The sequence below is a fragment of the Microbacterium sp. NPDC055455 genome, from assembly GCF_053619935.1.
Window position 1 is genome coordinate 108,259 of the sequence record NZ_JBSHLB010000004.1, and the last position, 113,014, is coordinate 221,272.

Genomic DNA, 113,014 nt, shown 5'->3' on the forward strand with positions numbered 1-113,014 from the left:
GAGCAGGGCGCCCAGTTCCCGGCTGTGCAGGACGTGGTTGTGAAGGTCGCTGTTGGTGCTACCCCGAATGTGGCGGTGGGCACGATGTGGCGGGTGACGGCTTCGACGTCGGATGCGTCGCTGGTGGGTCGCACGTTCCGCACGAAGGGTCTTCCGCAGGCGGGGAATGTGACCGCGCACCGGTACCCGGTGGAGGCGAGCTGACGTGACGGACGGTATCAGCTTCGATTTCTCTGAGCTGGATCGTCTCGCCGCCGACCTGGGCAAAGTTGCGGACAGTATCGAACCGTTCGTGAAAGCGGCGCTCAACGTGACGTCGCTGAACATCAAGCGGGCGGCGCAGGCGAAGGTGAGTGCACGCCGGCACTTCAAGCAGGCGGCGCGGGCGATCACGTTCGATGTGGAGTCCCGCCGTGGCGGGTTCTTCTCAGAGATCGGGTACGACAAGCGCCGTGGTGCTGGGGCGCTCCTCGGAAACCTTGTCGAGTTCGGTGCCCCCAACTCCCCGAACGCGCTCACCCCTGGCCACGAGTTGGCGTCGGCGCTGCGGGAGAACCAAGAGGACTTCATCCGTGGTGTTGAGCGGGCTGAGGAAGACGCACGTCGGAAAGCGGGTCTGTGATGAAGAAGCACACGGACGCGTTGAAGGCGAAGACGCAGGAGATCCCGGCGTTTGCGTCGAAGACGTTCATCACCCTCGCCCCATCGGGGACGGTTGCGCCGTACATCGTGTGGCATCCGGCGCAGGGGGAGAACGAGCAGACGGCGGTGACCGGGCCGAAGGTTCGACGCAACCCCCGCTTCACGGGGCACATCATCGGCCGGCACGCGAACGAGGTGCAGTCCCTCATGGACGCGCTTGAGGAACTGCTGGTCCCGGACGGTCGGGGCATCACCCTGACGGTGACGGGCGACAGGTCAAAGCCGGTGTGGTTCTCGTCCCCGCTTCCCATTCAGGTCCAGTCCGATCCGCTCCCCGCTGTTGTGTACGGCGTGGTTGAGGTGGGTTGGGCTGCTGACCCCGAGTAACAGATCTTCCGCCCCGTGGCGGAGAACACCGGACCCCAACCGGGTCCATTGAGCCCGCCCACGGGCGATTACCCAAAGGAGAGCCGACATGGCCGCAGAAGATGTCCCGGGCAGTGTCAATTGGGACGACAACCTCCGCATCACGTGGACCGCGCTGGCAGACGACCCCAAGTCGGCTGCTGACCTGGCCGCTGGTGTGGACCTCACCTACTCGCTGAAGTCGTTCGCTCGGACGATCAACGAGGCCCGCATCGAGGACCCCCGCCTGACCCTCAAGCAGATCCTTGAGAAGCCGGGCAAGGTCTCCGAGTCTGTCGAGATTCAGGGCGTGTTCGGTGCCGCTGACGACGTGATCTCGGACACGCTCGTGCAGGGCACGCAGGGTCACCTCACGGTGCGTTACTCGGTGCCGAACGCGACCGCGTGGACTGCCGCTCAGGTGGTCGACGTCATCACCGTTGAGTGCGGCAAGCAGCGGAAGGACTCGCCCGTTGAGAACGGTGTGCAGACCTTCACGCAGACGCTGTTCGTGATCGACATCACGGAGGACAACGTCGCGATCGCGGCGTAACTAGACCCCGGCCTGGGTGGTTCCTCCACCGTCCACCCAGGCCGGTTCACTCCACGGTGGAGGTAGGTGGAGAAGACTCTTGAGTGTCAAGGATTTGATTGCGAAGGCGCGGGCTGAGCTCGACACGGCGGCGCCCGTGGTGGTGCCTGTTGAGGTTGGTGGGGAACTGGTCGATATCGGTTTCCGTCCCGTTCTCGGTACCGTGTGGGCTGACCTGATGGCGGTTCACCCGCCCCGCCCTGGTGCTGTGCTCGACGGCAACGTGGGGTTCAACTCGGACGCGGTCGCGAAGGATTACCCGCTGGACCGGGTCACGGTCGATGGAGAGCCGGTCGACGCGGAGACGTGGGCCGACCTGATGGGCGTGCTGACGTCGCCGGGCATCAAGCTCGTTGCGGCGGCACTGTGGGGGTTGAACCAGAACGACCCGCAGCGTCGGGCTGCTGAACTGGGAAAAGCCCGAGCGGGCGCGGCAAAGAGGAAGCGGCGCTCGCCCGCGAACTAGGCGTGTCCCCGCGCCGGCTGATGGGCTGGGAGCCTGCCACGGTCACTCTCTATGAGTACGACGGGGACAGGCTGATCCGGTCTGTGACGGTGCAGGAACCGGAGTGGTCCCCGGACGATGTCGCGTTGGTGATCGCGTCCCGTCGCGATGAGCGGGTGAAGCGTGGCCCGCACGGGTACCCGCTCGAGGTCGCGATGGACCCTGAGAACCAGTTCGCGTTTGAGCCGGGGAAGCCTCGCCGCGATTGGGCGATGAAAGCGCTTCAGGACGCGCAGGAGACGTACTTCCAGGTCAATAAGGACGCTCGCGGCGACCGGTCGCTGGTGTGGGACGTGACCCTGCGTAAACCAGGCTGACGCCGGCCAGCACCGCGACTACGGCGAGGCCGAGTAGCCACGGCACGAACCCGCCCACGGCGAGCAGTATGCCACCGCCAACTATCCCTACCGCTATGAGCAGGGCGCCCCCGATCCGCATGGGCGTGACGCTACGGCACACACCCGGAGGTGTCAATTGGCAGACCGGCAGACAAAGGTCACCCTGTCGCTGCGAATGCAGCAGTACGTGGACGGGATGAATAAGGCCCGTCAGGCGACGAAGGAAACGGCGGCTGAGGCCGACAAGCTCGCCAAGACGAAGCAGCAGTTCGACATGCTGGGTCGGGCGTCGCTGGCCGCTGGTGCGCTTATTGCGGTGGGCCTGGGGTCTGCGGTGGCGAAGTTCGCTGAGTTCGATCAGGCGATGTCGAACGTGCAGGCGGCGACGCACGAGACGACTGAGAACATGGAGGCGTTGCGTGACGCGGCGCTTGAGGCTGGCGCTTCCACCGTGTTCTCCGCCACTGAGGCGGCCAACGCGATCGAGGAGCTGGCTAAGGCTGGTATCGCGACTGAGGACATCCTGTCGGGTGGTCTGGCGGGTGCGTTGGATCTTGCCGCGGCGGGTGGGCTTGGTGTTGCGGAGGCGGCGGGTATCGCCGCTACGACGATGCAGCAGTTCGGTGTCGCGGGCGATGAGGCGCAGCACGTCGCTGATCTTCTCGCGGCCGGTGCCGGTAAGGCGATGGGTGACGTGTCTGACATGGCTCAGGCGCTCAACCAGGCCGGTCTCGTCGCGAACCAGTTCGGGATCAGTGTTGAGGAAGCGACGGGTGGTCTGGCTGCTTTCGCGTCGCAGGGTCTCCTCGGGTCCGACGCGGGTACGTCGTTCCGCACGATGCTGCTGAGGCTTGCGAACCCCACTGAAGAGGTCAAAGACCTCATGGCGGCGATCGGGTTCGAGGCTTACGACGCGGCGGGAAACTTCGTCGGTCTTGCGGGTGTCGCGGGGGAGCTCGAGACGTCCCTGAAGGGGATGACGAACGAGCAGAAGCAGACGACCCTGGCGATGATCTTCGGCCAGGACGCGATCCGTGCCGCGACGATTCTCTACGAAGAGGGCGCGTCGGGGATTGAGGAGTGGACCGAGAAGGTTGACGATGCAGGGTACGCGGCGGAGACCGCGGCGACCCGCCTTGACAACCTCAAGGGTGATTGGGAGGCCCTGTCGGGCGCTGTTGACACGGCGATGATCTCGATGGGTGAGGCTGCGGACGGCCCCCTGCGGTTCTTTGTGCAGTCGCTCACGGCGCTGGTGGACAAGTTCAATGAGATGCCGGCGGCTAGTCAGCAGGCGGTGTTCTGGGTTGGTGCGGTCGGTGCGGCGGGGGCTACCGCGCTCGGGTCGTACCTGCTGCTGGTTCCGAAGATCGCTGAGTTCTCGGCGGCGCTTGATGTGTTGGGGCCGCGTGCGGCTACTGCGGCGCGGAACGTGGGACTGGTCGCGAAGGTTGGCGGCGGGGCGCTTGCGGGTATCGCTGTCGGTGCGGTGGCGCTGGACGCGCTGACTCAGGCGCTTCGGGAGATCGGCCCCTCTGCGGAGGAGACGGCGAACCAGATCAAGACCGCGACGGATGCGGTGTCGCTGCTGGACGTGGCGTTGCAGAAGCAGATCGGCGGCGGGTCGAACCTGAAGCTTGCTGAAGCTCAGATCAAGTCGCTGGGTGACGCGCTCGACAATTTCGCGAAGGGTCCGGGCGGAGCCAACAACCCGCTTTTCGGGAACACGATCTTCAACCTGGAACGGTTGGGGGACGAGCTTGCCAGTCTGGCTGAGTCGGATCTCCCGGCGGCGCAGCGGCAGTTCCGTGTGCTGGTCGAGGCCGGGGATCTGACGGAGAAGCAGCAGCGCACTCTTCTGGAGACGATGGGCGCGTTCAAGAGCGAGCTCACCGACCAGGCGACCGCGGCGAACGTTGCGGCGGACGCTCAGTCGTTGCTTGAGATGGCTCTGGGTGACTCTGAGGAGACCACCGAGGATAACGAGTCGGCTTTGCGGGCGTTGGCGGGTCAGGCTGCGGCGACGGGTGATGAGGTTGAGGATCTGGCGGACACGATCCGCGGGTTTGGTTCTGCGACGTTGAACACGCGTGACGCTCAGCGGTCGTTCGAGCAGGCTCTCGACGACCTGGCGGAGTCCGTGGAGGCGAATGGGGCAACGCTCGACATCACAACGCAGGCGGGCCGCGACAATGAAGCGGCGATCGACTCGCTGGCGACGACGACCCTTGAGTGGGCGGCGTCGGTGTACGAGCAGACCGCTTCGCAGGAGCAGGCGAACGGTGTGATTGCCGACGGTCGGTCTCGGCTTATCGAGATGCTGGGGCAGTTGGGGATCACGGGGCAGGCGGCGGAGGACTACGCCGATGACCTGGGGTTGATTCCGGGGAACATCGAGACCGCTGTTGCGGTGACCGGCGTTGAGGAGGCGGAGTCGGCTCTGAACGAGCTGGCCCGTGACCGGTATGCGGTGATTCGGGCGACGGTTGGTTCGCAGGGTGGTGTGGCGCCTCGTCAAGGTGTCGACATTGCGCGCGCGTCGGGTGGTGCCGTGTACGGGCCTGGCACTTCGACGTCGGATTCGGTGATCGCGGCGCTGTCGACCGGTGAGCATGTGCTGACCGCGGCGGACGTGGACGCGATGGGTGGTCAGCACGCGGTCTACGCGTTCCGCGAGTCGCTGCACGGCGGTGGTTCGTGGGGTGGCGGTGGTGGGGGCGGCAACGTGCAGGTTGACGTTCACCCGGCGCCGGGAATGTCTGAGGAACACATCGGGCGGATCGCTGCGGAGAAGACAGCGTTCATGATGCGGAGGGTCTGATGCTCGCGACGATCAACGGGCTCGAGTTCGTCGGAGACGGTGCCTCCGGGACGTACACGATCAGCGCCAACGGTCTGATCGGTTGGTTCGAGGGGGTGGGGGTCCGCAACGAGCAGATCCCCCGCCCGATCTCCGATGGTGTGTTCGATTCGCCCGGGTATTTGACGGGCCGGCTCATCACTTTGCAGGGGTTGGTGTTGGCGTCGTCGGATGCTGCGTTTGAGGCGGCGTTGGGGGCGTTGGGGGATATCCCGGTGCTGGATTTGACCGAGTTTGTGGTGACGACGGGGGCGGGGTCGAAGGCGGCGATGGTTCGTCGCGTCGATAAGCCCGATGTGTCGTTCGACGTGTGGGGTCGTTCGGCGGCGTACCGGTTGTCGTTGTTCGCCCCGGACCCTGCCCTGTACGTCCCGACTCCGTAGGAGGCCGCCTGTGTGGTCGTGGAACATTTATCACACGCAGACTGGTGTGCACGAGTTGGCGTTGCCGGAAGCTGCGGCGGGTTCGTTTGATACGCGGGTGACGGGTAAGGGGTCGGGGGACCACTCGTTTGTGCTGTATGGGGCGGGTATTTCGCAGGCGGATGTTCGGGAGTTCACGAAGGGGAACAAGTACACGATCACGCAGGAGTGGGATGGTGTGGTTTGTTTCGCTGGGGTGATTCAGGGGCGCCGGTATGTGAAGCGGTCGCGGGTTCTTCAGGTGCGGTCTGCGGAGTTGCGTGGGGCGTATCTGAACGACCGGATGCTGTTTGGTGTCCCGGAGTATGAGGTGAACCCGTCTGGGACGGTCCTGACTGTTCTGGGTAAGTCTCATGCGGGGGCGGCTCGGGCTGTGTTGGATGCGGCGACGAACCAGAACGCGGAGTGGGCGTTTCCGTTGGATCTTCCCTCGGATGGGTCTGGTGGGTTTTCGGCGTCGTGGACGTATGACGACCGGTTGAAGGTGGAGGACCATCTTCAGCAGATCGAGGATGACGGGGCTGAGGTGTTCCTGCGGCCGTATAAGTCGTCGGGGAATCTGCGGTGGCAGGCGCATGTTGGTGCCCCGGCCCTCACCATCGGCACGGCAACCACCCTTGACGTTGACGCTTCGGACAGTCCGATCCTCGATCTTGAGGTTGATGACGACTATGTGAAGCAGATGACGGGTGTCCTCGCGTTTGGTGAGGGTGGTCGTACTGCGATTTCAAAGTTCGCACCGACTGTGGGTACGGGTGCGACGGATATGGGTGTGCGGGACACGTGGGTTTCGTTCCCGGATATCACGTCGGAGTCGCGTTTGCAGGCTGCTGCGACCGCTACGTATAACGCGTTGAAGGTGCCGACGTCGGCGTGGGACTTCGGGTTGCATGTGTACCCGGATGGGCCTGCGTATGCGCTCCCGGGCCGGTTGCTGACGTTGTCGTCGTTGGGGGATGAGTTCATTCCTGATGGTGACCATGCGTTGCGGGTTGTGGGTTTGCGTGGCGGGGTTGGGTTCACGGTGACACCGGAGGTGCAAGTTGCCAGTTGATGACCCTTCGGACCCGACTGCTGAGGTTCGCCGGCTGCGGAAGCAGGTTGAGCGGTTGCTGGCGGGGAGGGGTTCGTCTGGGGGTGGGGATTCGTCGCACGCAGGGTCGGGCGCTGACAGTATCCAACTCGGCCCGGAGGCTGTTGCGGAAGGTGACAGCTCGGTCGCTTTGGGGGACAGCGCGTATGCCGCGCATCTGCGTAGCGTCGCCATCCTGAGCTTGACGACTCGCACGTACCAGATCGCGCTCGGCTCGGCGGCTCACGAGGTTCTCGTGAAGGGGTGGCTGACGCTGAATCAGTGGACCCCGTTCGATTCGGCGGACGTGATCGGTGTCGTTGGGACGGTCGCTGTGGACGACGACTACATGTACGTGAAGACGTCGTCAGGGTGGAAGCGCGTAGCCCTGTCGTCGTTCTGAGTCTTTGAGTTCAACAGGAGTGAGGACTGATTATGGCGGAGCTTTCGCAGTTGCCGGGGGTGCTGGACCTCACCATTTACCGGGGGGACAACACCAACTTTCAGGTGACGTTGACGGACACGGAAACGCAGGAACCGCTCGTTCTGCCGGAGGCGGGTTGGCGGGCGCAGGTTCGGGTGGTGCGGGCGTCGGAGGATGTTCTGTTCACGATCACTGTAGACGCTGCGGACGCGGCGACTGGTGTTGTGGGGTTGTCGATCGCTGGGTCTGACACGGGGTCTGTGACGGTGGATTCGGCGTTCTGGGATTTGGAGAACACGGACACTGACCGGACGTATCTGGCGGGGAAGGTTCGCTTGAAGGGTCAGGTGTCCCGATGAGCGATATCACCGTTGAGGTGACGGGGGAACCGTCGATCACGGTTGACGTGCAGGCGGTTGGCGCGCAGGGGCCAGCTGGTCCGGGTGCTGATCCGGCTGACATTCAGGATCAGATTGAGGCGTATGCGGCGCCGATCTCCCACGCGCACGCGCAGTCTGATGTGACGGGACTCGAGGCGACTCTGGCGGGGAAGGCTGACGGCTCGCACACGCACGCGCAGAGCGACGTGACGGGCCTGGCTGCGGCTCTCGCCGGGAAGTCCGACACGGGCCACACTCACACGTCGGCGGACATCAGCGACTTCGACGACGCGGTGCAGGCGATCGTGGACGCTTCCCCTGGTGGTGGTGCCGCGTGGGGTGGGATCACTGGAACCCTTGAGGACCAGACAGACCTCGCGACCGTGCTGGACGGGAAGTCGGATGATGGGCACACGCACGCACAGGCCGACGTTACCGGGCTGACCGCGGCTCTCGCCGGTAAGGCAGATAGCGCGCACACGCACACGGCTTCACAGATCAGCGACTTCAATACCGCTGCGGACGCACGGGTGACCGCTGGTATCACCGGGAAGCTTGACATCACAGATGCTCCTGAACTCATCAGGGACACCATTGCGGTGGCTCTTGTCGCCGGGACGAACGTGACCATCACGCCGAACGACGGCGCCGACACCATCACGATTGATGCGACCGGCGGCGGTGGTGGTTCGGCGCAGGAAGTCCGCCACGACTCCGACGCCACCTACTCCTACATGGGTTCCGCCACGGCAGGAACCGCGGAGGGATCGTCCGGGTGGACGGTAACCCGCATCACACTCAGCTCGCCTCCCGTGATCGAGGACGGCACCGGCACTTGGACTGGTCGCGCAGCGATCACCTACTCATAAGGGGCATCCTTGGCTACTATCACAGCGCAGGCGAGTGGCAACTGGTCGAACACGGCGACGTGGGTTGGCGGCGTCAAGCCAGGCGTAGGCGACACCGCGAGCTCGGGGAACTTCACCGTCACGATCGACGAGGACATCTCGGTTCAGACCCTCCAGATCCCAACAGGCGCGGTAGGGAAGTTCGCGGTCTCGTCCGTGCGCAACATCACTCTGTCTACCGGGCTGTCAGTGGGGGCGCATACCAGCGCAGCCGTCGCGGTGCTGGACTTCCTGGCGGGCTCCGGCGGATCGGTCCTAACCGTCACGGGCGGGGACATCATAGGCGACACCACCGCTGCGGGCTCGGAACCGTTCGCGGTCCAGATCGCCACTGCTGTGACCATCGTCGGGTCTGCGCTGGGCAGTGCCGGCAACGCGATAAACGTCGCTTCGGGCGGCGTCCTCACGCTGGTGACCGCAACAGGTGGCTCGAACGGGTACGGGGTCAGCGTGGCGTCCGGCGGTGTTGCCTTCGTCACGAATGCTGTCGGCGGCGGGAACGGGATTTCTGGGGTGAATGTCGCGTCGGGCGGCGTTGCTACGGTGACGCACGTCACCGGCGGCACCGGCTCCACGGCCTGCGGTCTCAATGTGCTGGCCGGGGGCAGCGGCTCCATCGCGGCGGGGGGCACCATCACCGCTTCGAGCACATCGGCGGCCGTCCGAAACGAGTCGACTGATGCGGTCCTGCTGCGGGCCGGCGTGACTGCAACCGATCACGAGAACGGGATGCGCGCGCTAGGCGAGGGACGGTTCGTCATCGACGACTCGGGCGACTTCATCAACCACGTGCGCACCGTCGCGTCAACGTCCTGGCCGACTGCTTCCTACGACAGCAGCGCCATGCTGACCACACAGGAGAGCGATGATCTCCCCGCGGCGGCTGACGTGCGCGATGGTGTCACGTTTGGCCCGTCTGGAATCCTCACCGGTACCCTCGCGGTTCCGCCTGCTGCGTCGGTTGCGGCCGGGGTTCCGGTGGATGACACGGTTGGGACTGCTGCGGTGAGTCTGGCGGATGTGGCTGCGGTGACGGGCGCGCAGATCGCGGCGGCGACTTCCGCGTAACCGGATGTATCAGGGCTCCTGGTGGGTGCTCTACGTGTTATGGGAAAGCCTATTGTGAACCGTAACGACAACCAGTACAGTACCGACATGGAGACCGTGACAATGCTGGATCTCGACACCACCCAGTTCGTTGCCCACTGGGTGCACATGGACGACGACACCATCTGCGACCGACACGAAGTCTGCAACCGCGACACCTACGCGCGTGGCGGCAGGCCGGACTTCGGTACATTCACGGAGTGACCCAACGTGGCGCCGTGACAGAGAACGACCTTCAGCTCATCGAGCAGGCCCGCGCAGCGAAGGACACTGCTGACGCGAACTGGCAGGCCGCGGTACTCGCCCTCGCGGAACGGTCCAGTATCCGTGAGGCCGCGAAGGCCGCTGGTATCAGCCCCGACACGATTGTCAGGTGGCGGCGACAAGACAACTGAACGCAATAGGCCGCGAAGCCCCCGGGTAATCCCCTCCCCATGAGGACCCGGGGGTTTTCGCTTGCCCGGGGGAGGTTCCCATGCCCACCTACAGCAACGGGTACATCCCCGAGAATCTGCTGGTCACGTTCGCGACCGGCTGGAACCGCACGGACGGCGACTGGAAGCACCAACTATCCCCGGGAACCTACGCGAAGTACCGGGCGTTGGTGGCGCGCAGCCCTGGGGGGAAGCTTCAGGTCACCCCCGGGTGGGGGGCGTACCGGCCGTACTACGCCCAAGTCATCGCCCGCCGCATCTTCGGGAACGGGGCGGCGGTCCCCGGCACGTCATCACACGGCGGCTACTGGGAGGGGCGGCAAACCCTAGCCATCGACTTCCACAACTGGGGCTCGATCTACGGGTGGGACCAGTCCCGTTGGTTCGCGGACTGCCGTGCCGTGGGCCTCACCCCCGGAATGATCATGCGTTCCCGCGGGTACCCGGACGAGCCCTGGCATGTGATCGACCTTGACCCGTGGGGTGCTGTCCCCGCCGGCACCGCAACCCCGTTGAAGGAGTGGGACGAAATGGCGACGAAGCAGGAAATCAAAGACGCGATCGTGGAGGTGTTGACCACGCACGGCGCCGGCCCCGGGAACCGTGGCGTGTACGACTCCCTCAAGTTCATTGCGTCGCTGATCGACGCGAAGGGCAACCAGGTCATTGCCGAGGTTGGCACCCCGGACGTGCAGGTGTTCCGTGACGCCGTGATCTCCGCCCTCACCGACTGGCGCGTGTTCGACCAGAACCGCAACGTGTTCGACCAGCTCAAGTTCCTTGCGAGCTCGGGGCAGGTGAACGTTCCCGCGTTGGCGGACCAGTTCATTGCGGCGCTTGTTCCCGCGCTGACCCCGCACCTGGGGGTGTTGACGGACCAGACCGTGCAGCAGGTTGCGGTTGCGGTTGCGGATGAGTGTGACAGGCGGGAGGACGGCGACCCTGAGCCGTTGCCGGAAGTGGAGTCGCAGGGGCCTCTTCCGGTTGACCCGAACCCTGCGGAACCGGCGGGGGGTTGGCCGACCGGGGGATACCTCGCAACCAACCGGCTCATCATCGACATTCAGAAGCTTCTCGGGATCACCGCTGACGGGCGGTACGGTCCCGCAACGTCGCAGGCTGTGGCGAAGTGGCAGGCGGCACGATGGCTCACCGCTGACGGGATCTGGGGTGTCACCTCGGACGGGCTCGGGTTCCCCCCCGCATGGTGGGTACACGGCGTCGACTACTCATTCGCACGCCCCGACATCCCCACCATGAAGAACCGGGGGATTCGCCTCGCGGGCCGGTACCTGTGGGCGCCGAAGTACACGGACGGCCGCACCAACAAGGGCATCGACCGCCCCGAATACGACACCCTGAAAGCCAACGGGATCATGCCGTTCTTCATCTATGAGGAGGACGGTAAGGAGTTGCGGGGCGGGTTCGACGCTGGTGTTCGGGTGGCGAAGGCCGCTGAGGGGTTCCTGGGGAAGTTGGGTCTTGCCGGGTTCCCGGTGTACTTCAACGTGGATTACGACGCGCCCGCCGCGGACATGCCCGGGATCCTGGAAGCACTCAAGGGCATCGCGTCTGTTATCGGGCTCGAGCGGACTGGCCTGTATGCCGGGTTTGGTCCGGTGAAGGCGGCGTTCGATGCGGGTCTGATCCGTTGGGGTTTCCAGACGTATGCGTGGTCGGGTGGGCGTTGGGATTCCCGCGCCCAGTTGCAGCAGTGGTCTAACGGGCAGTGGGGCGGAACGATCGACTTCACTCGTGCCGTCGCCCCCCAATTCGGACAGAACCCGGTGACCTGATGCCTACATGGTTCATCGAATGGGCCGAGTCGGTGAACCTTTGGGGAACCCTCCTCACCATCTCCGGCCTCGCCTCACTCATCACCGGGGCGGTCGTGTTCGTGAAGAAGGGGTGGCCGTGGCTGAAGTCGTTCGCCAAAGCCATCCTGAACACCGCGCAGATCATCGACTCCGTGAAGGAACTCCCAGAGTTCATCGCCCGCACGGACGCGACCCTCGCCGGCCAGGACACGAAGATCGCTGAGATTCACCACGAGGTGCATTACAACAACGGGTCTTCGGTGAAGGACGCTGTGCGCCGTGTGGAGACGGGTGTGGCGGGTTTGTATGGCGAGATCGCGGAGTTGAAGGAAGCGGATGCCGCGCTCCGCCGCGACATGGAAGACACCGAGGGTTCCGAGTGACCCCGCACGCACGAACGAACTTCGCCGCCCAGCCGGGCGGCGTTTCTGTTGGAGGAACTATGAAGGCCCTTTGGGATTCCCTTGTCCGCACCGTAGTGCCGATCGCGGTCGGCGCCGTCATCAGCTTCTTCGTCGCCCAGGGCATCGAACTGGACCCGGAGTTCGAGGGCGCCCTGTTCCTCGTGCTGACCGGCGCGCTTCAGGGTGTGTACTACGGCGCGGTTCGCCTCTTCGAGATTTACGTGTCCCCGAAGTTTGGGTGGCTGCTGGGTCTCGCGAAGGCTCCCGAGTACAAGGCGGGTGAGTGATGCGTCCGATGCCTCACGGGGTCACGAACCTCGTCCCGATGCCTCATCCCCGCACGAACAGTGTCCCGGTCCTGCCGTCCTGGCTCGAGTTCTTCCTGTCCTGGTTCTGAACCGGGTGCGCCCCTCTCACCTTCGGGTGGGAGGGGCGCTTTCGTCGTTTGTGCGGCTGTGGACGGCTACAGGATCAAAGGTGCACCGCGAGGTATCTCGGCTCACGCCCGGGCTTACGTAGCCTCACCACCCTGGAAAGGCTGAAGGCCCCGATCCCTTGTGTTTACTGGGATCGGGGCCTTCTCTTGATGTGCCCCCGACAGGAATCGAACCTGCGACCTTTGGTACCGGAAACCAACGCTCTATCCCCTGAGCTACGGAGGCGTGCCGATCGAGATTACCATCCCGGACGGGCGGCTCCCGCCAGTCACGGTGCCGGGACGGCGTCGTCGTGCGGGGCGTCGGCCACGATCGCAGGCTGATCCGCCATGCGCTCGATCGCGTCCGCGACGCGCCCGGCGAGGTAGGCGTGACCGTCCGTGGAGGGGTGGTCGCGGCCGACCGGCCCGGTGTCGATGACGTCGAGGTAGTTCGCCTGCGTGATCCAGTCCTCGGCGATGGGGGAGATGTACCACCACCCGCGGGCGGAGGCGAGCTCGCCGAGATCGGCGTCGATGCTCCGCGTGCTGCGCTCCACGGGCAGCACCTGCGGGGCCGGACCGAGGATCACGATGTCGGCGTCGGGATACCGGGCGTCCAGCGCGTCCCACGCGGCCTTCACGGCATCCCGGTACCCGTCCGGATACAGCCGGCGATCGTTGATGGACCCCTCGACGATGATCACGTCGGGATCGAGCGCCGGGTCGAGCGCGGCGATGCGCTCGCCGTAGGACGGCCCGTCGATCCCGGGCTTCAGGTAGCCGCTGCCGCGGACGCCGTCGACGACGGTCTCCACCCCGAGCTCGTCGGCGAGCCGGTACGCGAACCCGAGCGTCGGCGTCGTCGCCGCAGATCCGTACACCCACGAGTCGCCGAACACGAGCACGCGGGCGTCGTCGTCGAGCAGGAGGGGAGCGAGGGGGACGGATGCCGCGGCCGGCGCGTCGCCCTCCGAGACGGCCACCTGTGCGACGGGTTCGGGCGCCACACCCGGACGCACGAGGGCCACCGCGCACAGCGCGGCCACGGCGATCGCGGCGACCGACAGGGGGAGCCACAGCCGCCGTGCGCGGAAGCGGCCGGGCGCGTGCATGTGAAGAGGGTAAGTCATCTCCCCGGGAGTCTCGTCCACAGTGCCGGGAGCTGGGGAAAGGACAGGCGGATCCTGAGCCTCCGTGTCCTTCCTGGCCGCTCACCCGGGAACCTCCACAGCCCCGCGTCGAGGCGCCTCGCGGCATGCGAGGATACTTCGGTGCAACGCGTCGTGACCGCTGAGATGGACCTCGAACTGGGGGCATCCGTCGACCTCATCTTCCAGATCGCAGCCTCCCAGGCGGTGCCGGTCTCCAATGAGCAGCTGACGTTCACGCAGGGTGATCGCGTGTACACGCCGACCGAGATCGTCGACCAGTCCGGAAGCCGGCTGCACCGCCTCACGGGCGAGCCCGGGCGGCTCGAGATCCGCTACGAGGCGACCGTCGAAGGTCAGGCAGCGTCGAGCCGGACGAGCGACCTCGAGGCCATCACGTACCTGCGCCCCAGCCGGTACGCGCAGTCCGACGAGGTGTTCCAGCAGGCGCGCCGTCAGTTCAAGGGCCTCTCGGGTCACGACCTCATCGCGGCTGTGTCCGAGTTCGTCGCGTCCAGCACCACGTACACGCCCGGCCTCAGTCACGGCACCGACAGCGCCGTGACCACGCTCATGACGGGGCAGGGCGTGTGCCGGGACTACGCGCACGTCGTGATCGCGCTGCTGCGGGCGATGGACATGCCGGCCCGCTACGCCGCCTGCTACGCGCCGGGGCTGCGCCCGATGGACTTCCACGCCGTGGCGGAGGCCTATCTCGACGGCGCCTGGTACGTGATCGACGCGACGAGGCTCGCGAATCGCAGGTCGCTGGTGCGCATCGCCACCGGACGCGACGCCGCGGACTGCGCGTTCCTCAGCTACCACGGCGGCTACGTGGGGCTCGAGCGCCTGCGCGTGGACGCGTGGGTGGTGCCCGAGGCGGCGACGCTGGAGGGACTGGACACGCTTCCCGATGCCCTCCCCGAGGCGGCGGATCCCGCCTCCGACGACTTCGGCGCGCTCGTGCAGATCTCCTGAGAGCCCGGCCCGCCGACGGCCTTGCCGACGGCGGTGCCGCGCCGGACGGGGGCCGCCACCGGCCCAACTAGAATGATCCGGTTATGAACCCCGAAGCCCTCTCCGCCGCTCTGCTCGCCGTCGTCGCTCCGCTGGCGGAGGCCCGACGCCCCGGTGCGGCGGCGGGGCTCACCGCCGCCGACCTGCCGCTGGAGCGGCCGAAGAACCGCGACCACGGCGACTGGGCGTCCAACGCGGCGCTCAAGCTCGCGAAGGCCGTGGGTGCGAACCCGCGCGAGTTCGCCGCCGACATCGCCCGTGGCCTCGCCGAGGTCGAGGGTGTCGCGGGCGTCGAGGTGGCCGGTCCCGGGTTCATCAACATCCGGCTGGATGCCGCGGCCGCCGGCGCCCTCGCTAGGACGATCGTCGAGGCCGGCGCGGCGTTCGGCACGAACGAGTCGCAGCGCGGCAACACGATCAACCTCGAGTTCGTGAGCGCGAACCCGACCGGGCCGATGCACATCGGCCACACCCGCTGGGCCGCACTGGGCGACTCGATGGCGCGGCTGCTGCTCGCCAGCGGCGCGACGCTGGTCCGCGAGTTCTACGTCAACGACGCCGGCGCGCAGATGGAGCGGTTCGGGCGCTCGGTGCTCGCGGCCGTGAAGGGCGAGCCCACGCCCGAGGACGGCTACCCGGGCTCGTACATCGACGACCTCGCGCGGCGCGTGCTCGCCGCGGAGCCCGAGCTGCTGTCGCTGCCCGAGGAGGAGCAGCTCCGCGTGGCCCGCGATCGCGCGTACGACTTCCAGCTGGGCGACCTCCAGGTCTCGCTGGAGAGGTTCAACGTCCACTTCGACGTGTTCTTCAGCGAGCGCACGCTGCACGCCAAGGGCCCCAACGGCGAGCCGAGCCTCGTCGACGAGGCGGTCGACCGCCTTCGCGAGCAGGGACACGTGTTCGACGAGGACGGAGCGGTGTGGGTCCGCACCACCGACTTCGGCGACGACAAGGATCGCGTCATCCGCCGCACCAACGGCGAGTACACCTACTTCGCCGCCGACGCGGCGTACTACCTCAACAAGGGCGACCGCGGCTTCGCGCACAAGATCTACCTGCTGGGCGCCGACCATCACGGCTACGTCCACCGCCTGAAGGCGCTCGCGGGCGCCGCCGGCGACGACCCCGACAAGGACATCGAGGTGCTCATCGGGCAGCTCGTGTCGGTCAACGGGGCGCGGCTGTCCAAGCGGGCGGGCAACATCATCGAGCTCGACGACCTGCGCGACTGGATCGGCACCGATGCGCTGCGGTACTCGCTGGCGCGCTACCCCGCCGACTCGCCGCTGACCCTCGACCCCGAGATCCTGCGCAAGCGCACCAACGACAACCCGGTCTTCTACGTGCAGTACGCGCACGCCCGCACGCACAACGTCGGCCGCAACGCGCACGGCTCGGGCGTCGACCGCTCCGAGTTCGCTCCCGAGCTGCTCACGCACGAGACCGAGTCGGCGCTCCTGGGGGCGCTGCAGGAGTTCCCGCGCATCGTCGCGTTCGCCGCCGAGGTGCGCGAGCCGCACCGCGTCGCCCGCTACCTGGAGGAGCTGGCGGGCCTGTACCACCGCTGGTACGACAACTGCCGCGTCATCCCGCTCGGCGACGGGCCCGTCGAGCCGGTGCACCGCACGCGCCTGTGGCTCAACGACGCCACCGGACAGGTGCTGCGCAACGGCCTCGACCTCCTCGGCGTCGGCGCGCCCGAGCGGATGTAGCGATGAGCGCAGCGGACACGCGGCCCACCGAGCCCCTCCCGGAGCGGACGGCGGCGTCCGCGTCGCCCCGGCGCCGGCGCGGGTCCTGGCCCTGGTTCGTCGGCTTCGCCATCGTCGCACTGCTCGCGGTGGCCGCCTGGTTCGCCGCCGAGCTCATCGCCCGGCAGATCGTGGTCGGCGTGGTGCGCGACCAGGTGCGCACGCAGCTCGCGCTGCCCGACGACCAGGCGATCGACGTCGTCCTCGTCGAGCCGGTGCTGCCGCAGCTCATCGCGGGGACGCTGACCGAGCTCACCATCTCGTCGCAGGACGTGGTGCTGGGCAGCGTCGAGGGGGACATGTCGGTGGTCGCGCAGGGCGTGCCCGTGCGTGGCAGCGGCGGCATCGCCGGCGCCGAGGGCACGCTGGTGCTCGACGAGCAGCAGCTGAGGACGCTCATGTCCGGTGTCGAGGGATTCCCGGCCGACAGCCTCGGGCTCGCGGCCCCCGACATCACGGCGACCACGGACCTGACGATCTTCGGCGCGACGGTCGCCGTCGGCGCCGCACTCACCCCGTCCGCCGCCGAGGGCGATCTCGTGCTGACCCCCGCGTCCCTCCAGATCGGCGGTGCGGAGGTGTCGGCCGAGGAGCTCCAGGACCGCTTCGGCCGGATCGCCGACGGCGTGCTGCGCGACTGGGACGTCTGCGTCGCGGAGTACCTCCCCGCCGGGGTGACCCTGACGTCGGTCGCCGTCGAGGGCGAGACGCTCGTGGCCGGCTTCGACATCGACGGCGGCATCGCCTCCGACCCCGCGCTGCAGGAGAACGGCACCTGCGCCTGAGACGCCGGGCGTCACACGGCACGGGGGCCCGCAGCCGCGTGCCCTAGACTGCTAGCACTGCCAGGGGCGTGACTCCGCCGGCCCGGCATTCGCGCCGCACCCGGTCGCCCGGACGGCCACAGCGTCGAAGCCCCCACCGATTGGTCCACCGTGTCCGCCGACCCGCACACCCGCACCGTCGCTCCGGCCTGGCTCCATCCGCCCGCCGATGCGAACGGCCTTGCGCCCGCCGTGTGGCCCGCGGCGGCCCGCCGCGACGATGCGGGAATCCTGTCTCTCGGCGGCATCCCCGCCACGACGCTCCGCGAGCGCTTCGGAACGCCCGTGTACGTCCTGGACGAGGACGAGGTGCGCGCCACCGCGCGGCGGACGCTCGACGCGTTCCGCGCCGCGGCGGCGATGCACGGCGTGCAGGCGCGGGTCTACTACGCCGGCAAGGCGTTCCTCAGCACCGAGGTGGTGCGGTGGGTCACCGAAGAGGGGCTCGCGGTCGACGTGTGCACCGGCGGCGAGCTCGCCGTGGCGCTCGCGGCGGGGGCCGATCCCGCGCGTCTCGGCTTCCACGGCAACAACAAGTCGGTCGCCGAGCTCGAGCGCGCGGTCGATGTCGGGATCGGGTCGATCGTCATCGACAGTCTCATCGAGATCGAGCGGCTCGCGGCGATCGTCGAGCGCCGCGGCGGCACGCAGTCCGTGCTGGTCCGGGTCAACAGCGGCGTGCACGCCGAGACGCACGACTTCCTGGCCACGGCCCACGAGGACCAGAAGTTCGGCTTCACGCTCGAGGACGCCCCGGAGGCCGTCGCGCGCATCCGCGAGCTGCCCGGCCTGGAGTTCGTGGGACTGCACTGCCACATCGGCTCGCAGATCTTCGGCACCGCCGGCTTCGAGGAGTCGGCCGCCCGCATCGTCGAGCTGCACGCCCAGCTGCGTCAGGGCGGCGAGCTGCCCGTGCTCAACCTCGGCGGCGGCTTCGGCATCGCCTACACGTCGGTCGACGACCCGACGCCCATCGAGGTGCTGGCCCTGGGCATCGCCGAGGCCGTGGCGCGCGAGTGCGAGGTGCGCGGCATCCCGATGCCGAACCTCGCCTTCGAGCCGGGCCGGGCCATCGTCGGCCGCGCCGGTGTCACGCTGTACGAGGTCGGCACGACGAAGCCGGTCGCGCTCGAGAGCGGCGACGCGCGGCTCTACGTCAGCGTCGACGGAGGCATGAGCGACAACGCGCGTCCCGCCCTGTACGGGGCGCAGTTCTCGGCGCGCATCGCCTCGCGCACGAGCGAGGCCGAGCCGGCGCTCGCGCGCGTGGTCGGCAAGCACTGCGAGTCGGGCGACATCGTCGTGGAGGCCGAGTACCTTCCGGCCGACGTCGCCGCCGGTGATCTGCTGGCGGTGCCGGCCACCGGTGCCTACTGCTTCTCGCTCGCCAGCAACTACAACTACGTCCCCCGCCCGCCGGTCGTGGCGCTGCGCGGGGGAGAGGCGCGCGTCATCGTGCGCGGCGAGACGGTCGACGACCTGCTCGCCCGCGACGCGGGCCTCGAGACGGCCGTGTTCGAAGCTGGGCGTCCCCTCGAGGACGCACCGATGGAAGGGACCGCATGACCGACTACCGCCGCCTCCGCGTCGCACTCCTGGGAGCCGGAGCCGTCGGCTCGCAGGTCGCGTCGCTGCTGCGCCAGCACGCCGACGAGCTCGCCGACCGGGCGGGAGCGCGGCTGGAGCTGGTCGGCATCGCGGTGCGCGACGTCGACGCCAAGCGCGACGTGGACCTTCCCAAGGATCTCTTCACCACCGACGCCGAGTCGCTCATCGTGGGGTCCGACATCGTGATCGAGCTCATGGGGGGCATCGAGCCGGCGCGGGCGTACCTGCTGCACGCGATCAACTCGGGTGCCGACGTCGTGACCGCCAACAAGGCGCTGCTCGCCACGCACGGTCCCGAGATCTTCGACGCCGCCGATCAGGTCGGTGCCGAGGTCTACTACGAGGCGGCCGCCGCGGGCGCCATCCCCATCATCCGCCCGCTGCGGGACTCGCTGGCGGGCGACCGCGTGCAGCGCATCATGGGGATCGTCAACGGCACCACGAACTACATCCTCGACCGCATGGACACCGAGAGCGCGGAATTCGCCGACGTGCTCGCCGACGCCCAGCGCCTCGGCTACGCGGAGGCCGACCCCACCGCCGACGTCGAGGGCTACGACGCCGCGCAGAAGGCCGCGATCCTCGCGAGCCTCGCGTTCCACACCACCGTCCCGCTCGAGGCGGTCCACCGCGAGGGCATCACCTCGATCGACAAGTCGATGATGGATGCCGCGCGCCACGCCGGCTACGTCATCAAGCTGCTGGCCGTGTGCGAGCGGCTGAGCGAGGCATCCGGCGAGGCCATCTCCGTGCGCGTGTATCCCGCGCTCATCGACCGTGCGCACCCCCTCGCCAGCGTCCACGGCGCCAACAACGCGGTCTTCGTGCAGGCGGAGGCCGCCGGCAACCTCATGTTCTACGGCGCCGGGGCCGGCGGCGTGCAGACCGCATCGGCCGTGCTCGGCGACGTCGTCTCGGCGGCACGCCGCCACATCGCCGGCGGTGTCGGCGTGGGCGAGTCGACGCTGGCGAACCTGCCGATCGTCCCCGTCGGCCGCGTGACCACGAGCTACCAGATCACGCTCGAGGTCGACGACGAACCCGGCGTGCTGGCGACGGTGGCGGGAATCCTGAGCGACGGGCGCGTGTCGATCGCGACCGTGGAGCAGACCGTCGTCGAAGAGGGCGCCGCGACAGGCTCGGGGCAGACCGGGTCGCAGGACGATGCGGGCGAGCCCGGTGTGGCGCGCCTGGTGATCGGCACGCACAAGGCGCGCGAGCAGGACCTCAGCGACACCGTCGCGCGCCTCGCCGCGAGCGGCGTCGTGGAGCGCGTCGTCTCGGTGCTGCGCGTCGAAGGCAACTGAAGGCTTCTGAAGGAGAACTGACATGGCACATGTTTGGCGCGGAGTCCTCCGCGAGTACGCAGATCGACTGGGCGTCACGGATGCCTCCACCGTCGTCACCCTCGGGGAGGGCGGCACGCCGCTGCTCCCGGCGCCGGCGCTCTCGCGCCGCACCGGCACCGACGTGTGGGTGAAGTTCGAGGGCATGAACCCGACCGGCTCGTTCAAGGACCGCGGCATGACGGTCGCCGTCTCGCGCGCGATCGAGCACGGCGCGAAGGCCGTCATCTGCGCGTCCACGGGCAACACGTCGGCCTCGGCGGCCGCGTACGCCGCGCACGCCGGCATCACGGCGGCCGTCCTCGTGCCCGAGGGCAAGATCGCGATGGGCAAGCTCAGCCAGGCCGTGGCGCACAACGGGCGCCTCATCCAGATCCGCGGCAACTTCGACGACTGCCTCGAGATCGCGCGGGAGCTCGCCGACAACTACCCGGTGCACCTGGTCAACTCGGTCAACCCCGACCGCATCGACGGCCAGAAGACCGCCGCGTACGAGATCGTCGAGCAGCTCGGCGACGCTCCCGACTTCCACTTCATCCCGGTCGGCAACGCCGGCAACTACACCGCCTACACGCGCGGCTACACCGAGGAGGCCGCGGCCGGCGTGTCCACCCGCGTGCCCCGCATGTTCGGCTTCCAGGCCGAAGGCTCCGCGCCGCTCGTGCGCGGCGAGGTCGTCAAGAACCCCGAGACGGTCGCCAGCGCCATCCGCATCGGCAACCCGGCGTCGTGGGACCTCGCGCTCGAGGCGCGCGCGGCGACCGACGGCTGGTTCGGGGCGATCGACGACGACCGCATCCTGGCGGCGCAGAAGCTCCTCTCCGGTGAGGTGGGCATCTTCGTCGAGCCGGCGTCCGCGATCAGCGTCGCCGGCCTCCTGGACCGCGTCGAGGCCGGCGTCGTCCCGCAGGGCGCGCGCGTGGTGCTCACGGTGACCGGCCACGGCCTCAAGGACCCGCACTGGGCGCTGCGCAACGCCGACGGCTCCGAGGTCGAGCCGACGGTGGTCGATGCGACGACGTCGGAGGTGGCATCCGTCCTCGACCTCGCCCCTGCGGCGGCGACCGCGTGAACGCAGCCGTCGTGCCCGCTCCCGGCCGGCGTGTCGTGGTCCGTGTTCCGGCCACGAGCGCCAACCTCGGGCCCGGGTTCGACACGCTCGGCCTCGCGCTGAGCGTGTACGACGAGCTCGACGTCACCGCGCTGCCGGAGGGCGAGCTCGAGATCGAGGTGGAGGGCGCGGGCGCGGCCGACGTGCCGCGCGACGCGTCGCACCTCGTCGTGCGCGCGATCGCGTACGCCTATGAGGCGGTGGGACGGCGGATGCCGGGACTGCGCCTTCACGCCAGGAACGTGATCCCGCACGGGCGGGGCCTCGGCTCGTCGGGCGCCGCGGTCGTGTCGGGCCTGCTCGCGGCCAAGGGACTGCTGGAAGGTGACGTCGAGCTCGGTCCCGACGCGCTGCTGCGCCTCGCCACCGAGCTCGAGGGGCATCCCGACAACGTCGCTCCGGCGCTCTTCGGCGGGCTGACCATCGCGTGGGTCGACGAGGACGGCCCGCAGCACAAGAAGCTGCTCGTCCACCGCGGCGTCTCGCCGCTGGTCTTCGTGCCCGAGTTCACCATGTCGACCTCGCTCGCGCGCAGCCTCCAGCCCACGCAGGTGCCGCGCGAGGACGCCGTGTTCAACGTGTCGCGCTCCGCGCTGCTGATCGCGGCGCTCACCCAGAGCCCGGAGCTGCTGCAGGCCGCCACCGAGGACAAGCTCCACCAGAACTACCGTGCCAGCGCGATGCCCGAGACCGACGGTCTCGTGCGCGCACTGCGCACTGCGGGGTTCGCCGCGGTCGTCTCCGGCGCCGGACCCAGCGTGCTCGTGCTCGCAGACGGACCCGGGCGCCGCCTGGAGGCGGCGTCCCTGGCTGCGGCGGTCACCGACACTCCGTGGGAGGCCCTCATGCTCGCCGTCGACTTCAAGGGTGGTACAGTGAGGGAGTACGCGGAGGGTTCCACGTAATACGTGAATCTGGCCTCCGTCGCAAATCTGCGAAACCACCGCACGGCATTCTGACCTGCCGACGTCCGCTGAGTACCCTCGCGGTCCCTCACCCCGTCGGCGGGTGTCTCTGCAGGCGTGACAACTGCGTGAGACAGACAGTCACCACCCCTGCGCCGTGCGATCGTGCATAACCTGTTCGTTTTCACAAGGGAGAACTCGTGGAGTCCATCTCCGAGATCCACGCCGACGTTCCGGCCGACGAGCGCGCGGAAGCGCCTGAGGCCGTCGAGAACGCCGACGCCGTCCAGACCGACGCGGTCGAGGGCACCGAGAGCACCGCCGCCGAGGCCGTCGCCGAAGAGGCCGTGGCCGAGGCCGTCGAGGCCGACGCCGTCGCCGAAGAGGCGGTCGAAGAGGCCGTCGAGGCTGAGGCCGTCGCCGAAGCGGCTGTCGCCGAGGCCGTGGCGGTCGCCGAGTCCGGCGACCCGATCGCCGCCGAGGCCGCCGAGGCCGTCGCCGAGGAAGCGGTCGCCGAGGCGCTCGTCGCCGATGCCGTCGCCGTGGAGGCCGTCATCGAAGCCGAGGTCGCCGACGTCATCGCCGATGAGGCCGTCGCCGAGGCAGCCGCGGCGGATGCCTCCGCCGCCGAGGCCCCGGCCGCCGAAGAGGCGCCGGCCGCCCCCGCGAAGGCGCCGCGCAAGCGCGCGCCGCGCCGGGCGAAGAGCACCGACGTGCCGCCGCCGACCGAGCCCGCGGCGGATGCGTCCTCCGACGCGGCCGACGCGCCCGCCCAGGCGGCGTCGACCGAGGCTGCGCCGGCCGCCGGCGACCATCGCGCCGACGAGGCATCCGCCGCCGAGGCATCCGCCCCCGCTGACACGCCCGCCGCCGAGACGGCGTCCGCCGACGCGGGCGAGCAGGCGACCGAGGGCGAGGGCGAGCAGACGACGTCGCGCAGCCGCAGCCGCAGCCGCAGCCGCAGCCGCAGCCGCAACGGCGCCAAGGACCAGGGCGGCCAGAACGCCGACGGCGGCCAGAGCGCCCAGGGCGGTGCTCAGAACGCCCAGGGCGGCGGCCAGAGCCAGAATGCGAAGCCCGCGGCGGAGCCCGCGAAGGCCGAGCCCGCCGACGAGGAGCAGCCCGCCCAGGGCAACGGGCGCGGTCGCCAGCGCAACAAGCGCCGCGGCGCGCAGACCACGGGCGACGAGTTCGACACCGAGATCGGCGAGGACGACGTCCTCATCCCGATCGCCGGCATCCTCGACGTGCTCGACAACTACGCTTTCGTCCGCACCACGGGCTACCTGCCCGGGACCAGCGACGTCTATGTGTCGCTGGGGCAGGTGAAGAAGTACAACCTGCGCAAGGGCGACGCGGTCGTCGGCGCGATCAAGCAGCCGCGCGAGGGCGAGCAGTCCAGCCGTCAGAAGTACAACGCGCTGGTCAAGGTCGACGCGATCAACGGCCTGTCGGTCGACGACGCCGCCACGCGCGTCGAGTTCGGCAAGCTCACCCCGCTCTACCCGCAGGAGCGCCTGCGCCTCGAGACCGCGCCCGAGAAGCTGACGCAGCGCATCATCGACCTCGTCGCCCCGATCGGCAAGGGCCAGCGCGGCCTCATCGTCGCGCCGCCCAAGGCCGGCAAGACGATCGTGCTGCAGCAGATCGCCAACGCGATCGCGATCAACAACCCCGAGGTGCACCTGATGGTCGTGCTCGTCGACGAGCGCCCCGAAGAGGTCACCGACATGCAGCGCACGGTGAAGGGCGAGGTCATCGCCTCGACCTTCGACCGTCCCGCCGAGGACCACACCACGGTCGCCGAGCTCGCGATCGAGCGCGCCAAGCGCCTGGTCGAGCTCGGTCGCGACGTCGTCGTGCTGCTCGACTCGATCACCCGCCTCGGCCGCGCCTACAACATCTCGGCGCCCACCTCGGGCCGCGTGCTCACCGGCGGCGTCGACGCGTCGGCGCTGTACCCGCCCAAGCGCTTCTTCGGCGCTGCGCGCAACATCGAGAACGGCGGGTCGCTCACCATCCTCGCCACGGCGCTCGTGGAGACCGGCTCCAAGATGGACGACGTGATCTTCGAGGAGTTCAAGGGCACCGGCAACAGCGAGCTGCGCCTGAACCGCCAGCTCGCTGACAAGCGGATCTTCCCGGCGGTCGACGTCAACGCGTCGAGCACCCGCCGCGAGGAGATGCTGCTGTCGCCCGACGAGGTGAAGATCACCTGGAAGCTCCGCCGCGCGCTGGCCGGCCTCGAGCCCCAGCAGGCCCTCGAGGTCGTGCTCGGCAAGCTCAAGGAGACGCAGTCCAACGTCGAGTTCCTGGTGCAGATGCAGAAGTCGATCCCGGCTCCCACCACCGGTCACAGCGGCGGACGCAGCCACGCGGACGACAACAGCATCCGCTGATCCCCCATGGTCGAACCCGCGATGTTCGATTCCGTGCGGGCGCTGATCGACGAGCACCGCGCGGTGCAGGAGGAGCTCTCCGACCCCGCGGTGCACGCCGATGCGGCGCGCGCCAAGCGGGTCAACCGGCGCTACGCCGAGCTGTCGCGCATCGTCAAGGCGCACGAGGACTGGCTGGCGGCATCCGATGATCTGGATGCCGCCCGCGAGCTCGCGCGCGACGACGAGGCCTTCGCCGAAGAGGTGCCGGCGCTGGAGGCGAGGCTCGCCGAGACGCAGGAGCGCCTGCGGCGCCTGCTCATTCCGCGTGACCCCGACGACGCCCGCGACGTGATCATGGAGATCAAGCAGGGCGAGGGCGGCGCCGAGTCGGCCTTGTTCGCGGCGGACCTGCTGCGCATGTACCTGCAGTACGCCGCCTCCAAGGGATGGAAGACCGAGCTCCTCGAGCGCAACGAGTCCGACCTCGGCGGCTACAAGGACGTCCAGGTCGCGATCAAGGGCTCCTCGTCCGACCCGGCGCAGGGGGTGTGGGCGCACCTGAAGTACGAGGGCGGCGTCCACCGCGTGCAACGCGTGCCGGCGACCGAGTCGCAGGGGCGGATCCACACGTCGACCACGGGTGTGCTGGTGTTCCCCGAGGTCGACGAGCCCGAGGAGATCCACATCGATCCGAACGAGCTGAAGATCGACGTCTTCCGCTCGTCCGGCCCCGGCGGGCAGTCCGTGAACACGACGGACTCCGCGGTGCGCATCACGCACGTGCCGACCGGCATCGTCGTCTCGATGCAGAACGAGAAGTCGCAGCTGCAGAACCGCGAGGCCGGCATGCGCGTCCTCCGCGCGCGCCTGCTCGCCCGGCAGCAGGAGGAGCTCGAGGCGGCGGCATCCGACGCCCGCAGGTCGCAGATCCGCGGTATGGACCGTTCGGAGCGCATCCGCACGTACAACTTCCCCGAGAACCGCATCGCCGATCACCGCACCGGCTACAAGGCCTACAACCTCGACCAGGTGATGGACGGCGCCCTCGAGCCGATCATCGAGTCCGCGATCCAGGCCGACGAAGAGGCGCGCCTGGCCGCCCTCGGCGCCGACGCCTGACGCCCCCGCCTCTGACCCTCCCGTCCGGACTGGCGCTTCGCGAGGGGGACGGATGCCGCGGCGCTAGGCTTCGAGCGTGCTCACGCTCCTCATCCGCGCGCTGATCTTCCTCGTCTCGGCAGCGCTGGGACTCATCGCGGCCGACCTCATCCTCGACGGCTTCACGCTGCACTGGGACGACTGGTGGGGCATCCTGCTCGCCGTCGTCATCTTCGCGGTGCTGCAGAGCGTCCTCGCGCCGTGGCTGCTGAAGATCACCCGGCGCCACGCGAACGCCCTCATCGGCGGCATCGGCCTGCTGTCGACATTCGTCGCGCTGCTGATCGCCGTGCTGATCCCGCAGGCGGGGATCGGGATCGACGGGCCCGTCGCGTGGATCATCGGGACGCTCATCGTCTGGCTCGTGACGGCTCTCGCGTCCTGGCTGCTGCCGCCGCTGTTCATCCGGCGCAAGGTGCAGGACCGCGCGAGGTCCTGACACCCCGCGTCCGGCGGGACCCGTGTCAGATGTGGTACTCGGGCGTGGTCAGCAGGGCGCGCGTCTCCTCGCCGACGCGGCGGGCGCGCGGCTTGGCGGGCACGCCCACCAGGACGCTGTCGGCGGCGGCGTCCTTCGTGACGACGGCGTTCGCGCCGACGACGGAGCCCTCGCCGATGACGACAGGTCCGAGGATCTTCGCGCCGGCCCCGACGGCGACGCCGTCGCCCAGCGTGGGGTGACGCTTGCCGCCCTCGCGCTGACGCCCGCCGAGCGTGACCCCGTGGTACAGCATGACGTCGTCACCCACCTCGGCGGTCTCGCCGACCACGACGCCCATGCCGTGGTCGATGAAGAAGCGGCGCCCGATCGTGGCGCCCGGGTGGATCTCGATGCCGGTGAGCCAGCGCGTCACCTGCGAGCCCGCGCGGGCCACGAACCGCGCGTCGCGCACCCAGAGCGCATGCCACACGCGGTGGGCCCAGATCGCGTGGAGCCCGGGGTAGAGCAGGGCGATCTCGAGGCCGCTGCGCGCCGCCGGGTCGCGCAGCTTCGCGGCGGCGACGTCTTCGCGCACGCGCGCCAGGAATCCGATGCGTTCGTCGGTCATCTCTTCTCACCCTCCGGTTCGCGCAGATGCTCGTACAGCGCCGTGGACAGGTACCGCTCGCCCGAGTCGGGGACGATGACGACGATGCGCTTCCCCGCGGCCTCCGGGCGCGCGGCGATCTGGAGGGCCGCCCACACGGCGGCGCCCGCCGACATGCCGCCGAGGATGCCCTCGCGCGTGGCCAGCTCGCGCGCGACGCGGATCGCGTCGTCGAACTCGACGTCGAAGATCTCGTCGACCACCGACCGGTCCAGCACGTCGGGCACGAAGTTGGGGCCGATGCCCTGGATGCGGTGCCCGCCCGCTCGGCCCTCCGTGAGGACGGGGGAGTCCTTCGGCTCGACGAGCGCGATCCTCACGTCGGGGTTGCGCTCCTTCAGCACCTGCCCGACGCCCGTGATGGTGCCGCCGGTCCCGGATCCGGCGACGAACCAGTCCACGCTGCCGTGGGTGTCGTTCCAGATCTCCTCGGCGGTGGTCCTGCGGTGGATCGCGGCGTTGGCCTCGTGCTCGAACTGCCTGGCGAGGATCGCTCCCGGCGTCTCGGCGACGATCCGCCGGGCGACGTCGACGGCCTCGGTCATGCCCTTGTACGGGTCGGTGAGGACCAGTTCGGCGCCGTACGCCTTGAGCAGCGTGCGCCGTTCCTTCGACATCGAGGCGGGCATGGTGAGGATCACCCGGTACCCGCGCGCGGCGCCGATGAGGGCCAGCGCGATGCCGGTGTTGCCGCTGGTGGACTCGACGATCGTGCCGCCCGGCTGCAGCTCACCGGCCTCCTCGGCCGCAGCCACGAGGGCGTAGCCCAGCCGGTCCTTCACGGACGAACCCGGATTGTAGAACTCGAGTTTGGCGAGCACCTCCGCGCCGAGCCCCTCCGTCAGCGCGTTGAGGCGCACCAGCGGGGTCTGACCGAACGCGGTCGTGATGTCGGGATGGATGCCGGGCACGAAGCTCCCTCTCTCGTCGGGGTCCACACGACGACGGCGCGGCGGCGGCCGATCAGATCGGTTCGCCGTCGCGCCGTCGTGACGGATCAATCTTCGCGCAGATCCTCGTAGAGCGCAGTCGACAGGTAGCGCTCACCGAAGGACGGCACGATGACGACGATGTTCTTGCCCGCGGCCTCGGGTCGCGCGGCGACCTGGAGCGCCGCCCAGATGGCGGCGCCGGAGGAGATGCCCACGAGGATGCCGTCCCGGGTGCCGACCGCGCGAGCCGTCGAGATGGCGTCGGGGAACTCGACGTCGATGACCTCGTCGATCACGCCCCGGTCGAGGATCGCCGGGACGAAGTTCGGGCCGATGCCCTGGATCTTGTGCGGACCGGGGGTGCCCTTGGTCAGCAGCGGCGAGTCGGCCGGCTCGACGGCGACCACCTTGGCGTCGGGCACGCGCTCCTTGAGGACCTGGCCGACACCGGTAATCGTGCCGCCCGTGCCGATGCCGGCGACGAAGTAGTCGACCTTGCCGTCGGTGTCGCGGAGGATCTCCTCCGCGGTCGTCTTGCGGTGGATCTCGACGTTGGCCTGGTTCTCGAACTGGCGGGCGAGGATGGCGCCCGGCAGCTCCGCGACGAGCTCCTCGGCCTTGGCGATGGCGCCCTTCATGCCGCCGGCGGGGTCGGTGAGGACGAGCTCCGCGCCGTATGCCTTCAGCAGCAGGCGGCGCTCGATCGACATGGAGGAGGGCATGGCCAGCACCACGCGGTAGCCGCGGGCCGCACCCACCATCGCGAGGGCGATGCCGGTGTTGCCGCTGGTCGCCTCGACGATCGTGCCGCCCGGCTCGAGCTCGCCCGACGCCTCCGCCGCATCGACGATCGCGATGCCGAGGCGATCCTTGACGCTCGAGGCGGGGTTGTAGAACTCCAGCTTGGCCAGCACGTTGCCGCCGACGCCTTCCGCGACGCGGTTCAGCCGGACGAGCGGAGTGTTGCCGAAAGCGGAGGTGATGTCGGGATGGATGCCGGTCATGTCGGGGCCTTTCGCGGGTTCACGGCTGATCAGCACCAGCCTAGGGGGACGGCATCCATGTGAGTCCTTCTGTGACAGGGAGGTGGCGGCGGCGCGCTACCCTCCGGGGCGTAGGGTGGTGCGGTCATGTCCTCCCCAGAAGAACCACCCGCGCTGGCCGCCGCGATCGCGCAGGCCGCGGCGCGCCTGGGCGCCGCGGGCATCGCCGACCCCGCGGTCGACGCCGAGCTGCTGGCGGCCTTCGTCCTGGGGCTCGGGCGAGGGGGAGTGCAGGCGTCCGCGATCCGCGGCGACCGCATCGCCGCGGCCGACGCCGAGCGCCTCGAGGAGCTGGTGACCCGGCGCGCCACCCGCGAGCCGCTGCAGCACATCACCGGGACGGCGCCCTTCCGCCATCTGGAGCTCCGCGTGGGGCCGGGCGTCTTCGTGCCCCGCCCCGAGACCGAGCTCGTCGCGCAGCTGGCGATCGACGCGCTCCGGGCCGCGGCATCCGAGTCCCCGATCGCGGTGGATCTCGGCACCGGAAGCGGCGCGATCGCGCTGGCGATGGCGACCGAGGTGCCGCACGCGCGGGTCTTCGCGGCCGAGAACTCGGTGGAGGCGTTCCTGTGGACGAAGGAGAACTTCGCGATGGTCGGCGCCGACAACGCGCGGCTGGCCTTCATCGACCTCGCGCACGCGTTCCCCGAGCTCGACGGCACGGTCTCGGTGGTCGCCTCCAACCCTCCGTACGTGCCGGATGCCGCGATCCCACGCGACCCGGAGGTGCGGTTCTTCGACCCGCCCGCCGCGCTCTACGGCGGCGAGGACGGCCTGGACGTCGTGCGCGTGCTGAGCGGCGTGGGTCTGCGCCTCGCGCATCCCGGGGGGATGATCATCATCGAGCACGGCGAGTGGCAGGGGGAGGCGATCCGCGAGCTCCTCGCGGCCGACGGATGGCGCGCGGCGGCGACGCACCCCGACCTCACGATGCGCGATCGCGCCACCACCGCGCTGCGCCCCTGACACCGTCGGCACCGCCCCACGGCCGGAGCATCCAGCGCGCCGTGAACGCACAGCCGCGCCCCGACTAAACTGTCCGGCGACATGTCCCCCATCTTCGACTGCCGCGACGAGGCCCAGCTGCTCGCCGGCATGCGCAGGGCGCGCCAGGCCATCGGCCGCGGCGAGCTCGTCGTCATCCCCACCGACACCGTCTACGGTGTGGCCGCCGACGCCTTCGACCACCAGGCCGTCGCCCGACTGCTCGCCGCCAAGGGCCGCGGGCGCCAGTCGCCGCCGCCCGTGCTCGTAGCCGGCGTCACCACGCTCCGTGCCCTCGTCGCCGACGTGCCCGAGCCCGTCGAGCGCCTGATCGACGCGTTCTGGCCCGGCGGCCTCACGATCGTGCTGCCGGCCCAGCCGTCGCTGTCATGGGATCTCGGCGAGACCCGGGGCACCGTCGCCGTGCGGATGCCCGCGCACCGCATCGCCCTGGAGCTCCTCGAGGAGACCGGCCCGCTGGCGGTCTCCAGCGCGAACCTCACGGGCATGGCGGCGGGCATCACGGCCGAGGACGCGGAGGAGATGCTGAAGGACAGCGTGGCCGTGTACCTCGGCGACGGACCGTCGCGCGACGGCGTGCCGTCCACCATCGTCGACGCCACGAGCCTCGTCGGCGGCGAGGAGCCGCTGGTGCGCGTGCTCCGCGAGGGCGCGGTCAGCCGCGAACAGCTGCGCGAGGTGCTGGGCGACCTCCTCGAGGCCGACCCGGGTGCGGAGCCCGAGCCGTCCGGCCGGGAAGCGGAGCCCGACGCCGAGGCCGAGCCGTCCGGCGCCGAGGCGGGGCCGACGGCCGCAGGCGTGACGGATGCCGACGCCCAGAGCGTCCCCGGCAGCTCGTGAAGCAGTACGTCTTCACCATCCTCCTCACGGCGGCCATCACGTTCGTCCTGTCGTGGGCGGTCTGGCGGCTGAGCCTGAAGTACGAGCTGTATCCGGGGATCCGCGAGCGCGACGTCCACAAGACCCCGACGCCGCGCCTCGGCGGCATCGCCATGTTCATCGGCGTGCTCGCGGCGTTCGCGGTGTCGTCGCAGCATCCGTTCTTCGCCATCATCTGGACCGAGCCAGAGCAGGTGTACGCGCTGCTGGGCGCGACGGCCCTCATCGTGGTGATCGGCGTCCTCGACGACGTGTGGGACCTCGATTGGATGATCAAGCTCGGCGCGCAGTTCCTCGCGGCGGGCCTCATCGCCTGGTTCGGCCAGCTGCAGATCTACACGCTGCCGCTCGGCGGCATGACGATCTCGAGCTGGGCCAGCTTCACACTGACCGTCTTCTCGATCGTCGTCGTGATGAACGCCGTGAACTTCATCGACGGCCTGGACGGCCTCGTCGCGGGCGTCTGCCTCATCGCCAACGTGGTGTTCTTCGCGTACTCGTACATGATGGTGCGCGACATCGGGGCGAGCACCTACTTCAACCTCGCGTCCTTCATCGCCGCCGTGCTGATCGGCGTGTGCATCGGGTTCCTGCCGATGAACTGGAGTCCCGCGCGGCTGTTCATGGGGGATGCCGGGGCGCTCATGCTCGGCCTGCTCATGGCCTCGTCGGCGATCGCGATCACCGGCAACATCAACCCGGCGATGGTCGCCGACAACGACGAGTTCGGCCGCTCGCAGCTCCTCGGTGCGTTCATCCCGATCCTGCTGCCGGTCGTCGTCGTGCTGCTGCCCCTGCTCGACTTCGGACTGGCGGTGGTCCGTCGGATGAGCAAGGGCAAGTCGCCGTTCTCACCCGATCGCCGCCACCTGCACCACCGCATGCTCGACATGGGCCACTCCGACCGCGACGCCGTGCTCATCTTCTACGCCTGGACCGCGCTGGTGAGCCTCGCGGTGCTGCTGATGTACATCGGCACGACGCTGGAGTGGCCGGGCGACTACCTCCTCGGCGTGGCGTACGGCGTCGTCGGCATCGCCGCCTGCCTGATCGTGACCCTGCTGCCGTCGCATCGACGTGCCGCCCACGCGATCGAGGCCACCCCATCCACCGCCCTGCACGATCCCGCGCCCGCACAGGAGGACGCCCGATGAGCTCCACCCCCATCTCCAGCACCCCGATCCTGCGCACCGTCCTGGTGTGGTCGGGAACCGTCACCGCCGCACTCCTCGTGGTGGGCGGCCTCGTCGGCTACCTCGTGGCGGGAGTGGACGGACTGTGGAGCGCCCTGGCCGGCGTCCTCATCGCGGCCGTCTTCCTCGCCATCACCGCCGCGAGCATCCTCATCGCCAACCGCTGGTTCGGCGACGCGCTGTACGTGCCGATCTTCTTCGGGATCGTGCTCGGCGGCTGGATCCTGAAGTTCGTCGTGTTCCTCGTCGCGCTGTTCGTGCTGCGGGACCAGCCGTGGATCGTCGGACCGGTGTTCTTCCTCGCGCTGGTGGCGAGCGTGCTCGCCTCGCTCCTCATCGACGTCGTCGTGCTCATGCGCATGCGCGTGCCGCACGCGAGCGACGTCGAGCTCCCGACCGACCCCGACGCGGGGGAGCGCACCGACGGTCCGGGCACCGCCGCGTGACGCCTCGCGGGCGGATTCAGGGACCTCTCAAGTTTGATAGGCTGAACGAGCGCCCGCCCGCCCACCCTGTTGTGAGCGCCTGCGGAGTGACGCTCACCGACCATCGTCGCAACGGTCCTTCACCGATGCCCCGAAGCTGGAGCCAGCGCTGTTTACTCAAGCTGCGACCCTGATCGCCCCCCTTGCCGCTGACGCGCCCCCGGAGTTCCACGGGCCGTCGATCGAAGAGTTCTTCCCCGAGATCCTCTTCACCGCGTTCGGCATCATCCCGGTCCACCGGATCCACCTGATCCAGTTCCTCGCGACCATCGCGATCGTCCTGATCTTCTGGCTCGGCACGCGCCGCATGCGCGTCGTCCCCGGTCGGTTCCAGAGCCTCGTCGAGATGGGCCTGGACTTCGTCCGCGTCAACATCGGCGAAGACCTCCTGGGCAAGAAGGACGCCCAGCGCTTCCTGCCGATCCTCACCACGATCTTCTTCATGGTGCTGTTCATGAACATCACGGGCATCATCCCGTTCCTGAACATCGCCGGAACGAGCATCATCGCGGTGCCGCTGACGCTCGCGGTCGTGAGCTACGTCACCTTCATCTACGCCGGCATCAAGAAGAGCCCGAAGAACTTCTTCAAGAACTCGCTCTTCCCGTCGGGTGTGCCGTGGCCGATCTACATCATCGTCACGCCGATCGAGCTCATCTCGACATTCATCATCCGCCCCGTGACGCTGACGCTCCGACTCCTCATGAACATGATGGTCGGCCACCTGCTGCTGGTGCTGTTCTTCGCAGCCACGCAGTTCTTCGTCGTCGACCTCGGCGGCTGGTGGACGGCGCTCGGCGCCGGCAGCCTCGCCTTCGGCTTCGTCTTCACGCTGTTCGAAATCCTGGTGGCGGTCCTCCAGGCGTACGTCTTCGCTCTCCTCACCGCGGTCTACATCCAGCTCGCGGTCGCGGAAGAGCACTAAGCGGGCCGGCCCCTCCCGTCCAGAACGACACAGGGCCGCCCACAACCGAAAGGAAAAACCCCCGTGGACGCAACTACGGTTCTCGCACAGGTCACCGGCAACGTCGCGACGATGGGCTACGGCCTCGCTGCGATCGGCCCGGCCATCGGCGTGGGCATCGTCGTCGGCAAGACGATCGAGGGCGTGGCTCGCCAGCCCGAGCTCGCCGGCCGCCTGCAGGTGCTCATGTGGATCGGTATCGCCTTCACCGAGGCGCTCGCCTTCATCGGCATCGCGACCTACTTCATCTTCGTCTGATCGCCGAATCTCAGTCCTAAGGAGACAGGATGCTGCACGCTCTTGTCGCGTACGCCGCGGAGGAGGGGGAGACCCATAACCCCCTCATCCCCGCCTGGTACGACATCATCTGGTCGTCGGTCTGCTTCGTCATCATCCTCTTCCTCTTCTGGAAGATCGCGCTTCCGCGGATGAAGAAGATGCTCGACGAGCGCTCGGCGGCGATCGAAGGCAACATCGCGAAGGCCGACGAGGCCCAGCGCAAGGCCGAGGCGGCGCTCGAGGAGTACACCGCCCAGCTCGCCGACGCCCGCAAGGAAGCCGGTGAGATCCGCGACGCCGCCCGTGAGGACGGCAAGAAGATCCTCGCCGAGGCGAAGGAGACCGCTGCCTCCGAGGCCGCCCGTCTCACCTCGACCGCTCACGCTCAGATCGAGGCGGAGCGCCAGTCGGCGCTCGTGTCGCTGCGCAGCGAGGTGGGCACGCTCGCCCTCGACCTCGCCGGCGGCGTGATCGGCGAGACGCTGTCCGACGACGCGAAGGCTCAGGCCGTCGTCGATCGCTTCCTCGCCGAGCTCGAGGAGTCCGAAGGGGCCAAGGCGTAATGGGCAGCGCGACCACTCAGGCCGTTGCGGCGACGACGGCGGCGCTGGACGCCGCCGCCGACGTCGACCTCGACGTCGCCCGCGAGCTGTTCGCCGCGGCGCGCACCGTGGGCGACTCGTCGCAGCTGAGCGGCGCGCTCGCCGACTCGGCGGCGCCTGCCGAGGCCCGCCGCAACGTCGTCCTCGCCGTCTTCGGACCGACCGTGAAGCCCGCGACCGCGTCGCTGCTGGCGACCGTGGTCGCGCAGCGCTGGTCGTCGTCCGACGACCTGGTCGAGGGGATCGAAGAGCTCGCGGTGCGGGCGACGGCCGTCGCCGACGCGAACTCCGACATCGAGGGCGAGCTGTTCGCCTTCTCGCGCACCGTCGCCGACAACGCGGAGCTCGAGCTCGCTCTCGGCAGCCGCCTGGGTGACTCGACGTCGAAGGGCGCGCTCATCGAGACGCTGTTCACGGGGCGCGCGAGCGAGGCGGCGACGCTCATCGTGTCGTCCCTCGTCCGGCAGCCGCGCGAGCGGCGGGTGCGCCAGCTGCTGTCGCGTGCGATGAAGCTCGTCGCCGACCAGCGCGGACGCACCGTCGCCACCGTCGTGGCGGCGGCGCCGCTGAGCGCCGCCCAGAGCGAGCGCCTCGTCGCAGCGCTGACGAAGCGCTACGGCAAGCGCGTAGCGCTGAACACCATCGTCGACCCGGGCGTGGTGGGCGGCCTGCGCGTGCAGATCGCCGACGACGTGATCGACGCCAGCGTGTCGTCGCGTCTGGCCGACCTCCGTCAGCGGCTCGCAGGCTGACACAGACTTCCCGCCCGAGGGTGGAGATTTCGGGGCCGCGGCCCCATGAACGAAGGAAAACAATGGCAGATCTCACTATCAGCCCCGATGTCATCCGTGACGCGCTGAAGGACTTCGTCGCCGCCTATGAGCCCACGGGCGGCGCGGCCACCGAGGTCGGCACCGTCATCGACGCCGCCGACGGCATCGCGCACGTCGAGGGCCTGCCGGGCGTCATGGCGAACGAGCTCGTGACGTTCCAGGACGGCACCCAGGGCCTCGCCCTCAACCTCGACGAGCACGAGATCGGTGTCGTCGTGCTCGGCGACTTCGCCGGCATCGAGGCCGGGACCCAGGTGACGCGCACCGGCGAGGTGCTGTCGGTCGCCGTCGGCGACGGCTACCTCGGCCGCGTGGTCGACCCGCTCGGCAACCCCATCGACGGTCTCGGCGAGGTCGCGACCGTCGGCCGTCGTGCCCTCGAGCTCCAGGCGCCCGGCGTCATGCAGCGCAAGTCGGTGCACGAGCCCCTCCAGACCGGCATCAAGGCGATCGACGCGATGATCCCCGTCGGCCGCGGACAGCGCCAGCTCATCATCGGGGACCGCCAGACGGGCAAGACGGCCATCGCGATCGACACGATCATCAACCAGAAGTCCAACTGGGAGTCGGGCGACGTCAGCAAGCAGGTCCGCTGCATCTACGTCGCGATCGGCCAGAAGGGCTCGACGATCGCCGCCGTGAAGGGCGCCCTCGAGGACGCCGGGGCCATGGAGTACACGACGATCGTCGCGGCTCCCGCCTCGGACCCCGCCGGCTTCAAGTACCTCGCCCCCTACACCGGCTCGGCCATCGGCCAGCACTGGATGTACGAGGGCAAGCACGTCCTGATCATCTTCGACGACCTGTCCAAGCAGGCCGAGGCCTACCGCGCCGTGTCGCTCCTGCTCCGCCGCCCGCCGGGCCGCGAGGCGTACCCCGGTGACGTCTTCTACCTGCACTCGCGTCTGCTCGAGCGCTGCGCGAAGCTCTCCGACGAGCTCGGCGCCGGCTCGATGACCGGTCTTCCGATCATCGAGACGAAGGCGAACGACGTCTCGGCGTACATCCCGACGAACGTGATCTCGATCACCGACGGCCAGATCTTCCTGCAGTCCGACCTCTTCAACGCCAACCAGCGTCCCGCGGTGGACGTCGGCATCTCGGTGTCGCGCGTCGGTGGCGACGCCCAGGTGAAGTCGATCAAGAAGGTCTCCGGAACGCTCAAGCTGGAGCTCGCGCAGTACCGTTCGCTCGAGGCGTTCGCGATGTTCGCGTCCGACCTCGACGCGGCCTCGCGTCGTCAGCTCGCCCGAGGCGCGCGTCTGACCGAGCTGCTCAAGCAGCCGCAGTACTCGCCGTACCCGGTCGAGGAGCAGGTCGTCTCGATCTGGGCGGGCACCAACGGCAAGCTGGACTCGATCGAGGTCGAGGACGTGCTGTCCTTCGAGCGCGAACTGCTGGACTACCTCCGTCGCAACACGTCGATCCTCGACACGCTGCGCGAGACCAACGTCCTGGACGACGACACCGTCGCCGAGCTCGCGAAGAAGACCGACGAGTTCATCCTGGAGTTCCAGGCAGGCAAGGGCCAGGCCATCGGCAAGCCCGGCCACGAAGAGGTCGCGGCGGCGCAGGCCGAGGACGTGAACCAGGAGAAGATCGTCAAGGGCCGCCGCTGAGGCGGGCCTGGGCATAAACCATGGGCGCACAACTCCGGGTCTACAAGCAGAAGATCAGCTCTGCTCAGACGACCAAGAAGATCACGAAGGCGATGGAACTCATCGCGGCTTCGCGCATCCAGAAGGCGATGGCGCGTGTGCGCGCATCGTCGCCGTTCGCGCGTGCCGTGACGCGGGCCGTCTCCGCCGTGGCGACGCACTCCAACGTCGACCACCCGCTGACCGTCGAACGCGAGACGATCCGCCGCTCCGCGGTCGTGATCTTCTCGTCCGACCGCGGCCTCGCCGGTGCGTTCAACTCGCAGATCCTCCGCGAGGGCCTCGAGCTGGCGCAGCTGCTGCGCGAGGAGGGCCGCGAGCCGGTGTTCTACCTCGTCGGCCGCAAGGCCGTCGGCTACTTCCAGTTCCGGCGCATGGAGGCCGCGGCCGAGTGGACGGGTGACACCGACACGCCGCACTTCTCGACGGCCGAGGAGATCGCCGCCACACTGCTGGACGCGTACGACCGCGGTGGCGAAGAGAACGGGGTCGACGAGATCCACCTCGTCTACAACCGCTTCGTCAGCATGATGACGCAGACGCCCGAGACGGTGCGCCTGCTTCCGCTGGAGGTCGTCGAGGCCGAGGAGTCGTCGTCGGCGCAGGTCTACCCGCTGTACGAGTTCGAGCCGGATGCCGCGACCGTCCTGGACGCGCTCCTGCCGGTGTACATCCAGAGCCGCGTCTTCAACGCCCTCCTCCAGTCGTCGGCCGCGAAGCACGCCGCGACCCAGAAGGCGATGAAGTCGGCCAGCGACAACGCCGACAAGCTCATCACCGACTACACCCGCCTGCGCAACAACGCGCGCCAGGCCGAGATCACGCAGCAGATCGCCGAGATCGTCGGCGGCGCCGACGCCCTGGCGTCGGGCAAATAGACCACACGAAAGAGAAGAAGCCATGAGCCTCACCGCTGAGAAGACCGCGACCGCGGTCGGACGCGTCGCGCGCGTCACCGGCCCGGTCGTCGACATCGAGTTCCCTCACGACTCGATCCCCGACATCTACAACGCGCTGAAGACCACCATCACGATCGACGGCGAGTCCACCGAGATCACGCTCGAGGTCGCCCAGCACCTCGGCGACGACCTCGTGCGCGCCATCTCCCTGAAGCCGACCGACGGCATGGTCCGCGGCCAGGAGGTGCGCAACACCGGCGGCCCCATCACGGTGCCCGTCGGCGACGTCACCAAGGGCAAGGTGTTCAACGTCACCGGCGACGTCCTCAACGCCGCGCCCGGTGAGACCATCGAGGTCACCGAGCGCTGGGGCATCCACCGTCAGGCGCCGTCGTTCGACCAGCTCGAGTCGAAGACCGAGATGTTCGAGACCGGCATCAAGGTCATCGACCTCCTCACCCCGTACGTGCAGGGTGGCAAGATCGGCCTCTTCGGCGGTGCGGGCGTCGGCAAGACCGTCCTCATCCAGGAGATGATCCAGCGCGTCGCGCAGGACCACGGCGGCGTGTCGGTGTTCGCGGGCGTCGGCGAGCGCACCCGTGAGGGCAACGACCTCATCGGCGAGATGGAGGAGGCGGGCGTCTTCGACAAGACCGCCCTCGTGTTCGGCCAGATGGACGAGCCGCCGGGGACCCGTCTGCGCGTGGCCCTCTCGGCCCTGACGATGGCGGAGTACTTCCGCGACGTCCAGAAGCAGGACGTGCTGCTCTTCATCGACAACATCTTCCGCTTCACGCAGGCGGGCTCCGAGGTGTCGACGCTGCTCGGCCGCATGCCGTCCGCGGTGGGCTACCAGCCGAACCTGGCCGACGAGATGGGCATCCTGCAGGAGCGCATCACCTCGACGCGCGGCCACTCGATCACCTCGCTGCAGGCGATCTACGTGCCCGCCGACGACTACACCGACCCGGCGCCGGCGACCACGTTCGCCCACCTCGATGCGACCACCGAGCTCTCGCGCGAGATCGCGTCCAAGGGCCTGTACCCCGCGGTCGACCCGCTGTCGTCGACGAGCCGCATCCTCGACCCGCGGTACATCGGTGAGGACCACTACCGCGTGGCCACCGCCGTGAAGCAGATCCTCCAGAAGAACAAGGAGCTGCAGGAGATCATCGCGATCCTCGGTGTCGACGAGCTCTCGGAAGAGGACAAGATCGTCGTCGCCCGCGCGCGCCGCATCCAGCAGTTCCTCTCGCAGAACACCTACATGGCGAAGAAGTTCACCGGTGTCGAGGGGTCGACCGTTCCGATCAAGGAGACCATCGAGTCGTTCGACGCGATCGTCAAGGGCGACTTCGACCACGTCGCCGAGCAGGCCTTCTTCAACGTCGGCGGGATCTCGGACGTCGAAGAGGCGTGGGCTCGCATCCAGAAGGAGAACGGCTGACATGCCGCTCAAGGTGAGCCTGGTCTCCGCCGACGCGGAGGTCTGGTCGGGTGAGGCGTCGCTCGTCGTCGCCAAGACCGTCGAGGGCGAGATCGGCTTCATGACCGGGCACGAGCCGGTGCTCGCGATCCTCGCCGAGGGCCAGGTGCGCATCACTCAGACCTCCGGCACGAAGATCATCGCCAACGCGCAGGACGGCTTCCTGTCGATGGAGGGCGACGATCTGACGATCGTGGCCGGAAACGCCGCCCTGATCTCCTGATCACCCGCTGTACACGCACTCGGCCGGCCCCCGCGGGGGCCGGCCGAGTCGTGTTCCCGCCCCGCCCATCGATCCGCTCCGGAGCACCATGCTGATCCTCCTGCCGCCGTCCGAGACGAAGCGTCCCGGTGGCGCGGGCGCGCGGCTGGACCCGGGCGGGCTGGCGCTCGCCCAGCTCGCCCCGCAGCGCGAGGCCGTCCTCTCCGCCCTCGTGGCCCTGGCCGCGGACGAGGAGGAGTCCGCCCGCGTGCTCAAGCTCGGTCCCCGCCAGCGCGGCGAGGTCGCCGTGAACGCCGCGGTGCGCGACGCGTCGACCATGGCCGCGGTCGACCGCTACACGGGCGTCCTCTTCGACGCGCTGGACGCGGCATCCCTCCCTGCGACGGCTCGTCGCTGGCTGGGTGCCCATGTCATGATCCACTCCGCGCCGTTGGGCCCGGTGTGGGCGCTCGACCCCATTCCGGCCTACCGGCTCGGCGCCGGCGCGTCCCTGCCCGGCCTTCCTCCGCTGCGGCGCCTGTGGGCCGAGGCGACGACCGCCGCGATCGCCGACCTCGCGCCCCGCTTCGTGCTCGACCTGCGCTCGGAGGCCTACGCCGCCCTCGGCCCGGTGCCGGCCGGCGTCGCGTCGCGGTACGTGCGTGTCGTGAGCGAAGGCGGCGACGGCGCGGTGCGGGCGCTCAATCACTTCAACAAGCACGCCAAGGGCGCTCTCGTGCGACGGCTCGCCCAGGAGCGCCCCCGCATCTCGTCCCCGGCCGCGTTCCTCCGGTGGGCGGAGTCATCCGGTCTGCGCGTGCACGAGAGCGGTGAGGGCGAGCTCGAGCTCTTCGCCCCTGCGCCCGGCTCGCCGACCGATCGCTGAACCGGTCGAGGCCTCAGCGCCGCGTGTGCTGCGCCGTGCGCTCGGTGTTCTCCGCGATCGCGATGAGGGCGACGACCGCCTCGATGACGAACCTGAGCAGGATGATCGAGAGGAACGTCAGCACCGGCACCACGATGATGGTGGCGATCAGCCCCGTGACCCCTGCGCCGACGTTGAGCCACATCACCGAGATCGCGTTGATGATCCCGCCGGCGAAGTACACGATGAACCCGATGCCGATCGCGATGAGACCGACGAAGTAGAACACGCTCGCGAGGCGGCGCGTGATGAAGGTCCGGAACGACAGGTCGAACAGCGCGGAGAAGAACCCGCGGCTGACGTCGCCGGCGTCGCCGCCGACGCGGGGGACACCGGTGTCGTCGGGGTCGGTCGCGCGCGCGGCCTCTGCGGCGGACTGCGGAGGAAGCGGCGGCGGCGTGGGAGCGGACGGGTTCTGGTCTGTCATGACGGTCCTTCGGATCGAGTTCTGCTCAGGCTATCCACCGCCGGGCGGCCGGGCCATCCCCCGGATCGTGGCGTCAATGCTGACAGTTCGCTGAGAGCGTCGATAGCATGTGTCCAGCGGAGCAGGGGCTCCGCGGTCGCGTCGCGTCGCGATGCGACCCGAATCGACTCTCTCGGAGGTCGCTCCACCATGGACTACAACGACGGCGGCGCCGGGGCGCTCCTCGCCTGGCTCATCATCGCCCCCTTCCTCTTCCTGATCGCCATCGCCGGCTACGTCATCGGCTCCTGGTTCCTCATGAAGATCTTCGACAAGGCAGGGGTGCAGGGGCGCTGGCGCGCCTGGGTGCCCGTCTACAACACCCTGATCTTCGTCAAGCTCGGCGACCTCAACCCGTGGTGGCTGCTGATCCTGTGGGGTGGCGGGATCGTGCTCGGCTGGGTGCCGGTGCTCGGCTCGCTCATCGGCCTCGCCGCCTTCCTGTACACGCTCCTCGCCGCGTGGCGCGTGGGGCTGAAGCTGCAGAAGGAAGCCGTCTGGCTCATCCTGTACTTCTTCCTCGCGATCGTCTGGCTGGGCATCAACGCGTTCGACCGCTCGCGCTGGAACACCGCGATCCCGGCCGCGCCCTGGGCGGGGAGCTTCCTCGCCGACAAGACGGTGTGGAGCGGCGTTCCCGCGCAGACCCCGGCGGGCGGCTACCCGGCGAACCCCGCCACAGCACCCGGATACGGCGCCGCCCCGGCGGCGTACGAGCCGCCCGCGGGATACTCGGCACCTCCGCCCGCGCCGACCGCGTCCGCTGCGCCGCCGGCACCGCCGGCAGGCTACGCGCCGCCGCCCGCAGCTCCGGCCGCGCCGGCCACTCCGCCCGCCGCCGAGCCTGGGGCGACCTCGCCCTCGGCGGAGCCTCCCGCCACGGAGCCGCCGGCCCCGGAGCCGCCGGCTCCCGCGAAGCCGTAGCGACGACCGCTCCGACAGCCCCTCGCCGATCCGGCGAGGGGCTGTCGCGTCTTCCGGCGCGCCGCCGACCCGCGGCTAACGTGGAGGAATGACCTCCACTGTTCCGCTGCGCCGCATGGGCGCGTCCGGTCTCCTCGTCTCCGCCGTCGGACTGGGCTGCAACAACTTCGGCCGCGAGGGGACCCGGACCGAGACCCTCGACGGCACGCGCGCCGTGCTCGACGCCGCGATCGACGCGGGTGTGACCTTCCTCGACACCGCGGACATGTACGGGCGCGAGCCGGGGCTCTCCGAGACGCTGATGGGAGAGGCGCTGAAGGGGCGGCGCGATCGGGTCACGCTCGCGACCAAGTTCGGGCAGACGCGCGACATGGGCTACCCGACGACCGGGTCGAAGGGCTCGCGCTCGTACGTGCGGCGCGCGGTCGAGGCATCCCTCACCCGGCTGCAGACCGACTGGATCGACCTGTACCAGCTGCACGTGCCCGACCCGGCCACCCCCGTCGAAGAGACGCTCGACGCGCTGGGCGACCTCGTGCGCGAGGGCAAGGTGCGCTACATCGGTCACTCGAACTTCGCGGGGTGGCAGGTCGCCGAGGCGCACTTCACCGCGCTCATGCGCCACAGTGTGCCCTTCGTGTCGGCCCAGAACCACTACAGCCTGCTGGCGCGCGGTGCGGAGCTCGACCTGCTGCCGGCGGTCGAGCGGTACGGCGTCGGGTTCCTGCCGTACTTCCCGCTGCACAACGGCCTGCTGACGGGCAAGTTCACGAGGGATGCCGCGCCCGCCGACTCCCGCATCATGCGGCAGCGGCCCCACCTCTACCGGGACGCGCCGTGGGACGCGCTCGAGGCCTTCCAGGCGTTCTGCGACGAGCGGGGCATAACGATGCTGCAGGCGACGTTCGGCTGGCTGCTGGCCCGGCCGGGGCTCTCGAGCGTGATCGCGGGTGCCACCAGCCCGGAGCAGGTGCGCGCGAACGCCGAGGCGGCGACGGCCTGGACGCCGACGGCGGCGGACCTCGAGGCGATCGACGGGATCTTTCCGCCTCCCGCCGCCACCGCCTGAGCCGCCGCCACCGCCTGAGCCGCCGCGCCGGCGCGCGGATCATTGTAGCGGCGCTCGCCGCGTCCGAGGACCCCCGCGAGTAACCGACTAGTATGTGATGACGCGGAGGCGACGGGCTTCCGCGGCAGCGACGAAGAGGACACGGCGTGCCCGAGGTATCCACCCAGTCGCTCACCGTTCCGGTTCCGGGCGGTGCGCTGGAGCTCGCTTGGGCGGCCGTCACTGACACCGGCCGCCGCCGCGAGGTGAACCAGGACGCCGTGTTCGCGGAGTACCCGCTGTTCGTCGTCGCCGACGGGATGGGCGGGCACGTCGGCGGCGAGATCGCCAGTGCGAGCACGATCGAGCGGCTCCGGGCGGTCGCCGGCAGCGGCAACGTCACGCCCAAGACCATCGAGAAGGCGCTCGCGCGGGCGGTGAAGGACATCGCGTCCCACCCCGAGGCCACGGACGACGGCACGGGCACCACGGTCACGGGTGTCTTCCTCGACACGTCGGGCGACGCGCCGCACTGGGTGACCCTCAACATCGGCGACTCCCGCGTGTACCTCGTGCGCGACGGGGCCATCGTGCAGATCACGACGGACCACTCGGTGGTGCAGGAGCTCGTCGCGGCAGGCCGTCTGAGTCCCGAAGAGGCCGAGAACCACCCGTACGGCAACGTCATCACGCGTGCCGTCGGCCCGAGCGACGGCGTGACGCCGGACTACGTGCGCCTGGACGTCCTGGAGGGCGACCGGTTCGTGATCTGCTCGGATGGGCTGACGAAGGAGCTCACCGACTACGGCATCCGCCACTTCCTCGACGAGAACCCCGATCCGGGTGACGCCGTGATGGCCATGCTCGACGCAGCGCTGGAGAACGGCGGGCGCGACAACATCACGATCGTCGTGCTCGACGTCGGCCGGCCGGCCGCAGGCGGCGCCGACGACGGGGACTCCTCCACAGCGGGGGAGTGACCCCGCCGCATCCACAGATCCGCGCGGGCATCACGCCGGGCGAGCCCCGCCGCTGTGGACTGGGCGCATGCGCGCGCCCGCTTCTCCGGCCACCGAGGCTCCCCTCGCGATCGACGATGAGCCGCTGACCCTCCCTGCGGCCTGGGCGCCGCCCGCCCGACCGCCGCTGCCCGTCGTCGCCGCCGTCGTCCCGGTCGTGGGCGCCGTCGTTCTGTGGCTCGTGACCGGCTCGGTGTACTCGCTCTGGTTCGCCCTCCTCGGCCCGCTCATCGCCGGGGCGGCCGTCGCCGACGCCCGCCGCGCGGCGCGGCGCGACGGCAGGCGCGCGAGCGCCGAGGCGGCACGCGCACGCGAGGCGGTGTCCTCGGCGGTGGCCGCCCGCCACGAGACCGAGCGCGCCCAGCTGTGGTCCCGGCATCCGGATGCGGCGCGTCTCCTGCGGCGACCCGGCGACGTGTGGCGTTCGGGGCGGATCGCCTCGCTCGTCGTCGGGGAGGGGGAGCGCGCGAGCGCGGTGCGCGTGAGCGGCGGCGACGGCGATCCGGCTGCCGCCCTGCTGCGCCGCCGCGCCGCGCGGGTGGAAGGCGCGCCGATCACCGTGCCGCTCGAGGCCGGCGTCGCCGTCGTCGGCGGCGAGACGGTCGGCGCCGCCGTGCAGCGGGCGCTCGCCCTGCAGCTGTGCCTTGCGCTCGCTCCCGGTGACCTGCGCATCGTCGGCCCCCTCGGCCGCGGCATGGAGTGGGCCGAGACGCTGCCGCACCGCGCCGCGGCCTCCGGATCGGGCCTGGCCATCGTCGGCCCCGGCGAGCTCGTGCCCGCCCACGCCGACATCGTCCTTGCACGGTGTCGTCCGGGCGATCCGCCGCCACCGCGCTGCCAGGCGGTGATCACCGTGACCGCGCCCGCCTCCGCGCGCCTCGAATACGGCGGCGAGGTCGTCACGCTCGCCGTCGAGGCCGTCTCCCGCCTGCAGGCCGAGGAGATCGCCGCCGATCTCACCGCGCGCGCCGAGGCCACGCTCGGGATGACGCGCGAGGACGACGGCCCGATCGCACTGTCGCCGCTGCTCCCCGCGACGCCCGAGGCGATCGGGGGCGGGCTGCCCGCGGTCATCGGAGTGACGGCCGGCGACGCGGCGGTCGTCGATCTCGTCGCCGACGGCCCCCACGCCGTCGTCGCCGGCGTCACCGGAGCAGGCAAGAGCGAGTTGCTCATCACGTGGATCCTGGCGCTGTGCGCGACGCGGTCCGCCGACGAGGTCACCTTCCTCCTCGCCGATTTCAAGGGCGGCACGGCGTTCGACGGACTCGCCGGCGTTCCGCACATCACCGGCGTGATCACCGACCTCGACGGCTCGGGCGCGCGGCGCGCCATCGAGAGCCTGCGAGCCGAGCTCCGGCGTCGCGAGGCAGCCATCGCCGCCGCAGGGGCGCGAGACATCGTCGACCCGCGCGTGCGCCTGCCGAGGCTGGTCGTCGTCGTCGACGAGTTCGCCGCGCTGCTCGCGGATCAGCCGGAGCTGCACGGTCTGTTCGCCGACCTCGCCGCGCGCGGCCGGGCGCTCGGGATCCACCTCATCCTCGGCACGCAGCGCGCCGCCGGGGTGATCCGCGACAACCTGCTCGCCAACTGCCCGCTGCGCATCAGCCTGCGCGTGACGGACGCCGCCGACAGCAGGGCCGTGATCGGCACTGACGATGCGGCGATGCTGCCCGGCGGTGCGGAGAGGCGCGGCACCGCGTACGTGCGCCGTGCCGGCGACGCGGCTCCGCAGCCGGTGCGGGTCGCCCTGTCGGGTGCGCAGGACGTCGCGACGGCGTCGCGGCGGGGCGGCACGAGCGCGCCGTCCAGGCCCTGGCTGCCGGAGCTTCCTCGCGTCGTCGGGCTCGACGAGCTGGCGAGCCGGGCTGCAGCGGATCCGGCGGCGCACGGTGGGGTGCTGCTCGGAATCGCCGACGAGCCCGACCGGCAGCGGCAGCCGGTCGTCACGGTGGCCGCCGGCGATCGGGCGATCCTCGTACTCGGCGGACCGGGGTCCGGCGTCTCGAATGCGCTGGACCTCATCCAGGCGCAGGCGCCGGGCGCCGTCGAGCGCGTGCCCGCGGGGCTGGAGGGGATGTGGGATGCCGTGGCCAGACTGTCCGAGGAGCCTCCGGCGCCGGGGACGATCGTGCTCCTGGACGACCTCGACGCGGTGGCGCTGCGCTTCCCTCCCGAGCATGCGCAGGCCGTCCTCGAGCGGGTGGAGCTCTTCGTGCGGCGATCCGGCGACAGCGGTGTGCTCGTCGTCGCCGGCGCCCACCGCGTGACGGGCGCCGTGTCCAGGATCGCCGAGCTGTTTCCGCGCCGCATCGTCCTTCCCTATGCGACGCGCATCGACCACGCCGCCGCGGGAGGCGACCCCGCGGCCCACGACCCTTCCGCGCCGGCCGGCCGCGGACGCCTCGACGGGCGCCCGGTGCAGCTGGCGCTCGCACCGGCGGCGCCGGTGACGCCCGCCGCTGCCGACGCGACGTGGACGCCGGAGGGCCGGCTGACAGGTCTCGTGGCCCGCAGGTCGCCGGCCGGGCGCCGGGCGCTCGCCGCGTGGGAGCAGCGCGGCGTGACGGTCCTCGGCCTCGAGGAGTATGCCGCCGCGCCCGCGCGCGTGGCGGACGGGCCCGTCGTGGTGGCGGGGGAGCCGGACGACTGGCAGCGGCACTGGCGACTGCTCGCGGACGTCCGCGGAGACCACGAGCTGGTGGTCGACACGTCCTGCGCCGCCGAGCTGCGCGTGCTGGCCGGCTTCCGCGGCGTGCCCCCGTACTGCGAGCCGGGGCGGGCGCGGGCGTGGCTCATCGTCGCGGGCGCGGATCCCGTCCGCATCGTGCTGCCCGCCGCGGACGTCCCGCCGAACCGTCAGAGCGCGCCATGGACCGGCGCCCGCCGGGCGTAGCGCGCCGGCCTCGGATGCCACGCACGATCCCCGCACGCACGATCCCCGGGCGCGTCGGCGACCCGGGGATCCTTCGCCCGCGGGCGCGTCAGACGAGCACGCCCTCCAGGGGTGCGACCTCGAAGCCGTGCGCGGTCGCAACGCCGGCGTTGGCGACTCGCCCGCCGTGGGTGTTGAGACCGGCCGCGAGGGCGGCATCCGCTCGCAGCGCCTCCGTCCAGCCGCGTCGGGCGATCTGGCGGATGTAGGGGAGCGTCGCGTTGGTGAGCGCGGACGTCGAGGTGTTCGGCACGGCGCCGGGCATGTTGGCCACGCAGTAGAAGATGCTGCCGTGCACCGGGAAGGTCGGGTCGGCGTGGGTGGTCGGGTGCGTGTCCTCGAAGCAGCCGCCCTGGTCGACCGCGATGTCCACCAGTACCGAACCCGGTCGCATGCGGGCGACCATGTCGTTCGTCACGAGCTTGGGCGCCTTCGCGCCGGGGATCAGCACCGAGCCGATGACGAGATCCGAGGCAGCGACCGCGCGGTCCAGGTCGAGGGGATTGGAGGCGGCGGTCTTCACCCGGCCCTGGAAGTGGTCGTCGAGATAGCGCAGGCGCTGCACGTTGGTGTCGAAGACGGTGACGTCCGCACCCATGCCGACCGCGATCACCGCGGCGTTCGCGCCGGCGACGCCGCCGCCGATCACCGTCACGGTCGCGGGACGCGTGCCGGGCACCCCCGACATCAGCAGGCCGAGGCCCCCCGCCGAGCGCATGAGCGTGTTGGCGCCGACCATGGGAGCCAGCCGGCCGGCGACCTCGCTCATCGGGGCGAGGAGGGGAAGCCCGCCGCCGGGAAGCTGCACGGTCTCGTAGGCGATCGCCGTGACGCGGTCGGCCACGAGGCGCTCGGTCAGCGGGCGGTCGGCGGCCAGGTGCAGGTACGTGAAGAGCACGAGGTCGTCGCGGAAGTAGCCGTACTCGCCGGCGATCGGCTCCTTGACCTTCAGCAGCAGCTCCGCGCGGGCCCACACCTCCGCGGCGTCGTCGAGCATCTCCGCGCCGGCGGCCTCGTACTCGGCGTCGGGCATCGACGAGCCCTCGCCCGCGCCGCGCTGCACGAAGACCTCATGGCCTGCCGCCACCAGGTCGTGCACGCCCTCGGGGGTGAGGGCGACCCGGTACTCGTTGTTCTTCACCTCGGTGGGGACGCTGATCCTCATCGCGTCATCCTTTCCGCTCCGCCGTTGGAGCGCTCGGGCTCCTCGTGGGAGCGCCTCTAGAAGGCGGGGCGGATGGCCCCGACATCCTGTCCGCCGCCGGTGACGGTCAGCGGAAGCTTCGACATCGCGTCGGCGACGTCGGCCGACGCGAGTGCGCCGTGCCGCTCGAGCAGCCGCAGCGCGACCGCGGTGGCGGCGCGGCCACTGCCGTCGAGCATCTTCAGCGCGACGGTGGTGCCGTCGGGGGCGACCATGACCATGACGCCCTCTGCACCACCCTTCGCGAAGACGCCGAGTCGCTCGATCACGATCGTGTCGGGGCGGCCGGGGCCGTCGATCGTCCACGGCGCCGCGCGCACGGCCTCGACGAGCGCGCCGGCGCTGCGGTGCAGGGCGAACGGGGAGGTGGTCGACGAGTTGCCGATGCGGTGGATCGCCCGCGCGAGCCCGAACAGCGTCATGGCGTACACGGGGGCGCCGCACCCGTCGACGGCGACCGCTGCGGCCTTCTCGCCGATGAGCCGCTCGATCGTGTCGCGGATGAGCTGCTGCACCGGGTGGGCGGGCGACAGATACCCCTCGGGATCCCACCCGTTGACGACGCTCGTGAGGAGCATCGTGGCGTGCTTGCCCGAGCAGTTCATGCGCACCCGCTGGGGCCGGCCGAGCTCCCGCACGAGCTCGTCGCGCGTGGCCGTGTCGCCGGGCCACGCCGCAGGGCAGCCGAGGGCGTCTTCGCTCAGCTCGGCGGCGGCGAGGATCTCACGCACCACCGCGACATGGCGGTCCGTTCCGGAGTGGCTCGCCGTGGCGAGGCCGAGCCGGTCACCCTCGAGCGGGGCGCCCGCCGACAGGCACGCGAGAGCCTGGAGCGGCTTCAGGCTCGATCGCGGCAGCACGAGGGACGACGGATCGCCGAGCTTCTCGGCGATCGTGCCGTCGGCGCGGAGGACGACGGCGATCCCGGCGTGGCGTGATTCGATGAAACCGCTGCGATCGACGACGGCGAGCTCGACGGCGTCGGCTGCGGCGAAGGTCTGCGGCACCCCGCCAGCCTACCGTCGCGCCCGCGATGGTCCTGCATGACAGACTGTGCTCATGTGGGGCGAGCATCGATACTCCGTCCGGACCACCTGGACGGGTGATCGAGGCACCGGAACCTCCGGGTACCGCGACTACGACCGGTCCGTCACGCTCGAGATCGACGGCAAGCCGGCCATCGGCGCCTCCGCCGACAAGCCGTTCCGCGGCGACCCTGCCCGCTGGAACCCCGAGGACCTGCTCCTCGCGGCTCTCAGCGAGTGCCACCTCCTGTCGTACCTGCACGCGTGCGTGAAGGCGGGCGTCGTGGTCGTCGGCTACGAGGACGAGGCATCCGGTCTCATGGTGGAGGACGGGCGCGGCGGCGGCGCGTTCCGCGAGGTCGTGCTCCGCCCGCGCGTGACCGTCGCGGACGCCGCGATGACGGATGCCGCGACCGCCGCGCACGCACAGGCGAACGAGTGGTGCTTCATCGCGAACTCGGTCAACTTCCCGGTGCGGCACGAGCCCACCGTGGTCGTCGCCGACGCGGGCTGATCGGGCCCGCCGACCCGAACCGGCCGGCCGGCCGGCCGGCGAAGGGTCAGCGCCGCTCGTGGGGGAGGACCTGGCGGATGCGCTCGATCGGGTTCTGGGCCGGAACCTCGTTGTAGGCGTGGGCGAGCTCCTGACCGGAGAGCGCGTGGATGGCGGCCATGATCTCGTCGGTGGCGAGGCGTCGCGCCCGCCCCGACGAGGCGGGACCGTGGTGCGAGAGGTCGAGCGGCTCGCCGAACCTCACCGTCACGCGGTGCTTCATCGAGGGCTTCTTCGCGCCGACGGGCATCACCTTGTCGGTCCCGATGAGCCCCACCGGCACGACGGGCGCTCCGGTCTGCAGGGCGAGGAAGGCCACGCCGGTGCGTCCCTTGTACAGGCGCCCGTCGAGCGAGCGCGTCCCCTCGGGGTACAGCGCGACCGCGCTGCCCTCCTCGAGCAGGGCCCGCTGCTGATCGAGGGCGTCCAGCGCGGCCTGCCCCGCACCGCGCTGCACCGGGATGGCGCCGATCGCGGTGAAGAACCAGCGGGACGCCGGCTTCTCGAAGTAGCTCGCCTTGGCGAGGAAGTGCACGGGCCGCGGGGCGGCGACGGGGATCGCCACGGAGTCGATGAACGACAGGTGGTTGCTCGCGAAGATCACCGGACCGGTCCTCGGGACGTTCCCCTTGCCCTCGACACGCGGGCGGTAGGCGAGGCGGGCGAGCGGCGTGATGATGGATCGGCCCAGCGCGTACGTCGATCCCATCCGGACGGCGCCCGGTGCGGAGTCCTGCGCTTCTGCCGTCTCGTCGGCCCTGTCGTCTGTGCCTGGTACGAGGTCGGAAGTCACCCGTAGAGGGTACTCCCCGTCGCATTCCGGCGTCGGCATGACCGGTTCTCAGCGCGATCCGAGAAAAGATGCGAAAGGATGGAGGCTCCCCTTACATCGACTCGAGGTCTCTCCGTGCGCATTCGCCCGCTCGCCGCCCTGTCCGCCGCCGCGCTGTCGGCACTCGTGCTCGCCGGTTGCTCGGGCTCGGGGGATCCCGACACGACCCCGTCGCCGTCGTCGAGCGCCGACTCCACGTGCCTCCTCGATGCGCAGTCGGGAGCCGACTCGGACGCGATCGAGGTCACCGGCTCCGGCGCCGACCTCGCCGCCACCGTGCCGGACTCGCTGGCCTTCGAGGACATCGAGCGCACCATCGTGACCGAGGGCTCGGACGACGACCTCGCGGCCGGCGAGCTCGTCAGCGGCTTCTACTCGGTGTACGACGGCTCGACCGGCGAGCTGCTGCAGGACTCCTCCGACTCGTCGCCCGACGACTCCGGCGAGGTCCCGATCCTCCTGGACCCGCAGAACTACTCGCTGTTCGTCGCCGCTCTCGAGTGCGCTCCGCTCGGGTCGACGGTCGCGATGTCCATTCCCGGCAGCGCCTTCGGCGAGGGTGCCTCGCCTGTGGTGATCGTCGCCGAGACCACCCAGCTCATTCCGACGACCGCCGGCGGCGAGGAGCAGGAGCCGGCCGACGGCTTCCCGACCGTGGAGTTCTCCGAAGAGGGCGCCCCGACCGTCACCATCCCCGACACGGAGCCGCCCGCCGAGGTGCAGCTGGACGAGCTGAAGACCGGCGACGGCCCGGTCGTGGAGCCCGGCGACACCGTCTTCGTGCAGTACAGCGGTGCGAAGTGGTCGGACGGCACGGTCTTCGACTCGAGCTGGGAGCGCGGACAGCCCGCCGCCTTCGCGACGACCGGCGTCGTCGAGGGATTCCAGCAGGCGCTGGAGGGTCAGGCCGTCGGCTCGCAGGTGCTCGTGGTCATCCCGCCGGCCTTCGGCTACGGCGAGGGCGAGATCAACGACGCCGACCTCACCGGCGAGACCTTGGTTTTCGTCATCGACATCCTGGGCGTCCAGCGCGCAGCCCAGCAGTAGACGCCGGCCGCGTCCGGCCGGTCGATAGGCTGGCCGGATGCGGCGCGTCCTCATCCTCGGCTCGACCGGCTCGATCGGCACGCAGGCGCTCGACGTCGTGCGGGCCAACCCGCGGCGATTCGAGGTGGTCGGTCTCGCAGCCGGTTCCGACAGGACCGCGCTGTCCGCCCAGGCCGACGAGTTCCACGTCGAGCACACCGCGCTGGGCGCCGCCGAGGCGGAGCAGCTCGTCCGCGACGTGGAAGCGGACGTGGTGCTCAACGGCATCACCGGCTCGGTCGGCCTCGGTCCCACGCTCGCGGCGCTCGAGACGGGACGCACCCTGGCTCTGGCCAACAAGGAGTCCCTCATCGTCGGCGGCGACCTCGTCACCGCCCTCGCCCGGCCGGGGCAGATCGTCCCCGTCGACTCCGAGCACTCCGCGATCGCGCAGGCGCTGCGCTCCGGCGAGCCCGAGGAGGTGCGTCGGCTCGTGCTGACGGCATCCGGCGGCCCTTTCCGAGGTCGTAGCCGCGCGTCCCTTGAGAGCGTGACGCCGGCGGAGGCGCTCGCCCACCCCACGTGGGACATGGGACGCGTCGTGACGACGAACTCGGCCACGCTCGTGAACAAGGGCCTCGAGGTCATCGAGGCGCATCTGCTGTTCGGCATCCCGTACGCCCAGATCGACGTGGTGGTCCACCCGCAGTCGATCGTCCACTCCATGGTCGAGTTCGTCGACGGGTCCACGATCGCCCAGGCATCCCCGCCCGACATGAGGCTGCCCATCTCGCTCGGTCTGGACTGGCCCCACCGCGTCGCGGGGGTCGGGCGCCCGCTGGACTGGACGACGGCGGCCTCGTGGACGTTCGAGCCGCTCGACGACGACGCCTTTCCCGCCGTCCGCCTCGCGAAGCAGGTGGGTCGCGCCGGCGGCACCTACCCGGCGGTCTTCAACGCCGCGAACGAGCAGGCGGTCGACGCCTTCCACGAGGGCCGGCTCGCCTTCCTGGCCATCGTCGACACCGTCGCGCGCGTGGTCGACGCGCACGAGGCGCCCGACGCCCTCACCCGCGACTCGCTCTCCGAGGCCGAGGCGTGGGCCCGCCGCACCGCCGACGAGGCGATCGCCGCGGCATCCTGACCCTGTCGCCGCCCGGCACTCCGCCGCACCGGGTCGTGCGCTCGCCCCCGTGGGGCAGGAGAGGGGTCAGGCCGTGGGGAAAGCCGGACGGAGGGGATCGGATGCCGGCGTCTCGGCGTCCGGGTACGGCACCGGCCAGTGCGGCTCGGGCACCGGCCAGCCGGCGTCGCGGAGGGCTCGGCGGGCCAGCTCCCGCGCCGAGTACGGGGTGCGGACGCCGCGGATGTCGCGGTAGTCCTGGTGGCCGGGACCGGCCCACAGGATCGCGTCCCCGTCGCCGACGAGCGCGACGGCTTCGATGATCGCGCGCTCCGGGGGCGAGTACTCGTGGATCTCGGCATCCGGGCGGGCGCGGCGCGCGCCCTCGATGAGGGTGGCGCGGATCGAGTCGGGGTCCTCGTGACGGGGGTGGTGGTCGGTGATCACGAGGATGTCGCTGCCCTCGACGCCGGTGCGGCCCATGTCATGGCGCTTGGTGGCGTCGCGGTCGCCGTCGGCGCCGAAGAGCATGACGACCTTGCCCGGCGTCACGCGCCGCACCGCGGCGAGGGTCTTCTCGAACGCGTCGGGGGAGTGGCCGAAGTCCACGTAGACGGCCGGACCCGTCTCGCCCGAGACGAGCTCCGTGCGGCCGGGGAGATAGGCCTCGATGCGCCCGCCGTCCAGAGCGGCGACGAGACGCTCCCAGGCGTAGCCGCCCTCGAGGATCATCACGATGGCGAGGCCGGCGTTGGCGGCCATATGGCGTCCGATCACCGGGACGAGCGTCGTCAGCGTGCGCCCGTCGCGCGCGGTCAGGCGGAACTCGGTGCCCACCGGGCGCTCGTCGAGGATCTCGACCACCCAGTCGGCGGCGGCCGCGGTCGCCGCGTCGGACGCCAGGTCCGGGGTGCCGACGGTCACCGTCGGCACCTCGCTGCGGGCGACGACCTCCGCGCCCGGCTCGGAGTCGATGCACACGACGGCGCGGCGCGCGCGGTCGGGGCGGAACAGCGGCAGCTTCGCCTCGAAGTACTCGCGCATGTCGGCGTAGTCGTCGAGGTGATCGTGGGTGAGGTTCGTGAAGCCCGCGACGTCGAACATGATCCCGTCCACGCGGCGCCGGCTCAGCGCCTGGGCGCTCACCTCGACGGCCACGGCCTCGACGCCGCGCTCGCGCATGAGCGCCAGGAGCGCGTGCATCTCGTACGCCTCGGGGGTGGTCAGGCGCGACACGACGACCTGTCCTGCGATGTGACGCTCGGCCGTCGACGACAGGCCGGTGGTGACGCCCAGCTGGCCGAGGATGCCCTCGAGCAGGTGCGACACGCTCGTCTTGCCGTTGGTGCCCGTCGTGCCGAACAGCGTCGGCAGCCGGTCGTCGCGGCCGGTGCGGTAGACCCACGCCGACAGCTCGCCGAGCAGCGCACGCGGGTCCTCGACCACGATGACGGGCAGGCCGCTCGACGCGGCGTCGTCGGCGCCGGCGGCATCCGTCACGACCGCGACGGCGCCCCTCGCGGCGGCCGCCGCGGCGAACTCGGCACCGTGACGGTTGACGCCCTGCACGGCGACGAACACGTCCCCGGGGCGGAGGTCGGCCGTCGCGAGGGTGATGCCCGTGAGCGTCACGCCGTCGGCGTCGCCGCGCACCTCGCTGCCCAGGAGCGCCGCGAGGTCGGCGAGGGAATGGGTCGGCGGCGCGTCGGGGCGGAGTACCGGGGGCAGGTTGGAGGGCGCGTCGGTCGGCATGGCGCATCCATCTTCGCACGGCGCCCCGCGGCCGGCCTCCGCGCGCGACCCCGGGCGCGAGGCGGGGGCGGGGTGGGGGCGCGCCCGCCTTGCGGCGGACGCGCCCGGCGCGGTCACGACCGGCGGCGGCGCACCAGCACGACGGTGAGCGCGGCGAGTCCCGCGGCCAGTCCGCCGGCTGCCAGCCAGCGGGCGGCCGGGTCGGCGGAGGTGCCGGATGCCGCGGCATCCGCGTCGGCCGCCGCGGCGTCATGCGCGGCGTGCTCGTCGCCGTCGCCGTCGGCGGTCGCGGTTCCCGAGGTGTGTCCGTCGCCGGCGTCTGCGGCATCCGTCACCATCACCAGCGGCGCGGGCGCGTCGAGGTCGTGCGGGTCCTCGCCCTCCTCGGCCAGCTGCGACCACGCGGTCTCGCCGGCCACGCACGTCTGGGTCACCGGGAAGGCGAGCGTCGTGCCGGCGGCGTCCTCGGCGAACAGGACGTCGATCGAGACTGCGGCCTTGAGCCCGTCCTCGACGGGGCTGTCGCTCGTGAACACGACGTGCGTCGGCACGCCGTCGGCGCCCGGCTCGCGCGAGATGGTCCAGCCGCCCTCCACGATCGGCGTGGCGTTGGCGACCCCGTCGGGGATGCCGATCGAGAGCGCGGTCGTGGCAGAGCCGTCGCAGCCGTGGCTGAACGAGAACGCGAGCGTCCGGGTTCCGCCGGCGGAGGCGGTGTCGGGCGACACGTGCACGTGGGCTGCGGCCGCGAGCGGCGCGCCCACGACCAGGGCGAGGCCGGCCGCGAGGCCCAGGGCGGCGGTGCGGGTGCGGGTGCGGGGAGGGTGGGAGGCGTTGTCCATGTCGTTTCTTTCGTCTTTCGTCTCTCGTGTCGTCGGGCGCGCCGATCGACGCGTGCTCGGAGGGGCACGCACAGGAACCGGTCCACGCGGGCGCGTGTCCGGGTGACGTGCGGCGCTCAGCGCGCCGCGGTGACGAGAGCGGGTGGGCCGCGCCGCGAGACGTCCGACAGTACGACGGCGGCCGTGAGGCGAGGCCGCGAGACGACGACGCCGATCCGGGCGGGCATCGGCGCGCGCGGGGCGATGGCGCGGGCGCGCGAGAGCACCGAGCGGATGCCGCGGCCCAGGGCCCGCAGCATCCGCTCACCGCCGTGAAGCACGGCCACGGTGACGGCGCCCGCGATCGCATGGGCGACCAGCATGGGGGCGTCCGGGAGGACGAGGGCGCTGAGGTCGGCGCCGAGGTGCGCGACATGGTGTCCGTGGAGCGCGGCCGGATCGGTGCCGGCGGTGACGGCGAACGAGACGTGGAAGAGCGCCTGGGCGGCGAGCACCGTGGCTGCCACGCGCCACATCGCCAGGCGCCGCCCCGCGATCGCCACGGCGAACGGGGCGGCCAGCACCCCGGTGGCCGCCACCAGCGCGACGGGCGGAGCTCCGCCGCCGCCGAGCGTATGAGCGGCTGCGGCGACGATCGTCGCGACCCACGCGCCCGCGGTCCCGCGCAGCGCGCGGACGTGGCGTGGGGTCACGGCTCCTCCTCGCGTCGAGCCTACGGGACGGATACGGCCCGTCTCGCGCCCGCACGGCGCCCCGGCGGCGGTCGACGGTCACACCCAACTCAAAGCCTGACGCGGGTACCGTGAGCGTGTGGAAGTCCTCGCGTTCGTCATCGGCGTCGTGCTCATGGTCGTGGGCCTGGCGGTGTCGATCGCCCTGCACGAGCTGGGCCACCTCTGGCCCGCGAAGAAGTTCGGCGTCCGCGTGGGGCAGTACATGATCGGGTTCGGCCCGACGCTGTGGTCGCGGCGCATCGGTGAGACCGAGTACGGCGTCAAGGCGGTCCCGCTCGGCGGCTACATCTCGATGGCGGGCATGTACCCGCCGTCTCCGCAGGCCGAGAGCCGCGCAGGGCGCGCTGGAGGCGGGTTCTTCGCCACGATGGTCCAGGACGCCCGCGACGCCAACGACGAGACGCTCCACGCCGGCGACGACACCCGGGTGTTCTACCGGCTTCCGGTCTGGAAGCGCGTCGTCGTGATGCTCGGCGGCCCGGTGATGAACCTGCTGTTCGCGATCGTGCTGTTCGCGATCCTGCTCACCGGCATCGGCGTGCAGACGGCGACGACCACGGTCGCCCGTCTGTCCGAGTGCGTGCCGGCCACGAGCGCGAGCGAGTGCACGGCATCCGATCCCGCCGCTCCCGCCGCCACGGCCGGCATCCTCCCCGGCGACACCCTCGTGTCCATCGACGGCGAGCCGGTCGCCGATTTCGCAGAGGCATCCGCCATCATCCGCTCGTCGCCCGGTGAGGCGCTCACGTTCGTCGTCGAGCGCGACGGTGCCGACCGATCCTTCACCGTCACGCCCGCCACCATCGAGTCCGAGACGACGGCCGCCGACGGCACGACGACGACGGAAGAGGTCGGGTTCCTCGGCGTCGGACCCGTGGTCGAGTACGTGCGCCAGCCGATCTGGGTCGGTCCGCAGATGGCGCTGCAGAACGTCGGCGCGGTCGCGGCCATCATCTGGCAGCTGCCGGTAAAGGTCTGGGACACCGGGGTGAGCCTGGTGACGGGCCAGGAGCGCGACCCGAACGGACCGCTCAGCATCGTCGGGGCCGGGCGCCTGTCGGGCGAGGTCGCCGCCGCGGAGGCGCCGATCCTCAACCGGGTCGCCGGCTTCCTGTCGCTGCTGGCCTCCCTCAACATCGCGCTGTTCGTCTTCAACCTCATCCCGCTGCTGCCGCTGGACGGCGGGCACATCGCCGTGGCGCTGTGGGACGGGCTGAAGCGGGTCTGGGCGAAGCTGTTCCGCCGTCCGCCGCCGAAGCCCGTCGACGCGACCAAGCTCGTGCCCGTCACGTTCATCGTCGTGATCGGGCTCATCGCGATGGGCGGCGTGCTGATCCTCGCCGACATCGTCAACCCGGTCTCGATCTTCTGATCACCTGAGCCGCGGCATCCGTCGTCCTCTCCGGGTTCGGGGCGCCCGGCGCGCGTTCGGGGCGCGCGGGGTGCGCCCCGGACGTTCACAACGCGCCCCGAACCCGGAGACGTGCGAGGGGGAAGGCAGCCGTCAGGCGTCGACGGGGGTGAGGGCGTGCTCGACGAGCCGGCGGAGCGTCGTCATGCCGTCGCGCGACAGGATCGACTCGAGGTGGCCCTGCACCGACGCGAATCCGGGGCCGCGCAGGGCGTAGACGTCGCCCGTCGCGTCGGCGGCGACCTCGGCCTCGCCCACGCGCCGCGTCCCGGCGGGGACCCGAGCGGTGAACGTGTTGTAGAACCCGATCGATGCGGGCACGCCGAACACGTCGACCGACTTCTGGAGCCCCTGGTGCGGCGCGTCCAGCGACGCGAGGTCGATCCCGAGCGAGTCGGCGAGGATCTGGTGGCTGAGGCAGACCGCGAGGATCGGACGGCCGGTCTCCCGCCGCCGGGCCACGACCTCGCGCATCCGCCGGATGCGGGGGCTGGAGGCGTCCCGGGGGTCGCCGGGTCCCGGCCCCGAGACCAGCAGCTCCGCGGCGTCGACCTGCTCGTCGGTGACCTCGCTCCACGGCGCGATGCGGGCGTCGAGCCCCAGGTGCCGCAGCTGGTGGGCGAGCATCGTGGTGAAGCGGTCCTCGGCGTCGACCACGAGGGCGGAGCGTCCCGTGAACGGGCCGACCTCGTCGGAGCCCTGCGGGTTCAGCCAGAACTCGGCCAGCCGCGCGTTGCGCGACGCGAGCAGCTCGGCGATCGCCGGGTCGTCGGCGAGCCGGCGCGGCGCCGGAGCGGGAGCGTCCTCGTCGATGACGTCGCCGTCGGGTACCGGCACGATCGCCGCCTCGGCGGCGGCGTCGCGCGGGACGGCACCGATCGCGCCGAGCACGCCGGCCGCCTTGCCGTGGGTCTCGCCGACCTCGCCGTACGGGTCGGAGTGGCGCACGAGGGTGGCGCCGACCGGGACGCGCAGGCGGCCGTCCTGGAGGTAGGCCGTGCGGATGAGGATCGGAGCGTCGAGGTCGTGGGTCGCCTCGCCGGCGGCGAGGGTGAGCCGCGGCGTGAAGAGCGCCGCCACGCCCGAGTAGTATCCGCGGGGCGTCGTCTCGTGGCGCTTGATCACCGTGCAGGCGTTCTGCATCGGTGACCCCGTCACCGTCGGCGCGAACATCGTCTCGCGCAGGATGTCACGGGGGTCGAGCCTGCTGCGGCCCCGCAGCACGTACTCGGTGTGGGTGAGCCGCGACATCTCCTTGAGATGCGGCCCGGTGATGCGGCCGCCGTCGGAGCAGACGGCGCTCATCATCTTCAGCTCCTCGTCGACCACCATGAACAGCTCCTCGGTCTCCTTCGTGGAGCGCAGGAACTCGGCGAGCGTCTCGGGGGTGGCGCCGCCGGCGGGGTGGCGGAACGTGCCCGAGATGGGGTTCATGGTCACCACGCCGTCGCGCGCGCTGACGTGCGCCTCGGGGCTCGCCCCGACGGCGACGTGCCCCGGGGTGACGACGGCGAACGTCCAGTACGCGCCCCGCTCGTGCTCGAGGAGCGCTCGGAACCACGTGAGCGCGGCGGTGGCGGCATCCGACCCGACGCCCGCGGTGAAGTCGCGGCGGATCACGAAGTTCGCGCCCTCGCCCCGGCCGATCTCATCGGCGATCACGCGGCGCACGATGTCGGCGTACTCCTCGTCGGCGATGTCGAAGCCGGCGTCCTCGAGCGCGACCGGCTCGGCGGGCAGTTGTGCCAAGACCTCCTCGCGAGGGAGCGCCACGCGCTCGGCCACGATCAGGCAGCGCAGCGGCGCGCCGTCGTCATGGCACTCGAAGCCGCGCTCGCGGACCTGCCGGAACGGCACCAGCGCGAGCACCTCGCGCGGCGCACCGGAGGCGTCGGTGAGCGGGATGTCGGCGAGCAGCTCGACGTCGACCACGTCGCCGGTGAGCAGTTCGACGGTGGTGCCGTCGCGTGCGATGAGGGCGAAGGGGATGCCGCGCTCGGCGATCTCGCGAAGCGAAGGGTGGGCGGGCCCGGTCATGGCTGTGGTCTTTCGTCGTGGGGGGAGGCATCCCTTACGAAAAAGAAGACCGCCCCGAGGGCGGTCTGAGTCGCTCGAAACCCACCGCCTATGCGGTGAGCCACCAGGAGAGGCGAGCGGACATGCGCCGAACCTATCACAGCCGGGATCGGCTCATCTGGGCGTGACGGCCCACGGGCGGCGCGTTTCGCTCCATACTGAGGCCGACCGTTTCCTCGCATCCTCGCGCCGCGGAGGCCCGTCTTGACCCGACTCCCCATCACCGAGCGCCGGCCCGACCCGGCCCGGGCGCACGACCGAACGCGCCCGTCGATCGCCGACCGCATCCAGAACATGGGGGAGCAGCGCACCGGCGCGCTCCTGCTGGTGCTCGCGACCCTCGCGGCGATCGTGTGGGCCAACCTCGGGGCGGCGTCGTACCACGACTTCTGGGAGACCGACCTCACGATCGGCTTCGGCGACATCGAGCTGGAGTTCACGCTCCACGCACTGGTCAACGATGCCCTGATGGCCGTCTTCTTCTTCACCGTCGGCCTCGAGGTGCGCCGGGAGTTCGCGATCGGCGAGCTGACGAGCTGGTCCCGGGCCATGATCCCGGTGATGGCGGCGGTGGCGGGTCTCGTCGTGCCGGCGGCCCTGTTCCTGGCGATCGCCGCGGGCACCGGGCAGGAGCACGCGTGGGGTGTCGTCATCTCGACCGACACCGCGTTCCTCGTGGGCGCGCTCGCCCTCATCGGCCCGCGCGCGTCGGGCCGGCTCCGGGTGTTCCTGCTGGCCCTCGCGGTCGTCGACGACATCGGCGCGCTGAGTATCATCGCGCTCTTCTACACCGAGAGCTTCACGCCGCTGCCGCTGCTGATCGCCGCCGCCGGTCTCGCCGCCATCTTCTTCACGCGCTACGTGCCCCGCGGGCGGGGGCCGATCTACGCGACGCTGTCGATCATCGTGTGGCTCGCGTTCCTCGCCTCCGGCGTGCATCCCACACTGGCGGGGGTCGCGATCGCGCTGCTCATCCCGGTGTACCGGCCCAACCGCCGCGACGTCGAGCAGGCGCTGGAGCTGGCGCGCATCTTCCGGCAGTCCCCGAACAGCGAGTACGCGCGCCAGGCCGCGAACAGTCTGCGCGAGTCGATCTCGATCAACGAGCGCCTCCAGTCGGCGTACGCGCCCTATGTCGCCTACGTGATCCTGCCGCTGTTCGCCCTCGCCAACGCGGGCGTCGAGGTGTCGGGGCCGATCCTCGCCGCGGCGGTGCAGTCGCCGGTCACCTGGGCCATCGTCGTCGGCCTCGTCGCCGGCAAGTTCGTCGGCGTGTTCGGCGCGGCGCTGGTCATGAAGGTGTTCAGGCTCGGCGAGTTCGGGCTGGGGCTGACCCTGGACCGCGTCGCGGGCGGCGCCATGCTGTGCGGCATCGGCTTCACGATCTCGCTGTTCATCATCGACCTCGCGATCGACGATCCCGGCGTGCAGAACGAGGCGCGCGTGGGCGTGCTGGCGGCCTCCCTGCTGGCGTTCGTGCTGGCGGCGGTCATGTTCCGCATCTCCGACGCCCGACGGCCCGACGACGACGGCGGCCGCACGCTCGTGCGGCCGGTGGACCCCCAGCGCGACCACATCTACGGCGACGTGAACGCCCCGCTGACGATCGTGGAGTACGGGGACTTCCAGTGCCCCTTCTGCCTCAAGGCCTCCGGCTCGATCGAAGAGGTGCGCCGCGAGCTCGGCGACCGTCTGCGGTACGTGTGGCGTCACGCGCCGCTCGAGCGTCAGCATCCGAACGCGCTCGCCGCGGCCGAGGCGGCGGAGGCGGCGGCGCTGCAGGGGAGGCTGCCGGAGTTCTCGCGGAGCCTGTTCGCCGACCAGGAGCACCAGCTGCCGTCCGACATCATCCGGCGCGCCCGCGAGCTGGGACTGGACGTCGACCGCTTCGAAGAGGACCTCGCCTCCCCGAAGGTCACCGGCCGGGTGCGCGACGACATGCTCGACGCCGAGGCGATGGACATCACGTCGGTCCCCACGTTCTTCGTCAACGGCATCCGTCACACCGGCCCGTACGACGCGCAGACGCTGATCCGCGCGCTCACGAGCTCCGCGCCCGACCCCGCCGAGCCCGGCGGGGTCGCCGAGCCGGGCATGCCCGACGCCGGGCGGTGACCGCCGGTCAGGCGGTCGCGCGCTCGAGCATCGCGGCGCCGTGGCGCCAGCCCACCGTCTCGTACCCGACGACGACCACCGCAGGCGAGCAGGCGATGAGGAGCATGCCGATGGCGAGCGACGCGCCCAGCGCGACCGCGCCCACACCCACGGCGAGGACCGCGACGACGCCGAGCCACAGCACGAGGTGGAAGCCGTCGAACTGCCTCACCAGCACCGCGTAGAGCACGAAGAGCAGCGTCTCGAACGCCAGCACCGGCACCGCGATGGTCAGCGCGGCGAACGTCGCGTCCACGTGCGCGTCGCCGCCGATCACCTACGCGGCGACGTGCAGACCCGCCCCCACGCCCACGAGCGCGCCGAAGAGCGCGATCTGCAGGTAGCCCCACGCGAAGCTCCGTTCCGGATGCCGCGCCAGCACCCGGCCCCAGGGGATGGCGAAGTAGATCCACCACATCCCGAAGGCGAGCGCCACGCCCGAGAAGGCGACGACGCCGGTCTCGAGGGTCCACCCGTCGACCTCCAGCACGGCCGAGATCGCAAGGATGGTCCCGAGGATCACCTCGCCGAGCGTGATGATCACCAGCAGCCCGTACCGCTCGGCGATGTGGTGCGCATGCCACGGCGTGCGCCCGAAGCGCAGTTCTGCGAAGAGCGGCCCGGCCAGTTCGAACAGGGTGAGCAGCGTCGTGACGACGAGCGTGATCCCGATCGGCATGTTCAGGAAGATGAGTGCGATCCACCCCAGCTGGGCGATCGAGATGTTCACGATGTAGGCGATCGCAGTGCGGCGTCGGGCCTCGTCGTGCATCGCCACGCGGGCCCACAGCGCCACCGTCGCCAGCCGCATGACCACGTAGCCCGCCACCATGACGGTGTTGTCGAAGATCCGCCCCTCCTCCAGCGAGTGGAACACCGGCGGCACGCCGAGCGCGACGACCAGGACGCCGATCATGACGACCATCGTCGCGAGGCGGAAGAAGAGGTCGTCGTTGTCGTACGCCGAGGCGAGCCAGGAGTAGTTGATCCAGGCCCACGTCACGGCGAACGTCGTGAAGGCGAACCCGACGAGGGCGGTGGGCAGGTGTCCCAGCTCGAGCTGGTGCGCCGTCTGCGAGCCGATCTGACTGAAGGCCACGACGAAGACGAGGTCGAAAAGCAGCTCCAGCGGCGTGGCAGCCCGGTGAGCCTCGTGCGGGTCCCTGCCCGTCATGCGTCCGATGCGGTGGCTCAGGCTCAGGCCCGGAAGATACACCGTCCCCCGTACGGCCCGGCACGATGACGGATGCCGCGGCGCGCGGCATCCGTCGTCGACGGCGGCGGCTCGGAGCCGACGGTCAGATCCGCCCCGTAGGCTGGTGCCGTGCCAGCCGTGAATCTCGGGATGCCCAAGGTCCCCGAAACGCTCGCCCCCCGTCGCAAGACCCGCCAGATCAAGGTGGGCAAGGTGCTGGTCGGCGGCGACGCGCCGGTGAGCGTGCAGTCGATGACGACCACGCCGACCACCAACATCAACGCGACGCTGCAGCAGATCGCCGAGCTGACCGCCTCCGGCTGCGAGATCGTGCGGGTCGCGGTGCCGTCCCAGGACGACGCCGATGTGCTGCACATCATCGCGAAGAAGAGCCAGATCCCGGTGATCGCCGACATCCACTTCCAGCCCAAGTACGTCTTCCAGGCCATCGACGCCGGCTGCGGCGCGGTGCGCGTCAACCCGGGCAACATCCGCAAGTTCGACGACCAGGTCGGCGCGATCGCCGCCGCCGCGAAGGCGGCCGGGGTCTCGCTGCGCATCGGCGTCAACGCCGGCTCGCTCGACCGGCGGCTGCTCGAGAAGTACGGCAAGGCGACGCCCGAGGCCCTCGTCGAGAGCGCGGTGTGGGAGGCGTCCCTCTTCGAGGAGCACGACTTCCACGACTTCAAGATCTCGGTCAAGCACAACGACCCGATCGTGATGGTCAAGGCCTACCGCCTGCTCGCCGAGCGCGGCGACTGGCCGCTCCACCTCGGGGTGACCGAGGCCGGGCCCGCGTTCCAGGGCACGATCAAGTCGGCGACCGCGTTCGGGATCCTCTTGGCGGAGGGCATCGGCGACACCATCCGCGTCTCGCTGTCGGCGCCGCCCGCCGAAGAGGTCAAGGTCGGCCACCAGATCCTGCAGTCGCTGAACCTGCGTGAGCGCAAGCTCGAGATCGTGTCGTGCCCGTCGTGCGGACGCGCCCAGGTCGACGTCTACTCGCTGGCCGACTCCGTCACGGAGGGGCTCAAGGACATGACGGTCCCGCTGCGCGTCGCCGTCATGGGCTGCGTCGTCAACGGGCCCGGCGAGGCGCGCGAAGCCGACCTCGGCGTGGCATCCGGCAACGGCAAGGGGCAGATCTTCGTCAAGGGACAGGTCATCAAGACCGTTCCCGAGGCCGACATCGTCGCCACCCTCATCGAGGAGGCGAACCGCATCGCCGACGAGATGGGCCCGGCCGCGCCGGTCGGCACCGCGCAGGTCGTCACCGCCTGATGGGCCTCGGCCGCCTGTCGGCGGCGCAGCAGGCGCTCGTCGCGTCGTGGCTGCCGGGCGTCGAGATCGTCGCGGATCTGAGCTGGAACCAGGCGGACACCGTCGTGCTCCGCGCGCGGCACGACGGACGCGATCTCGTCGTCAAGGCGGGGGGAGCGCAGAACCACCACCTCGGCCGCGAGCTCGATGCGTACGAGGGCGGCTACACCGCGGGGTGGGCGCGGTCCGGACGCGCGCCCGGGCTGCTCCACGCCGATCGCCCGGCGCGCATCCTGGTCACCGAGTGGCTCGAGGGCCGGCTGGTGTACCGGACGCCGGCCGCGGCCGACCCCGACGTGCACCGCCGCGCGGGGGAGCTGCTGCGCGCGTTCCACGATCAGGCCTCGCGGCCGTCGGAGGGGACGGATGCCGCCGCCACCGGCCGTGCGATCGCCTGGCTCGATGCGGATCACGCGATCTCCGGCGACGTCGAGGAGCGGCTGCGGCATGCGCTGGCGGTCCTCGCGCCCGTGGAGGCGGACCTCGTGCCCACGCACGGGGACTGGCAGCCGCGCAACTGGCTCACCGACGGTGGCATCCTGCGTGTCATCGACTTCGGCCGGTTCGCATTCCGTCCGCCGGCGACCGACCTCACCCGGCTCGCCGCGCAGGAGTGGCGCGACGATCCCGCGTGCGAGGCGGCCTTCCTCGACGGTTACGGCCGGGACCCCAGGAATCCGGCGCATTGGCTCCTCCTGCGGCTGCGCGAGGCGATCGGCACCGCGGCGTGGGCGCACCAGGTGGGCGACACGGCCTTCGAGGCGCAGGGGCACCGCATGATCGCCGACGCGCTCGCGGAGTTCGATGCCGGCCAGGCGGGCGGTCGCCGTCCGTCGTGGCAGGATCCGATGTCATGACCGACGCCGAGTCCGCCGCGACCGCACCCGCGTCGGCACCCCTGTCCCGCCCGATCGTCGCCGGCATCGTCACGGCGCTCGTCGGGGTGACGAGCACGTTCGCGGTCGTGCTGACCGGTCTCGACGCCGTGGGTGCGACCCCCGCGCAGGCCGCGAGCGGGCTGCTGATCCTCTGCCTCACGATGGGCGCCTCGGGTCTGCTCCTGGCGTGGCGCCACCGCATGCCGATCACCGTGGCGTGGTCGACGCCGGGCGCCGCGGTGCTCGCGGCCACGGGTGCCGTCGACGGCGGCTGGCCAGCCGCCGTCGGTGCGTTCCTCGTCACGGCGGGACTCATCCTGCTCACGGCCCTGTGGCCGCAGCTCGGGCGGCTGATCGCCCGGATCCCGCCCTCGATCGCGCAGGCCATGCTGGCGGGCGTCCTGCTTCCGCTGTGCCTCGCGCCGGTCACCGGGCTCGTGACCAACCCGTGGGGCGTGGCGCCGGTCGTCATCCCGTGGCTCGTCTTCGTGCGGCTCGCGCCGCGGTGGGCGGTGCCGCTGGCCTTCGTCGCCGCGTCCGTCGTGGTCGCGGTCGACGTCATGGCCCGCGGCGCCGCGTTCGACCCGGCCCTGCTGGTTCCGCGGCTGGAGTTCACCGCGCCCACCCTCACCGTGGGAGCGGTCGTGGGACTCGCGCTGCCCCTCTTCCTGGTCACGATGGCGTCGCAGAACGTGCCCGGCGTCGCGATCATGCGCAGCTTCGGCTACCGGGTGCCGTGGCGTCCCGCGATGGTGGTCACCGGCGTCGGCACGGCGGTCGGCGCTACGGCCGGCGGGCACGCGATCAACCTCGCCGCGATCAGCGCCGCGCTCGCCGCCGCGCCCGACGCCGACCCGGACCCAGCCCGACGGTGGGTGGCGGGAGTGTCGACGGGGATCAGCGGCATGGTGCTCGGCGGACTGTCGGCCGCACTGGTGGCGCTGGTGGTGGTGGCGCCGGACGCCGTCATCCCCGCCGTCGCCGGCATCGCGCTGTTCGCGGCCTTCGGATCGTCGGTGCAGCAGGCGATCGACGACCCCGGCGAGCGGCTGCCGGCGGTCGTGACGTTCCTCGTCGCGGCGTCGGGAGTCGCCGTCGCCGGCGTGAGCGCGGCGTTCTGGGCGCTCATCGCGGGGCTCGTCGTGCGCGAGGTGCTGCACCTCGGCCGCCGCGCGCGCTGACGAGCGGAGTCAGTGCAGCGCCCCGCCGGGCACCGCGGCATCCGCGGCGACGTCCAGGCTCGTGCGCACGGCGATCTCGAGGGCCCGGGCGATGTCGGCCACCGGAAGGGTCGCGGACCCCGCCGAGGGCGCGTGCTCGGCGGACCACGGAACGTGCACGAAGCCCGCGCGGGTGCCGGATGCCGCGACCTCGAGGGCGGTGAAGAAGACGTGGTTGCAGACGAACGTGCCCGCCGTGTACGAGACCTCGGCGGGGATGCCGGCGGCGGCGATCCGCCGGGCGATCTCCTTGACCGGCAGGGTGGCGAAACGTGCGGGCGGCGCGTCCGGGACGCTCGGCTGATCGACCGGCTGCGCGCCGTCGTTGTCGGGGATACGCGCGTCGACGAGGTTCACGGCGACGCGCTCGACGCCGATGGCCTCGCGCCCACCGGCGAGGCCCGCCGCGATCACGGCTTCCGGCCGATGCTCGGCCATCAGGGCTCGCAGTCGATCCGCCGCCCCGGCGAACGTCACCGGCAGCACCGCGGTGACGAGGCGCTCCGCTCCGCTCCAGTGCTCCGCGACCAGGTGCACCGCCTCGCCGGACGGATTGACGGCGTCGCCGCCGAACGGCTCGAATCCGGTGAGGAGGACGGTGGTCATCGCACCAGGCTATGCGGTGGGCTCCAGCACCACGGTTCCGGTGGCGATGTCGGCCGTGCGCACCCGCACCCGCACCGTGGTGCCCGGATCCGCGTCGAGATCGGCGACCTTCGCGGTCACCGGGGGCTGGACCAGCTGCACTCTTGCGGCGCCGTTGCGTCTGCCCAGCACCATCGCGTCGAAGACCGCACCCTCGCTGCCCGAGAGCAGGGCGGCCTCGACCCGGTCCAGGGTCGCCGCCTCGAGCCGAGCGGCGAGGCCGCCGCTGCGGTCCATGGTCTTCGGCAGCGAGGCCAGGCTCTCGCGCGCCCACGCCGGCACCTCGTCGCCGGCGGTGAGCGCCTCGCAGACGACGAGGGACCAGCGGTCGACGAGCCGGCGCAACGGCGCGGTGGTGTGCGCGTAAGGGGCGCCGATCGCGGCCTGGGAGGGATCCGCGGGCGGCTCCCCGTCGAACGCGACGTAGCCGGCGCCGCGGAAGAGCCCGGCCGCGGCGGCCAGGATCGCCAGTGCGGCAGGGGTGCGGCGGTCGAGACCGCGGAGGTAGTCGCCGTACGTGATGCCCGACGGCCAGGGGATGCCGAGCACCGAGGTCTGCGCCCGGAAGGCCGCGACGTCGTCGGGATCCGCCGCCGGCATGGTGCGGAGGATGCCGACGCGGCCCGCGAGCATGATGTCGGCCGCGGCCATCCCGGTCATCAGCGACACCTGCGCGTTCCAGTCCTCGACCGACAGCGGCGCGTCGCGCTCGAGCCGGTACCGGTCGCCGTCCGCGACGATGCGCGTCTCGGGCACGTTCAGGCTCGCGCCGCCGCGCTCGGCCTCCCGCTCCAGGCGGAGGGGGCCGAGCCATGCCAGCGCCGCCAGGCTCGGCGGCGCCGTCCCGGCGTCCAGCGCGGCCTGCGCGTCCACGTAGGTCCACTGCGCCCGCGACCGGATCGTCGCGCGTCGCACGGATGCCTCCACGGGACGCGCGACGTCGTCGAGCACGAAGCGCCACACGTAGGCGCTGCGCTGCACGCCCGGCAGCAGCGAAGCGGCGTCGTGGCTGATCGGCGCGGGGTGCAGCGGCACCCGTCCGTCGACCGCGTACAGCGTCCGGCCCCGTCGACGCGCCTCGACGTCGACGGCGCCTCCCGGCCGGACGAAGGCCGGCACATCGGCGATCGCGTAGTGAAGCACCGCCCCGGTGCGCGTCCGCTCGATGTGCAGCGCCTGGTCGAGGTCGGTCGAGCCGGCGGGGTCGATCGTGAGGAAGTCGAGGTCCCGCAGGTCGTCCAGTTCCCCGCCGGGTTCGGTGGACACCGACGCGGCGGCCTGCTGCGCCTCGGCCTCCACCTCCGGGGGGAAGGCGCCGGGAAGATCCAGCTCGTCGCGCAGCCGGCGCAGCGACTCGACCAGCTCGTCGTGCGCGCGGGCGGGAACGAGTCGGGAGCGGTGTGCGGGCACGCGAACAGTGTAGGCACCGGTGTGCGGGAGGCGCCGCGGACGCGGTCGATCCGGCCGTTGTACGGGCGGGGTGGGAACCTTCCGCGCGAACGCGGACACTACAGGGTATGGACGCTGATGACGCCTCCCTGTGGGAGCGGGTCCTGGCCGGCGACGAGGCCGCGCTGGCGGCGCTGTTCGACCGCCACGAGGCGCGTCTCTTCCGCCACGCGCGACGCCTGCTGACCGCGCGCGAGGACGCGAAGGATGCCGTGACGATCGGGTTCTTCGAGCTCTGGCGCAAGCGCGAGTCGGTCCGGCTGGTCGACGGCTCACCGCTGCCGTGGCTGCTGAACGCCGTGTCGAACTGCGCCCGCAACCTCGAGCGCTCGGGCCGCCGGTACCGCGCGCTCCTGGCGCGCACGCCGGTCGCGCCGAACCCGGGTGCACCCCAGGGCTCGGACGAGAGCGGCGTGCTCGCCGCACTGAAGCGACTGCCGGCCCGCGAGCAGAGCGTCGTCGTCCTGACGGTGCTCGAGGGCTATCCCGACCGCGCCGCGGCCGAGACGCTCGGCATCCCGGTCGGCACCGTGAAGTCCCGACTGTCCCGCGCCAAGGCGAGGCTGCGCGATGAGATGGCATCGATCGAGGGGGCATGGACATGAACGAGGACCTGACACCGCGGGAGCGCGGCGAGCTGCGCGACCTCGTCCTCGCCGGCGCCCAGCGCATCCGCCCCGCGGACAGGCGGCGGTCGCGGATCGCCGCGGGTGCGATCGCGCTCGTGCTCGTCGGGGCGGTGGGCGGCGGCGCCGTCACGACGGCGGCGCTCCTCGGCACGGACGCCCGTCCTGCGCCCACGACGAGCCAGACCGAGCCCACGCCCACGCCGACGCCGACGCCGACGCCCGAGCCGACCCCCGAGCCCACGCCGCAGCCGACGGCGCCGGCCGCCCCGACCGAGGGCGTCACGCCCTTCGCCGGGGACTGCGCCGCCGCCCTGGACGAGGCCTCGGTCGAGGCGGTCGCCGGGATCGACATGATGCTCTCGGACTACCGGTGGAGGACGGGCGCCGATGACGTGCTCGGCGGAATCGACTGCGTGTGGGTGTCGGACGGCGTCTATCTCGCTGCCACGGCGCACCTGTTCGCCTACCCCGAGGCGGTGGTGGGCGAGGATCTGCGCGCCGGCACGCCGACCGGCTGCGCGTCCATCGAGGACGGCGCCCGCGTCGAGTGCACCCAGGCGGGCACGGTGGACGGCACCTGGATGGTGGTGCGCGCCGCCGGTGACACGGACGCCGTGACGGCCGCGGGCGTCGCCGGCCTCTTCGCCGAGGCGTCCACGCGGCTGGCCGATCACCCGACCCCCAGCCCCGCCCTGCGCACCCCGCAGTGGTGGTCGCTCCCGGACTGCGCCGAGGTCGCGGCATCCGTCGATCCCGCGGTGTACGGCTTCGAGCGCGTGGCGCTGCTCGGCCAGAGCAGCCGGGGCGAGGCGACGGAGCGGCTCGAGGGCATCGCCCTCTTCGCCGAGGCGACCAGCTGGTGCGAACTGCACTTCACCTCGGGCAGCGGCGACACGAGCTCCGGCGAAGTCGTCCGTGTCGACGTCGTCCCGGGCGGCGCGATCGCGTTCCCGACGGCGCTCGCCGCGGCGGGCGCGGAGCCGGTGACCGTCGACGGCGCCCAGGCCGCGGTCATCGCACCGGGACTGGACCGCTACGAGGGCTCCGGCGCGGTGGTCGTCGCGACGGACGGCGTGAACGTCCTCCTGGTGACGCCGGACTTCATCCGTCCGACGACCGATGCCCTGGCGCTGACGGCCGACGTGTTCGCACTCATGCACCCGTGACGCGAGGGCGCTGCATCCGCTCGTCATACACTTGACCCTCGTGGTCACCCGTCTGTCGCACTACTTCCTCCGCACGCTCCGTGAAGACCCCGCCGACGCCGAGGTCACGAGTCACCGGCTGCTCGTGCGCGCCGGCTACATCCGGCGTGCCGCGCCCGGCGTCTTCACCTGGCTGCCGTTGGGCCTGAAGGTCAAGGCGAGGATCGAGGCGGTCATCCGCGAGGAGATGGCCGGCGCCGGCGCCTACGAGGTGCACTTCCCGGCGCTGCTGCCGCGGGAGCCGTACGAGGCGTCCGGCCGCTGGACCTCCTACGGCGACGGCATCTTCCGGCTGCAGGACCGCAGGGGCTCCGACTACCTGCTGGCGCCGACGCACGAGGAGATGTTCACGCTTCTCGTGAAGGACCTCTACTCGTCGTACAAGGACCTGCCCCTGACGATCTACCAGATCCAGGACAAGTACCGCGACGAGGCCCGTCCGCGCGCCGGCCTGCTCCGCGGGCGCGAGTTCACCATGAAGGACGCCTACTCGTTCGACTACACCGACGAGGGACAGGATGCCTCGTACCAGTCGCAGCGCGACGCCTACGAGCGGATCTTCCAGAAGCTCGGGCTGGAGTACGTCATCGTCGCCGCCGACAACGGCCTGATGGGGGGTGCGCGCTCCGAGGAGTTCCTGCACCCCACGGCCGTGGGCGAGGACACCTTCGTCCGCTCCGCCGGCGGCTACGCGGCCAACGTCGAGGCGTTCACCACGATCGCGCCCGACCCGATCCCGTTCGACGGGATCGGCGCCCCCGTGATCTTCGACTCGCCGAACACGCCGACGATCGAGACGCTCGTGAACCACGCGAACGCGCACCTCGACGCTCCCGCGTCGGGCATCGCCGGTCCCGCCACCGACGGGACGTCCGCGTGGACGGCCGCGCACACGCTCAAGAACGTGGTCCTCGCGCTCACCCACCTCGACGGACGCCGCGAACTCGTGATCGTCGGCATCCCCGGCGACCGCGACGTCGACGACAAGCGCGTCGAGGTCGCCTTCGCCCCCGCCGCCGTCGAGCCCGCGACCGAGCAGGACTTCGAGAGCAACCCGCTGCTGGTCAAGGGCTACATCGGCCCCTGGTCCGAGACCGGGCCGATCCTCGGCGAAGAGTCGGCGACCGGCATCCGGTACCTGCTGGACCCGCGCGTCGTCGACGGCACCGCCTGGGTCACCGGCGCCAACATCGACCAGAAGCACGTGCACACCCTCGTCGCGGGTCGCGATTTCACCGGCGACGGGTTCATCGACGTGGCGAACGTGCGCGACGGCGACCCGGCGCCCGACGGGTCGGGTCCCGTGGAGCTGGCACGCGGCATGGAGATCGGCCACGTCTTCCAGCTCGGCCGCTTCTTCGCTGAGACGCTGGGCCTGAAGGTCCTCGACGAGAACGGCAAGCTCGTGACCGTCACGATGGGCTCGTACGGCATCGGCGTCACGCGCATCCTCGCGATCATCGCCGAGCTCAACAACGACGAGCGCGGTCTCATCTGGCCGCCGGCCGTGGCGCCGTTCGACGTGCACGTGGTCGCCACCGGCAAGGACCAGGTCGCGTACGACCTCGCGGCGACGCTCGCCGCCGACCTGGAGGCATCCGGTCTCGACGTGGTCTACGACGACCGGCCGAAGGTGTCGCCGGGGGTCAAGTTCGGCGACGCGGAGCTCGTCGGTGTGCCGCGCATCGTCATCGCCGGCCGCGGCGCCGCCGACGGCCAGGTCGAGCTGTGGGACCGCCGCACCGGCGACCGCGAGGTCGTGCCGGCCGCCGACGCGGTGGCGCGCCTCACGGCGCGCTGACGCGCGCGCGGGGCCGCCGCGGCTGACGACGGCCGGCGGCGCCGGCGTCTTCCACGGCCGGCGGTCGCACGCAACCCCTGCGCACATCGGGCCCGGCCGGTGCTCCGACGTGGCAACGTGGAGGCATGGCCGACAGCACCGTGGTTCCCTCCGAGGTCACCGAGGATCTGCGCCGGATCCTCGCCGACGCCGGCATCAGCGACAACGCCGACCTCGTCGCGCGCATCCTCGCCACCGGGATCGGGCTCGGGATGGACGGCGCCGATCGACTCGACCTCAAGATCGCCAGCTCTGCGCTGACCGAGATGCGCGCGGCGTTCCGGCTCTTCGCGCCCTACGACGACGCACCCAAGGCCACCATCTTCGGCTCCGCGCGGACCAGGCCCGATGACGCGCTCTACCGCCAGGCATCCGAGGTGGCCGCAGCGCTCGCCGCCCGCGGCTGGCTCGTGGTGACCGGCGCAGGTCCGGGCATCATGCAGGCCGCCGCGGAAGGCGCCGGCCCGCACAACTCCCTGGGCGTGTCGATCCGGCTGCCCTTCGAGGAGAAGCCGAACGCGGTCGTCGGCGAGAGCGCGCGCAACGTCGCGATGAAGTACTTCTTCACCCGCAAGCTCATGCTGGTGAAGGAGTCGCGCGGGTTCGTGTGCGTGCCCGGCGGCTTCGGCACGCTCGACGAGATGTTCGAGCTGCTCACCCTGCAGCAGACCGGCAAGGCCGACCCGGTGCCGATCGTGCTGCTCGACGCACCCGGCGGCGGTTTCTGGGAGGGCCTGCGGCGGTTCATCGACGACCACCTGCTCAGCTCGGGCGTCATCTCGGACGGCGACTTCGACCGCGTGCTCATCACGGACTCGGTCACCGAGGCCGTGGACGAGCTCACGGGCTTCTACCGCAACTACGACTCGCTGCGATGGGTGGGCAAGCGGCTCGTCCTGCGGCTGCGAGCCGAGCCGACGGACGAGGAGGTGGCCGCACTCAACGAGGAGTTCGCCCCGATGCTCACCGAGGGTGGCATCGAGCGCCGCGGCCCGCTCACGATCGAGCGCGAGGACGCCGACAGGGTCGATCTGCCGCGGCTGGTGCTGCGGCTCGACCAGTTCCGCGTGGGGGAGCTGTACCGACTCATCCGGGCCGTGAACGCGCTCGGGTCGGCTGCCGCGCCGGCATGAGCCGGTTCTCACACGCTCGTCTCCGGCCGTTCACTCGGCGTTCCGGTGGACGTCGCCACGCGCGGCGAGGCTTCGGCCAGTCCCACCGAACCGTCTCGAACGCAGAGAGGACGATCGTGAGCATCGTCGAAGGATTCCGCCGCTCCCTCCCCATGGCCGACCACGCGCGAGGCAAGCGCCTCGCGGTCACGTGCCAGTACAAGTGCGCCAACGCGTGCCTGGGGCCCGAATGCAACCCGTCGCAGAACGAGACGTTCCAGCAGGTCGCCGCCGCCGCGCTGTCGCGGCGCGCGCTGCTCGGCCTCGGCGCCGCCGGCGCGGTCGCGATCGCGGTGGGGGCCACGCGCGGGCAGGCGCCGCTCTCGGGCCCGGGCTCGGCCGGCGTCGGGGGAGCGGGTGCCGCGTTCGCCCGTCCGGTGAGCGGGGGCCTTGCGTTCGACCCGATCGCGCCGGTCAACCGCTTCGTCGACGAGGTCGTCGTGCCCTCGGGCTACACGTGGCAGCCGATCATCCGCTGGGGCGACCCGCTGTTCTCCCACGCTCCGGTGTTCGACATCGCCGCCCAGACGCCCACGACGCAGGCCCTGCAGTTCGGCTACAACTGCGATTACCTCGACATCCTCGCGGACCCGAGCGGCAAGACCGGCGTGCTCGTCACCAACCACGAGTACGTGAACCCCGACATCATGTTCCCGCCCACGACCGACCCGGCCGAGCGGCGGCGTCGCGGCGACATCTACAAGGCCGCGATGGGCATGTCGGTGGTGGAGATCACGCGCACGCGCACCGGCGAGCCGTGGTCGTACGTCGTCGGCGGCACGCGCAACCGCCGGATCACCGTCGAGACCGTCTTCGAGCTCACGGGCCCCGCAGCCGGCAGCGACCTCGTGAAGACGGCCGCCGACCCCGAGGGTCGCTGGGTGCACGGAACGCTCGGCAACTGCGCGGGCGGGACGACGCCGTGGGGCACGATCCTCTCCGGTGAGGAGAACTTCAACGGGTACTTCGCCTGGGCGGCGGACGCCCCCGCGCAGAAGCGCTACCAGTCCACGTCGTCGACCTCGACGTCCACCCGGTGGGAGACCTACGACCCGCGCTTCGACGCGCACAGCCCCGACTACGTCAACGAGCCGAACCGGTTCGGCTACATCGTCGAGATCGACCCGCAGGACCCGACCTCGACGCCGCGCAAGCACACTGCGATGGGCCGTTTCAAGCACGAGGGCGCCAACGTCACCGTCGCCGAGGACGGCCGCGTCGTGGCCTACATGGGCGACGACGAGCGCAACGACTACCTGTACAAGTTCGTCTCGAAGAACCGGATCTCCGGGTCGCGCAAGAAGAACCTCGAGCTGCTCAGCGAGGGCGACCTGTACGTCGCGAAGTTCGCGGGCAACTCGCCGGCCGCGCAGATCACCGGCACCGGCGTCCTCCCGGCCGACGGCCTGTTCGACGGCTCCGGCACGTGGATCCCGCTCACGCAGAACGGGCAGTCGGTCGTCCCCGGCTTCTCGACCGAGGAGGTGCTCGTCTACACGCGTCTGGCGGCGGATGCCGTGGGCGCGACGAAGATGGACCGCCCCGAGGACGTCGAGCCCCACCCCACGACCGGCAAGGTCTACCTGGCGCTCACGAACAACTCGGCCCGCTCCGTTGCGACGCTCGACGAGGCGAACCCCATCACGGGGAACCGCTACGGCCACGTCGTCGAGCTCACCGAGACCGAGGGCCAGTCGGGCACCACGTTCGGGTGGAGCATCCTGCTCCTGTGCGGCGATCCCGCCGTGTTCGCGAACTCGTACTTCGCGGGCTTCCCGAAGGAGCTGGTCTCGCCGATCTCGTGCCCCGACAACGTCGCGTTCGACTCGGCGGGGAATCTGTGGATCTCGACCGACGGCGCCCCGAGCACCATCGGCTACAACGACGGGCTGTTCCTCGTGCCGCTCGAGGGGGCCGAGCGCGGTCACGTGCAGCAGTTCCTCGCGGTGCCGCGGGATGCCGAGACGTGCGGCCCCGTGATCCACGATGCCGAGGGACTCGTCTTCGTCGCGGTGCAGCATCCGGGCGAGGACGGCTCGTACGCGGCCCCGACGTCGCGGTTCCCCGACTACGGCTCCGCGGCGCCCGGCGATGCGCCGAACGCGCCGCGCCCCTCGGTCGTGCAGGTGTACCGCGCCTGACCCCTCCCCACTGCGACGCCGCGCCCCCTACCCCGGGGGCGCGGCGTCGCCCTCGTCGCGCGGTCACATCCGGGCGAGGCGGGCCCGTGCGATGGTGAACACGGCGTAGGCGATCAGCCCCAGACCGACGATCCATGCGAGCGCCGGACCGAGGAAGAGGTCCAGGAGCGCATCCACCGCGCCGTCCAGGCCACCCGCGACCTCGGCGTCCGTGCCGACGGCCGCGACCACCAGGAGCACGCCGACGATGGTCAGTGCGACACCCTTGGCCACGAAGCCCGCGATGCCGAGGATGGTGACGCTGCGTCCGCGCTTGCCCTCGGGGATCCGGATCCGCTTGCGGAAGCTCCGGCGCACGCCCATGACGATGAACGCGATCCCGCCGATGCCGATGCCGAGCCCGATGAGGAACAGCACGATCGACCCGCCCCAGATCCGCAGCAGCATCTGGCTCGCCGTCTCGGCGGCCTGCTCGCCGTCCGGTCGGGCGCCCAGCGCCACGGCGGCGGCGATCGCGCCGAGTGCCGCGAAGACGGCCGCCTGGCCCCACTCGGCCACCCGCCGTCCCCACTTGCGGGCGGCTCCCTTCGTGTCGCCGGTCCAGTCGCGAGCCAGCAGCCCTTGACCGGCGCGCCAGACAGCCAGCGCCCACAGCCCGACCGCGACCAGCCACAGCAGCACGAAGCCGGCGGGCGCGCCTGCGACGGCCTTGAGCGCGCCGGCCTGGTCGCCGTCGCCGTCACCCCCGGAGGCGATGACGAGGACGATGATCCCGATGAGGGCGTGGATCACGCCGTTGGCCGCGTAGCCGGCGCGCGCCATCACCTCGAAGACGGTGTTCGACTCGGCCTCGCGCGCGAGCTGCTTGGCGCCCTGCCTCACGCCGTCGGTGCTCTCCACCCCCTCACGCTAGACCGCGCTCCCGGCCCCTGCACGGGCTTGACGCGGGTGCCGGGATGGTCCATCGGACGGGCGACCGCGGGAGGGCTCGCCGGACGGCTGACCTAAAATGGTGCGGATGATGCGCGCGGACCTCAGGGCTGCCGCGTCCGGATGGAGCATCGTCCCGCGCGTGGTGCGCGGTGCCTCACCGGTCGTGCTGGTCGTCGTGGGCGCCCTCGCGCTGCTGACCGGGCTGCTGATCGTCACGCGGCCGCTGACGTCGCTGCTGCTGCTGACGATCTACGTCGGTCTGAGTGCGATCTTCTCCGGCGTCGCCCGCATGCTCTCGGCACCCGAGACGCCGCTGTGGTCGCGGGTGCTGTTCGGCGCGGCGTGGGTCGCGCTCGGCCTCGCCGTCCTGCTCGGACTCGGCCGAACACTCGAGCTGCTGCCCCAGCTCATCGCCGTGCTGCTGGTGCTCGGCGGGCTGGCCTCGCTGTACGACGCGATCGCCCGCGGCACGGTCAGCCAGCGCGTGCTGGCGGCGGTGTGGGGCGGTGCGCAGATCGCGTTCGGCATCCTCTCGTACGCATGGCCGGACGTCACGGTGCTCGTCGTGGCGGTGGTGTTCGGCGTGCGCACGATCGTCTTCGGCGCGACGCTGCTCGTGCGCGCGGTCCGCGCGTTCGTCGAGGGGCGACGGACCGTGCCGTCGGGTGCGCAGGGCGGGGTGCGGGGCCATCGTCGGAAGGCGGATGCCGCGCCCTCGCGCCCGTCGTCGGCCGCCGGCGACGCCACCCCGCCGAAGCGGCCGTCGCGCACCCGCGCCGCCTGGCTCGCCGCGGGCCGCTACGCGCTGGCGGCGCTCCTGGTCGGGCTGGCCGCGGGCGGCTGGTGGGCGAACTCCTGGTTCCAGGACGGCGCGCAGGTGGTCGACGGGTTCTACGATCCGCCCGACGTCGTGCCGTACGAGCACGGCCGTCTGATCCGCTCGGACGACTTCTCCGGTCAGAAGCCGCCGGACGCCGACGTGCGGCGCATCCTCTACACGACGCGCGACGCGCTCGGGCAGCCGGCCGTCGCGAGCGCCCTCGTGATCATCCCGCAGGACCCGCCGCCGGGTCCGCGCCCGGTGGTCGCGTGGAACCACGGGACGACCGGCGTCGCGCGCGGCTGCGCCCCGAGCCTGCGGGACGCCTCGGCGACGAGATGGGCGATCCCGGGGCTCGATCGGGCGGTGGCCGAGGGCTGGGTGGTCGTGGCCTCGGACTACTCCGGCCAGGGCGCGCCCGGGGTCTTCCCCTACCTCATCGGGCGCGGGGAAGCGCGGTCGTCACTGGACGCGGTGATCGCGGCCGACGAGCTGGAGGGTCTCACCCTCTCCCGCCGGACGGTGGTGTGGGGCCACTCGCAGGGCGGCCACGCGGCTCTCTGGATGTCGCAGGTCGCCGGCGACTACGCGCCCGACCTCGACATCCTCGGGACGGCGCTGCTCGCCCCCGCGGCAGAGCCGGTGAAGCTCGCGGAGGAGCTGACGCGCGGCGATGCCAACGTGCTGCTGTCCATCCTGATCTCCTGGGTGCTCGTCCCGTACGCCGACACGTATCCCGACGTCGACCTGAACCGCTACATCGCCCCGGGCTCGGAGGCGATCGTCCGGGAGATGACGCAGCGCTGCCCCTCGGAGCCCGGCGTCGTCGTGTCGGTGGCGACCGCGCTGGGGGTGTCGGAGGACCGCCCGCTGTACGTCGGCGACCTCACCGCGGGACCCCTGGGCCGCCGGCTCGAGGACAACACGCCGACGGGGCCCTGGGGGCATCCGATCCTCATCGCCTGGGGCGACCAGGACGAAGTCATCCCGCCCCGCCTGCAGCAGAACTTCGTGGACCGCCTGTGCGCGCTGGGGGAGCAGGTGCGCAGCCTCGAGTACCGCGGCTACGACCACCTCCGTCCACTGCTGCCCGGCTCCGCCTTCGTGCCCGTGATCATCGACTGGACCGAGGCGCGATTCGGTCGCGCGGCCACGCACGTCGACGACTGCCCGCGGTGATCGGCGCCGACCGGCTCCTCGCGCCGGGGGAGTCGGCATCCGGTAACGTTGTAGGGTTCCGGCGCGCGGCGCGTGCCGGTGAGAGCTGAATACGGAGGCCATTGTGGACATCGATCTCGGACTGCTGCGGACTGTCGAGCGCGAGAAGGAGATCCCCTTCGACGAGCTGGTGCGGATCATCGAGCAGGCGATCCTGACCGCCTACGCCAAGCACACCTCGCCCACCGGCGAGCTGCCCGAGGGCGCACGGGCGCAGCTCGACCGCAAGACCGGTCACGTGGCCGTGTTCATCCCGCTCCGCGACGACGAGGGCGCCGTCATCGGCGAGGAGGAGTCGACCCCGGAGGACTTCGGGCGCATCGCGGCCTTCGCGGCGAAGCAGGTCATCAGCCAGCGTCTGCGCGACATCGCCGACGACGCCGTGCTCGGGGAGTTCCGCGGCAAGGAGGGCGACATCGTCGCCGGCGTCGTGCAGCAGGGCCCGAACCCCCGGATGGTGCACGTCGACCTCGGCACCGTCGAGGCGATCCTGCCGCCGGAGGAGCAGGTGCCGGGCGAGGACTACGCCCACGGCTCCCGCCTGCGCGTCTACGTGACGTCGGTGGCCAAGGGCGCGAAGGGCCCCTCGATCACGGTCTCGCGCACGCACCCCGGCCTCGTGCGCAAGCTCTTCGCCCTCGAGGTCCCCGAGATCCCCGCCGGCCTCGTCGAGATCGTCTCGCTCGCCCGCGAGGCGGGTCACCGCACGAAGATCGCGGTCAAGGCCAACGACCCCTCGATCAACGCCAAGGGCGCCTGCATCGGCGAGCTGGGCCGGCGCGTCCGGGCCGTCACCGAGGAGCTCGGCGGCGAGAAGATCGACATCGTGGACTACGACCCGGAGCTGGCGAAGTTCGTGGCGAACGCCCTGTCGCCGGCGAAGGTCACGTCGAGCTTCGTGCTGGACGCCTCGAGCAAGGCCGTGCGCGCGCTCGTGCCGGACTACCAGCTGTCGCTCGCCATCGGCAAGGAGGGGCAGAACGCACGCCTTGCGGCCAAGCTCACCGGCGCGAAGATCGACATCCAGCCCGACTCCATCCTCGAGGAGGGGTGACCGTCGGCGCTGGCTCCCAGCCGGTCGGTGTACCATGGATCCTGTACGAACGTGCGTCGGATGCCGCACGCGTGCTCCCCGGTCCGCTCTTCTGAGAGTGGTCTCCATCGAATCCGTCCTCGTCCTCGACGAGCGCGCATCGATGCCCGGACGAGGCGCGTGGGTGCACGAGACGCAGGAGTGCGTGGATGCCGCCATCCGGCGCCGCGCCTTCGTGCGGGCATTGCGTGTGTCAGGCCCGCTTGACACGCAGACCATCGAAGAGCACATCCAGCGAAAAGGCTGAACGGCTATGGAAACAAAGTGAACGGCTCGAAATGAGACCCGTCCGCGACTAACGGTCTGCCCTGTCTGGGTGGACCCAGACAGGAGAATTTGTGGCTGCCAAACCACGCGTGCACGAGATCGCCTCCGAGCTCGGCGTCGACAGCAAGGTCGCGCTCGAGAAGCTGAAGGCGCTCGGCGAATACGTCAAGAGCCCCTCGTCGACCATCGAGCCCCCCGTGGCTCGCAAGCTCCGCGCCGCCCTCGAGGCGGACGGTGCAGGCAAGGGCGCTGCCGCAGCGCCCGCGGCGGCGAAGCCCGCCACGCCCGGCGCCCCTGCGAAGCCCGGCGCAGCCGCGGCGAAGCCCGGTCCGGCTCGCAAGCCGGGACCCGCGCGCCCGGCCGCTCCGGCCGCCGAGCCGGCCGCGCCCACGGCTCCGGCCGCGCAGGCGCCGGCTGCGGCTCCGGCCGCCGAGGCGCCCGCTGCGGCTCCGGCTGCTGAGGCCCCGGCTGCTCCGGAGGCGAAGACCCCCGGCGCGCCGGCCGCACCCGCCGGGCCCAAGCCCGGCCCCGCTGCCGCCACGCCGCAGCCGCCCCGCCCCGGCGGAACGCCGCGCCCCGGCAACAACCCCTTCGCATCGTCGCAGGGCATGGGTCAGCGTCCCGCGGGCCCGCGTCCGGGCAACAACCCGTTCGCGTCGGCACAGGGCATGGGTCAGCGCCCCAGCCCCGGCAACATCCCGCGTCCGCAGGCTCCGCGTCCCGGCGCCCCGCGCCCCGGCGCTCCCCGTCCGGGTGGCGCAGGTCGTCCCGGTGGCGGCGGTCGTCCCGGCGCGCCGTTCCAGCAGCGTCCCGGCGGCCCCGGTCGTCCGGGCGGCGCCGGTGCCGGTGCCGGTGGCGGCTTCCAGCGTCCCGGCGGCGGCGCTCCCGGCGGCTTCGCCGGTCGTCCCGGCGGTGGCGGCGGTCGTGGCCGCGGTCCCGGCGGTGGCACCGCCGGAGCTTTCGGCAAGGGCGGCGGCAAGTCGAAGCAGCGCAAGTCGCGTCGTGCCAAGCGGCAGGAATTCGAGATGCGGTCGGCGCCGGTCGTCGGCGGCGTCAACGTCCAGAAGGGCAACGGCGAGATCATCCGCCTTCGCCGCGGCGCGTCCATCGCCGACTTCGCCGACAAGCTCGAGGCGCTGCGCGGCTACACCGTGCAGCCCGGCACGCTCGTGACCATCCTGTTCAACCTGGGCGAGATGGCGACCGCGACGGAGTCGCTCGACGAGGCCACCTTCGAGGTGCTCGGCGAGGAGCTCGGCTACAAGATCCAGATGGTCTCGCCCGAGGACGAGGACAAGGAGCTCCTCGAGGGCTTCGGTCTCGACCTCGAGGCCGAGCTGGAGGCGGAGAACGAGGAGGACCTCGAGATCCGGCCTCCGGTCGTGACCGTCATGGGTCACGTCGACCACGGTAAGACGCGGCTGCTCGACGCCATCCGCCAGACCAACGTGGTCGCGGGCGAGGCCGGCGGCATCACGCAGCACATCGGTGCGTACCAGGTCTGGACCGAGCACGAGGGCATCGAGCGTGCGATCACCTTCATCGACACCCCGGGTCACGAGGCGTTCACCGCCATGCGTGCCCGCGGTGCGCAGGTGACCGACCTCGCGATCCTCGTGGTCGCCGCCGACGACGGCATCATGCCGCAGACGGTGGAGGCGCTCAACCACGCCCAGGCGGCCGATGTGCCGATCGTGGTCGCGGTGAACAAGGTCGACAAGCCCGACGCCAACCCGGCCAAGGTGCGCCAGCAGCTCACCGAGTACGGCCTGGTCGCCGAGGAGTACGGCGGCGACGTCATGTTCGTCGACGTCTCGGCTCGCCAGGGCACCGGCATCCAGGAGCTCCTGGACGCGGTGCTGCTCACCGCCGACGCGGGTCTGGACCTCACGGCCAACCCGAACAAGGACGCGCGCGGTGTCGCGATCGAGGCGAAGCTCGACAAGGGTCGCGGTTCGGTGGCCACCGTGCTCATCCAGTCCGGAACGCTGCGCGTCGGCGATGCGATCGTCGCCGGCACGGCGTACGGCCGTGTCCGTGCGATGTCCGACGAGAACGGCGACGCGGTCGAGGAGGCCTTCCCGTCGCGTCCCGTGCAGGTGCAGGGTCTCAACTCGGTGCCGCGCGCCGGCGACACGTTCATCGTGACCGAGGAGGACCGCACCGCCCGCCAGATCGCCGAGAAGCGTGAAGCGGCCGAGCGCAACGCCCAGCTGGCCAAGGCCCGCAAGCGCATCTCGCTCGAGGACTTCACCCGCGCTCTCGAAGAGGGCAAGGTCGAGTCGCTCAACCTCATCATCAAGGGCGACGTGTCCGGTGCCGTCGAGGCGCTGGAGGAGTCGCTGCTCAAGATCGAGGTCGACGACTCGGTGCAGCTGCGGATCATCCACCGCGGCGTCGGTGCGATCACCGAGTCCGACATCAACCTGGCGACGATCGACAACGCGATCGTCATCGGCTTCAACGTGCGCCCCGACACGAAGGCGCGCGAGCGCGCCTCCCGCGAGGGTGTGGACGTCCGGTTCTACTCGGTCATCTACAACGCGATCGACGACGTCGAGCAGTCGCTGAAGGGCCTGCTCAAGCCGGAGTTCGAAGAGGTCCAGTCGGGTGTGGCCGAGATCCGCGAGGTGTTCCGCTCCTCGAAGTTCGGCAACATCGCCGGTGTCATCGTCCGCTCGGGCACGATCACGCGCAACGCCAAGGCGCGCGTCATCCGCGACGGCGTGGTCATCGCCGACGGCCTGGCGATCGAGTCGCTGCGCCGGTTCAAGGACGACGTCACCGAGGTCCGCACGGACTTCGAGGCGGGTATCGGCCTCGGCAAGTACAACGACATCCAGGTGGGCGACGAGATCGAGACCACCGAGATGGTCGAGAAGCCCCGCGCGTAGGTCGCGGACGTGAGGGGCGCCCCGGGAACGGGGCGTCCCTCACGCTTCGAAAGGAGTCATCATGGCATCAGAGCGACAGGCCCGCCTGGGCGACCGCATCAGGGTGATCCTGGCGGAGCGGCTCGAGAAGGGGCTGCGCGACCCGCGGCTCGGGTTCGTCACCATCACCGACGTGCGCGTGACCGGTGACCTCCAGCACGCCTCGGTGTTCTACACGGTGCTCGGCTCGGCCGAGGAGCGCGAGGCGTCGGCGGCAGCGCTGAGGTCCGCGACGGGGATGCTGCGCTCGGAGCTGGGCAAGCATCTCAACGTGCGGCTCACCCCGTCGCTGGAGTTCATCCCCGACGCGATCCCTGAGAACGCCGGTCATATCGAAGACCTGCTCCGCGAGGCCCGCGAGCGCGACCAGGCGGTGGCCGGCATGGCGTCGTCCGCCACGTACGCCGGCGACGCCGACCCGTACGTGAAGCCGCGCGAGCTCGACGACGAGGACTGACCCTCCCGAGGGCTGCAGACGCCGCGACCGGTCCGACCGGTCGCGGCGTCTCGTCGTGTGCAGGCGGGATCACGCCGGAAGGCGCAGGAATCCGTGTGATGCCTCGGCCAGCCCGTCCGCGATGAGCGAGTCGATCGCGCGGTCGCGCTGCAGCGGGTCCGGCCAGTCGGGCACGACGTCGCTCAGCGCGACCGCGTGGGTCCCGGCATCCCGCAGGATCTTCAGCACCGCGCCGCGGGCCTGACGGTCGCTGCCCTCGTACCGTGCCTGCCTGCGCCGGTCGTCGCCGGTGTCGGGATACCCGGCGGCGCGCCAGGCGCACCGGTCGGCGAGCGGGCAGGCGTCGCACCGCGGGACGCGAGCGACGCAGACGGTCGCGCCGAGCTCCATAGCGGCGGCGTTCGCCTCGGCCGCCTGGGCGCGGTCGTCCGGAAGGATCGCCGCCATGGCGTCGAGGTCGCGCCGCGAGGGCGGGCCCGGCTGCGCGCGGCCGTCGACGGCCCGGGCCAGCACACGGCGCGTGTTGGTGTCGACGACGGGGTGGCGGTCGCCGTATGCGAAGACCGCCACGGCCCGCGCGGTGTAGTCGCCGATGCCGCTCAGCGCGAGGAGGGCCGTGACGTCACGCGGCACCACGCCATCGTGGCGGTCGCGGATCTGGACGGCGGCGCGATGCAGCCACAGCGCGCGACGCGGGTACCCGAGGTTGGCCCACTGCCGCACGGCGTCGGCCGGAGCGGCCGCGGCCAGATCGGCCGGCGCGGGCCAGCGCGCGAGCCACGCCTCCAGATGCGGGATGACCCGCTTGACCGGCGTCTGCTGCAGCATGAACTCGCTCACCAGCACGCCCCACGCCCCGAAGCCCGGCCGTCGCCAGGGGAGGTCCCGGGCGTTGTCGCGGTACCACTCGACGAGCGGTGCGGCGAGGTCGGGCATGCGCTCCAGCCTAGGCGGCGGGCACGTGACCGGGCGGGGCGCTCGGCCCGCGCGCCGTAGGCTGGAACCATGCGCCTTCCCGTCACGCCGACCACGACGCTGTGGCGTGACCTCCGCGACCGGGTGCGCCGGCAGAGCCCCGCCGGGCGCGTGATCGTGGCGGTGGACGGGCTCGACGGCGCCGGCAAGACCGTGTTCGCCGACGGTCTGGCCGAGGTGTTCGCCGAGACGGGCGATGCGGTTTTCCGTGCGGGCATCGACGGTTTCCATCGGCCGCGCATCGAGCGATACGCCCGGGGCCGCCGCAGCCCCGAGGGGTTCTACCTCGACTCGTACGACTACCCGACGTTCCGCCGCGTGCTCATCGACCCCTTCCGCGACGGCGCGCAGACCGCGGCGGCGACGGGGTTCCAGCTCGCCGCGTTCGACGTCGTGCGCGACGCGCCGGTCGAGTCGCAGTGGGTCACCGCTCCGCTGGACGCGGTGCTCGTCATCGACGGCATCTTCCTCAACCGGCCGCAGCTGCGCGATCTCTGGGACTGGTCCATCTGGCTGGACGTCCCGTTCGAGATGGCCTTCGCGCGCATGGCGCTGCGCGACGGCTCCGACCCGGATCCGGACGCGCCCGCCAACGCGCGCTACCGGCAGGGGCAGGAACTCTATCTGGACGAGGCGCGGCCGCGGGAGGCGGCATCCGTCATCGTCGACAACACCGACTTCGCCCGCCCTCGGATCGTCGGGCACGGCTGATGGCGGCGCCCGGAATCCTCCTCGTCGACAAGCCCGGCGGCATCACCTCGCACGACGTGGTCGCGCGGGCCCGGCGCGCGCTCGGCACGCGCAAGATCGGCCACGCCGGCACGCTGGACCCGATGGCGACGGGGCTGCTCGTCCTGGGCGTCGAGGGGGCGACGCGTCTGCTCACGTTCGTGGTGGGGCTCGACAAGACCTACGAAGCCACCATCCGGCTCGGCGTCGCGACGACCACCGACGACGCCGACGGGGAGGTCATACAGGCGACGGATGCCTCGTCCCTCGAGCCCGCCGCCATCGCGGCGGGCGTCGCGGCGCTGACCGGCCGCATCTCGCAGGTGCCGAGCACATACTCGGCGATCAAGGTCGACGGGCGCAGGGCCTACGACCTGGCACGCGCCGGCGAGGACGTGCAGCTCAAGGCCCGCGAGGTCACCGTGTCGCGCTTCGACGTCGTCGCACAGCGACGCCTGCCGGCAGGGCCCGCCGGCGACCCGGAGAAGGGCGGGGGAGTGGTCGACCTCGAGGTCGTCGTGGACTGCTCCAGCGGCACCTACATCCGATCGCTCGCGCGCGACCTCGGCGAGGCGCTCGGCGTCGGCGGTCATCTCACCGCGCTGCGGCGGACGCGGGTGGGGCCGTTCGACGTCGCGGCCGCTGCGGCCGTCGACGGCATCGCCGACGCGCCTCTGCTCGCACCGGCGGCCGCGGCCGCGGCGGTGCTGGGCCGGCTGGAGGTCACCGCCGACGAAGCGCGCGACCTCCGCCACGGCAAGCGGCTGCCGGGAGCCGCCGGACGGCTGCGCGGCGCGGGACCCATGGCCGCCGTCGACCCCGGCGGCGTGCTCGTCGGCATCGTCGAACGCCGCGGGGACGACGTCAAGAGCGCCATGAACATGCCCGAGGAGGCAGCCGGATGATCCTGTGGTTCACGATCGCGCAGGTCGTCGTCGCCGTCGCGGCGGGCCTGTTCTGCATCATCGCCGGACTGGCCGGCCGCCGGCCGAGCGACTGGACTGTCGGGTCGCTCGCGCTGGTGGAGCTGCTCCTCGTCGTGCAGATCGTGGTGGCCATCGTGGCGCCGTTCGTCGGCAACCCGCCGACCGGGAGCCTGCTGGAGTTCTGGGTGTATCTGGTGTCGGCCGCACTGCTGCCGTTCGCGGCGGTCGCATGGGCGCTGCTGGAGCGCAGCCGGTGGAGCACGGTCATCATGGGGATCGCCGCCCTGTCGATCGCCGTGATGGTGTGGCGCATGCAGGTCATCTGGACCGTCCAGGTCGCGTGAGCGAGACCCCGAGCGTGCCGGCGCGCCGCGGCCGCCGGCATCCGAACTAAAATCGTGACGTCATGTCCTCGCCCGCCCGCCCCCGCATGTCCGGCATCGGCCGTGTGCTCGTGATCGTCTACGCGATCATGGCGCTCGGTGCCACCGGCCGGTCCTTCGTCCAGATCGTCGAGCGCTTCGACGAGGCCCCGCTCGCCTACGCCCTCTCCGCCCTCTCGGCGGTCGTGTACATCGTCGCCACGCTCGCGCTGGTGTTCGCCGGGCGACGCGGCTGGTACCTGGTCGCGTGGATCGCGATCGTCTTCGAGCTCGCCGGCGTCCTCGTCATCGGGACCCTCAGCCTCCTGCTGCCCGAGCTCTTCGCGCACCCCACGGTCTGGTCGTGGTACGGCATGGGCTACCTCTTCGTCCCGCTGGTGCTGCCGTTCCTCGGAATCTGGTGGCTCGCGACGCATCATCCGGTCGTGGCGAGCGCGACCGTTGCGCCCGCGGCGGTCGCGTCGTGATCGTCTTCCGGCATCCGAGCGAGGTGCCGGCGGGGTTCGGTCCGTCCGTCGTCGCGATCGGCAAGTTCGACGGCGTCCACTCCGGTCATCGCGCCGTGATCGCTCGCGCGAGAGTGGATGCCGAGGCCTCCGGCGCGCGCGTCGTCGCGGTCACCTTCGACCGCAACCCGCTGGCGCTGCTGCGCCCCGAGATCTGCCCCGACAGCCTCGTCGGGGTCGATCAGAAGCTGCGACTCCTCGCCGACGCGGGCGTGGATGCCACCCTCATGCTGACCTTCGACCGCGCCCTGGCGGACCTCGGCGCGCGGGAGTTCGTCGAGCACGTGCTCGTCGGGGCGCTGGGCGTGCGGATCGTGATGGTCGGGGCCGACTTCCGCTTCGGCCGCGGGGGAGCCGGCGACGCCGAGCTGCTGCGAGAGCTCGGGGCCGAGTTCGGGTTCGAGGTGGACGTCGTCGACGACGTGCGCGCGATCGACGCGGGTCGCCGGGTCTCGTCGACGTGGGTGCGCGAGCTGCTGGACGGCGGAGATGCCGCCGGAGCCGCCCGGCTGCTCGGCCGGCCGCACGCCGTGCGCGGCGAGGTGGTGCACGGTCTCAAGCGGGGCCGCGCCCTCGGCTTCCCGACGGCGAACCTGTCGCCCGACCTCGAGGGCTTCGTGCCCGCCGAGGGCGTGTACGCCGGCTGGCTCGTCGACGAGGGGATCCCGGGCGGCGGCGCGGCCGAGCCGCGCAGCACGGTGCGCTATCCCGCCGCGATCAGCGTGGGCACCAACCCCACGTTCGACGACGTGGAGGGGCGCCAGGTCGAGGCGTACGTCCTCGACGAGACCGACCTCGACCTGTACGGACACGTCGTGGAAGTCGAGTTCGTCGCCCGCATCCGCGGCATGGTGGCCTTCGACGGCGTCGACGCGCTCATCGAGCAGATGGCCGACGACGTCGTCCGCGTCCGCGGCGAGCTCTCCTGAGGCCGTAGACCGCGCACCCCGCGCGCGCCTAGCATCGAGGCGTGCACGCGCTGGTCCTGATGGCCGCGGAGGCGGCGGCCGAAGACTCCGTCAACCTGTGGGGCGCGCTCGGCTGCGCGGTCGCCTACTCCGCCTCGCTGCTGGCGACGCTGGATGCGTTCGCGGATCTGATCCTCGCGCGCGGCGACTCGCCCGCCGGGCGGCTCACCCCCGCGGTGGGGCTCAAGTTCGGGTCGAAGCTGGCCGCCGCCGCCATCGCCGTGGTGTCCGCGGCGATCGTGCTCGCCCTCGACTCGAACTGGTTCGCCTTCGTCTCGCTGTCGATCGCGTTCGCGGTGGTGGTCGGGATAGGCCTGCTGGTGCTGGTGCGCCATGCCAGGGCGATCGGCGCCCCGGCGGGGATCGGCGGGGGCGGCTGAGGCGCGGCATCCGTTCGAACTGCTCATATGAGCAAACTTCGTGCAGATGTTGCTCATCTGCTGCCGGGTATGTCAGTGTGGAGGGACCGACGGAAGGAGGCTCGTGGACGCCGTCGACGAACTCCTCTCGATCCGGGCAGCCGAGCTCTACTACGAAGAGAACCTCACGCAGGAGCAGATCGGCCGGAGCCTGCAGATCACCCGCTGGAAGGTGGGCCGCCTGCTCATCCAGGCCAAGGAGGAGGGCTTCGTCCGCATCGAGATCCTCCACTCGCGCGCGCGACGGCCGCAGCTCGAGCGGCGGCTGCGCGAGGAGCGCGGCCTCCGCGACGCGGTGGTCGTGTCGCAGGCGGGCATCCGCAGCGACGACGAGTTGCAGCAGCGCGTCGCCCAGGCGGCCGCCGATCACCTGACCGCACTGCGTCCGAGCCCCCGCGTCCTCGGGGTGAGCTGGGGTCGCACCCTCGCCGACATCGCGCATCATCTGCGCGAGGGCTGGTCGTCCGGCACCGATGTCGTGCAGATCAACGGCGGTCTCAGCATGAGCGCGCAGCCCGGCACCGCGGCCGCGACCGCCGTCGGCATCGCGCACAAGGGCGGTGGCGGCGCCACCCTGCTGCCCAGTCCCGCGATCCTCGAGCACCGGGCGACGAAGGAGGCCATCGAGGCCGATCGCGTCGTCGCCCGCGTGCTCGGCATCGCCCGCTCCGCCGACGCCTACCTGTACAGTGCCGGCGCCGCCGACCACCGTTCCGTGCACGTCGACAGCGGCTACCTCAGCGAGGCGGACATCGACCGCCTCGTCGCCGCGGGCGCGGTCGGCGACGTCGTCGGCCGCTACATCGACGCCGCCGGACGCGTTGTCGACGCCGCCCTCGACGCGCGCACGGTCGGCCTTTCGCTCGACGAGCTGCGCCGCGCCGACGTGGCCGTCGCGGCGATCGCCGGCGAAGCCAAGCGGGCGGTCGCTGCCGCCGTCGTCGCGTCCGGGCTGTGCACGGTGCTGATCACGGACGAGTCCACCGCACGCCACCTCCTCGACGGCTGACCGCGCGGCCGGCCACCCGAACCCCAACCACGAAAGCCAGGTCATCACATGTCAGGCACCTCCATCGTGACGCTGCCCGAGAGGGCCGTCGAGCTGCTGGGCGGACAACCCGACGACACGACGCTGCGGCGGTATCTCCACGGCCTGCCCGGTGTCGACGCCGTCGGGCTCGAGCAGCGCGCCGCGGGTCTCGGCACCCGCTCCATCAAGACGACCTCCAAGGCGTGGGCCCTCGACAAGATCATCGAGCTCATCGACCTCACGACGCTCGAGGGCGCCGACACGCCGGGCAAGGTGCGCTCGCTCGTCGCCAAGGCGCTGAACCCGGATGCCTCCGACCCGACGACCCCGCGGGTCGCGGCCGTGTGCGTGTACGGCGACATGGTGCCGTACGCGGTCGAGGCGCTCGGCTCCGCCCACGGCGATCCCGACGAGGGCGGGGTGAGCGTCGCGGCGGTCGCCACCGCCTTCCCCAGCGGCCGGGCATCGCTGGACATCAAGCTCGCCGACACGGCCGAGGCCGTGGCGCACGGCGCCGACGAGATCGACATGGTGATCGACCGCGGCGCCTTCCTCGCCGGCCGCTACGGGCTCGTCTTCGACCAGATCGCGCGGGTCAAGCAGGCCTGCCGCCGCGAGGACGGCACGTACGCGTCGCTCAAGGTGATCCTCGAGACGGGCGAGCTCAACACCTACGACAACATCAAGCGCGCGTCGTGGCTCGGGATCCTCGCGGGCGGCGACTACATCAAGACGTCGACCGGCAAGGTGCAGCCGGCGGCGACGCTGCCGGTCACGCTCTTGATGCTGGAGGTCGTGCGCGACTGGCACCGGGCGACCGGTGAGAAGGTCGGCGTGAAGCCGGCCGGCGGCATCCGCACGTCCAAGGACGCCATCAAGTACCTCGTCACGGTCGCCGAGACTGTCGGCGAGGACTGGCTGCAGCCGCACCTCTTCCGCTACGGCGCGTCGAGCCTGCTCAACGATGTGCTCCTGCAGCGCCAGAAGCTGAAGTCCGGACACTACACCGGCGCCGACTACGTGACGATCGACTGAGATCAGGGATAACAAGACATGAGTTTCCTCGAGTACGCCCCCGCCCCGGAGTCGCGCGCGATCCTCGATCTGCGCGACGAGTACGGGCTGTTCATCGACGGCGAGTTCCGCCCAGGCGCGGGCGAGTCGTTCGCGACGATCTCACCCGCCGACGAGAAGCACATCGCGACGATCGCCTCGGCGACCGAGGCGGACGTCGACGTCGCGGTGGCGGCCGCCCGCCGTGCCTACGACAAGACGTGGTCGAAGATGAGCGGCCGCGACCGCGGCAAGTACCTCTTCCGGATCGCGCGGCTCGTGCAGGAGCGCGCCCGCGAGCTCGCGGTCGCCGAGAGCCTCGACAACGGCAAGCCGATCAAGGAGAGTCGCGACGTCGACGTGCCGCTGGTGGCCGCGTGGTTCTTCTACTACGCCGGCTGGGCCGACAAGCTCGACTACGCGGGCCTCGGAGCCGACCCGCGCTCGCTCGGTGTCGCCGCCCAGGTGATCCCGTGGAACTTCCCGCTGCTCATGCTCGCGTGGAAGATCGCTCCCGCCCTCGCCGCGGGGAACACCGTCGTGCTCAAGCCCGCCGAGACGACCCCGCTGTCGGCGCTCATCTTCGCCGAGATCCTGCAGCAGGCCGACCTGCCGCCGGGCGTGGTGAACATCGTGACGGGTGCCGGCGCCACCGGGGCGGCCCTGGTGCGGCACCCCGATGTGAACAAGGTCGCCTTCACCGGCTCGACCGCCGTCGGCCGCGAGATCGCCAAGGCGGTCGCGGGAACCGACAAGAAGCTGACGCTCGAGCTCGGCGGGAAGGCCGCGAACATCGTGTTCGACGATGCGCCGATCGACCAGGCGGTCGAGGGGATCGTCAACGGCATCTTCTTCAACCAGGGCCACGTGTGCTGCGCGGGCAGCCGCCTGCTGGTGCAGGAGTCCATCCACGACGAGGTCGTCGACCGGCTGAAGAACCGCCTGTCGACGCTGCGCCTGGGTGACCCGCTCGACAAGAACACCGACATCGGCGCGATCAACTCGCGAGAGCAGCTCGACCGCATCCGCGAGCTCAGCCGCATCGGTGAGGACGAGGGCGCCGAGCGCTGGAGCGCCGACTGCGCCATCCCCGACAGCGGCTTCTGGTTCGCGCCGACGATCTTCACCAACGTGCAGGCCAGCCACCGCATCGCGCGCGACGAGATCTTCGGGCCGGTGCTCTCGGTGCTGACGTTCCGCACGCCCGCCGAGGCCATCGAGAAGGCCAACAACACGCCCTACGGGCTGTCCGCCGGCATCTGGAGCGACAAGGGCTCGCGCATCCTGGCGGTCGCCGACCGCCTGCGCGCCGGTGTGGTGTGGGCCAACACCTTCAACCGGTTCGACCCGTCATCGCCGTTCGGCGGATACAAGGAGTCCGGCTACGGCCGCGAAGGCGGTCGGCACGGCCTGGCCGCCTACCTCAGGAGCGCGCCGCCCGCCGGCGGCGCCACCCGGCTGCTCGCCCGTGCCGCGAAGAAGGAGGTCTCCTCATGAGCAGGCGCCTGACGATCCCCAAGACCTACAAGCTCTACATCGGTGGCGCCTTCCCGCGCAGCGAGTCCGGGCGCACCTACGAGGTCGCCTCGCCCAAGGGCGGGTTCCTCGCCAATGCGGCACTCGCCTCCCGCAAGGACGCCAGGGATGCCGTCGCCGCCGCCCGCGGCGCCGTCAAAGGCTGGTCGGGCGCGACCGCGTACAACCGCGGTCAGGTGCTCTACCGGGTCGCCGAGATCCTCGAGGGCCGCCGCGCCCAGTTCGTCGACGAGATCGTGCAGCAGACCGGCGTGTCGTCCTCCGCCGCCACCGCGGAGGTCGACGAGGCGATCGACCGGTGGGTCTGGTACGCGGGCTGGTGTGACAAGTTCGGCCAGGTCGCCGGCAACGGCAACCCCGTGGCAGGTCCCTACTTCAACATCTCGGTGCCCGAGCCGACCGGCGTCGTGGGCGTCGTCGCGCCGCAGGACACGGCGCTCGTCGGGCTCGTGTCGGCCGTCGCCCCGGCTCTGGTCACGGGCAACGCGGTCGTCGTCGTGGCATCCCAGCGCTACCCGCTGTCGGCCATCTCGCTCGCCGAGGTGCTCGCGACGAGCGACGTGCCGGGGGGAGTGGTCAACGTCCTCACCGGCTCGCCCGCCGAGATCGCGCCGTGGCTGGCCTCGCACCCCGACGTGCACGCCCTCGACCTCGTCGGCGCCGGGGACCTCGACTGGATCGACCTCGAGATCGCCGCTGCCGAGACGCTGACGCGGGTGCTCCCGCCCGAGAACGGGTCGGATGCCGCGGCGCCGAGCCTCGCCCGCATCACCGCGTTCACCGAGACCAAGACGATCTGGCACACCAAGAGCCTGGTGTGAGCTGAAGGCTCCGGCGCTGCACAGCGTCGGAGACTTCCGCCGACACGCCGGGGAACGGATGCCGCTCCCCGGCGGGTCGGGCCGAACCTCCGATCCTGTGCGCGGCCGGCGACGAGCTCAGCCGAGCTGGAGGCCGCCCCACTGCCCGGGCTCGCGGAGCTCGCCGTAGTGCACGTCGACGTCGTGCGCCGACACCGACGCGACGCAGGCCAGGAGAGACAGGGTCGGGTAGCCGAGCGGACGGTTGTCGCGGATGATCGCGCCGTCGTCGGTGGGCGGGAGTTCCGCCGACCGCTCGAGCACCTCGACCCACGGCATCCACCACCGCCCTTCCGATGCCGGCGCGGCGGACTGGAACTCGCCCAGCCACCGGGCGATGCGCGGCGTGCCGGTGTCGTCGACGTCGTCGTGCGCAATCATGTGCGTGCCCGGCGCGAGGTCGGTCGTGCGGAGGGCGGCGCCGTCCCACGTGAGCACGCGGGCGCGGGCGCCCTCGACCTCGACGAGGTTGAAGCCGTGCGTCGCCGGCTCGGCGGCGGGGGAGTGGCCGGCGACGGAGTCCAGCACGATGCCGCCTCGCGACTGCAGCTCGGACTCCGGGCGCTGCGTCTCGTCGGCGCGATTGAGGAGCACGGCCAGGCGCCCCGTCTCAGGGTCGGCCGCGAGCCAGGCGCCGCCCGCCCGCACGTCGCGCACACCGACGACGCCGTCGTGCGGCTCCGGCCACCAGCGGCCGAGCGGGTTCCACGGGCGCTCGGGATCCTCGTCGCGGATCGCGAGCACGCGGGTCGGCTCGTCGGCGGACTCCGGGACGCGGATGACGACGGTGCACATCGGGGCTCCTCGGGGTTTCGGGCCGCGCGGGCGGCGGGTCGGGCACTCGTGCCAAGATCGGAGGGTGTTCGTCGTGGTCGGGGTCACCGGTGGCATCGCCGCCTACAAGACGGTTCAGCTCGTGCGCCTCCTGGTGAAGGCGGGGCACGAGGTCCACGTCGTCCCGACCGACGACGCGCTGCGGTTCGTGGGTCTTCCCACCTGGGAGGCGATCAGCCGCCACCCCGTGACGACCTCCGTCCACGACGACGTCGCGCGCGTCCGTCACGTCGCGCTCGGCCAGGCGGCCGATCTCGTGATCGTGGCGCCCGCGACGGCGAACACCCTGGCGAAGATGACCGCGGGGCTCGCGGACGACCTCCTCGGAACGACCCTACTCGCCACCACGGCACCGGTCGTCGTGGCGCCGGCGATGCACACCGAGATGTGGCGGCACCCCGCGACGACCCACAACATGCGGGTGCTCCGCGAGCGGGGCGTCATCGTCGTGGGGCCCGAGGAGGGCGAGCTCACCGGCGGCGACAGCGGGCCCGGGCGCATGTCCGAGCCGGAGGCCGTCCTCGAGGCCGCGCTCGCCGCGGCCGAAGACGGCGCGGGCGACCTGGAGGGGCTGCGCGTCGTGGTCAGCGCCGGCGGCACGCGCGAGCCCATCGACCCCGTGCGCTACATCGGCAACCGCTCCAGCGGCCGTCAGGGGGTGGCCGTCGCGCTCGCCGCCGCCGATCGGGGCGCCGACGTCGTGCTGGTCGCGGCGCACCTCGACGACGGCGTGCTGGCCGAGGCATCCGCCGGCGGGCGCATGCGGGTCGTGCGCGCCGGAACCGCGGCCGAGCTCGGCTCCGCGGTCGATGCCGAGGCGGACGCCGCCGACGTCGTGGTGATGGCCGCGGCGGTCGCCGACTACCGGGTCGCCGAGGTCTCGCCCCTCAAGCGGGCGAAGGAGGCCGCCCCGGTCGGCGGCATCACGCTCGATCTGATCGAGAACGACGACATCCTGGCCGGGCTGGTCCGCGCGCGGCGGGCCGGGCAGACGGTCGTCGGCTTCGCCGCCGAGACCCCCGGCGAAGGGGAGACGCTGCTCGACCGCGGCCGGCGCAAGGCCGCGCGCAAGGGGGCCGACCTGCTCGCGGTGAACGAGGTGGGGTGGTCGCGCGGTTTCGAATCCGCCGACAACGCGGTGACGATCATCGACGCCGCCGGAGAGGTCGTCGCCGCCCGCCGCGGCAGCAAGCGCGACGTCGCCGACGCGCTGTGGGACGCGGTCCTGGCGGTCCGGAAGAAAAAGTAACGAAACAGTAACGGCGCATGTAGAGTGGTCCGCACCACGTCGACGAGGACGTGGAGCACGACCCTCGGAGGACATGCCCGATGCCCTACCCTGCGGCATCCGACCGCGCCCGCGACCGGATCCACGCCCTGTTCATCGTGTGCGTGCTCGCGGCCGCGAGCCTCGTCGTCGCGGTGCTGGGCGCCGCGCCGTCCCGCGTCACCGCGCAGGAGCTGCTGGGCGACCCGCGCACTCCCGGCGACGCGGCGTTCATCGCGAGCCACCGGGGCGGTGCCGCCCACGCGCCCGAGAACACGCTCCCGGCGATCCAGGCCGCCCTTGCAGCCGGCTTCGAGTACGTCGAGGTCGACGTCGCGCTCACCGCCGACGGCCACCCCGTGCTCATGCATGACAAGACGGTCGATCGCACCACCGACGGACACGGCCGGCTGTCGGCGCTCACCCTCGCAGAGGTGCGGGCGCTGGACGCCGGCTCCTGGTTCGACGCGGCCTACGCGGGAACCCCCGTTCCCACGCTGCAGGAGTTCCTCGATGCGCTCCTGGCCGACGACGCGCGCGCGATCCTGGAGCTCAAGGGCGAATGGGATGCCGCCGCCGTCGCCGCGGCGGTCTCCGAGGTGTCCGCGCGCGGCCTGGAGCGGCGCGTCGTGCTCGCGAGCTTCGACGCCCGCACGCTCGCCCTCGCCGCCACCGAGTCCGAGGTGCTGTCGCGCCTGCTCATCGTCAAGCACCTGCCGTCCGACGTGGTGAGCGCCGTCACCGAGGCGGGCGCGCGCGGAGTGGTCGTCAGCCGCAAGGCGGTGCTCGCACGACCCGAGATCGTCGACGAGCTCCACGCTGCGGGCGCCCGTGTGGTCGTGTACACCCTCAACGACGACGAGCAGTGGGACGCGGTCACGGCGCTGGGGGTCGACGGCATCGTCACGGACGACCCCCATACGCTGTCGGAGTGGCAGGCCGCCTACGCCGGTCGGTGACGCGCGCACGCGGGCGGGCGGCGTGCCCCGGTGCATCCGCTCGTGGTGCTCATTAGGGTGAGGGGGAGGGCGCCCCGCACGCGGCGGCGGCGCCGAGCGAGAGGTGTCGGGCGATGGGCGGGCAGAAGGCGATGACGCGGGTCGCGATCGGCGGCGTGGCCGCCGCGGTGGGGGTCGTCGTCCTCACCGGATGCGCCGCGGGGTCGTCGGGCACGCCCACGGGCAGCCCCACCAGCAGCCCGACCGTGACCCTGGAGACCCCGGCGCCGGGTCCCTCGGCGACGCCCATCGAGACGGAGAAGCCGCAGAGCGGATTCACGGTGCCGGAGTCGTGCGAGCAGATCTACTCCGCCGGGATGCTCGGCGAGCTGCAGTCCGAGAACCCGCCGCTCAACGACCCCGGCGTCACGATGCTCTCCACGGAGAACGCCGACCTCCTCGAGATCATCCACGGGGGAGCGCCGACGCTCCGGTGCTCGTGGGGCATGCCGAGCGAGTACGGATTGGCGACCAATGTCACGGCGGTCACCGCCGAGCAGGCCGAGGCCGCCATCGGGGCCCTTCCGGGGGCCGGCTTCGGATGCGAGACGCTCGGCGAGGGCACGGTCTGCCGGATCGAGCAGCGCGGCGTGACGCTCGACGACGAGGAGTACCTCCGCGGCGAGACCCACTACATCGGCGCGGGCGGGCTGGTGACCACCGCGTACATCAACTTCGCGCCGGAGGGCTACACGGAGGACATCGTCGCGACGCTCTGGGGCTGAGGGCCCCGCGTCCCGTAGACTAGTCGCGGGGAGACCTCCGACGACGTCGCAGCTCGCAGAAGCGAGTGCCCGCGACCGTCGGCGGCACATCCCCGATCCCGCGTTCGCGACGGCGACCACGCCGCCCGCGGGAGCACGCAGAACCATCGGTGTCATCCGATCCTTCGCCGGTCCCGATCCGGCACTCACGCTCAGGAGGAGCATGCCGACCACGGCACCCGCCCAGACGGCGCAGCGTCGCCGCAAGTCCTCGTCCGCGCGCCGCGACGACGAGGCACCCATCATCCCGATCCTCGCGCGCAAGGTGCGCGAGGTCGAGGCCAAGGCCCAGCGCGGAAAGCTCGGCCCGACCAACCGCGTCAAGTTCCAGGTCATCGCGTTCCTGGTCCGCGAGGAGCGCGCGCGGGTGAAGGCCGATACCGAGGTGACCGACGCCGCCCGCGCCGAGCTGCTCAAGCGGCTCGACGGCGTGGCGACGATCCTCGCGAAGACGGCCGCCCGCGACACCTCCCTCATCCAGCTGCTCGAGGTCGATCAGGCGACGTCGCCGGTCGCCCGGCGCATGCGCCGCGACTGGCTGCTGGAGTCCGGCGCCGAGCTGCCGCCCGACGAGCTGATCATCACCGACGTGGCGCCGGTCGCCGTCCCCGTCGTGCCCGCCGCGCTCGCCGAGCGCCAGGTGGTGCCGCCGCAGGTCGAGGCGCGCCGCGAGGCGAACCCGTTCCTGCCGCCGGACCTGTCCGCGCGCGCCCCCAAGGAGACGCCCCGTCGGCGCCTCGACAGCTGGGAGCTCATGGGCCCGCTGTACAAGGCCTTCGAGACCGGGGCCGGTGGCGGCAGCGCCACGATGGAGCTTCCGCCCGTGCCGGAGTTCGACCGCCTGTCACCCAAGGGCCTGGAGGTCATGCCCCACCAGTCGCGCTTCCTCGAGGCGGTGCGCGCCGGACACCGCACGTTCCTCCTCGCCGACGAGCCGGGCCTGGGCAAGACGGCGGAGTCGGTGCTCGCGGCATCCGTCGCCGGCGCCTACCCGCTGCTGGCGGTCGTGCCCAACGTCGTGAAGATGAACTGGGCGCGCGAGGTGGAGCGCTGGACGCCGCAGCGGCGCGCCACGGTGATCCACGGCGATGGCGAGGGCATCGACGCGTTCGCCGACGTCTTCATCGTCAACTACGAGATCCTCGACCGTCACCTCGCATGGCTCAGCTCGCTCGGGCTGAAGGGCATGGTCGTCGACGAGGCGCACTTCATCAAGAACCTCACGTCGCAGCGCTCGCAGAACGTGCTGGCGCTGGCCACCCGCATCCGCGAGCAGGTGCGCGACCCGCTGCTGCTCGCCCTCACCGGCACGCCGCTCATCAACGACGTCGAGGACTTCGACGCGATCTGGCGATTCCTCGGCTGGACCAACGGCGAGAAGCCGGGTCCGCTCCTCATGGAGAAGCTCGACGAGACCGGTCTGACACCGGCCGACAAGTCGTTCTACCCCGAGGCCCGCGATGCGGTCATCTCGATGGGCATCGTGCGACGCAAGAAGAAGGACGTCGCCGCCGACCTTCCCGACAAGCTCATCGCCGACCTCCCCGTCGAGCTGGACGACGAGTTCGGACGCTCGATCCGCCAGGCCGAGCGCGAGCTGGGCGAGCGGCTCGCGGCGAAGTACCGGCGAATCATCGAGGCGCGCGGCGACCGCGGGCTCGCGCCCGGCGAGGTCGATGGCGACATCGTCCGCCTCGTGGCGCACAACGAGCTCGAGGAGTCGAAGGCCGCAGGCACCGGGTCCGAGAACGTCTTCACGATGGTGCGGAAGATCGGTCAGGCCAAGGCCGTGCTCGCCGCGGACTACGCGGTGCAGCTGCAGCGCTCGGTGGGCAAGGTCGTCTTCTTCGCCAAGCACATCGACGTCATGGACGCCGCGGAAGCCCACTTCGCCTCGGCGGGGCTCAAGACGGTGTCGCTGCGCGGCGACCAGGCCACGACGGCGCGCCAGCAGGCCATCGACGAGTTCAACAACGATCCCGACGTGGGCATCGCCGTCTGCTCGCTCACCGCTGCCGGCGTGGGGGTCAACATGCAGGCCTCGTCGAACGTCGTCCTCGCCGAGCTCTCGTGGACGGCCGCCGAGCAGACGCAGGCGATCGACCGTGTGCACCGCATCGGCCAGGACGAGCCGGTGACCGCGTGGCGCATCATCGCCGCGCACACGATCGACACGAAGATCGCCGAGCTCATCGACTCCAAGCAGGGGCTCGCCGCGCGCGCGCTCGACGGCGAGGCCGTCGACCCGCAGTCGAGCGACTCGGTGCAGCTGTCGGCGCTCATGCACCTGCTGCGGCAGGCGCTCGGCGCGGCGTAGCGGAGCTGCGGACGAAGGGGCGGTGCGGGTTCGCACCGCCCCTTCGTCGTGCCGCCGCCGCGTGTGGCAGGCCGGCCGTTCCGGCACTAGTGTCGGGGGAGGCAGCGTCGCCGTCCCTCATCCCCGACTTGCGAGGAACACAGCATGAAGATCGGCATCCTGACGAGCGGCGGCGATTGCCCCGGACTGAACGCGGTCATCCGCGGTGTCGTGCTCAAGGGCACGACCACCTACGACCTCGAGTTCGTCGGCATCCGTGACGGCTGGCGCGGTGTCGTGGACGGCGACTTCTTCCCGCTCACCCGTCATGAGGTCAAGGGTCTCTCGAAGGTCGGCGGCACCATCCTCGGCACCAGCCGCACCAACCCGTACGAGGGTCCGCGGGGCGGCGCCGAGAACATCGCCAAGACGATGTACGGCCACCGCCTCGACGGCATCATCGCGATCGGCGGTGAGGGCACCCTCGCGGCCGCGAACCGGCTCTCGAACGACGGCATCAACGTGCTGGGTGTGCCCAAGACGATCGACAACGATCTGCGGGCCACCGACTACTCGTTCGGCTTCGACACCGCCGTCAACATCGCCACCGACGCGATGGACCGCCTCCGCACGACCGGCGACTCGCACCAGCGCTGCATGGTCGCCGAGGTCATGGGGCGCCACGTCGGCTGGATCGCCCTGCACGCCGGCATCGCCGCCGGCGCCCACGTCATCTGCATCCCCGAGGTGCCCCTCTCGATCGACGAGATCACCGCCCAGGTCTCCAAGGCCCACGACCGCGGTCGCGCCCCGCTCGTCGTGGTGTCGGAGGGCTTCACGCTCACGGGAATGGACGAGGCCTTCAGCGACAAGGGCCTCGACGCGTTCAACCGCCCCCGCCTCGGCGGCATCAGCGAGGTGCTGGCGCCCGAGATCGAGCGCATCACCGGCATCGAGACCCGGGCCACGGTCCTGGGCCACATCCAGCGCGGCGGTTCGCCGTCCGGCTTCGACCGTGTGCTGGCCACGCGCCTCGGACTGCACGCCGCCGACGCGGTCGTCGACGGCGCGTGGGGCCAGATGGTCGCGCTCCGGGGCACCGACATCGTCCGCGTGCCCTTCATCGACGCGCTCGGCGAGCTCAACACCGTCCCGCTCTACCGCTACGAAGAGGCCGCCGCACTGTTCGGCTGACCCCCCTGACGTGCCAGGGACGGATGCCTCGCCCCGAGGCATCCGTTCGCCCCCGACGTGTTCGCTCGGCCCGACGCGCGTCCGCCCGGGCGTCGCCCGCGATCTCCCCGTGCCCGCGATCTCCCCGTGGATGTCACACATCTGGTGGCCTGAGGCTCACGGAGGCGGATTCTCGTGTGACACGACGGCCACGCCCGTCGCAGATGACCGGTCAGCGGGCCCCAGGGCGCCAGCCGGCCTCGACCAGGGCGTCCGCCACACGGCGCACCGCGCCGGTTCGATCGGGATGGAGATGGTGACTCAGGACTCGCACCAGGCGCCAGCCGAGGGCGGAGATGCGGTCCCACCGGTCGGCGTCCCGCGCGAACTGCGCCTCGTCGAACGCGTGCGTGCGCCCGTCGTGCTCAACGGCGACCTTCAGGTCGGGATAGGCCATGTCCAAGCGGGCGACGAACTCGCCGTCGGCGCCTCGCAGACTCCAGTTGAGCTGAGGCTCCGGCAATCCTGCGCGCACGATGGCGAGGCGGAGCGTGGTCTCTTCCGCGGTCTCGGCGCCGACTCGTATCGCGTGCAGGGCACGCGTCAGCACCCCGCCTGCGACGTCACCCGCCTCCGAGACCTCGCGCCTCAGGTCGTCGAGGGTGGCCAGGCGGTTCCGCGGCAGGACCAGGAAGTCACCCGCTGCGATGAGGTCGTCGACATGCCATAGCGCGGCCGCCTGTCGCCACATCCGCGCCGGATGCTCGATCGGCAGGCCGCGAGCGGTCCAGCGGGCCGCTTCCCGCGCCTGCAGCCTGTGGCCGATGACCCCCTCGCGGCGCGGTTTGCCGGCGGGGCGGCGCGCGGACACGTGGAGCTCACGTGCTGCGGCCCTCGTGAACGGAAGCGGCGCGCCGGCGAGGGCGAGGCCGCAATCGTGGCTGAAGAACTGGTCGGGCGTCAGAGCGGGGGCGAAGAGCGCCGCCCGCTCGAACAGCTCACCGCGGAGGCGCGCGAGTCTCTGCGAATGGGTCTCGTCGCCCGATGGCTCGGTCGCCTCACCCCGCGGCGCCCGGACGCCCCGCGTCGGGAGGATGAGGTCGTTCGCGCGGAGGCGCGACGCGGAGACACCGTGGACACGCGCTTCCGCAACGGAGAACGCGCGGCCCGCGAGCACATCGGGAAGCGGATTCGCGCGGGACACCGTCCCATTGAGGAGCCTCGCGCACCGGCATCCGTCGCCCAGAAGCGATTGTGTGCATCGCCGGCCCCCGTGCGGGACCTGGGGAGGAGCCGCAAGCCACCAACGTGTCCCACTTCACGTGCCCATTCGCTCGCTTCTCCCGCATCTTGTGTGCCATGGCGGAGTGGAGAGTCTCGGTTGCGGGTACCAGAGCGCGCGTGAGGCTCCTACTGAGACACGCACGACGGAGACGGATGCCTCGGGCCCGAGGCATCCGTCACCGCTCAGGCGTCGGCGAGGCCGAGCACGTCCAGCAGCCACGCGAGCTCGAAGGCGCGCTCCCGCCAGGCGTTGTAGCGGCCGCTGACGCCGCCGTGCCCGGCGACCATCTCGCACTTCAGCAGCGCGTCCGCGCCGACCTCCCGCAGCCGCGCGACCCACTTGGCGGGCTCGACGTACAGCACCCGGGTGTCGTTGAGCGACGTCACGGCGAGGATGCGCGGGTAGGAGGCATCCGTCCGCACGTTCTCGTACGGCGAGTACGACTTCATGTAGGCGTAGACGTCGGGGTTGTGAAGCGGGTCGCCCCACTCGTCCCACTCGATCACCGTGAGCGGCAGCGACGGGTCGAGGATCGTGGTCAGCGCGTCGACGAACGGCACGTCGGCGAGGATCCCGGCGAACAGCTCGGGGGCGAGGTTGGCCACCGCGCCCATGAGCAGGCCGCCCGCCGAGCCTCCCTCGGCCACCAGCTGCGACGGCGACGTGTAGCCGTTGTCGATGAGGTGCAGCGCGCTGTCGACGAAGTCGGTGAACGTGTTGCGCTTGCTGAGGAGCTTGCCGTCCTCGTACCACTGCCGCCCCATCTCGCCGCCGCCGCGCACGTGGGCCACGGCGAACACGACGCCGCGGTCGAGCTCCGACAGCCGTGCCACCGAGAATCCGGGCTCGATCGAGTGCTCGTACGAGCCGTAGCCGTACAGGTGCACCGGCCGCGGCGCGACGCCCGCGTCGCCGAACGAGCGCTTCCACACCAGCGAGATCGGGATCTGCGCGCCGTCCTGGGCGGTGGCCCACACCCGCTCCTGCGCGTATTCGGCGGGGTCGTAGCCGCCGAGCACCGGCTGACGCTTGCGGAGGTGCAGCTCGCGCGTGGCCACGTCGAGGTCGTACACCGTGCCGGGCGTGACGAAGGAGCCGTAGCCGAGGCGCAGCAGCGGAGGAGCCCACTCGGGGTTGCCGCCGGTGCCCACCGAGTACAGCGGCTCGTCGAACGCGATCTCGCTGACGCCGCCGGTGCCGTAGTCGAGCATGCCGAGGCGCGCCAGCCCGCCGCGGCGGTATGCCACCACGCCCCAGTCGCGGAACGTCGAAACGCCCAGCAGGCGCTCGCCGGGACGGTGGGGGATGACGACGGCGCGTTCGCCTGACGGGTCGGATGCCGCGACCCGCACCAGCTCGAAGTCCAGGGCGTCGTCGTTGTGAAGGATGAACAGCACGTCCTCGCCGTCGATGACGGCGTGCTCGGAGTCGTACTCGACGCCCTCGGCGCGCGGCCAGACCACGCGCGGCTCGCCGCGGAGGTCGTCGGCGTCCAGCAGCCACTCCTCCGAGGTGATCGACGAGCCCAGCCCGATCACGAGATAGCGGTCGCTGCGCGTGAACCCGGCCCCCACCCAGAACCTCTCGTCGGGCTCGTGGAACAGCCGGGTGTCGTCCTCGACGGGCGTGCCGAGCTCGTGCAGCCACACCGTGTCGGGGCGCCACGCATCGTCCACGGTCGTGTACACGATGAACCGGCCGTCCGGCGAGAAGGTGGCGCCCGCGAACGTGCCGGGGATCTCGTCGGGCAGCTGTTCGCCGGTGCGCAGGTCGCGCACGCGCACGGTGTAGCGCTCGTCGCCGGCGACGTCGACGCCGAAGAGCATCAGCGCACCGTCGGTGCTGACCTCGAAGCTGCCCAGCGAGAAGAACTCGTGGCCCTCGGCCTCGACGTTGCCGTCGAGCAGCACCTGCTCGCCGGGAACCTCGACGTCCGGCGACAGCTCGGGCGGGGTCCAGTCATCGGGGGAGGCGAGGGGAGCGCGGCACTGGATCCCGTACTGCTGGCCCTCCACCGTGCGGCCGTAGTACCACCACTCGCCGCGACGCGTCGGCACCGACAGGTCCGTCTCGAGGGTGCGCCCCTTGATCTCGTCGAAGATGCGCGCGCGCAGTCCTTCCAGATGCGCGGTGCGCTGCTGGGTGTAGGCGTTCTCGGCCTCGAGGTGCGCGATGACCGCGGCGTCCTCCTTCGCGCGGAACCACTCGTAGCGGTCCTCGACCTCGTCGCCGTGGTGCGACCGAACGGTGATCCGGTGCTCGGCGACAGGGGGACGGATGCCGGAATCCGGCGTGGACGGGGCGGATGCGGAGTCGCTCAGAGTCACCGTTCCACGCTAGTCGCCCGGCGAGTTGACCGGCAGGTCGACCGATGTAGGATTCTTCTGGCCGGTTGCCGGTTCCTGAATTCCTGGTGAACTCTTCGTTCGTCACGCCGATCCCGTCGGCACCATTCCCTCACTCCCTCACCGAAAGCGAACGGTGGAAACCGCAACCCTCATCACCGCCGTGCTGGTGATCGCGCTGGCGCTGTTCTTCGACTTCACGAACGGCTTCCACGACACCGCCAACGCCATGGCGACTCCGATCGCGACCGGCGCGCTCAAGCCCCGCACCGCGGTCCTGCTCGCCGCTGTGCTCAACCTCGTCGGCGCATTCCTGTCGACGGAGGTGGCCAAGACGATCTCGGGCGGAATCATCCGCGAAGAGGAGATCTCGGCCTCCATCTTCCCTGCCGTCATCCTGGCGGGCCTGATCGGCGCGATCACCTGGAACATGCTCACGTGGCTGCTCGGGCTCCCGTCGTCGTCGTCGCACGCCCTCTTCGGCGGACTGATCGGCGCGACCATCGTGGGCGTGAGCGTCACCGCCATCGACTTCGGCGTCGTGATGTCCAAGGTGATCCTGCCGGCCATCATCGCCCCGCTCACGGCAGGGCTCATCGCGTTCACGGTGACCAAGATCGCCTACGCCGCGACCCGCCGCTACGACAGCAAGGCGGACGGCCGGGACGGGTTCCGTGTGGGTCAGATCTTCACGTCGTCGCTCGTCGCGCTCGCGCACGGCACGAACGACGCCCAGAAGACGATGGGGATCATCACGCTCCTGCTCATCACGGTGGGCCTGCAGGATCACCCCGAGCCCGAGTGGTGGGTGATCGTCGCCTGCGCCGTGACGATCGCGCTCGGCACCTACATGGGCGGCTGGCGCATCATCCGCACGCTCGGCAAGGGGCTGACCGAGGTCAAGCCGGCCCAGGGCTTCGCCGCCGAGAGCTCGACGGCATCGACCATCCTCGCCTCCAGCGCGCTCGGCTTCGCGCTGTCGACCACTCAGGTCGCCTCCGGGTCCGTCATCGGGTCGGGACTGGGCCGGCGGGGATCGCAGGTCCGCTGGCGCACGGCCGGACGCATCATGATCGGCTGGGTGCTGACCCTTCCCGCCGCGGGCGGCGTCGGCGCGCTCGCCGCGCTCATCGTCACGTGGCTGGGGTTCTGGGGCATCATCATCGACGCGGTGCTGGCCACCGCCGTGATCCTCCTCATCTTCCTGCGCTCGCGGCGCAACGAGGTCAACGCCTCCAACGCCATGAGCGAGGTGGCCGAGTCCGGTCGCGCGGTCAAGGTCAAGAAGAACCCGCCGCCGACCCGTCGGCAGCGCGCGCTCGCCCGTGAGGAGGCGCGACGCTCGGCCTCGGCGGCCGCCGCGGCGAAGAAGGCGGCCAAGGCCGCCCGGACGCCCACGCCGCCGCAGCCGACGGCATCGGGCTCGAAGGAAGGAGGCGAGCGATGACCATCGACTGGTTCGCCTTCGTGCAGGTGTTCGCCGCGGCGCTCACCGCCGCCGTCCTCGTGGTGGGCTTCTACGCCCTCGGCCTGCGCCTGCTCGTGCGCGCCGGGCGCCCGCCCGTGGTCGCTCCCGTCGAGTTCACCGACGCCATCACGGTGATCACCGAGAAGGAGGCCCGCCGCGCCGAGAAGGCGGCGGCGAAGGCGGCCAAGCGCAGCCCCCTCACCGAGGGGCAGAAGCGTCTCGCGCTCGTCGGCGCGTACGCGTGCTTCGCGGTGTGCGCCGCAGCCGTGCTGGGCGGTCTGCTCCTGATCGTCTTCAACCACTGAGCGCGCGGCACGATGCCGCCGCGCGTGCGCAATAGGGTGGGCACATGGTCGCCACCGTCCAGTTCGGTCAGTACCCCCCTGCGCGCCGCACGCTCCTGCATCTGAGCGACACGCACCTGCTCGCGGGCAACCGTCCGCTGGGCGGTCGCTTCGACACCGCGGCCAATCTCACCCGGACCCTCGAGGCGGCCGAGGCCATCGGCATCCGTCCCGACGCCATCGTGTTCACCGGCGACCTGACCGATCTCGGCGAGCCGGAGGCGTACGAGGCGCTGCGGGAGGCGGTCGAGCCGGTCGCCGCACGCCTCGGCGCCCCCGTCGTCTGGGTCGCGGGCAACCACGACGAGCGCCCCGCCATGCGCAGCGCCCTGCTCGGGCAGGACGAGAGCCAGCACCCGATCACCGGCGTCTGGGACCTCGGGGGACTGCGCCTCGTCGCGCTGGACTCGTCCGTTCCGGGGTGGCACCACGGCGACCTCGACACCGCCCAGCTGGAGTGGCTCCGCGGCGTGCTGGCCGCCCCCGCTCCGCTGGGGACCATTCTGGCGCTCCATCACCCGCCGCTGCCGTCGCACGTGCCCCTGTTCGACATCCTCGAGTTGCGCGACCAGGGCCGTTTCGCCGAGGTGGTCGCCGGCAGCGACGTGAGGGCGATCCTCGCCGGTCACCTGCACTACTCCACCAGCGGCACGTTCGCCGGCGTCCCCGTCAGCGTCGCGGCGGCCACGTGCTACACGATGAACCTCGCCCGCGCGGCGGTCGACGTCAACGGGATGGACGCCGGCCAGTCCTTCCACCTCGTGCACGTCTACGACGACACGATCACGCACGCGGTGGTGCCCGTCGTGGACGCCCCGACCTCCGACGTGTTCTCCGCGGAGTGGGTCGAGCGGATGTCGCTTCTCACGCCGGAGCAGCGGCTCGAGGAGTTCTCCCGCAAACGAGCGTGACGCGGCGCCTCGGAGGCGGCCGTACCTCCGCGGTGTATCGAGATCCGGGGCGCGGTGTACGCGGTGTACAGGTGGGCGGGCATCTCCGCCGAGTAGTCTCGAATCGACCCCCACACCGCTGTGAACGACCCACGAGGACTGCACACATGGCTCTGGACGCAATGATGCGAACCCGCACCGAGACCGATTCCCTGGGATCCCTGGAGATCCCCGCCGATGCGTACTGGGGGATCCACACCGCCCGCGCGCTGGAGAACTTCCCGATCTCCAAGCGGCCCATCTCGGTCTACAAGGACCTCGTGAAGGCCCTCGCCATGGTCAAGCAGGCCTCGGCGCGTGCGAACAAGGAGATCGGGGTCCTCGATCCGTCGAAGGCCGACCTCATCGACCAGGCGGCGCAGCTCGTGATCGACGGGCAGTACCACGACCAGTTCGTCGTCGGCGTCGTCCAGGGCGGTGCCGGCACGTCCACGAACATGAACGCGAACGAGGTCATCACCAACGTCGCGCTCGAGCTCGCCGGTCGGGAGAAGGGCGACTACGCCTTCCTGTCGCCGATCGACGACACCAACCGCAGCCAGTCCACGAACGACGTCTACCCGACCGCCGTCAAGGTGGGGCTGGGCCTGGATCTGCTGACCCTGCTGGAGGAGCTCGATCTCCTGCGCAAGGCGTTCCTCAGCAAGGCGGTCGAGTTCCACGACGTGCTGAAGGTGGGCCGCACCCAGCTGCAGGACGCCGTGCCGATGACGCTGGGGCAGGAGTTCCACGGCTTCGCGACGACCCTCGGCGAGGACTACAGCCGTCTCAAGGAGAACGCGTACCTGCTCTGCGAGATCAACATGGGCGCGACGGCCATCGGCACCGGCATCACCACCCATCCCGCGTACAGCCAGGCGGTGCTTGGCCATCTGCGCGAGATCAGCGGCCTCGACCTGGACCTCGCGACGGACCTTGTGGAGTCCACCAGCGACACCGGCGCCTTCATGTCGTTCTCCTCGTCGCTCAAGCGCAACGCCATCAAGCTGTCGAAGATCTGCAACGACCTGCGGCTGCTGTCGTCGGGACCCCAGGCAGGACTCGGCGAGATCAACCTCCCGGCGCGTCAGGCCGGCTCCAGCATCATGCCGGGCAAGGTGAACCCGGTGATCCCCGAGGTCGTCAACCAGGTCGCCTTCGCGGTGGCCGGCGCCGACCTCACCGTCACGATGGCCGTCGAGGGCGGCCAGCTGCAGCTGAACGCCTTCGAGCCGGTGATCGCGCACTCGATCTTCCAGTCGATCACGTGGATGCGCCGCGCCATGTACACGCTGCGGGTCAACTGCGTCGACGGCATCACCGCGAACCGGGAACGGCTCGGGGCGATGGTGGGATCCAGCGTCGGCGTCATCACCGCGCTGACGCCGTTCATCGGGTACGCGGCCGCCGCGGCGCTCGCCAAGGCCGCCCTGCTGACGGGGCGCAACGTCGCGGACCTCGTCGTCGAGGCCGGCCTCATGTCGCGCGACGAGGTGACCAAGCAGCTCTCGCCGGCTCGCCTGTCGGGTCTCGAGACGGTGACCGCCGCCATCCCGCTGGTGCAGGCGCCCGAGGACACCGTCGCCGAGCAGGCGTCGGCAGACACGCGCTGAGCTGTTGCCGCGGGCGGCTCCCGGTCGATAACGTCAGGGAGACTCGAACGAAAGGCGAGAAATGACCGATCCGCAGAACCCGGCCGCGCCGGAGCCGCAGCAGCCCGCGTCGCAGCCGGCTGCGCCTCCGCCCCCCGCCGCCGCCTCGACGCCGCCACCGGCGTACGACGCGCCTCCGCCCGCCTACGGCGCGGCGCCGGCGTACAGCTCCGCCCCGCCCGCCGCCTACGGCGCGCCGGCGGACCAGCAGCCGGTCCCCGGCAAGACGCTCGGCATCGTGGCGTTCATCCTGTCGTTCTTCGTCCAGCTCGTCGCGCTGATCCTCGGCATCGTCGCGCTCGTGCAGAGCCGCAAGGCGGGCGTCAAGAACGGCTGGGCGCTGGCCGCGATCATCATCTCTTCGGTGCTGATCGTCATCGGCATCATCGTGACGATCATCATCGTGACCGTCGTGGCCGGCGGCATGGCGGCGGCGTGCGCAGAGCTCGGACCCGGCACGTGGGAGCTCCAGGGCGGCGGCACCATCACCTGCAACTGACGCATTCCGACGAAGGGCGGGCTCGCACGGCGGGCCCGCCCTTCGCCGTCGAAGCGCGGGCGCGGACGCCTCAGCCGATGATGCGGCAGTGCGTCGTGAGCGCCCCGATCCCGTCGATGCCCACCGTGACGGTGGAGCGGTCGCGCAGGAACACCTGCGGGTCGCGGGAGTAACCGGCGCCGCCCGGGCTTCCGGTCGAGATGAGCGTTCCCGGCAGCAGGGTCGCCGACGTCGACAGGTGCGAGATCAACGCGGCGACCGGCCGCACCATCTGCGCGGTGGAGGCATCCTGCAGCGTCCTGCCGTCGAGCACCGTCCAGATATGGAGGCGCTGCGGGTCGGGGACCTCGTCGGCGGTGACCACGAAGGGGCCGGTGGGGGTGAACCCGTCGAACGACTTGCAGCGCGACCACTGGGCCTCGGAGTACTGGATGTCGCGCGCGGTGATGTCGTTGACGACGGTGTAGCCCCACACGTGGTCGAGGGCGTCCTCGGGGGCGACGTCCTTGGCGGGGGTGCCGATGATCACGCCCAGCTCGGCCTCGTAGTCGACGGACTCGCTGAGCGTCCGCGGCCAGATCGTGGTGCCCTGGTGGCCCGCCAGCGAGTTCGGCCAGAGCACGAAGACGGTGGGCGTCGAGTCGGTCTTGAGTCCCAGCTCGCTGGAGTGCGCCGCGTAGTTGAGCCCGATGGCCAGGATCACCGGGGGATCGAGCACGGCCGAGGCGAAGCCCATCGCTCCGAGAGCATGACGCGCCCCTCGGCCCACGCCGTCGCGCACACGGGACAGCAGCTCGTCGCCGCCTCCGATGAGCTCCTCGAGGGTGCGCGGGGCACCGTCGAAGAGCTGCTCCACGAGGATCGCCTCGTCGTCCTCGATGAGGGCGAGCCTCGGCCTGCCCGACTCGGCCGGCACGACATGGGCGAAGCGCATCCTCCCAACCTACTCATCCGGCGAGCGGGCGCGCGTCCCGACCGGATGCGCGCCCGATGCGCGGTCGCAGCCATAGGCTGTGCGCATGACGCACGACCCCGGCGCCTCCCGTCCGCGACCGTCTCTCACTCCGCCGGAGTTCGCCTCCGCGCTCGCGCAGCCCCGTCATGCCGCACCCGCCGCCATCACGCCTCCGGCCACGTCGCCCTCGCCCGTCCCCGTCGGTGCGCCGGCCGTGGCGCGGCGGGGGCGCTCCGCCACGATCTGGATCGTCGGCATCCTCGTCCTCGTCCTCATCGCGCTGGTGGGCTACTTCCTCAACGCGCTCGGGCCGGGGGCGTCGATCGTGGGGATGGTGCTCGCGCTGATCCCTCTCGCCGGGGTGCTCTTCGCCGTCCGCCTCGTCGACCGCTGGGAGCCCGAGCCGCGCGGCCTGCTCATCCTCGCGGTGGCCTGGGGGGCGATCGCCGCGGTCGGCATCGCGCTCGGCGCGGACCTCGTGCTGACCGTGGCCTTCGGCGACGCGGACTCCGCCGCCAGAGACGTGCTGCGCACCGTCGTCCAGGCCCCGGTGGTCGAGGAGCTCGCCAAGGGCATCGGCGTCTTCCTCATCTTCGCCACCGCCCGCCGCGCGTTCGACGGACCCGTCGACGGGATCGTGTACGGCGCGCTCGTCGGCGCGGGCTTCGCGTTCACCGAGAACATCCAGTACTTCGCCGTGAGCTTCATCGAAGGCGGTCCCGCCGAGACGTCCACGACGTTCTTCCTGCGCGGGATCCTCTCGCCGTTCGCCCACGTGATGTTCACGAGCGTGACGGGCTTCGCGCTGGGCCTCGCGGCGCGCCGCGGACTGTCGACCGGCCAGGCGATCGGCCCGTGGCTCATCGGACTGGCAGGGGCCGTCGCGCTGCACGCGTTCTGGAACGGCTCGGCGATGTTCGGCGACTTCTTCTTCCTCTACCTGACCCTGCAGGTGCCCCTGTTCATCGGGTTCATCCTGGGTATCGTGGCGCTGCGCCGCGAGGAGTCCCGGCTGACCAGACGTCGGCTGGGCGACTACGCCGCTGCGGGGTGGTTCACGCCGCAGGAGGTCGACATGCTGGCCACATCGGCCGGCCGCAAGGCGGCGCTCGCGTGGGCGCGCACCCTGCGCGGCGACCGCTCGGCGCTGATGAGGACGTTCATAGCGGATGCCACGGCCCTGGCCGCGACACGCCAGCGCGCGATCACCGGCCGCGACCCGCTGGCCGCCTCCGAGGAGCGGGATCTGCTGGCCAAGACCGCCGCGGCACGGGCGGCCATGTTCGCCCCGTAGCCCTTGACACCGCGTCGGGGCCCCCGGCAAGCTGTGATCAGGTCAACTCAGCGCTCGGTAGGCACGCAGGCATCGCCGCGGCACCGAGCGCTGAGTCTTTCCGTCCTCCCGGCGTACGCCGGGAGTGAACCCGCCTGCGCCGCCCGTGACAGGCGTGCTTGGATGGAGTCATGACTGACGACCGCACCAAGCCCGAGATCGACGCACCCGCCGGCCCGGCCCCGGCCGACCTCGTCGTCCGCGACATCGTCGTGGGCGAGGGCGCCGAGGCGAAGCCCGGCGACACCGTGACCGTCCACTACGTGGGCGTCGAGTACGAATCCGGCGAGGAGTTCGACTCGTCGTGGAACCGCGGCGAGAGCATCCAGTTCCCGCTCCGCGGCCTCATCCAGGGCTGGCAGGACGGCATCCCGGGCATGAAGGAGGGCGGTCGCCGCGAGCTCGTGATCCCGCCGCACCTCGCCTACGGTCCCGCCGGCGGCCACTTCCTCGGCGGCAAGACGCTGATCTTCGTCATCGACCTCATCTCGGTGGGCTGACGTCTCGACCCGATCGGAGGGAGCGGATGCTGCGGCGTCCGCTCCCTCCGTCGTTTCCGCGACCGGGAACTTTTATTCACGGGAATAGAACCATCCTTCGTCGGCGTTCCACCCCGTGTGCCCGCAGCAGCGGGCGCTCCCGCGAACCACGACGAAGGACCGATATGACCGACGCCACCGCCATCGACATCCCCGGCTACAAGACGGGCACCTGGGTGCTCGACCCCGCGCACAGCGAAGTGACCTTCAGCGTGCGTCACATGATGATCTCCAAGGTGCGCGGCACCTTCGGCATGAAGAGCGCGACGCTCGTGGCTCCCGAGAACCCGCTCGAGGCGACCGTGGTGGCCAGCGTCGACGTGGCCTCCGTCGACACCAAGGACGAGGGGCGCGACAACCACCTGCGCTCGGCGGACTTCTTCGATGTCGAGAACCACCCCACGATGGAGTTCCGCTCCACCGGCGCACGCGTCGAGAACGGCGACTTCCTCGTCGACGGCGACCTGACCATCCGCGGCATCACCAAGCCGGTCACGTTCGAGTTCGACTTCGGCGGCTTCGGCGTCGACCCGTGGGGCAACTACAAGGCCGGCGCGACGGCGAAGACCGTCGTCAACCGCGAGGAGTTCGGCCTCACCTGGAACGCCGCACTGGAGACCGGCGGCGTCCTGGTCGGCAAAGACATCACCATCACCCTCGACCTGCAGGGCGCGCACCAGCCCGAGTGAGCGATTCGAGAAGCGGATGCCTCGGCGCGAGGCATCCGCTTCTCGTTCGTTTACGTCCGTCCGCCGCGCTGCGCCCCCGCGCTCAAGCGGTGCGGCGGCGGAGGCGGTCCTGGGCGAGCAGGATGCCGAGGAAGATGACGAGCGCGCCGACCGGCTCGTTCCAGGTGATCGTCTCGCCGAGCACCAGGATGCCCAGCAGGACGCCGACGACCGGCGTGATGTACGTGACCGTCGAGGCGCGGGTCGGTCCCCACGCCCGCACCGTGTTCTGGCTCCAGACGTAGGCGATGCCCGTGCCGAGGCAGCCCAGCATCAGCAGGCTCGCGACGATGGACGGGTCCAGGCGCACCGGGGTGAGCACGAGGAACGGCGTCAGCAGCGCCATCACCACACCGGCCATGGCGATGTAGCCGAACGTGAAGGCGAGGGCGGACATCCCGGTGTTCGATGCGAAGCGCCGCATGTAGGCGAGGCTGAAGCCGTAGCTGGCCGTCGCTCCGAGGATCGCGAGCTCGGCGACGAGGCTGCCGTCGAAGGCGATCCCCTCCCACGGCGCGATGATGACGACCGCTCCCACGATCCCCACCCCGATGCCCAGCACCTGCAGCACGTTGAGGCGCTCGACCCGGAACACCAGCCACGCCATGATCGCCGTCATGATCGGAGTGGTCGCGTTGAAGATGCTCGCCACACCCGACGTGACGTGCTGCTGGGCCCAGGAGAAGAGCAGGAACGGGATCACGCAGAACGTGAGTCCCAGCACCGTCAGGTGCCCCCACACGCGGAGACTCCGCGACAGGTGCTCGCGGCGCAGCAGCACGAGGGCGCCGAGCGTCAGCGCCCCCAGCAGGATGCGGGTCCAGGCCACCTGGCCGGGGGAGATGCCGGTGAGCGAGACCTTCATGAACAGGAAGCTCGAGCCCCAGACGATTCCCGCGAGCACGAACTGCACGCTGACCCACCGCGCCGTGGGCGCGGGGGTGGCGCGCACCGGGGGAGCCGTCTGCGTCGTGACCATGGAGCCCACGGTACGACCGCCCGCGTCCCGCGGCGCGCGTCGCGGGATGCGACGTCCGAAATCCGCCGAAGTGCGGCCGTTCGGCTACGGGACCGGGTTCTCGGCGTCGTAGTCGCGGAAGCGGGGGCTGAGCCGCACGAGCGTGGCGACGAGGGCGAGGATGACGAGACCGCCCAGGAGCGGCGGGAACCACAGCGCGGTGAGCGTCGCGAGCACTCCCGCGTAGAGCGCCCCGAGACGCGGCCCGCCCGC

Annotated in this window: 110 protein-coding genes, 1 tRNA gene and 1 pseudogene (2 of these 112 running past the window's edge); 87 read left to right on the forward strand and 25 right to left on the reverse strand. The window is 71.1% G+C overall.

Translation table 11 applies throughout. From position 1 onward, the window contains the following. The 19 genes and pseudogenes from ACWGUG_RS12525 to ACWGUG_RS12615 all read left to right on the forward strand — a co-directional run. A protein-coding gene (locus ACWGUG_RS12525) for a DUF6093 family protein (protein ID WP_452324872.1) crosses the window boundary here: on the forward strand, positions 1-204 show its 3' portion. The gene continues 195 nt to the left of window position 1, outside the view; 204 of the gene's 399 nt are visible here — the last part of the coding sequence; its start codon lies off the left edge, out of view; its stop codon occupies positions 202-204. A 1-nt stretch (position 205) separates the two neighbouring features. Beyond that, positions 206-622, forward strand: coding sequence for a hypothetical protein (locus ACWGUG_RS12530; RefSeq protein WP_452324873.1), 417 nt, complete (start codon positions 206-208; stop codon positions 620-622). After that, positions 622-1,029, forward strand: coding sequence for a hypothetical protein (locus tag ACWGUG_RS12535; RefSeq protein WP_452324874.1), 408 nt, complete (start codon positions 622-624; stop codon positions 1,027-1,029). Before ACWGUG_RS12530 ends, ACWGUG_RS12535 begins: the two co-directional genes overlap by 1 nt. A gap of 88 nt (positions 1,030-1,117) precedes the next feature. Then, positions 1,118-1,600 (forward strand): phage tail tube protein, encoded by a 483-nt coding sequence (locus tag ACWGUG_RS12540; RefSeq protein WP_452324875.1) that lies wholly within the window; start codon positions 1,118-1,120, stop codon positions 1,598-1,600. 79 nt (positions 1,601-1,679) lie between these two features. Then, positions 1,680-2,105 (forward strand): hypothetical protein, encoded by a 426-nt coding sequence (locus tag ACWGUG_RS12545; RefSeq protein WP_452324876.1) that lies wholly within the window; start codon positions 1,680-1,682, stop codon positions 2,103-2,105. Positions 2,106-2,188: 83 nt separating this feature from the next. Further along, positions 2,189-2,461: a hypothetical protein gene (locus ACWGUG_RS12550; protein WP_452324877.1), complete on the forward strand. Its 273-nt coding sequence runs from the start codon at positions 2,189-2,191 to the stop codon at positions 2,459-2,461. A gap of 196 nt (positions 2,462-2,657) precedes the next feature. Next, positions 2,658-5,303: a phage tail tape measure protein gene (locus ACWGUG_RS12555; protein ID WP_452324878.1), complete on the forward strand. Its 2,646-nt coding sequence runs from the start codon at positions 2,658-2,660 to the stop codon at positions 5,301-5,303. Next, entirely contained in the window at positions 5,303-5,725 is a 423-nt protein-coding gene (locus ACWGUG_RS12560; RefSeq protein WP_452324879.1) for a hypothetical protein, read from the forward strand. Before ACWGUG_RS12555 ends, ACWGUG_RS12560 begins: the two co-directional genes overlap by 1 nt. Before the next feature lie 10 nt (positions 5,726-5,735). Further along, on the forward strand, positions 5,736-6,818 hold the full coding sequence (locus ACWGUG_RS12565) for a hypothetical protein (protein WP_452324880.1): 1,083 nt from the start codon (positions 5,736-5,738) through the stop codon (positions 6,816-6,818). A gap of 55 nt (positions 6,819-6,873) precedes the next feature. Next, a pseudogene (locus tag ACWGUG_RS12570) lies at positions 6,874-7,026 on the forward strand (hypothetical protein); the annotation flags it as partial. A 12-nt stretch (positions 7,027-7,038) separates the two neighbouring features. After that, complete coding sequence (locus ACWGUG_RS12575) at positions 7,039-7,239, forward strand: hypothetical protein (protein ID WP_452324979.1); 201 nt, start codon at positions 7,039-7,041, stop codon at positions 7,237-7,239. 32 nt (positions 7,240-7,271) lie between these two features. Then, positions 7,272-7,619, forward strand: coding sequence for a hypothetical protein (locus ACWGUG_RS12580; protein ID WP_452324881.1), 348 nt, complete (start codon positions 7,272-7,274; stop codon positions 7,617-7,619). Next, the gene (locus ACWGUG_RS12585) at positions 7,616-8,509 is read left to right on the forward strand and encodes a hypothetical protein (RefSeq protein ID WP_452324882.1); all 894 of its coding nucleotides are present in this window, start codon (positions 7,616-7,618) and stop codon (positions 8,507-8,509) included. The genes ACWGUG_RS12580 and ACWGUG_RS12585 overlap by 4 nt, the downstream gene beginning before the upstream one ends. Positions 8,510-8,518: 9 nt before the next feature. Further along, positions 8,519-9,616, forward strand: a complete 1,098-nt coding sequence (locus ACWGUG_RS12590) for a hypothetical protein (RefSeq protein WP_452324883.1) — start codon at positions 8,519-8,521, stop codon at positions 9,614-9,616. A gap of 87 nt (positions 9,617-9,703) precedes the next feature. Further along, positions 9,704-9,859, forward strand: coding sequence for a hypothetical protein (locus ACWGUG_RS12595; RefSeq protein ID WP_452324884.1), 156 nt, complete (start codon positions 9,704-9,706; stop codon positions 9,857-9,859). Between the two features lie 14 nt (positions 9,860-9,873). After that, positions 9,874-10,050 carry a helix-turn-helix domain-containing protein gene (locus tag ACWGUG_RS12600; RefSeq protein WP_452324885.1) on the forward strand — a complete coding sequence of 59 codons (177 nt, stop codon included), beginning with the start codon at positions 9,874-9,876 and terminating at the stop codon, positions 10,048-10,050. An 80-nt stretch (positions 10,051-10,130) separates the two neighbouring features. Beyond that, positions 10,131-11,885 (forward strand): glycoside hydrolase domain-containing protein, encoded by a 1,755-nt coding sequence (locus ACWGUG_RS12605; RefSeq protein ID WP_452324886.1) that lies wholly within the window; start codon positions 10,131-10,133, stop codon positions 11,883-11,885. 95 nt (positions 11,886-11,980) lie between these two features. Beyond that, positions 11,981-12,289: a hypothetical protein gene (locus tag ACWGUG_RS12610; protein ID WP_452324887.1), complete on the forward strand. Its 309-nt coding sequence runs from the start codon at positions 11,981-11,983 to the stop codon at positions 12,287-12,289. Beyond that, complete coding sequence (locus tag ACWGUG_RS12615) at positions 12,286-12,597, forward strand: hypothetical protein (protein ID WP_452324888.1); 312 nt, start codon at positions 12,286-12,288, stop codon at positions 12,595-12,597. Before ACWGUG_RS12610 ends, ACWGUG_RS12615 begins: the two co-directional genes overlap by 4 nt. A 302-nt stretch (positions 12,598-12,899) precedes the next feature. Here the strand turns inward: ACWGUG_RS12615 and ACWGUG_RS12620 are convergent. After that, positions 12,900-12,972: transfer RNA gene (locus ACWGUG_RS12620), tRNA-Arg, on the reverse strand. Between the two features lie 43 nt (positions 12,973-13,015). Further along, a complete protein-coding gene (locus tag ACWGUG_RS12625) occupies positions 13,016-13,840 on the reverse strand; it encodes an SGNH/GDSL hydrolase family protein (protein ID WP_452324889.1) in 825 nt (274 codons plus the stop codon). 159 nt (positions 13,841-13,999) lie between these two features. Here ACWGUG_RS12625 and ACWGUG_RS12630 point away from each other — a divergent pair, with 159 nt between their 5' ends. The 10 genes from ACWGUG_RS12630 (at position 14,000) to ACWGUG_RS12675 (ending at position 26,416) form a co-directional block, all read left to right on the forward strand. Continuing rightward, the gene (locus tag ACWGUG_RS12630; protein ID WP_336398556.1) at positions 14,000-14,854 is read left to right on the forward strand and encodes a transglutaminase-like domain-containing protein; all 855 of its coding nucleotides are present in this window, start codon (positions 14,000-14,002) and stop codon (positions 14,852-14,854) included. 83 nt (positions 14,855-14,937) lie between these two features. Beyond that, the gene (argS, locus tag ACWGUG_RS12635) at positions 14,938-16,605 is read left to right on the forward strand and encodes an arginine--tRNA ligase (RefSeq protein ID WP_452324890.1); all 1,668 of its coding nucleotides are present in this window, start codon (positions 14,938-14,940) and stop codon (positions 16,603-16,605) included. Between the two features lie 2 nt (positions 16,606-16,607). Beyond that, positions 16,608-17,429 carry an LmeA family phospholipid-binding protein gene (locus ACWGUG_RS12640; protein ID WP_452324891.1) on the forward strand — a complete coding sequence of 274 codons (822 nt, stop codon included), beginning with the start codon at positions 16,608-16,610 and terminating at the stop codon, positions 17,427-17,429. A gap of 150 nt (positions 17,430-17,579) precedes the next feature. Continuing rightward, positions 17,580-19,034, forward strand: a complete 1,455-nt coding sequence (gene lysA, locus ACWGUG_RS12645; protein ID WP_452324892.1) for a diaminopimelate decarboxylase — start codon at positions 17,580-17,582, stop codon at positions 19,032-19,034. After that, entirely contained in the window at positions 19,031-20,383 is a 1,353-nt protein-coding gene (locus tag ACWGUG_RS12650) for a homoserine dehydrogenase (protein WP_452324893.1), read from the forward strand. The genes lysA and ACWGUG_RS12650 overlap by 4 nt, the downstream gene beginning before the upstream one ends. Before the next feature lie 22 nt (positions 20,384-20,405). Continuing rightward, a complete protein-coding gene (gene thrC / locus ACWGUG_RS12655; RefSeq protein ID WP_378882723.1) occupies positions 20,406-21,494 on the forward strand; it encodes a threonine synthase in 1,089 nt (362 codons plus the stop codon). After that, positions 21,491-22,438, forward strand: coding sequence for a homoserine kinase (thrB, locus tag ACWGUG_RS12660; RefSeq protein WP_452324894.1), 948 nt, complete (start codon positions 21,491-21,493; stop codon positions 22,436-22,438). The genes thrC and thrB overlap by 4 nt, the downstream gene beginning before the upstream one ends. A 200-nt stretch (positions 22,439-22,638) precedes the next feature. Next, complete coding sequence (gene rho, locus ACWGUG_RS12665) at positions 22,639-24,837, forward strand: transcription termination factor Rho (RefSeq protein ID WP_452324895.1); 2,199 nt, start codon at positions 22,639-22,641, stop codon at positions 24,835-24,837. Between the two features lie 6 nt (positions 24,838-24,843). Then, positions 24,844-25,938: a peptide chain release factor 1 gene (gene prfA / locus ACWGUG_RS12670; RefSeq protein ID WP_378882732.1), complete on the forward strand. Its 1,095-nt coding sequence runs from the start codon at positions 24,844-24,846 to the stop codon at positions 25,936-25,938. 76 nt (positions 25,939-26,014) lie between these two features. Continuing rightward, entirely contained in the window at positions 26,015-26,416 is a 402-nt protein-coding gene (locus tag ACWGUG_RS12675) for a hypothetical protein (protein WP_336398565.1), read from the forward strand. 25 nt (positions 26,417-26,441) lie between these two features. Here the strand turns inward: ACWGUG_RS12675 and epsC are convergent, their stop codons facing one another. From epsC to cysK (ACWGUG_RS12690), 3 genes are all read right to left on the reverse strand, one after another. After that, the gene (gene epsC, locus ACWGUG_RS12680) at positions 26,442-27,026 is read right to left on the reverse strand and encodes a serine O-acetyltransferase EpsC (RefSeq protein ID WP_452324896.1); all 585 of its coding nucleotides are present in this window, start codon (positions 27,024-27,026) and stop codon (positions 26,442-26,444) included. Then, positions 27,023-27,976, reverse strand: coding sequence for a cysteine synthase A (gene cysK / locus ACWGUG_RS12685; protein WP_378882736.1), 954 nt, complete (start codon positions 27,974-27,976; stop codon positions 27,023-27,025). The genes epsC and cysK (ACWGUG_RS12685) overlap by 4 nt, the downstream gene beginning before the upstream one ends. Positions 27,977-28,062: 86 nt before the next feature. After that, the gene (cysK, locus tag ACWGUG_RS12690; protein ID WP_452324897.1) at positions 28,063-29,001 is read right to left on the reverse strand and encodes a cysteine synthase A; all 939 of its coding nucleotides are present in this window, start codon (positions 28,999-29,001) and stop codon (positions 28,063-28,065) included. A gap of 126 nt (positions 29,002-29,127) precedes the next feature. On the opposite strand from cysK (ACWGUG_RS12690), the gene prmC reads away from it, so the two are divergent. The 13 genes from prmC to ACWGUG_RS12755 all read left to right on the forward strand — a co-directional run bounded on the left by prmC (position 29,128) and on the right by ACWGUG_RS12755 (position 40,411). Beyond that, positions 29,128-30,006 (forward strand): peptide chain release factor N(5)-glutamine methyltransferase, encoded by an 879-nt coding sequence (gene prmC / locus ACWGUG_RS12695; RefSeq protein WP_452324898.1) that lies wholly within the window; start codon positions 29,128-29,130, stop codon positions 30,004-30,006. Between the two features lie 81 nt (positions 30,007-30,087). After that, the gene (locus ACWGUG_RS12700) at positions 30,088-30,885 is read left to right on the forward strand and encodes an L-threonylcarbamoyladenylate synthase (RefSeq protein ID WP_452324899.1); all 798 of its coding nucleotides are present in this window, start codon (positions 30,088-30,090) and stop codon (positions 30,883-30,885) included. Further along, entirely contained in the window at positions 30,882-32,078 is a 1,197-nt protein-coding gene (locus tag ACWGUG_RS12705) for an MraY family glycosyltransferase (protein WP_452324900.1), read from the forward strand. Before ACWGUG_RS12700 ends, ACWGUG_RS12705 begins: the two co-directional genes overlap by 4 nt. Then, a complete protein-coding gene (locus tag ACWGUG_RS12710; protein ID WP_378882750.1) occupies positions 32,075-32,563 on the forward strand; it encodes a hypothetical protein in 489 nt (162 codons plus the stop codon). Before ACWGUG_RS12705 ends, ACWGUG_RS12710 begins: the two co-directional genes overlap by 4 nt. Positions 32,564-32,732: 169 nt before the next feature. Continuing rightward, positions 32,733-33,527 carry a F0F1 ATP synthase subunit A gene (atpB, locus tag ACWGUG_RS12715; RefSeq protein WP_336398623.1) on the forward strand — a complete coding sequence of 265 codons (795 nt, stop codon included), beginning with the start codon at positions 32,733-32,735 and terminating at the stop codon, positions 33,525-33,527. Between the two features lie 63 nt (positions 33,528-33,590). Further along, a complete protein-coding gene (atpE, locus tag ACWGUG_RS12720) occupies positions 33,591-33,824 on the forward strand; it encodes an ATP synthase F0 subunit C (RefSeq protein WP_292728372.1) in 234 nt (77 codons plus the stop codon). Between the two features lie 29 nt (positions 33,825-33,853). Next, complete coding sequence (locus ACWGUG_RS12725; protein ID WP_336398573.1) at positions 33,854-34,408, forward strand: F0F1 ATP synthase subunit B; 555 nt, start codon at positions 33,854-33,856, stop codon at positions 34,406-34,408. After that, positions 34,408-35,199, forward strand: coding sequence for a F0F1 ATP synthase subunit delta (locus ACWGUG_RS12730; RefSeq protein ID WP_452324901.1), 792 nt, complete (start codon positions 34,408-34,410; stop codon positions 35,197-35,199). Before ACWGUG_RS12725 ends, ACWGUG_RS12730 begins: the two co-directional genes overlap by 1 nt. A gap of 62 nt (positions 35,200-35,261) precedes the next feature. Beyond that, positions 35,262-36,899 (forward strand): F0F1 ATP synthase subunit alpha, encoded by a 1,638-nt coding sequence (gene atpA / locus ACWGUG_RS12735; protein ID WP_336398575.1) that lies wholly within the window; start codon positions 35,262-35,264, stop codon positions 36,897-36,899. 20 nt (positions 36,900-36,919) lie between these two features. Further along, positions 36,920-37,816 (forward strand): F0F1 ATP synthase subunit gamma, encoded by an 897-nt coding sequence (locus ACWGUG_RS12740; protein WP_336398576.1) that lies wholly within the window; start codon positions 36,920-36,922, stop codon positions 37,814-37,816. Positions 37,817-37,838: 22 nt separating this feature from the next. After that, the gene (atpD, locus tag ACWGUG_RS12745; protein WP_336398577.1) at positions 37,839-39,284 is read left to right on the forward strand and encodes a F0F1 ATP synthase subunit beta; all 1,446 of its coding nucleotides are present in this window, start codon (positions 37,839-37,841) and stop codon (positions 39,282-39,284) included. Position 39,285: 1 nt separating this feature from the next. After that, complete coding sequence (locus ACWGUG_RS12750) at positions 39,286-39,546, forward strand: F0F1 ATP synthase subunit epsilon (protein ID WP_194397897.1); 261 nt, start codon at positions 39,286-39,288, stop codon at positions 39,544-39,546. Positions 39,547-39,634: 88 nt separating this feature from the next. After that, the gene (locus ACWGUG_RS12755) at positions 39,635-40,411 is read left to right on the forward strand and encodes a YaaA family protein (RefSeq protein WP_452324902.1); all 777 of its coding nucleotides are present in this window, start codon (positions 39,635-39,637) and stop codon (positions 40,409-40,411) included. A gap of 13 nt (positions 40,412-40,424) precedes the next feature. Here ACWGUG_RS12755 and ACWGUG_RS12760 read toward each other — a convergent pair whose 3' ends face one another. Continuing rightward, positions 40,425-40,877 carry a DUF4282 domain-containing protein gene (locus ACWGUG_RS12760; RefSeq protein WP_336398579.1) on the reverse strand — a complete coding sequence of 151 codons (453 nt, stop codon included), beginning with the start codon at positions 40,875-40,877 and terminating at the stop codon, positions 40,425-40,427. 189 nt (positions 40,878-41,066) lie between these two features. Between ACWGUG_RS12760 and ACWGUG_RS12765 the strand changes: the two genes are divergently transcribed. The 4 genes from ACWGUG_RS12765 to ACWGUG_RS12780 all read left to right on the forward strand — a co-directional run bounded on the left by ACWGUG_RS12765 (position 41,067) and on the right by ACWGUG_RS12780 (position 46,803). Then, entirely contained in the window at positions 41,067-41,840 is a 774-nt protein-coding gene (locus ACWGUG_RS12765; RefSeq protein WP_336398580.1) for a large exoprotein, read from the forward strand. Between the two features lie 88 nt (positions 41,841-41,928). Beyond that, positions 41,929-42,909, forward strand: a complete 981-nt coding sequence (locus tag ACWGUG_RS12770) for an aldo/keto reductase (RefSeq protein ID WP_378882768.1) — start codon at positions 41,929-41,931, stop codon at positions 42,907-42,909. Between the two features lie 146 nt (positions 42,910-43,055). Continuing rightward, positions 43,056-43,868, forward strand: a complete 813-nt coding sequence (locus ACWGUG_RS12775; RefSeq protein WP_378882771.1) for a PP2C family protein-serine/threonine phosphatase — start codon at positions 43,056-43,058, stop codon at positions 43,866-43,868. Between the two features lie 67 nt (positions 43,869-43,935). Next, positions 43,936-46,803 carry an FtsK/SpoIIIE domain-containing protein gene (locus ACWGUG_RS12780; RefSeq protein ID WP_452324903.1) on the forward strand — a complete coding sequence of 956 codons (2,868 nt, stop codon included), beginning with the start codon at positions 43,936-43,938 and terminating at the stop codon, positions 46,801-46,803. Positions 46,804-46,891: 88 nt separating this feature from the next. Here ACWGUG_RS12780 and ald read toward each other — a convergent pair whose 3' ends face one another. Both ald and ACWGUG_RS12790 read right to left on the reverse strand, forming a co-directional pair. Next, positions 46,892-48,007 carry an alanine dehydrogenase gene (gene ald / locus ACWGUG_RS12785; RefSeq protein WP_452324904.1) on the reverse strand — a complete coding sequence of 372 codons (1,116 nt, stop codon included), beginning with the start codon at positions 48,005-48,007 and terminating at the stop codon, positions 46,892-46,894. Between the two features lie 56 nt (positions 48,008-48,063). Further along, positions 48,064-49,053, reverse strand: coding sequence for an asparaginase (locus tag ACWGUG_RS12790; protein ID WP_452324905.1), 990 nt, complete (start codon positions 49,051-49,053; stop codon positions 48,064-48,066). A gap of 52 nt (positions 49,054-49,105) precedes the next feature. On the opposite strand from ACWGUG_RS12790, the gene ACWGUG_RS12795 reads away from it, so the two are divergent. Next, positions 49,106-49,585: an OsmC family protein gene (locus tag ACWGUG_RS12795; protein WP_452324906.1), complete on the forward strand. Its 480-nt coding sequence runs from the start codon at positions 49,106-49,108 to the stop codon at positions 49,583-49,585. A gap of 46 nt (positions 49,586-49,631) precedes the next feature. Here ACWGUG_RS12795 and ACWGUG_RS12800 read toward each other — a convergent pair whose 3' ends face one another. Continuing rightward, positions 49,632-50,456, reverse strand: coding sequence for a lysophospholipid acyltransferase family protein (locus ACWGUG_RS12800; protein ID WP_378882783.1), 825 nt, complete (start codon positions 50,454-50,456; stop codon positions 49,632-49,634). Between the two features lie 75 nt (positions 50,457-50,531). Between ACWGUG_RS12800 and ACWGUG_RS12805 the strand changes: the two genes are divergently transcribed. Next, the gene (locus ACWGUG_RS12805; RefSeq protein ID WP_336398587.1) at positions 50,532-51,503 is read left to right on the forward strand and encodes an FKBP-type peptidyl-prolyl cis-trans isomerase; all 972 of its coding nucleotides are present in this window, start codon (positions 50,532-50,534) and stop codon (positions 51,501-51,503) included. Between the two features lie 37 nt (positions 51,504-51,540). After that, positions 51,541-52,626, forward strand: a complete 1,086-nt coding sequence (gene dxr, locus ACWGUG_RS12810) for a 1-deoxy-D-xylulose-5-phosphate reductoisomerase (protein ID WP_378882789.1) — start codon at positions 51,541-51,543, stop codon at positions 52,624-52,626. Positions 52,627-52,692: 66 nt separating this feature from the next. Here dxr and ACWGUG_RS12815 read toward each other — a convergent pair whose 3' ends face one another. From ACWGUG_RS12815 to ACWGUG_RS12825, 3 genes are all read right to left on the reverse strand, one after another. Next, a complete protein-coding gene (locus tag ACWGUG_RS12815; protein WP_452324907.1) occupies positions 52,693-54,357 on the reverse strand; it encodes a Mur ligase family protein in 1,665 nt (554 codons plus the stop codon). A 113-nt stretch (positions 54,358-54,470) separates the two neighbouring features. Next, entirely contained in the window at positions 54,471-55,199 is a 729-nt protein-coding gene (locus tag ACWGUG_RS12820; RefSeq protein WP_452324908.1) for a DUF1775 domain-containing protein, read from the reverse strand. A 116-nt stretch (positions 55,200-55,315) separates the two neighbouring features. After that, a complete protein-coding gene (locus tag ACWGUG_RS12825; RefSeq protein ID WP_452324909.1) occupies positions 55,316-55,891 on the reverse strand; it encodes a hypothetical protein in 576 nt (191 codons plus the stop codon). A 118-nt stretch (positions 55,892-56,009) separates the two neighbouring features. On the opposite strand from ACWGUG_RS12825, the gene ACWGUG_RS12830 reads away from it, so the two are divergent. Next, on the forward strand, positions 56,010-57,305 hold the full coding sequence (locus tag ACWGUG_RS12830; RefSeq protein ID WP_336398592.1) for a M50 family metallopeptidase: 1,296 nt from the start codon (positions 56,010-56,012) through the stop codon (positions 57,303-57,305). A gap of 132 nt (positions 57,306-57,437) precedes the next feature. Here ACWGUG_RS12830 and ACWGUG_RS12835 read toward each other — a convergent pair whose 3' ends face one another. Continuing rightward, positions 57,438-59,381 carry an anthranilate synthase family protein gene (locus ACWGUG_RS12835; RefSeq protein WP_452324910.1) on the reverse strand — a complete coding sequence of 648 codons (1,944 nt, stop codon included), beginning with the start codon at positions 59,379-59,381 and terminating at the stop codon, positions 57,438-57,440. 333 nt (positions 59,382-59,714) lie between these two features. Here ACWGUG_RS12835 and nhaA point away from each other — a divergent pair, with 333 nt between their 5' ends. Beyond that, a complete protein-coding gene (gene nhaA, locus ACWGUG_RS12840) occupies positions 59,715-61,535 on the forward strand; it encodes a Na+/H+ antiporter NhaA (protein WP_378884913.1) in 1,821 nt (606 codons plus the stop codon). A 7-nt stretch (positions 61,536-61,542) separates the two neighbouring features. Here nhaA and ACWGUG_RS12845 read toward each other — a convergent pair whose 3' ends face one another. Together ACWGUG_RS12845 and ACWGUG_RS12850 are read right to left on the reverse strand one after the other, a co-directional pair. After that, positions 61,543-61,830, reverse strand: a complete 288-nt coding sequence (locus ACWGUG_RS12845) for a hypothetical protein (protein WP_378884663.1) — start codon at positions 61,828-61,830, stop codon at positions 61,543-61,545. Positions 61,831-61,851: 21 nt separating this feature from the next. Beyond that, entirely contained in the window at positions 61,852-62,748 is an 897-nt protein-coding gene (locus tag ACWGUG_RS12850) for a low temperature requirement protein A (RefSeq protein WP_452324911.1), read from the reverse strand. A gap of 150 nt (positions 62,749-62,898) precedes the next feature. On the opposite strand from ACWGUG_RS12850, the gene ispG reads away from it, so the two are divergent. From ispG to ACWGUG_RS12865, 3 genes are read left to right on the forward strand one after another with little or no spacing between them, the layout of a single operon-like run. Continuing rightward, entirely contained in the window at positions 62,899-64,050 is a 1,152-nt protein-coding gene (gene ispG / locus ACWGUG_RS12855) for a flavodoxin-dependent (E)-4-hydroxy-3-methylbut-2-enyl-diphosphate synthase (protein ID WP_336398595.1), read from the forward strand. After that, entirely contained in the window at positions 64,050-64,946 is an 897-nt protein-coding gene (locus tag ACWGUG_RS12860; RefSeq protein WP_378884669.1) for a phosphotransferase, read from the forward strand. Before ispG ends, ACWGUG_RS12860 begins: the two co-directional genes overlap by 1 nt. After that, complete coding sequence (locus tag ACWGUG_RS12865; protein WP_452324912.1) at positions 64,943-66,148, forward strand: benzoate/H(+) symporter BenE family transporter; 1,206 nt, start codon at positions 64,943-64,945, stop codon at positions 66,146-66,148. The genes ACWGUG_RS12860 and ACWGUG_RS12865 overlap by 4 nt, the downstream gene beginning before the upstream one ends. A 9-nt stretch (positions 66,149-66,157) precedes the next feature. On the opposite strand, the gene pcp is transcribed toward ACWGUG_RS12865, so the two are convergent. Together pcp and ACWGUG_RS12875 are read right to left on the reverse strand one after the other, a co-directional pair. Then, positions 66,158-66,793, reverse strand: a complete 636-nt coding sequence (gene pcp / locus ACWGUG_RS12870; RefSeq protein WP_452324913.1) for a pyroglutamyl-peptidase I — start codon at positions 66,791-66,793, stop codon at positions 66,158-66,160. Between the two features lie 9 nt (positions 66,794-66,802). Continuing rightward, a complete protein-coding gene (locus tag ACWGUG_RS12875) occupies positions 66,803-68,242 on the reverse strand; it encodes an RNB domain-containing ribonuclease (protein ID WP_378884678.1) in 1,440 nt (479 codons plus the stop codon). A 107-nt stretch (positions 68,243-68,349) separates the two neighbouring features. Between ACWGUG_RS12875 and ACWGUG_RS12880 the strand changes: the two genes are divergently transcribed. From ACWGUG_RS12880 to ACWGUG_RS12900, 5 genes are all read left to right on the forward strand, one after another. Beyond that, positions 68,350-68,886, forward strand: a complete 537-nt coding sequence (locus ACWGUG_RS12880) for an RNA polymerase sigma factor (RefSeq protein WP_336398600.1) — start codon at positions 68,350-68,352, stop codon at positions 68,884-68,886. Beyond that, on the forward strand, positions 68,883-70,076 hold the full coding sequence (locus ACWGUG_RS12885; RefSeq protein WP_452324914.1) for a hypothetical protein: 1,194 nt from the start codon (positions 68,883-68,885) through the stop codon (positions 70,074-70,076). The genes ACWGUG_RS12880 and ACWGUG_RS12885 overlap by 4 nt, the downstream gene beginning before the upstream one ends. Positions 70,077-70,116: 40 nt before the next feature. Further along, entirely contained in the window at positions 70,117-71,916 is a 1,800-nt protein-coding gene (locus ACWGUG_RS12890) for a proline--tRNA ligase (protein ID WP_378884685.1), read from the forward strand. Positions 71,917-72,041: 125 nt separating this feature from the next. Beyond that, positions 72,042-73,088: an LOG family protein gene (locus tag ACWGUG_RS12895; protein ID WP_378884687.1), complete on the forward strand. Its 1,047-nt coding sequence runs from the start codon at positions 72,042-72,044 to the stop codon at positions 73,086-73,088. A gap of 152 nt (positions 73,089-73,240) precedes the next feature. Then, on the forward strand, positions 73,241-75,268 hold the full coding sequence (locus ACWGUG_RS12900) for a PhoX family protein (protein WP_336398626.1): 2,028 nt from the start codon (positions 73,241-73,243) through the stop codon (positions 75,266-75,268). A gap of 63 nt (positions 75,269-75,331) precedes the next feature. Here ACWGUG_RS12900 and ACWGUG_RS12905 read toward each other — a convergent pair whose 3' ends face one another. Continuing rightward, entirely contained in the window at positions 75,332-76,168 is an 837-nt protein-coding gene (locus ACWGUG_RS12905; protein ID WP_378884690.1) for a DUF1206 domain-containing protein, read from the reverse strand. A gap of 109 nt (positions 76,169-76,277) precedes the next feature. Between ACWGUG_RS12905 and ACWGUG_RS12910 the strand changes: the two genes are divergently transcribed. The 5 genes from ACWGUG_RS12910 (at position 76,278) to rbfA (ending at position 82,989) form a co-directional block, all read left to right on the forward strand. Further along, on the forward strand, positions 76,278-78,200 hold the full coding sequence (locus tag ACWGUG_RS12910) for a lipase family protein (RefSeq protein ID WP_452324915.1): 1,923 nt from the start codon (positions 76,278-76,280) through the stop codon (positions 78,198-78,200). Between the two features lie 103 nt (positions 78,201-78,303). Further along, a complete protein-coding gene (nusA, locus tag ACWGUG_RS12915; protein ID WP_336398606.1) occupies positions 78,304-79,293 on the forward strand; it encodes a transcription termination factor NusA in 990 nt (329 codons plus the stop codon). A 34-nt stretch (positions 79,294-79,327) separates the two neighbouring features. Further along, the gene (locus tag ACWGUG_RS12920; RefSeq protein ID WP_336398607.1) at positions 79,328-79,579 is read left to right on the forward strand and encodes a YlxR family protein; all 252 of its coding nucleotides are present in this window, start codon (positions 79,328-79,330) and stop codon (positions 79,577-79,579) included. 91 nt (positions 79,580-79,670) lie between these two features. Next, positions 79,671-82,493: a translation initiation factor IF-2 gene (infB, locus tag ACWGUG_RS12925; protein WP_452324916.1), complete on the forward strand. Its 2,823-nt coding sequence runs from the start codon at positions 79,671-79,673 to the stop codon at positions 82,491-82,493. Positions 82,494-82,554: 61 nt separating this feature from the next. Then, positions 82,555-82,989, forward strand: coding sequence for a 30S ribosome-binding factor RbfA (rbfA, locus tag ACWGUG_RS12930; protein WP_336399098.1), 435 nt, complete (start codon positions 82,555-82,557; stop codon positions 82,987-82,989). Positions 82,990-83,058: 69 nt separating this feature from the next. Here the strand turns inward: rbfA and ACWGUG_RS12935 are convergent, their stop codons facing one another. Beyond that, positions 83,059-83,925: an HhH-GPD family protein gene (locus ACWGUG_RS12935; protein WP_378884702.1), complete on the reverse strand. Its 867-nt coding sequence runs from the start codon at positions 83,923-83,925 to the stop codon at positions 83,059-83,061. Positions 83,926-83,994: 69 nt separating this feature from the next. Between ACWGUG_RS12935 and ACWGUG_RS12940 the strand changes: the two genes are divergently transcribed. The 10 genes from ACWGUG_RS12940 (at position 83,995) to ACWGUG_RS12985 (ending at position 92,335) form a co-directional block, all read left to right on the forward strand. Next, positions 83,995-84,675 (forward strand): nucleoside/nucleotide kinase family protein, encoded by a 681-nt coding sequence (locus ACWGUG_RS12940; protein ID WP_336399096.1) that lies wholly within the window; start codon positions 83,995-83,997, stop codon positions 84,673-84,675. Further along, complete coding sequence (gene truB, locus ACWGUG_RS12945; RefSeq protein WP_452324917.1) at positions 84,675-85,598, forward strand: tRNA pseudouridine(55) synthase TruB; 924 nt, start codon at positions 84,675-84,677, stop codon at positions 85,596-85,598. The genes ACWGUG_RS12940 and truB overlap by 1 nt, the downstream gene beginning before the upstream one ends. Continuing rightward, positions 85,595-85,963, forward strand: a complete 369-nt coding sequence (locus ACWGUG_RS12950; protein ID WP_336399094.1) for a hypothetical protein — start codon at positions 85,595-85,597, stop codon at positions 85,961-85,963. Before truB ends, ACWGUG_RS12950 begins: the two co-directional genes overlap by 4 nt. A 62-nt stretch (positions 85,964-86,025) precedes the next feature. After that, a complete protein-coding gene (locus tag ACWGUG_RS12955) occupies positions 86,026-86,469 on the forward strand; it encodes a hypothetical protein (RefSeq protein ID WP_452324918.1) in 444 nt (147 codons plus the stop codon). Beyond that, the gene (locus ACWGUG_RS12960; protein ID WP_452324919.1) at positions 86,466-87,437 is read left to right on the forward strand and encodes a bifunctional riboflavin kinase/FAD synthetase; all 972 of its coding nucleotides are present in this window, start codon (positions 86,466-86,468) and stop codon (positions 87,435-87,437) included. Before ACWGUG_RS12955 ends, ACWGUG_RS12960 begins: the two co-directional genes overlap by 4 nt. Positions 87,438-87,478: 41 nt before the next feature. Then, on the forward strand, positions 87,479-87,856 hold the full coding sequence (locus tag ACWGUG_RS12965; protein ID WP_336399091.1) for a hypothetical protein: 378 nt from the start codon (positions 87,479-87,481) through the stop codon (positions 87,854-87,856). A 103-nt stretch (positions 87,857-87,959) separates the two neighbouring features. Then, positions 87,960-88,904, forward strand: a complete 945-nt coding sequence (locus ACWGUG_RS12970; RefSeq protein WP_336399090.1) for a sugar-binding transcriptional regulator — start codon at positions 87,960-87,962, stop codon at positions 88,902-88,904. A 48-nt stretch (positions 88,905-88,952) separates the two neighbouring features. Further along, positions 88,953-89,960, forward strand: a complete 1,008-nt coding sequence (deoC, locus tag ACWGUG_RS12975; protein ID WP_452324920.1) for a deoxyribose-phosphate aldolase — start codon at positions 88,953-88,955, stop codon at positions 89,958-89,960. An 18-nt stretch (positions 89,961-89,978) separates the two neighbouring features. Further along, positions 89,979-91,475 carry an aldehyde dehydrogenase family protein gene (locus ACWGUG_RS12980; protein ID WP_452324921.1) on the forward strand — a complete coding sequence of 499 codons (1,497 nt, stop codon included), beginning with the start codon at positions 89,979-89,981 and terminating at the stop codon, positions 91,473-91,475. Further along, on the forward strand, positions 91,472-92,335 hold the full coding sequence (locus tag ACWGUG_RS12985; protein ID WP_452324922.1) for an aldehyde dehydrogenase family protein: 864 nt from the start codon (positions 91,472-91,474) through the stop codon (positions 92,333-92,335). The genes ACWGUG_RS12980 and ACWGUG_RS12985 overlap by 4 nt, the downstream gene beginning before the upstream one ends. Before the next feature lie 117 nt (positions 92,336-92,452). Here the strand turns inward: ACWGUG_RS12985 and ACWGUG_RS12990 are convergent, their stop codons facing one another. Then, on the reverse strand, positions 92,453-93,169 hold the full coding sequence (locus ACWGUG_RS12990; RefSeq protein ID WP_452324923.1) for an NRDE family protein: 717 nt from the start codon (positions 93,167-93,169) through the stop codon (positions 92,453-92,455). Between the two features lie 64 nt (positions 93,170-93,233). Here ACWGUG_RS12990 and coaBC point away from each other — a divergent pair, with 64 nt between their 5' ends. From coaBC to ACWGUG_RS13015, 5 genes are all read left to right on the forward strand, one after another. Then, positions 93,234-94,457, forward strand: a complete 1,224-nt coding sequence (gene coaBC / locus ACWGUG_RS12995) for a bifunctional phosphopantothenoylcysteine decarboxylase/phosphopantothenate--cysteine ligase CoaBC (protein ID WP_452324924.1) — start codon at positions 93,234-93,236, stop codon at positions 94,455-94,457. 80 nt (positions 94,458-94,537) lie between these two features. After that, positions 94,538-95,434, forward strand: a complete 897-nt coding sequence (locus ACWGUG_RS13000) for a glycerophosphodiester phosphodiesterase (RefSeq protein WP_452324925.1) — start codon at positions 94,538-94,540, stop codon at positions 95,432-95,434. A 113-nt stretch (positions 95,435-95,547) separates the two neighbouring features. Then, a complete protein-coding gene (locus tag ACWGUG_RS13005) occupies positions 95,548-96,198 on the forward strand; it encodes a hypothetical protein (protein ID WP_452324926.1) in 651 nt (216 codons plus the stop codon). 202 nt (positions 96,199-96,400) lie between these two features. Next, a complete protein-coding gene (locus ACWGUG_RS13010) occupies positions 96,401-98,554 on the forward strand; it encodes a DEAD/DEAH box helicase (RefSeq protein WP_452324927.1) in 2,154 nt (717 codons plus the stop codon). Between the two features lie 144 nt (positions 98,555-98,698). Next, positions 98,699-99,727 (forward strand): 6-phosphofructokinase, encoded by a 1,029-nt coding sequence (locus tag ACWGUG_RS13015; RefSeq protein ID WP_336399081.1) that lies wholly within the window; start codon positions 98,699-98,701, stop codon positions 99,725-99,727. A 211-nt stretch (positions 99,728-99,938) separates the two neighbouring features. Here the strand turns inward: ACWGUG_RS13015 and ACWGUG_RS13020 are convergent, their stop codons facing one another. Both ACWGUG_RS13020 and ACWGUG_RS13025 read right to left on the reverse strand, forming a co-directional pair. Continuing rightward, positions 99,939-100,910 carry a hypothetical protein gene (locus tag ACWGUG_RS13020; RefSeq protein WP_452324928.1) on the reverse strand — a complete coding sequence of 324 codons (972 nt, stop codon included), beginning with the start codon at positions 100,908-100,910 and terminating at the stop codon, positions 99,939-99,941. A 263-nt stretch (positions 100,911-101,173) separates the two neighbouring features. Further along, the gene (locus tag ACWGUG_RS13025) at positions 101,174-103,312 is read right to left on the reverse strand and encodes a S9 family peptidase (RefSeq protein WP_452324973.1); all 2,139 of its coding nucleotides are present in this window, start codon (positions 103,310-103,312) and stop codon (positions 101,174-101,176) included. Between the two features lie 160 nt (positions 103,313-103,472). On the opposite strand from ACWGUG_RS13025, the gene ACWGUG_RS13030 reads away from it, so the two are divergent. The 5 genes from ACWGUG_RS13030 to ACWGUG_RS13050 all read left to right on the forward strand — a co-directional run bounded on the left by ACWGUG_RS13030 (position 103,473) and on the right by ACWGUG_RS13050 (position 108,228). Further along, positions 103,473-104,783: an inorganic phosphate transporter gene (locus tag ACWGUG_RS13030; protein WP_336399078.1), complete on the forward strand. Its 1,311-nt coding sequence runs from the start codon at positions 103,473-103,475 to the stop codon at positions 104,781-104,783. Then, positions 104,780-105,109, forward strand: a complete 330-nt coding sequence (locus ACWGUG_RS13035; RefSeq protein ID WP_336399077.1) for a peptidase — start codon at positions 104,780-104,782, stop codon at positions 105,107-105,109. The genes ACWGUG_RS13030 and ACWGUG_RS13035 overlap by 4 nt, the downstream gene beginning before the upstream one ends. A 44-nt stretch (positions 105,110-105,153) precedes the next feature. Then, positions 105,154-106,059: a phosphodiesterase gene (locus ACWGUG_RS13040; protein WP_336399076.1), complete on the forward strand. Its 906-nt coding sequence runs from the start codon at positions 105,154-105,156 to the stop codon at positions 106,057-106,059. 146 nt (positions 106,060-106,205) lie between these two features. Further along, entirely contained in the window at positions 106,206-107,690 is a 1,485-nt protein-coding gene (locus ACWGUG_RS13045; protein ID WP_452324929.1) for an aspartate ammonia-lyase, read from the forward strand. A 61-nt stretch (positions 107,691-107,751) separates the two neighbouring features. Beyond that, positions 107,752-108,228 carry a DUF4190 domain-containing protein gene (locus tag ACWGUG_RS13050; RefSeq protein ID WP_336399074.1) on the forward strand — a complete coding sequence of 159 codons (477 nt, stop codon included), beginning with the start codon at positions 107,752-107,754 and terminating at the stop codon, positions 108,226-108,228. A 70-nt stretch (positions 108,229-108,298) separates the two neighbouring features. Here the strand turns inward: ACWGUG_RS13050 and ACWGUG_RS13055 are convergent, their stop codons facing one another. Further along, a complete protein-coding gene (locus ACWGUG_RS13055; protein WP_452324930.1) occupies positions 108,299-109,162 on the reverse strand; it encodes a fumarylacetoacetate hydrolase family protein in 864 nt (287 codons plus the stop codon). A gap of 85 nt (positions 109,163-109,247) precedes the next feature. Between ACWGUG_RS13055 and ACWGUG_RS13060 the strand changes: the two genes are divergently transcribed. From ACWGUG_RS13060 to ACWGUG_RS13070, 3 genes are all read left to right on the forward strand, one after another. After that, complete coding sequence (locus ACWGUG_RS13060; RefSeq protein ID WP_452324931.1) at positions 109,248-110,477, forward strand: PrsW family intramembrane metalloprotease; 1,230 nt, start codon at positions 109,248-109,250, stop codon at positions 110,475-110,477. 170 nt (positions 110,478-110,647) lie between these two features. Continuing rightward, on the forward strand, positions 110,648-111,016 hold the full coding sequence (locus tag ACWGUG_RS13065) for an FKBP-type peptidyl-prolyl cis-trans isomerase (protein WP_336399071.1): 369 nt from the start codon (positions 110,648-110,650) through the stop codon (positions 111,014-111,016). 164 nt (positions 111,017-111,180) lie between these two features. Then, entirely contained in the window at positions 111,181-111,744 is a 564-nt protein-coding gene (locus tag ACWGUG_RS13070) for a YceI family protein (RefSeq protein ID WP_378884751.1), read from the forward strand. 82 nt (positions 111,745-111,826) lie between these two features. Here ACWGUG_RS13070 and ACWGUG_RS13075 read toward each other — a convergent pair whose 3' ends face one another. Together ACWGUG_RS13075 and ACWGUG_RS13080 are read right to left on the reverse strand one after the other, a co-directional pair. Next, complete coding sequence (locus tag ACWGUG_RS13075) at positions 111,827-112,762, reverse strand: DMT family transporter (RefSeq protein WP_378884754.1); 936 nt, start codon at positions 112,760-112,762, stop codon at positions 111,827-111,829. Between the two features lie 84 nt (positions 112,763-112,846). Continuing rightward, positions 112,847-113,014: the end of an MFS transporter gene (locus ACWGUG_RS13080; RefSeq protein ID WP_452324932.1), read on the reverse strand. 1,116 nt of this gene lie beyond the right edge of the window; only the last 168 of its 1,284 coding nucleotides appear in the window; the start codon falls outside the window, past its right edge — the gene reads right to left on this strand; its stop codon occupies positions 112,847-112,849.

Coding starts and splice junctions, on each gene's coding strand:
- ACWGUG_RS12535 (WP_452324874.1), top strand. CDS start 622: ATGAAGAAGCACACGGACGCGTTGAAGGCGAAGACGCAGGAGATCCCG.
- ACWGUG_RS12540 (WP_452324875.1), top strand. CDS start 1,118: ATGGCCGCAGAAGATGTCCCGGGCAGTGTCAATTGGGACGACAACCTC.
- ACWGUG_RS12555 (WP_452324878.1), top strand. CDS start 2,658: ATGCAGCAGTACGTGGACGGGATGAATAAGGCCCGTCAGGCGACGAAG.
- ACWGUG_RS12560 (WP_452324879.1), top strand. CDS start 5,303: ATGCTCGCGACGATCAACGGGCTCGAGTTCGTCGGAGACGGTGCCTCC.
- ACWGUG_RS12580 (WP_452324881.1), top strand. CDS start 7,272: ATGGCGGAGCTTTCGCAGTTGCCGGGGGTGCTGGACCTCACCATTTAC.
- ACWGUG_RS12585 (WP_452324882.1), top strand. CDS start 7,616: ATGAGCGATATCACCGTTGAGGTGACGGGGGAACCGTCGATCACGGTT.
- ACWGUG_RS12595 (WP_452324884.1), top strand. CDS start 9,704: ATGGAGACCGTGACAATGCTGGATCTCGACACCACCCAGTTCGTTGCC.
- ACWGUG_RS12605 (WP_452324886.1), top strand. CDS start 10,131: ATGCCCACCTACAGCAACGGGTACATCCCCGAGAATCTGCTGGTCACG.
- ACWGUG_RS12625 (WP_452324889.1), bottom strand. CDS start 13,840: ATGCACGCGCCCGGCCGCTTCCGCGCACGGCGGCTGTGGCTCCCCCTG.
- argS (WP_452324890.1), top strand. CDS start 14,938: ATGAACCCCGAAGCCCTCTCCGCCGCTCTGCTCGCCGTCGTCGCTCCG.
- ACWGUG_RS12640 (WP_452324891.1), top strand. CDS start 16,608: ATGAGCGCAGCGGACACGCGGCCCACCGAGCCCCTCCCGGAGCGGACG.
- ACWGUG_RS12650 (WP_452324893.1), top strand. CDS start 19,031: ATGACCGACTACCGCCGCCTCCGCGTCGCACTCCTGGGAGCCGGAGCC.
- thrC (WP_378882723.1), top strand. CDS start 20,406: ATGGCACATGTTTGGCGCGGAGTCCTCCGCGAGTACGCAGATCGACTG.
- prfA (WP_378882732.1), top strand. CDS start 24,844: ATGGTCGAACCCGCGATGTTCGATTCCGTGCGGGCGCTGATCGACGAG.
- epsC (WP_452324896.1), bottom strand. CDS start 27,026: ATGACCGACGAACGCATCGGATTCCTGGCGCGCGTGCGCGAAGACGTC.
- cysK (WP_452324897.1), bottom strand. CDS start 29,001: ATGACCGGCATCCATCCCGACATCACCTCCGCTTTCGGCAACACTCCG.
- prmC (WP_452324898.1), top strand. CDS start 29,128: ATGTCCTCCCCAGAAGAACCACCCGCGCTGGCCGCCGCGATCGCGCAG.
- ACWGUG_RS12700 (WP_452324899.1), top strand. CDS start 30,088: ATGTCCCCCATCTTCGACTGCCGCGACGAGGCCCAGCTGCTCGCCGGC.
- ACWGUG_RS12710 (WP_378882750.1), top strand. CDS start 32,075: ATGAGCTCCACCCCCATCTCCAGCACCCCGATCCTGCGCACCGTCCTG.
- ACWGUG_RS12725 (WP_336398573.1), top strand. CDS start 33,854: ATGCTGCACGCTCTTGTCGCGTACGCCGCGGAGGAGGGGGAGACCCAT.
- ACWGUG_RS12730 (WP_452324901.1), top strand. CDS start 34,408: ATGGGCAGCGCGACCACTCAGGCCGTTGCGGCGACGACGGCGGCGCTG.
- atpA (WP_336398575.1), top strand. CDS start 35,262: ATGGCAGATCTCACTATCAGCCCCGATGTCATCCGTGACGCGCTGAAG.
- ACWGUG_RS12740 (WP_336398576.1), top strand. CDS start 36,920: ATGGGCGCACAACTCCGGGTCTACAAGCAGAAGATCAGCTCTGCTCAG.
- atpD (WP_336398577.1), top strand. CDS start 37,839: ATGAGCCTCACCGCTGAGAAGACCGCGACCGCGGTCGGACGCGTCGCG.
- ACWGUG_RS12750 (WP_194397897.1), top strand. CDS start 39,286: ATGCCGCTCAAGGTGAGCCTGGTCTCCGCCGACGCGGAGGTCTGGTCG.
- ACWGUG_RS12755 (WP_452324902.1), top strand. CDS start 39,635: ATGCTGATCCTCCTGCCGCCGTCCGAGACGAAGCGTCCCGGTGGCGCG.
- ACWGUG_RS12760 (WP_336398579.1), bottom strand. CDS start 40,877: ATGACAGACCAGAACCCGTCCGCTCCCACGCCGCCGCCGCTTCCTCCG.
- ACWGUG_RS12765 (WP_336398580.1), top strand. CDS start 41,067: ATGGACTACAACGACGGCGGCGCCGGGGCGCTCCTCGCCTGGCTCATC.
- ACWGUG_RS12770 (WP_378882768.1), top strand. CDS start 41,929: ATGACCTCCACTGTTCCGCTGCGCCGCATGGGCGCGTCCGGTCTCCTC.
- ACWGUG_RS12780 (WP_452324903.1), top strand. CDS start 43,936: ATGCGCGCGCCCGCTTCTCCGGCCACCGAGGCTCCCCTCGCGATCGAC.
- ald (WP_452324904.1), bottom strand. CDS start 48,007: ATGAGGATCAGCGTCCCCACCGAGGTGAAGAACAACGAGTACCGGGTC.
- ACWGUG_RS12795 (WP_452324906.1), top strand. CDS start 49,106: ATGTGGGGCGAGCATCGATACTCCGTCCGGACCACCTGGACGGGTGAT.
- ACWGUG_RS12800 (WP_378882783.1), bottom strand. CDS start 50,456: ATGCCGACGCCGGAATGCGACGGGGAGTACCCTCTACGGGTGACTTCC.
- dxr (WP_378882789.1), top strand. CDS start 51,541: ATGCGGCGCGTCCTCATCCTCGGCTCGACCGGCTCGATCGGCACGCAG.
- ACWGUG_RS12815 (WP_452324907.1), bottom strand. CDS start 54,357: ATGCCGACCGACGCGCCCTCCAACCTGCCCCCGGTACTCCGCCCCGAC.
- ACWGUG_RS12820 (WP_452324908.1), bottom strand. CDS start 55,199: ATGGACAACGCCTCCCACCCTCCCCGCACCCGCACCCGCACCGCCGCC.
- ACWGUG_RS12835 (WP_452324910.1), bottom strand. CDS start 59,381: ATGACCGGGCCCGCCCACCCTTCGCTTCGCGAGATCGCCGAGCGCGGC.
- nhaA (WP_378884913.1), top strand. CDS start 59,715: ATGGGGGAGCAGCGCACCGGCGCGCTCCTGCTGGTGCTCGCGACCCTC.
- ACWGUG_RS12850 (WP_452324911.1), bottom strand. CDS start 62,748: ATGACGGGCAGGGACCCGCACGAGGCTCACCGGGCTGCCACGCCGCTG.
- ACWGUG_RS12860 (WP_378884669.1), top strand. CDS start 64,050: ATGGGCCTCGGCCGCCTGTCGGCGGCGCAGCAGGCGCTCGTCGCGTCG.
- ACWGUG_RS12865 (WP_452324912.1), top strand. CDS start 64,943: ATGACCGACGCCGAGTCCGCCGCGACCGCACCCGCGTCGGCACCCCTG.
- pcp (WP_452324913.1), bottom strand. CDS start 66,793: ATGACCACCGTCCTCCTCACCGGATTCGAGCCGTTCGGCGGCGACGCC.
- ACWGUG_RS12880 (WP_336398600.1), top strand. CDS start 68,350: ATGGACGCTGATGACGCCTCCCTGTGGGAGCGGGTCCTGGCCGGCGAC.
- ACWGUG_RS12885 (WP_452324914.1), top strand. CDS start 68,883: ATGAACGAGGACCTGACACCGCGGGAGCGCGGCGAGCTGCGCGACCTC.
- ACWGUG_RS12895 (WP_378884687.1), top strand. CDS start 72,042: ATGGCCGACAGCACCGTGGTTCCCTCCGAGGTCACCGAGGATCTGCGC.
- ACWGUG_RS12900 (WP_336398626.1), top strand. CDS start 73,241: ATGGCCGACCACGCGCGAGGCAAGCGCCTCGCGGTCACGTGCCAGTAC.
- ACWGUG_RS12910 (WP_452324915.1), top strand. CDS start 76,278: ATGGTGCGGATGATGCGCGCGGACCTCAGGGCTGCCGCGTCCGGATGG.
- ACWGUG_RS12920 (WP_336398607.1), top strand. CDS start 79,328: ATGGATCCTGTACGAACGTGCGTCGGATGCCGCACGCGTGCTCCCCGG.
- rbfA (WP_336399098.1), top strand. CDS start 82,555: ATGGCATCAGAGCGACAGGCCCGCCTGGGCGACCGCATCAGGGTGATC.
- ACWGUG_RS12935 (WP_378884702.1), bottom strand. CDS start 83,925: ATGCCCGACCTCGCCGCACCGCTCGTCGAGTGGTACCGCGACAACGCC.
- ACWGUG_RS12940 (WP_336399096.1), top strand. CDS start 83,995: ATGCGCCTTCCCGTCACGCCGACCACGACGCTGTGGCGTGACCTCCGC.
- truB (WP_452324917.1), top strand. CDS start 84,675: ATGGCGGCGCCCGGAATCCTCCTCGTCGACAAGCCCGGCGGCATCACC.
- ACWGUG_RS12950 (WP_336399094.1), top strand. CDS start 85,595: ATGATCCTGTGGTTCACGATCGCGCAGGTCGTCGTCGCCGTCGCGGCG.
- ACWGUG_RS12955 (WP_452324918.1), top strand. CDS start 86,026: ATGTCCTCGCCCGCCCGCCCCCGCATGTCCGGCATCGGCCGTGTGCTC.
- deoC (WP_452324920.1), top strand. CDS start 88,953: ATGTCAGGCACCTCCATCGTGACGCTGCCCGAGAGGGCCGTCGAGCTG.
- ACWGUG_RS12980 (WP_452324921.1), top strand. CDS start 89,979: ATGAGTTTCCTCGAGTACGCCCCCGCCCCGGAGTCGCGCGCGATCCTC.
- ACWGUG_RS12985 (WP_452324922.1), top strand. CDS start 91,472: ATGAGCAGGCGCCTGACGATCCCCAAGACCTACAAGCTCTACATCGGT.
- ACWGUG_RS12990 (WP_452324923.1), bottom strand. CDS start 93,169: ATGTGCACCGTCGTCATCCGCGTCCCGGAGTCCGCCGACGAGCCGACC.
- ACWGUG_RS13000 (WP_452324925.1), top strand. CDS start 94,538: ATGCCCTACCCTGCGGCATCCGACCGCGCCCGCGACCGGATCCACGCC.
- ACWGUG_RS13005 (WP_452324926.1), top strand. CDS start 95,548: ATGGGCGGGCAGAAGGCGATGACGCGGGTCGCGATCGGCGGCGTGGCC.
- ACWGUG_RS13010 (WP_452324927.1), top strand. CDS start 96,401: ATGCCGACCACGGCACCCGCCCAGACGGCGCAGCGTCGCCGCAAGTCC.
- ACWGUG_RS13015 (WP_336399081.1), top strand. CDS start 98,699: ATGAAGATCGGCATCCTGACGAGCGGCGGCGATTGCCCCGGACTGAAC.
- ACWGUG_RS13035 (WP_336399077.1), top strand. CDS start 104,780: ATGACCATCGACTGGTTCGCCTTCGTGCAGGTGTTCGCCGCGGCGCTC.
- ACWGUG_RS13040 (WP_336399076.1), top strand. CDS start 105,154: ATGGTCGCCACCGTCCAGTTCGGTCAGTACCCCCCTGCGCGCCGCACG.
- ACWGUG_RS13045 (WP_452324929.1), top strand. CDS start 106,206: ATGGCTCTGGACGCAATGATGCGAACCCGCACCGAGACCGATTCCCTG.
- ACWGUG_RS13050 (WP_336399074.1), top strand. CDS start 107,752: ATGACCGATCCGCAGAACCCGGCCGCGCCGGAGCCGCAGCAGCCCGCG.
- ACWGUG_RS13055 (WP_452324930.1), bottom strand. CDS start 109,162: ATGCGCTTCGCCCATGTCGTGCCGGCCGAGTCGGGCAGGCCGAGGCTC.
- ACWGUG_RS13060 (WP_452324931.1), top strand. CDS start 109,248: ATGACGCACGACCCCGGCGCCTCCCGTCCGCGACCGTCTCTCACTCCG.
- ACWGUG_RS13065 (WP_336399071.1), top strand. CDS start 110,648: ATGACTGACGACCGCACCAAGCCCGAGATCGACGCACCCGCCGGCCCG.
- ACWGUG_RS13070 (WP_378884751.1), top strand. CDS start 111,181: ATGACCGACGCCACCGCCATCGACATCCCCGGCTACAAGACGGGCACC.
- ACWGUG_RS13075 (WP_378884754.1), bottom strand. CDS start 112,762: ATGGTCACGACGCAGACGGCTCCCCCGGTGCGCGCCACCCCCGCGCCC.